We start from the raw sequence: 115,011 nt of genomic DNA, 5'->3' as shown, positions 1-115,011 counted from the left end.
AGATAAAATTCTCATTATTTGCCTTAAAATTTTTTCGTAATATTATCAAAAACATATTAAATTTTAATTCTTTTAAATGTATAATTTAAGTTTTATTTTCAAAAAAGGAGAACAAAATGGCTGAACAAACAAGCGATACACAACTCAAACAAATCGCATACGAGGGCAAAAAAATCAAAAAAATGAACAAAGAATTTTACGAGAGCGAGCTTGTAAAATTTCAAATCGAGTTACTCAAACTTCAACGCTATGTCAAAGATAAAGGGCTAAAAGTCCTAATCATCATGGAAGGTCGCGACGCAGCGGGCAAAGGCGGCACAATCAAACGCCTAACCGAGCACCTAAACCCACGCGGTTGCCGTATAGTCGCACTCGAAAAGCCAAGCAATGTCGAAAAAACACAATGGTATTTCCAACGCTATGTCGCGCATTTGCCAAGTGCGGGCGAAATCGTGATTTTTGATAGAAGCTGGTATAACCGCGCTATGGTCGAGCCTGTAATGGGATTTTGCACCGATGCTGAACACAAAGAATTTTTGCGCCAAGTGCCGAAATTCGAGGAAATGCTAGCGAATTCTGGCATTATTTTGTTCAAATTTTATTTCTCAGTTTCAAAAGAGGAGCAACAAAAACGCTTCGAGGCGCGTCGCACAGACCCTCTTAAACAATACAAACTCTCCCCAGTAGATGCCAAATCACAAGAGCTTTGGGAGCAATACACTTTGGCAAAATATTCAATGCTACTAGCCTCAAACACCGATATCGCGCCATGGATCGTGCTAGATAGTAATGACAAAAAAGCCGCAAGATTAAATGCGTTTCGCTGCATTTTAGCTAGAATTGATTATGATGAAAAAATCGATCCTAGCGAATTTAAAGTCGATGTGGATTTGGTCAGAACCGGCACAGAAGAAATCATGCTTATGGAAAATAGCCTTAGAAACGAGGGCTTGGAAAAACTAGAAACCCTAAAAAAAGCGCAAAAAGCCGAAAAACAGGTAAAACTAGGCACAGGTAAGCCAAAAGATAAAAAATAACCGAATTTAGACGCCGTTTGTGCGTCTAAATTTATCTTTTCTTAAATTTTTGATTTAATTTAACTAAATTTATATAAATTTTGATAAAATTCGCGGGAAACCAAACCACACAAAGGTAAAACATGACATATAAATTCGAAAATCTATACCAAAATTTAAGTTTCTATGCGAGCGAAAAATCTCGCCATATAGCAATTTATGACGAAGATATGGAGATTAGCTACGCAGAGCTTAAAGCCAAAGTCGATGCGATTGGCGCGTATTTGCAAAATAGCGGAATTCGCTTCGGCGATAGAGTGGCTATGTATGTGCAAAACGGCTATGAGTTTTTCACCATTTTTCTAGGTATTACCTCAATCGGCGCGGTCGCTGTGCCTATGAATACCTTCCTTAAAAACGAGGAAATTGAGTATATTTTAGACAATTCGCGCTCTCGCATAATTTTCGCTTCGACCGCCCTTAGCAAGGAGCTTAAAAGCATTAGCGCACCAGATATCAGACGCATAATTTGGGTCAAGGGCAAAAGCGATGAACCAACCCCAAACTCAGCCCTTCCAAACGCGCAAACACAAGGCGCACTTAGCGAACACAATGTCAGCTTTGATACTGTGCTAGCCTGTAAAACCAAGCTAGAAATCGCAAAATCTCCGACCGAAAACGATCTAAGCCATATCGTCTATACCTCAGGCACGACAGGCAGACCAAAAGGCGCTATGATTCGCTACAAAAATATACTCTCAAACGCCGATAAAGCCACTCCTCGCTACAATGTGAGTGGCAAGGATAGATTTTTGGTATTTTTACCGATGTTTCATAGCTTCACGCTGACTGCGACGCTGATTTTATCGCTATATAACGGCGCGAGCATAATCGCTCTAAAATCAGTTTTCCCTATCACAAATGTCCTAAATACCGCCCTAAAACGCAAAGCAACGGTATTTTTGGGAATCCCGTCTGTTTATACAATGCTAGGCAAGGCGAAACTTGGCTGGAAATTCAGATGGTTTAATAAGCTTAGAGTATTTATGTCAGGTGCAGCCCCTCTTGCGCAACAAACAATCGACGAATTTTACAAAAAATTCCCAAAAGCCCACCTTATCGAGGGTTATGGACTTAGCGAGTGTTCGCCTATCGTATCACTGAACTACTACGATAAACAAAAAATCCTAAGCGTAGGCACCCCGCTTGATGGATACGAGGTCAAAATCGTAAATGATGAAACCATGGAAGTCGCTCGTGGCGAGATCGGCGAGATTATCGTGCGCGGGGATTGCGTCATGGAAGGCTACCTAAATATCCCGCCAGAAGAGACGCTGACAAACGGCTGGATTCGCACAGGGGATCTTGCGTATATGGACGATGAGGGATTTATCTATATCGTCGATCGTATCAAAGATATCATCATCGCCAAAGGCATAAATGTCTATCCGCGCGAAGTCGAGGAAATCATCTACAAAATGCCACAAGTCGAAGCCTGTGCGGTCGTGGGTATCAGAGATGAATACGCAGATGAGGAGGTCGTAGCTTTCGTGCAACTCAAAGAAAATCAAAAATTAAGCGAACGCGAAATCAAAACTTATCTGAAAAATCACCTAGCAAACTACAAAATTCCAAAGGTCGTGCATTTCGTGCCAGATCTACCACGCAACGCCACTGGCAAGGTTCTAAAACGCGCATTAAAAGAGCAAATCGCAAAAGAAGGCGAAAAAGCATAATTTAGCTTTTTAATTTTATTTTAACTTTAAATTTGACCCGTCGCTAACTCTCTTGACGGGTCAAAATCCTAATCAATACCTAAATTTCATCATAAAGCTTGATTTTTTTATATAATATAAATTTTAAAATTCGCAAATTTGATTACTAGGAGTTACTTTAAATTTTGTTTTATAAATTTTTGCAATAATAAAAAAATAAGGAAAAATATGAAATTTAAAAATCCGATTTACTATGTGGATAAATTTAATAATTTAATCAAATTTGCTTTTAAAAATAATCATATTTTTTTAGGAATTGTGCTTTTAATGTCGGCACTTTTATCGCCAGTGTGCTTTTTAATGGCGTATAATAATGTTCCAAATGAAAATGAAAAAATGGCTGTTGCTGGAATAATAACAGAGTTAAAATGTTATCCAGCAGGTTTTAAACACTCGGCATTTTGCAGAGTAAAAATAGATAATTATTTTTTAGAAACGATTTTGTAGATAGTTTTAATAATGGAGAAAATGGTCTTAAAAGGGCAAATTTAAGTGATTTATTGAAGATTGCTTATTATGAAAAGAAGTGTATATTTATAGAATATTACAATAGCACGATTTTAAAAATGGAATATTGCAATGGCGAAACAATATATTTATTCGGACATTTAAACACATGGATTTTAGAACGCAAGATAACCACACTTTTAGGAATATTATTACTTTTAATTGCGATTTTTACGGCTATAAAATTAAAAAATTTAAACCCAATGCGTTAGATTTAAATTTACAAAAATCAAATTCAAACACAAAAGCATCATCGATAGCTAAAAAACTATCAATGATTGCAAATTTTATTAAATTCAGCAAAATTATCTAGCCAAAATTCGTCTAAAAAACGCGCGATAAAATGCGCTAAATTTTGACTCTTTTTTTACATAAATTGCGCAAAATACACTTTGTAAATCCATTTTTTCTTGCAATGTAATCTTATACATATTAGTCTCCTAATAATTTTTTTATTTTATGTAGCACAAAAGAAGCCTCGTCGCTATCGAGCTCACACAGCATTTGGCAAATCGCGGTCGCTGCCTGCGGTTTGGTCGTGCCAAGGCGCCAATCCTGGTATGTCCTCATCGACACGCCAAGCTTTTTCGCCATTACAGCGTGAGAAATCTTTTTGCCCATATTTTTTGCCTCGACGGCATTATGCAAAATATTGAATATATCGCTCGTTTCTAACATGCCAAAATTATACAAGTTTTAGGATTAATTATACATTAATCTGTATAGTTTATCTAAATTTTGTATTGTTTATAAGCAAAATTAGTAAATTTTTGCGTTATATCGTGTGAATTATACAGAATTTCTCATAAAACAAACATAAAATTTTACAAAATTTCCAAGAATTTTAAGGGGGAAATTTAGCTATGAAACCGCCGATTTTTGCACCCAAAACAAAATTTTGAAATTTCAAAATTTAGCAAACAAACAAGTAAAGTGCTAAAATTTTTAAAAAACCTTGACATTTTGCCACTCAATGTTGTATAATATTAGCAATCAAAACGAAAGAGTGCTAATAAATGAAAACAAACAAGCGTGATTTGATACTTGATTCTATCATCGAAGCCTATTTGGACCTCAACGCTCCGATTGGCTCGTCGCAGTTAGGCGGGCGCATGGAGGTCGCTATACCAGCCTCGACGATTAGGGTGTATTTCAAAAAACTCAGCGACGAGGGCGCTATCACGCAGCTTCATGTCAGTGGCGGGCGTATCCCCACAGTAGCTACCATGCAAGATTACTGGCGCGCTAAGCTCGATTTTAGCGAGATTTTATCGCTAAGAGACGGCGATGAGTTAGAAGCAATCTTAGAGGATTTTGATATTTATTGTATGATTTTTAGCGCAGAAAGCGAGTGTTTGACCGAGGTCATAAAGCACGATGAGCGTTTTATGATTTTGGTTTTCGACAAAGATGAGATTATTTTGAAATTTGATAGCAGAATTTTCGAGCTTTTGTCGAATTTAATCGGAATTTCGCTCAAAGATTTGGAAGTCGCCTCTATGCAAATCGGTCTTAGGGAGTTAAACACTAAAATCCGAGAGCTGAAAAACTCAAAAATCGAGTTTATCGCAAACGAAGTCATGGCGTATAAAATTTTCAAAGATGAGAGATTTAAAATTTTGCTAAACCCCTCAATCGCCGTGAATTTTGACAAAAATTTAATCTTTGCGCCCTATTTCGAGCCTGGTTTTATGGGGATAAAATGCCCAGTAAAATTCGAAAACAAGGACGCTACAATGATTTGCGCTGGAAGTGTTTATGAGGATTATGAAAAATTTTTTAAATTTAGTAAAGGAGTAGCATGAGCCAAGAATTTGACGAAAAAACGCAAAATTCAGCAGGTGAATTTGAGGAAAAAGAGCACAAAAACTGCGGCGCTGGTTGCGGCTGCCAAAGCCCGCTAGCGGACGACGGCGATGAATTTAGCGAAGAGATACAAAGCGAGTGTGAGTGCGAAAGCGCGCAAGATGATGAAATCACTAAGCTACAAAACGAACTTAGCGAGATTACGGATAAATTTTACCGCGCTAGTGCTGATTTCGACAATATCAAAAAGCGTTTGGAGCGCGAAAAAACCACAGCCGTGGAGTATGCGGCGGAAAAATTTGCAAAAGATCTCTTGCCGATAATCGACGCACTCGAAGAAGCCGCTAAAATCGACATTGAGGGCAACGAACTAGCCGATAAAATTGAAGAAGGCGTGAAGCAATGCATAAATTTGTTTTTAAGCACATTTGAAAAATACGGCATTACGCCGATTTCGACCGAAAGTGGCTACGAGAGTGAAAGCGGTAAATTTTACCCAATCCAACTCGTAGAAAAAGAGGGAGCCAAAACAAACGACATAGTCCAAGTTTTGCAAAAAGGTTACCTTTACAAAGAGCGAATTTTGCGCCCTGTAATGGTTATTTTGGCGAAGTAAATCCGCAAATTTACAAATTTCAAAGAAAACAAAATTTAATAAAAAGGATAAAACATGGGAAAAGTAATTGGAATTGATTTAGGCACAACCAACTCTTGCGTTAGCATCTTTGAACGAGGCGAGAGCAAAATCATACCAAACAAAGAGGGCAAAAACACAACTCCCTCAGTTGTCGCATTTACCGACAAAGGCGAAGTTTTAGTCGGCGACAGCGCCAAACGCCAAGCCGTAACAAACCCTGAAAAAACGATTTATTCAATCAAAAGAATTATGGGTTTGATGATGAACGAAAAAAACGCGCAAGAGGCCAAAAAACGCCTTCCGTATAAAATCGTAGATCGCAACGGCGCGTGCGCGGTCGAAATCGCGGGCAAAGTCTATACCCCACAAGAAATTTCAGCAAAAGTTTTAATCAAGCTAAAAGAGGACGCAGAGGCCTTCTTGGGCGAGCCTGTGGTCGATGCGGTCATCACTGTGCCTGCGTATTTCAACGATAGCCAAAGAAAAGCGACAAAAGAAGCCGGCACAATCGCAGGGCTAAATGTCCTTCGTATCGTAAATGAGCCAACTGCGGCAGCTTTGGCGTATGGATTAGACAAAAAAGAAGCCGAAAAAATCGTAGTTTATGATTTGGGTGGCGGAACATTTGATGTTACCGTGCTAGAAACCGGCGATAGCGTGGTCGAAGTGCTAGCAACTGGCGGAAATGCCTTCCTTGGTGGCGATGATTTTGACAACAAAGTAATCGACTTTTTAGCAAGCGAATTCCAAGCAGAAAACGGAATCGACCTTAAAAATGATGTTATGGCAATGCAACGCCTAAAAGAAGCTGCTGAAAACGCTAAAAAAGAACTTTCAAGCGCAATGGAAACAACTGTAAATTTACCATTTATCACAGCTGATGCCACAGGTCCAAAACACCTTATGAAAACCATAACTAGGGCTAAATTTGAGAGCATGATTGATAATCTAGTCGATGAAACAATCGATACTCTAAAACGCGTAGTTAGCGAAGCAGGTCTTGGTATGAGCGATGTCAAAGAGGTCGTCATGGTCGGTGGCTCGACTCGTGTGCCACTTGTGCAAGAAGAGGTCAAAAAAGCATTTGGCAAAGAACTAAATAAAAGCGTCAATCCTGACGAAGTCGTCGCAATCGGCGCAAGTGTGCAAGGTGCTGTTATCAAAGGCGATGTAAAAGATGTGCTTTTGCTTGATGTTACGCCACTTAGCCTTGGTATCGAAACGCTTGGCAATGTAATGACTAAAATCATCGACAAAGGCACTACAATCCCAACCAAAAAATCACAGGTCTTCTCGACTGCTGAGGATAATCAAACAGCCGTTACGATCAATGTCTTGCAAGGTGAGAGAGAATTTGCCAGAGATAACAAATCACTAGGAAATTTCAACCTAGAAGGCATTATGCCAGCCCCTCGCGGTGTGCCTCAAATCGAGGTTGAGTTTAACATCGACGCAAACGGAATTTTAACAGTTACCGCAAAAGACAAAGCCACAGGCAAGGCAACTGATATTCGCATTACTGGTTCGAGCGGTCTAAGCGACGAGGAAATCGACAAAATGGTAAAAGACGCTGAACTTCACAAAGAAGAGGACAAAAAGCGCAAAGAAAGCGTAGATGCTAGAAATCACGCTGACGCTATCGCTCACCAAACAGAAAAATCACTTGCTGAAATGGGCGAAAAAGTCCCAGGCGAGCTAAGAGCAAACATCGAAAGCGCACTAAATGATCTAAAAGAAGTTCTCAAAAACGAAAACGCCACAAAAGATCAAATTGACGCTAAGGTAAATGCCCTAAGCAAGGCAGCTGAGGATCTTTACAAAGCAGCTAGTGCGAACCAAAACCAAGGCGCAAATTCAAACAACGCTAAAAAAGACGATGATGTCATCGACGCAGAAGTCGAATAAATAAAATTTGAGCTAGCTTGCTAGCTCAAATTTCCGCCCAAATTTCCAAAATATCAAATTTTAATTTTATCCACATACATTAATATTCTATATCAATACAAAATTTGTAGAAATTCGATTATTAGCGCAAAATCGTGTTAAATTTATTTAAATTTAAAAATTATAATTTTATACATATTAGAAATTTGGGGATTTATTGCAAATTTTATTGATTTAAATCAATAAAATTGATTAATAATTTGTTATAATTTGCCTTGTGTTTCACAAATTTCTTTGAAAGAAAGGATAATTCTATGGACAGACGAGAATTTATCAAAAGTTCAGCAGCTGCTGCTGCGTGTAGTGCCGCTGGAATTTCTGCCCCAAGCCTAGCTAGTGCCGCTGACGGCGAAAAAGACTGGCGCTGGGACAAAGCGGCTTGTCGTTTTTGCGGAACTGGTTGTGGTATTATGGTTGCCACAAAAGGCGGAAAAATCGTAGCTGTAAAAGGCGATCCACTATGCCCTGTAAATCGTGGTCTTAACTGCATTAAAGGTTATTTTAATGCTAAGATTATGTATGGCGAGGACCGTATCACAAAACCTCTTTTGCGTATGAACGAAAAAGGCGAATTTGACAAAAAAGGTAAATTCGGCGAAGTTAGCTGGAAAAAAGCTTTTGATGTCATGGAAGCGCAATTCAGAAAAGCTTACGAGGAAAAAGGTCCAAGCGGCCTAGCTGTATTTGGTAGCGGTCAATACACTATCATGGAAGGTGTCGCTGCTGTCAAACTTATCAAAGCAGGTTTTAGATCTCACAATATCGACCCGAATGCTCGCCATTGTATGGCAAGTGCGGTTGTTGCGTTTATGCAAACATTTGGTATAGATGAGCCGTCAGGCTGCTTCGATGATATCGAGCTAACTGATACAGTTGTTTGCTGGGGCGCGAATATGGCCGAAATGCACCCAGTGCTTTGGTCTCGCGTAAATGACGCTAAACTTAAAAATCCTGATAAATACAAAGTTGTAAATTTATCAACTTTTTCAAGCAGAACTTCAAGCATAGCTGATATTGAGATTATTTTCAAACCTCATACTGACCTTGCGATTTGGAATTTGATCGCTCACGAGATTGTCTATAACCACCCAGAAGCGTTTGATGAGAAATTTGTCAAAGAGCACTGCGTGTTTGCAACAGGTCCAGTTGATATCGGTTACGGTATGAGACCAAATCCAAAACACCCTAAATTTGATCCAAAAGAGGTCGATACAGTAGAAAAAGAGCTATCAAAAGTTCTTAGCGAAAACGAAGGCGTAACACTATCATACCTTGGTATGAAAGCTGGCGACACGCTAGAAAATAAAAGCAATGGCAAAGCCGACGCTCACTGGCTAATCGGTTTTGAAGATTTCAAAAAAGCCTTAGAGCCTTATACACTAGATTTCGTTGCCAAACTTGCCAAAGGCGATGACAACGAAGATTTAGAAACTTTCAAGAAAAAACTTCAAGGCTTAGTTGATTTATATGTCGAAAAAGGCAGAAAAGTAGTAAGCTTTTGGACAATGGGTATGAATCAACACCAAAGAGGAACTTGGGTAAATGAGCAAAGCTATATGGTGCATTTCTTGTTAGGCAAACAAGCAAAACCAGGCGAAGGCGCGTTCTCACTAACAGGACAACCAAGCGCTTGCGGAACTGCACGCGAGGTAGGAACTTTCTGCCACAGATTGCCAGCCGATATGGTTGTAGCAAATCCAAAACACAGAGAAATGACTGAAAAAGTATGGCAAATCCCTGCTGGCACAATCAACCCGCGCCCAGGCTTCCCTTATGTAAAACTAATGAGAGATATTGAAGACGGCGCGGTTAAATTTGCTTGGGTTCATGTAAATAACCCATGGCATAATACTGCAAATGCAAATCACTGGATCAAAGCAGCAAGAGAAATGGATAACTTCATCGTAGTAAGCGATCCATATCCGGGCGTATCTGCAAAAGTAGCGGATTTGATTTTACCAACTGCTATGATTTATGAGAAATGGGGAGCTTATGGTAATGCTGAGCGTAGAACTCAACACTGGCGACAACAAGTATTGCCAGTAGGCGAAGCGATGAGCGATACATGGCAAATTTTAGAATTCTCAAAACGCTTTAAAATTAAAGATTTCTGGGGCGAGAGAAAAATCGATGATAAGCTAACCTTGCCAGATGTTTTAGAAGAAGCGAAAAAAATGGGTTACGATCCAGAAGATACTCTATTTGATGTATTGTTCGCTAACAAACGCGCACTTGAATACAAAGCAGATGATCCAATCATCGCAGGCTTTGACTGCACCGAAGTTTTCGGCGATAGTAGAAATGTCGTAGGAAGCGACGGAGAGGTATTTAAAGGCTATGGATTCTTCGTGCATAAATATCTATTCGAAGAGTATAGAATTTTCGGCGACGGACACGGACACGATTTAGCTGATTTTGATACATATCACAGAGTTAGAGGTCTCAGATGGCCAGTTGTCGATGGTAAAGAGACTCAATGGAGATTTAATACCAAATACGACACTTACGCTAAAAAAGCTAATCCAGACGGCGATTTCGCATTTTATGGTAACCAAGGCGCATTGCCGACAGGCGATATGAAAAGCGCAACCTCAGGCGATGAGAAAACTTCATTTAAAAACAAAGGTAAAATTTTCTTCCGCCCTTACATGGATCCATGCGAAATGCCAAGCGAAGAGTATCCATTCTGGCTATGCACAGGACGCGTCCTAGAACACTGGCACTCAGGCTCTATGACAATGCGTGTTCCTGAGCTTTACCGCGCTGTTCCAGAAGCTCTATGCTTTATGAACAAAGCAGACGGCGATAAAATGGGCATAGCTCAAAATGATATTGTATGGGTAGAATCAAGAAGAGGAAAAGTAAAAGCAAGAGTCGATTTCAGAGGTAGAAATGTTCCACCTGTGGGTCTTGTTTATGTTCCTTGGTTTGATGAAAATGTATTTATCAACAAAGTTTGTCTAGACGCGACCTGCCCTCTTTCAAAAGAGACAGACTATAAAAAATGCGCAGTAAAAATTTATAAGGCATAATTATGGAAAGACGCGAAGTTTTAGGTTTATTAGGACTGCTTGTAGCAGGCGGAAGTGGATTTTGTGAATTTGCCAGAGCAGAGGATAAAATCCGTCTAAGACCGCCAGGTGCCCTTGATGAAAAAGAATTTATGAGCAAATGTATTCGTTGCGGGCTGTGTGTCGAAGCATGTCCATTTGATACACTAAAACTAGCAGAATTTGGCGATAGCGGAGTGCCAAACGGAACTCCGTTTTTCCAGCCGAGACTAACTCCATGCTATATGTGCCAGGATATCCCTTGCACAGTAGCGTGCCCAACTAGCGCGTTAGATAAACAAAAAGTTAGCGAAAATGACAAATTAAATATCAACAAAGCACAAATGGGCGTTGCGGTAGTAGATCAGAAAAACTGCGTTGCATATTTTGGAATTCAATGCGATGCATGTTATAGAGCCTGCCCTGTCATGGATAAGGCACTATTTATCGAATACAAACGCAACACAAGGACAGAAAAACACGCGTTTTTGCTACCTGTTGTAGATAGCGATTACTGCACAGGGTGTGGAAAATGCGAGAAAGCCTGTATAACCGAAAAAGCAGCCATTACGGTGCTACCACGAAATTCGGTTTTAGGCAAGGTAAATGACAACTATGTCAAAGGTTGGATCGAAGGCGATGACGCGAAGCTAAAAGACGCTGATAGCCAAATCAACTTAAATTTGAAAAAAGGTATTGATTACTTAAACGGAGGCGAGCTATGAAATACACACTTTTAAGAAGATTAGTTCAATTCCTAATCCTTGGCCTTTTCATAGCTGGAAACTGCTATGGATTTAAAATTTTGCAAGGAAATTTAAGTTCGTCAGTGCTTTTTGGAGTTATAAATTTAAGCGATCCTTTTGCCGTGCTTCAACTATTTTTGGCAAGTTTTAGCCTAGGTGCGCTTAGCATAGTTGGCGCGTTAATCATATTTGTGTTTTACGCTTTGATTGCGCCACGAGCTTTTTGCGGTTGGGTATGTCCTATCAATATCCTAACAGATTTGGCAGCTTGGATAAGAAAAGTTTTCAATATCCAAACCAAAATGTTTAGCGTCAGCAAAAACGCTAGATACTATTTGTTAGTTTTAGTCCTACTTTGTAGCGGATTATTTAGTATAGCAGCCTTTGAGATACTAAATTTCGTCGGATTTTTCACAAGAGCGGTCGTTAGCCTTAGCGTTAGCGCATTTAGTATAGCCGCAATCATTGTGATATTTGAAATTTTCGCAGGAAATAGAATAATATGTTCCCATATATGCCCACTAGGGGGATTTTGGGCGATAGCAAGTAAATTTAGCTTAATTCGCATTTATCATAATGCAAACAAATGCACCAAATGCAACAAATGCAAGAGCGTTTGCCCTGAGGTTCAGGTGTTAAAAATGGTCTCAAAAGAGAGTTTTAAAATCGATTCTGAGTGCATAAGTTGCGGTAGATGTGTCCAAATTTGCGATGATGATGCGTTAAATTTTAGCATACTAGGAGTAAAAAAATGAAAAAGAAATTTGCTTTTTTAAGCCTTGTTGCAGCTACAATTTGTTGTTTGGGTTTGAGCGGTTGCCAAGATGAAAAAGGCAAAGCGAGCTCAAATACAAACCAACCAGTAGCGCAAACACAAGCCGCCTCAGCACCTGCTGCTACTAACGAAGTAAAAGCAGAAGCGCCTAAGGCAGAGGTAGCGCCAGCTGCTGCACCACAAGAGCCAGCCGCACCAGCGCCGGTTGTCGAGAAAAAGGAAGATATACCAAATTTAGAGCTTGCGCAAAGTCCTAAATTTAGAGAGGATTACACTAACGAAAACCTAACCTTGCCTACTTATGAGGTAAAAGGTGGCGCACCAGGCGAAAATATGGTATTCGAGAGAAGCTTCGAGAACGCTCCTCCGCTAATCCCACACACTTTGGACGATATGCTACCTATCACAGCCGAAAACAACATGTGCACCACATGCCACCTTCCAGAGGCTGCACAGGCTATGCAGATCAAATCAGTCCCACAAAGCCACTTAGCGGATTTGCGTGATGAGAATCAAAAGAGCCTTGATGGCGCACTTTCTATGGCTAGATACGACTGCGTTTCTTGCCATGTTATTCAAACAAACGCAACCGAGCTAGTTCAAAACAAATTTGAAGCAGATTTTAGTCGCTTTGCAGACTCAAATACTAGCTCAAATTTGCTTGACATTTTAAATCAGGGCGCTGATATCAAATAACCATTTTGTTGTGAGTTTGGACCTCCAAACTCACACAAAATTTACGAGGTAAAAAATGAAAAAATTATTCGTTGCTTTTATCTTTTTAGCAACCTTTCTTTTTGCAAATGACAAAGTCATAGTAGATGGCAACATCGCGATTTTAAAGCAAATGGATGAAAAAATCTATGCTGGCACAGACACCGGAAAGCTTTTTAGTATAAGCGGGAGCGATGAGAACGCTACTCTTGTTTTATCTCTTCCGCAAGTCAAAAGCTATGTCGATGGAGATATCGATTCTAAGGTCATCGATGTCGATAAACTAGGTGAAAAATTTGCCCTTTTGATAAATGGCGATTATATGCACAAAAAACTCGCCGTGTATGAAAATGGCACGCTTGACACCTTTGATTTGCCGATAACTGGTATCAAAAGGCTATTTTTGCTAGATAGCAATACTATCATTTTACTAGGCGTGGGAAGCGAAATTTTATACTACGACATAGCCTCAAAATCGGTGAAATTTGAGCACAAAATTTCAGATTCGCCTTTTGGTGGTGTGAGTTTTGACCGCGAGAAAAATTTATTGCTTCTTTCAAACGAAGGCGGTATGATTTACTTTTTTGACACAAAAGAGAAAAAATTCTTACGCGAAAAAAGTATCCACAAAGACAATGTCTTCAATGTAGCCTTTGTAGGCGAGAGGGTGATAACTGGCTCAAACGACAAAACCTGCTACTACGAAAACGCAAGAGAATCTAAGCTTTTCGAAACTGGCTTTATCGTGTATAGCGTGGCACTAAGCGAGGATTTTGGCGCATTTACGACACTTGATGGCATAAATATCATAAACAAAGCTGGAAGCATCATCAAAAAAATCCCTTATGATGGTGAAATCATAAACAACATGACATTTTATGGCGATCACTTAGTTGGCGCAGGATACGACAAAACAATTCATTTTTGGAGCTATAAATGAACATTTCAAGTGTGATAATCTACACAGATAATAAGACAAATTTGGACGAGCTTAGCGCTCTCGTGGCAAAGATAGAGTTTTGCGAAGTCGTAGCTGCACAAGATGGCAAAATCGTAGCGACTATCCAAACCGAGAGCCTAGATCAAGAGCTGGGCGCATTTAAGGCAATGCAAGTCCTAAAAGGCGTAAGCGATGTAGCTATGATATACTCATACCAAGACCTAGACGAGCAAATCGACGCCGCGAACAGCAACAATATAGAAGAGATTATGCAAAAAATCGACGAAGAACCAGAAATCAAAAAAATCAAATACGGCGGTAGTTTAAATATCTAAATTTACCTCTTTTTAAAGGCTGAATTTGGCAGAATTTGGCCTTTTAAAATTTAGCGACAATCAGAGAGACCTAGTGTAAAATCCATGAAATATTCATTATCAAAATTATAAGTAAATGTAGCCTTGAAATTTTTATTTTTAATATCTGAATTACAATATTGTTCTTTTACGCCGTTTTTAAAATTTTGTTTAAACAAATCAAAATCTTGCGCTGTTAAAATTTTATCCGCAAGTTTTGCAGCAACAATAGGGCTTGACAAAAACCCAAGATTTTTATCAGAAAAAGCCTTATCGACCGCATCTACAAGAGAGCCAAATTTATCTTTTATATCTTCATATGTTGAATTATTTTCTACATTTTTAGCCATATCGCTCATTTTTTAACCTTTCTTGAATTTAAGAGATGAAATACAACAATTCTAACCGTATCTACGGCAACCAACAAAGCAAAACCTTGAAACACAAAATTTATGATATATAAGCTGACGCTATTATCAAAATATTTATGCAATTCTAAATTAAATAAAGTTGTAGTATATATACTACCCGTGAAATTTTTGAAAGCCACATTAAAAAGGAGAACAAGTGCTATAAAAGTCCAAAATCTCCTTTTTTTATAATAATCAATTAAAATTTCACTTAATTCATGTTTTTGAAAATTGCCTGTTCCAAAAAATTCTTGCGAACGCTCATAGGCTTTTGGGATATCTATTATCAAATAAATGCAAATTCCAATAATAACTAACCAACTAAAAGCATAGTAAAATGCGATAAAATCGGACTGTTTGCTAAGAGAGGCAACTATTTTTATATTTAGAAAAAAATCCGCCATAAAGTTAATAAATTGCGTTATAAAATTTGAGAATTTGATATCTTTTGGCAAAAATAGCGGCAAAATCATCACTATCATATAAAAATAAAATGGCTTTAAACTAGAAATTTTATCGTGCTTTTTGATGTAATCATTTAAAAATAGATGAAAATTTTCATCATCATGTATTTGTATATTTTGCATTTTTCTTTCCTTTTATTCGATTTGTAATACTAACACTTCTAAACTAAAAATTTATACTTAAATAGTAAAGTTTCTCTCTCTCAACATATTTTATGATATTTTAAGACATACTCTTAAAATAATTTAAAATTTAAATTTATACGACTAATAGATTTAAATTTGTAAATTAACCAAACGATTATAACATAAAAGCAAAAAGAAGAACTGTATAAATATCATTGATTAGGAATTAATCATAAATATTAAGAAATGATTAAAAATTAAAACTGGTGACCCATAGGAGACTCGAACTCCTGTTACCGGCGTGAGAGGCCAGTGTCCTAACCGCTAGACGAATGGGCCACAAAAAATAAGAAATATGATTATATCCAAAAGATTATAAATTTAAGATAAAATAAGAGGGAAATTTGCGCTAAATTTCAAATTTTAAGTTTAATAGTTAAAAATTCAAATCAAATTCCAAAATTCGGCACAGAAATAAACAGCCAGCGAAAACAGCGTGAATTTATCTCAAATCAACCTAAATTTGCGCACAAATTCAGATTAAATGAGCAAATTTCAAATGCAAATTCTGCGGGCTAATTTAGCGCAAATTCAAAATTCACAAATTCAAATTCACTCAAATTTTACAAGCAAACTTAACACAATTTCCCTATTTTTTCGTGATTTTATATAGCAGATTTCCCACACTTTGGATAATCTGCACGACTACTATCAAAATCACGACCGTATAAGCCATAATATCAGGGCGGAAACGCTGAAATCCATACCTAATCGCCACATCGCCCAGTCCGCCGCCACCGACCGTGCCAGCCATAGCCGTAAATCCGATAATCACAATCAAAGTAAGCGTAATCGCGTTTATTATCGCAGGCAGTGCCTCGACGAACATCACGCGGAAGATTATCTGCGACTTACTCGCCCCGAAGCTCTTCGCAGCCTCGATTACACCGGGATCGACCTCGACTAGCGCACTTTCGATTAGACGCGCGATAAATGGCGCAGAACCGATTGTTAGAGGCACAATCGCCGCCGTGGTGCCGATACTCGTGCCTACGAGCATTTTCGTAAATGGAAACAGCACGATTAGCAGGATAATAAACGGAAAACTTCGCAAGATATTCACCACGATATCAAGCACCGCGTATAGCGAGCGGTTTTCGTATAGCCCGCCAGCGCGCGTGAGCACTAGCACGATAGCTAGCACGCTACCTAGCAAAAACGCCAAAAATGTCGATACGAAGGTCATATACAGCGTATCTCGCGTCGCTTCTAACAAAAGTGAAGTAATCTGTGAATTAAAAAATCCCTGTATGCTCTCAAACATTTCCAATCTCCAAATTTAAACTATCTCAAATTTATGCCAAAACTCTTCGTCGCGCTCGATAAGCCCCCTAGCTACCAGAGTTTCTAGCACTTCGCGCGAACACAGCGTCTCGCCCGGCCACTGCCTATCATACCCGTCCTGCGCGCCCTTGCTAGTAGCGTCGATTCCGATATGCTCGCCATTTATAAAAACATCGCGCAGAGCGTCGATATTATTCACCACACGCCAAAGGCTCATATACAGGTTGTTTGGGTCGTTTTTCTCATCTGTGAAAATCAAAATTTTAAAATTCGCCCCAGCTTCCTTGCAAAGCTGTTCAAAGGTCTCCCTCACACTTGAAGTTTTTTTCAAATTCACAAGCACAAAGGGATTTTTGCACTCGGTAAAGTGCTGCGCTAGGGAGACTACATCTTTTTTGACACTATGAAAGCTCTCCAACAAATCCTCATCGCTAAGCACCTGTGGCGCAGGACTCGCGCTAGGCTGCGAAACATCGATACCAAGCTTCCCGCCAAAGCACGCATTTGGGCTAGCGTGATCTAGCTGGTCGCACACACCCTCGCTAAATGTGAGCGATCTAGGCGAAATTCTATCAAGGATAAATTTTGCTAGCGCCCTGTAATCGCCCAAATTTGGCGCATCTTCACCCACAAAAATCGCGTGTTTTACGAAGCTCATCTGCCCCACGCCCCAAAATGCGTGCATTAACTGCTGTGCGTGCGCTGGGTAGCGAGAGTGAAATTTAGCCAAAATTAGGTTGTGAAAAACCCCATTTTCAGGCATACGATAATCAATCAAATCAGGCGCGCTCGTGCGAAAAAGTGGCAAGAAAATGCGCTCCGTGGCGTATCCCATAAATTTATCTTCTAGTGGCGGTTTGCCCACGACCGTGGCGGCAAAAATCGGATTTGTCTTGTGCGTGATAGCCTCCACTCTCATCACAGGAAACGGCAAAATCGGCGTATAAAAGCCCGTATGATCGCCAAATGGCCCCTCATCGCACATCTCGCCAGGCTCCACGAAGCCCTCTATCACGAAATCCGCGTCATGCGGGACATAAATATCGTTTGTGATAGACTTGACGAGGCAGGCTGGCTCTTTGCGGATAAAACCATAAAGCAAAAGCTCGAAAACACCCTTTGGCAGGGGCGCTTGACCGCACCAGATATACAGCGGATCGCCACCGATCGCCACTGATACTGGCATTTTGCGCCCAGCGCGCGCGTATTCGTGATATAAATGCGCGCCGTCCTTGTGAATTTGCCAGTGCATGCCAAGGCGGTTTTTATCATAGACTTGCAAGCGATACATGCCCAAATTTTGGGTATCTCCGTTTAAATCTTTCGTATAAACCTGCCCCATAGTGATAAATGCCCCACCGTCATTTTTCCAAGTTTTTAGAATAGGAAGCGCGCCCAAATCGACATCCGCGCCAGTATGCACGACCTGCTGACACTCGCCCTGCACTTTTTTTCTTTTTGTAAAAACCTTGCGAAGCGAAACGAGATATGAGAGAAAATCTATTTTTTCTTTAAAATTCTTTGGTTTTTTTGGCTTCAAAAGTGCTTCGATTTCGCCTGCGATCTCCTCTACTTCACGGCCTAAAATCAAATTTAGCGCCTCGAAACTCCCAAAAACATTTGTCAGCACTGGCGCAAATTTCGCCCCAGATGAATTTGTCGGGTTTAAAAAAAGCAGAGCTTGCGAATTTGGCTTTTTCACCTCGATATAGCTGATATGAGCGATTTCTAAATCTATATCGCAAGGCTCAGCGATAATGCGCAAAAGCCCAGCCTTGTGGAGTTTGTGAATCCAAGGATTGCTTCTAATAAGATTTTCTATATTTTCTACGCTTTTCATTCACTCCTCCTAAATTTAAAAAAACAGATTTTTCTCGCGCGGTTTTTGGCTCAAAAAACTCACTATATCGGCGCGGTTGCCGTAAATCAGGGCATAGTGAAACTCTGGGATTGTTTTTAGCATTTCGAGTTTCGAAAATCTAAAATCGATTGCGGTTTCGCCAAACTCATCGTCCCAGCTCGCGCAAATTAAAATTTTATCCCTAAATTTAGCCCGCAAATACTGTGCCGCGCGCACAAAAAGCTCTTTATCACTTTCGATGATAAAGGCGCGGTAACTCTCACCAAAAGGGGTAATATTTAAAAATTTATCCACGAAAATCGGTTCAAAATGGCTTAGAGCGCTGAAATTTTGAAGTCTAAATTCGATATTTTTGCGCCCCAAAAATTTCAAAATTCCACACAAATCCGGCAGGAAAATTTGCGGAAAAACTAAATTTGAATAATAAATTTCATCATAAATAAAACTCGAATAAAATATCGACCCGCTGTAAGTTTCGCTTAAATTTTCATCTTTTTCGATTTTTTGATAGCTAATCTCCAAAAGCTGCAAAAACTCCCTATTTTTGGTGAAATAAATGTGCTTTTGCTCGTGGCTGATTAGATGAATAAAAAGCTCGTGAAGCGTGTTTGGAGCAAAAATCAGGTTTTTTGGCACGCTGATGAAGCGCAAAATTGAGGCTTGGATTTCATCAATTAGCACGAATTGATGACGCCAAATATCGCCTAAAAATTTAATCATTCTAAGCAAGGCGACATTTAAATTTTCGACCTTGATAAAGGCGACCTCGTCGTTGCTAACCTTAAAATCACTATCAAAAATCACGGCATAAGCGCCGTTTGCAATAGCTGTCTCGACATCTTTTGCGCTCGCATTTACCGCTATGAAGGCTGCTTTTTTGTGAATTTTATGCGCACAAATAGAAAAACTCTCCACCGCCGAAACACTCGGGCGGTTTAGCATTTTTCCATTTACAATGCGGACTAGATTGGCTAAATTTGTCATTGTTTAATCGCCAAAATGCGTAAATTCGCGCTAAATTTTAGCAAAATTTGTGCCGAAATTTGGGAGATAAACAGCACAAACCTACCCTACTCGCGCGCCGTTTTTTACTTCGCCATGTGTGCCAAGAAGCGTGAGTTTGCCGTCTTCTGCGCTTAAAATCATGCCTTGGCTAATGTGGCCGAAAATTTTGGCTGGTTTTAGGTTTGCTAGGACGCAGACTTGTTTGCCAATTAGTTCTTTTGGACTATAAAATTTAGCGATACCGCTGATGATTTGGCGTGGAGCTTCCTCGCCTAAATCAATCATAAATCTTAGCAATTTATCGCTACCCTCGATATTTTCGCACTCCAAGACCTTGCCTACTTTAATCACGCATTTTGCAAAATCATCGATTTTGATCTGCGCCTCAGCGTTTTCATCTTTTTTAGGCCCGACACTTGCCTCTGGTCTGCTCATAAGCTCGCTTTCTACCTTCGCAAACAGCGGCTCGCACGCACTCGCGCTATAATCCAACAACTCGCCACGAAGGCAGAGTTTTTCGTAAATTTCAGTTGAAATTTTAAATCCAAGCGCAAAGGCGATTTTATCCGCAGTTTTTGGCATTGCAGGGCTTAAAAGCACAGCAACTTTGGCCAAAATATTGGCTACAAGCGCCACAAGCGCATTTGCCTTTTCGCTCTCGCCATTTTTTATCAAATTCCACGGCTCGTATTTTGCAATCGCGCCATTTGCCAGCGCAAGAGCCTTCCAAAGCTCCTCTAAATAGCGATTTGTCGCGACTTCTTCAAGTTGAGCGATCGCCGAGCTTATCAAAGCATTTGCCTCGTTTATCTCGTCTGTGTAGTATTTTAAGACATCTTTGGAATTTATGATATTTGCCGAATACTTAGCGCTCATACCGATAATGCGGTTTAATAAATTTCCAAGTTCGTTTGCAAGTTCTGAATTTATGCGACTAATGATAGCTTTTTGCGAAAAATCGCCGTCTTGACCAAACGGCACTTCACGGAGCAAAAAGTATCTAAACTGCTCCAAACCATAAGCCTCAGCCACCTCGGCAGGATTTACGACATTGCCTAAGCTTTTGCTCATTTTGCGTCCGTCCCTAGTCCACCAGCCGTGCGCTGCGATAGTGCGTGGCATAGGCAAATTTAGGCTCATCAAAAACGCCGGCCAATACACAGCGTGAAATCTCAAAATATCCTTGCCGACTATATGAAGCGTGTCGCCCCAAAAGTCCATTTTAGCGTCATCTACACCATAACCTATGGAAGTGAGATAATCCATTAAAGCGTCCAACCAAACATAAATCACATGTTTATCATCTTTTAGCTCGCTTGGAATTTTAATCCCCCAATCAAAGCCTGTGCGTGTGATAGAAAGGTCTTTTAAGCCACTTTTTACAAAGCTTATAACCTCATTTTTCTTACCCAAAGGCAAAATACACTTATCGCTCTCATACCATTTTAAGAGCCTATCGCCATAAGCACTGAGTTTGAAAAAATAGCTTTCTTCTTTTAAAATTCTAGTTTTTTTGCCACAATCAGGGCAGTATTCGCCGTCTATTAGCTGATTTGACGGGAAAAAACTCTCGCAACTAACGCAGTAATTCCCTTCGTATTCGCCCTTGTAAATATCGCCATTTTCATACATTTTGCGAAATACATTTTGCACGCCTATTTCGTGGTTTTTATCTGTCGTTCTTGAATACATATCGTAAGAAATTTCAAATTTATCCCATAATTCTCTGAATTTCGCACTGATTTCATCTGCGTATTGTTGCGGTGTTTTGCCCCGTTTAGCAGCGGCTTCTTCGATTTTTTGACCATGTTCGTCGGTGCCGGTTTTAAAGATAACCTCATGCCCTTGCAAACGATAAAATCTAGCCATAGTATCGCAGATAATCGTAGTATAAGCATGCCCGATATGTGGGACATCATTGACATAATAAATAGGCGTTAGTATGTATTTTTTCATCTTTTTCCTTGGGTTTGGTTTATATTATTGGCTGATATCTGCGCCACTTAGCTGATATGAAACATAGCCAGTTTCTGGGCGTATGGTGATGACAGAGCTATCGCCAGCGTCATTTATAAGCGTTACATTACAATCCTCGACAAACACCCTATCATACGGCGTAGCAGAAGCTTGTAATGCACCCATTGGGCGTCCGATATGATCAAACGAGATTGTTTGCACATTAGCGCAACCAGCCGTAAATCGAATATTTACAATGCCATACTTGCCTTGTAAAAACATTTTGTTATTTATCAAATCGCCTCTATTATTAAAGGTTTGACCAGCGAAACCAGCAGTTAAAAGTCTAGCTGGATTTTGCGGATCTCTGGCAACACAGTCATAAGGCTCTCCGCAATTTGGCTGATTGGTAAGCGCATTAGAAGTATCTTGGAAAACAGTATATTTCCAACCGTCGTTTTTACCGGAATTGTCATTATGGAATTGTATTCTCCAAACTCTTCTAAACCAATTAGGATCATTTGCGTCAAATTTATTATCATACATCGCTAATTGTTGCGTATAGCGTATGTGTGATACGAGCTGATCGCTCGCTTCGACTAGGGCATTTCGCTCTGTTTGGGGAACTGCAACCGCTGCAAGTATCCCAACTATAACTACAATAAAAATAAGTTCAATTAATGTGAAACCTTTTCTCATAATTTTTACCTTTCATAAAAATTCGCTATATTTTAACATAAAATTTCGCAATTTGAACGCCTAGTTTATAAATATCAATACTTTGATCGAAATTTCTTTCATTTTTTTCCTCTATTATGGCGTCAAAACCTTTGTTTATACCATAAAATTTAAGCCTTAACTGCATTTGCTCATCATCGCAAAGCACGCTTGCAACCCCGCGCTTTTTTAACTCATTAGCTAAATTTTTTGCCACATCAAATTTATAAATGAAATGTTTGCTAGGGCGATTTTTGAAAAACACCACATACATCGCGTCGCTAAAAATCACAGAAAAATAGCTAAAAACTAAGCTAAACAAACTCACGCCAAGCGCAAATTTGTGAAAAGAGCGAAATCTAGGAAGCCTTACTCTATATGAATTAAACACGACCCGCACGATTAATGGCGTCGCAATCACGCAGTATGGTAGCATCATCTCCATAGCCACACGCTGTCTAAGCGAAAAAATTAGCGCCAAACAAAACGCGCTAGTAGCGATATACCAGAGCAAATCTTTGTTTTCTTTAATCCAAATTCGATAAATCGCATAGACAAAAAACAAAAAAACAAAAGGCGAAAACGCCCCCGCAAATACGCCAAGAGCGTCTAGGAAATACCCGCGCGGTTTGCCCTGCGTGCCGATATCATAAAAGACTATACTAAATACAAAAAGCGCTAAATTTAGCACGAAAATTTCTCGCTTCCCAGATCTCAAAGCCCAAATTCCAAAACCGATATAAAGCATAAAAAACGCCCTATCAATAAAGGCGCTAAGCACCAAAACAGCGATAAGTGCGCCCCAGTTTTTGGTTTTGGCAAAATAGTATGCCAAAAGCGTAGCAAAGATAATAATACCGGCTGGATTTAGCAAAATCGCGCTACTCATCGAAGCAGGAAGCCCCATAAATAGCGCAGTTGCGACAAGTCTATCAAATCTGCGTTTTAGAGTAAATTTTGAAATTTTATAAATCAAGGCGCAGTTTATGAAATGCAAAATCAAAAAAGGTGCCCTTAGCGCATAATCATTTTGAGAGAAAATTTTACACGAAAGATTTGCTATGAGCGAAGTTAGGCTGTTTTGGTTATAAAAAATTTCAGCCTCGTAATAGCTTATGCTTAAATTTGATATGGCGTAAATCAAAAAAAGCGCGTCAGCACAAAACAAAATCGCTAGGATTAAAATTTCGTTTTTAATGAATTTTTCTAAGCTCATATCGTTTTAGTTTCCATATAAAAAATATCGACGCCATAACCACCACGCAAAGCGCGCTAAGGAAAGCTCCCCAGCCAAAGCTATCATACAAAAACCCCGGCACGAAACTCCCCAAAGCCCCGCCACAATAATAAAAGCTAATGTAAAGGCCGTTTGTAATGCCCTTGTGAGCGGTAGCCTTTTTATTGACATGCGCAGTGGCGACCGAGTGCGCCATAAACGAGCCGAAATAAAACACTATCATCGAGCCAAAAATCACGCCGAAGCTCTCCACATGCAAAAGCAAAAGCGCGATGAAATATATCAAAAACCCTATCATAATCGCGTTTGTCGGACCCTTGCAAAAATTCGCAATTCGCGCGACATTAAAGGAAATAAAAACTCCCACGATATAGCCAAAATACATAAAGCCGATTTTCGAGCCGTTAAATTCGCCAAGAAGCCTTTTTAACTCAAAAGGCAAAACATTTAGCGTAGCTTGAAAGACAAAACACATGCCAAAAATCGCGCAAAAAATATAGATATTTCGCGGAATTGATAAAATTTGGGCTATGTTGCGAATTTTAGGCTTTACAAGGCTGATTTTAATCACAGGCAAAATTTTATAAAGCAACACACTCACGCCAAATGCAAGCACTCCAAGCACAAAAAAGAAAAATCTCCACCCAAACAAGTCTGTAAAAAATCCGCTCAAAAATCGCCCGATAAATCCCCCAGCTATCGTCATACCCACATACGCGCCGATTGCGCTGGCTAGGTTTTGTTTGTTTGCACTTTGGGAGATGTAGCTCATTATCCCAGTCAGGGCCGCCGGGACGATGAAGCCTTGGATTATGCGAATAGTAAGCAAAATTTCATAACTATCTGCAAAAGCAAAGCAAATTTCGCTCGCGCCAAATACAAAAAACACCCCCACTAGGACATTTTTAATCGAAACTTTTTCTAAAATATAGCCATAAATTATCGAAGCAAATGCAAGCGGGGCTAAAATCGCAGTGGTAAAAAGCGAGGCTTTAAATTTTGAAATTTCTAAAATTTGCTCGAAATGCGGTTGTAGGGGCTGTGGCGCATACATAATGCACATTGCTAAAACCGCACAAAAATATAAAATCAAAAAATTAAAATTTTTCACAGCCCACTTCTAAATTTTAAAATTTACTCTTCTATTTTGTAATTTTCCCAGAAAAAGTTAATCCACTCATCGGTCTCTTTGATTTTAAAATCAGGCTGGATTAGTGCCTTGCTTTTGTAAAAAATCACCGCTGTTTTAATCTCAGCATTAGGGTATTTTTCCTCCAAAACACGCTTGATTTCGACCATACTATCGCCACTATCGATGATATCATCGACTAGCAAAATTCTTTTATAAAGTTCCAAATCAGGGATATTGAAAACATCGATTGTATCGAGCTTTTGCGTATCTGCGTAGTGGATTGAGTTAATCGAAAAAATCGTCCTCATATCAAGTGCGTTTGCTAGCGCATGACCAAATGTCAGCCCGCCACGCGCAATCGCTACAATCGCGTCAGGCGCGAAGCTATCGCGCACTTGTTTGGCGATGATTCTACTATCTTTATCAAGTTCTTCGAAGCTGTAAAATTTCATATTTTCTCCTTAATTAATGCAAAATAAATACCAGCGCGCTAATTCCTGCTAGCACCAAAACGCCCAAATTTATATCGCTAAACCTTCTTTGCACCAAGCGCACAAGCAAATAGCTGATAAATCCGAAGCTTAGACCATTTGTAATCGAATATGTAAAAGGCATAAGCATAACGATAAAAAACGCTGGAATTAAAATTCCAATATCGCTGTAATCAAGCTTGCCAAGCTCGCTAAACATCAAAATTCCAACCATTACTAGCACCGGATAAATCGCATTGCTTGGAATCGCTTTAAAAAGTGGAAGCATAAATAGCGTCAAAATAAAACAAACCGCCGCAAACACAGCAGTTAGACCAGTGCGACCACCAGCCTCGACACCACTTGCACTTTCTGCAAATGCCGTAACCGTGCTAGTGCCCACTATCGCGCCACCTACTGAGCCAACAGCGTCGGCAGTTAAATTTCGCGCTAGTTTTTTCATACCCTCAGGATCTTCGTCGCTAAAAATTTTCGCCCTATTTCCGACACCAGTCAGCGTGCCGATACTATCGAAAAGGTGAGTTACAAAAAATGTGATGATAAATGGCAAAAACGCGAGTTTTAGCGCGCCCATGATATCAAGCTGTCCAAAAATCGGCGAGATTGAAGCAGGAAGTGAGACGATACCCTCTGGTTTAGGCGAAATTCCAAACACCCACGCAATCACAGAGGTAATCAAAATCGCCAAAATAAACGAAGCTTTTACCTGCAAAACAAAAAGCAAAATCATGATAGTAAGTCCGCCAAGACCAAGCAAAACAAGTGGATCACGCAGATTGCCAAGAGCGACAAGGGTAGCTTGATCGGCTACGATAATGCCCATTTGTTTAAGCCCGATAAAGCAGATAAATGCGCCAATACCAGCACTTATCGCACGACGCAAATCAAGCGGAATTGATTTGATAACCCAAATTCGGAAATTTGTAAATGAAAGAACAGTAAATAAAAATCCACTCAAAAACACGATTCCAAGGGCTGTTTGCCATGGAATTTGCGCTCCCATACAAAGCCCAAATGTAAAATACGCATTTAAGCCCATACCCACACTAAGTGCAACAGGCGTATTTGCAAAAAAGCCATTAAAAAGCGTCGCTAATATCGTAATTAGCGCAGTTGCAGTAACTAGCGCCTCGTATGGCATGCCTGTTTGGCTCATAATGATAGCATTTACAGGCACTATGTAAATCATAGCCAAAAATGTGGTAATTCCCGCATTCAACTCTTGCTTGATAGAAGTTTTATTCTCTTCTAACTTAAATAACGAAGTCATCGCCGTCCTTTTCAGTGATATTTAGTTTTTTTGCTGCAAAATTTATAGTCGTTCCTTGGATTAAAACCGAGATTAAAACCATAAAGAAAACGATATTAAAAATAATATGAGATTCCTCTAAATGATAAACATAAGGATATGTCGCAAGTATGATAGGAACTGCGCCCCTTAGCCCTACCCACGAAATATAAAATTTTTCAAATTTGGAATATTTGCTTTTGATAAGTGAGATAAAAACACTAGCTGGCCTAGCTATAAAAATCAAAACCAGTGACAAAATAATCGCATTGTGCGCGATTTGAGGCAGGTCTGATGGAAAAACCAAAAGCCCAAGGGTCAAAAACACGACGATTTGCATCATCCACGCAATCACTTCGTGAAATGCTATGATATTTTCTTTGTTTGGAAATGCGTATTTGTTCGCCAAAACCCCAGCCATATAGACGCTTAAATATCCATTACCGCCCAAATGCGAGCTTAGCCCAAACATTATAAGTAGCCACGCAATGCTAATTAGCGGGTAAAGTCCTGTTTGCATAAGGCGTAAATTTATGCAAATTCTAGGGAACAAATACCCAAACGCAATACCCAAAACTCCGCCCACTGCAAACTGCAAGAAAAAGTGCATTAGCATTTTTTCTATCGTTGTATCTTGGGCTAAAACTATCAAATTTAAAATAGCGATTGTCAAAAAAATCGCCATAGGGTCGTTGCTGCCGCTTTCTAGCTCCAAAAGTTCATTTAAGCCATTTTTGAGCTTGATTTTTTGGCTTCGCAAAATCATAAACACAGCCGCTGCGTCCGTCGAAGATATAATCGAGCCAAGTAAAAGTGCGTGAAGTGGCGCAAAACCCAAAACCAAATGTATAAAAACCGCCATTATCAAAGCAGTCAGCAAAACACCAATGGTCGCAAGCAAAACCCCGCTTACCATAACGCTTTTAATGTGTTCAAATTTGGTATTTAATCCGCCACTATAAAGTATGAAAACAAGGGCGATTGTCCCCACAGCTTGTGCCAAATGTGGATTGTCAAATTCAATCCCCACAATGCCCTCACTACCAAGTAGCATACCAAAACCCAAAAACACGAGCAAGAGCGGAAGCCCGATTTTTTCTGAAATTTTACTAGCATAAACACTGATAAAGAGTATAACACCGATACCGATGATATATAAATTCAGGCTACTTAGTAAAATTTCCATTTTTAACTCGCATAAATTTGAAGTTCGTTATACAAACTATCGCGCTCGACTGGGATTAACCCGGCAGTTTGAATTAAATCGATAAAATCTTTTTTATTCACACCCTTTTTGCTCTGCGCGCCTGCGCTACTTTGGATACTTTCGTTCTCAATCGTGCCGTCGATATCATCTGCGCCAAATTCTTGCGCCACTAAGGCTAAATTTAGCGTCGAAGTCGCCCAATACGCCTTGATATGCGCTACATTATCTAGCAAAATTCGAGCGATTGCGATTGTTTTTAAAACCTCAGCCGAACCCATAGCCTTAGGCGTCTGCAAATAGTTATTTTCTCTTTGATACACAAGCGGGATAAACGCGTTAAATCCGCCGCCGTTGCCGTTTTTAAGAGCCTCATCTTGCAGGTCGCGAATTCGCAAAATGTGATCTGTGCGGTGAGCGAAATTTTCAATATGGCCAAAAAGCATGGTTGCGTTGCTTTGGCGACCAAGTCTGTGCCAAATTCGGTGAATTTCTAGCCAATTTTGTGAGCTTACCTTTCCTTTGCAAATTTGCTCCCTCACGCCCTCATCAAATATCTCAGCACCGCCACCAGGCATGCTATCTACGCCACTAGCAATCATATTTTTTAGCGTTTCTTCGTAAGGCATTTTCCATTTTCGCTTGAAAAAATCCACCTCAGCTGCGGTCATTGCTTTGATATGCAAATTTGGAAATTTAGATTTTATAGTGCTAAATAGATCAAAAAACCACTCGGGCTTTAAATTTGGATTATGCGAGCTTACGATATGCACCTCTTTGGTGCCTCTCTCCACAGTATCAGCCACTATGCCCAAAATTTCATCTTTGCTCATTGTGTAAGATTGCTTCTCGTTTTTGCGATGAGCCGAAAAAGCACAAAATTTACAGGTATCAGCGCACAAATTTGAAGGATTTATATGACGATTTGAGTTGAAAAACACCTTTTTGCCATTTTTTTGCTCTCTAATCAAATTTGCAAATTTAGCTAGGTCGAAAAGGTCTAAGTCCCACAATTTGGTCGCTTCATCGAAATTTAATCTTTCATTATTTTCTAATTTTTTTAATATTTCCATAAAACTTCCTAAAATTTAAATCGTAATTATATAGTTTTAAAATTTAATCTAGCTAATTTTTTAAAAATTTTCTAACGATTTACGAAAAATTACTATAATTTTGCGAATTTTGCTGAAAGGAATAAAATTTAAAAATGTGCGGAATCGTAGGATATATCGGAAATAAAGAGAAAAAAAATATCGTCCTAAATGGTCTAAGAGAGCTTGAATACAGAGGCTATGATAGCGCTGGAATCGCTATTATGGAGGGCAAGGAAAATGCGAATATTACATATTTTAAGGCTGTTGGAAAACTAAAAAATTTAGATGAAAAAATGGCTGATTTTAGCAGCGAGTGTTTTGGAGTATCGATCGGCCATACTAGGTGGGCGACGCACGGCAAACCGACCGAACTAAACGCTCACCCGCATTTTGGCGAATTTAGCTTTGTGGTGCATAATGGAATTATTGAGAATTACCAAGAGCTAAAAGATGAGCTTAGTAGCGAGGGCGTGGTGTTTTTGAGCCAAACAGACACTGAGGTCATCGTGCATTTGTTTGAAAAATACTATAAAATTCACGCCGACGCATTTAAGGCTTACGAGGCTACGATTGCGCGTTTGCATGGGGCTTATGCGACACTTTTGATCACAAAAGCAGCACCTGGGAAGGTATTTTTCGCCAAAAACGCAGCCCCACTAATCGTGGGATTTGGCGAGAGCGGTGAAGTTTTATTTAGCTCATCAGACGCGCCATTAATCGGACTAGCTAGCAAGGTTACCTACCTAGATGACGGCGTGTATGGCGTGGCTAATAGCGATGAAATCAGCGTATATCAAAACGGCAAAAAAATCTCTCCAAACTACGGCGAACTTCCGAAAGACAAGGGTTACGCGCAAAAAGAGGGTTATAGATTTTTCATGGAAAAAGAGATTTACGAACAATCCCAAGTCATCACAGAGACCATGATGGGGCGCGTGATAAAGGCTGGGGATATTAAATTTGATGAAATTTCGCCTGATTTGTTTGAGGGCGTAGATGAGATTATGATTTGTGCGTGTGGCACGAGCTACCATGCTGCGCTAGTTAGCGCGTATCTTTTTGAAAGACTAGCCAAAATTCGCACCAAAATCGAAATCGCTAGCGAATTTCGCTATAAAGAGCCGTTTTTAAACCCAAACGCGCTTTTTATCGTAATTAGCCAAAGTGGCGAGACAGCCGACACCCTAGAAGCCCTAAAAATCGCCAAAGAAGCAGGATTAAAAACCCTAGCAATCTGCAATGTCGATAACAGCTCAATCGTGCGCTTAGCAGGCAGTGTAATCCTAACTCGCGCCGGTATCGAAAAGGGTGTGGCAAGCACAAAGGCCTTTGCTACGCAGGTCATGGTGCTATGGATGCTAAGCGTCTATGTTGCAAGATTGCGCAAAACTATCAGCGAAAATGAGCAAAACGAGCAAATTTCAACAATGCTTAAAATTCCGCAAATTTTAAAAATCAATCCACGCCTACAAGAGCGAATTTACCGCCTTAGCAAGCACTATTTGCACGGACATGGATTTTTCTTTATCGGGCGGGATATTTTCTATCCGCTTGCACTTGAAGGCGCACTCAAACTAAAAGAAATTTCATATCTACACGCTGAGGGATACCCAAGTGGAGAGATGAAACACGGCCCAATCGCGCTGGCTGATGAGCACCTTTTCACAATCGCGCTAATGCCACAATCCCTACTGTATGAGAAAACCAAAAGCAATGTCGAGGAGCTTGCTGCTAGGGATTCATATATTTTAGCCATTAGTCCAAAGGAATTTGACCTAGCAGATGATTTTATCAAAACCAGCGACCAAACCAGCCCAATGGCTGAATTTTTCGAAATGATGATAATACTGCAACTTTTAGCCCTTGAAATCTCTGTGCGCCTTGGCAACGATGTGGATATGCCACGAAATTTGGCAAAAAGTGTAACCGTAGAATAAATTTTAAATATTTATTTACTTTAAATTTATAAAATTCCGTGAAATTTCACTTTCACGGGGTTTTTATGAAACTTGCAGGACAAATTCTAAACAAATCTGTAATCTTAGGCGACGACGGCAAAAGATACACCTACTCTACCTTTGATTTCCACGACGAAAATTTAAAAATCGGCGATTTTGTAAGCTTCATCGCCGAAAAAGACAAAGCAGTTTTTATCAAATACATAAAAGACGGCGTAAGCCCAGAGCCACAGGACGAAACTTCGTTTCTCAAAAAAGAGGTAAATTTCGAATTCGTCGAAATCGAGCCTAAACAAAACGAAAATTTAGAGAGCAAAATTTATTCAAATTTCATACGCAAACACGGAATTCTCTCGTGCATTTTGCCACTGATTTTCGCTGGGGGATTAATGTTTTTCAAAAGCGAAATAATCTCATTTTTGCTCGCTAATAGCACAAATTTGGGCTTTGTAAATTCAGCTTCGGTTGGGATTTGCGTAGAGTTAGCCATAGTTTTTATCTGGTTACTTGCGTATTTAATACCGCTAAATTTGGTGTTTAACGGCCTTGCAGTCGCCACGCACGATCTATACGCCAAACGCCAAATCAACTCATTTAATCTATTTTTTATCCTAACTTTGATTGTCGCACTTGCAGAAATGAATAATTTCTTTGGCCTGCAAAAATACGGCCTTGGCGTGCTGTGCGCGCTAGGCGTGCTGGGGTTTTGCGCGTATTTTTACAAAGCCAAGGCATTTTTCTACCTAAGCAAAAAAACAGGGGTCAAACTCTTCATTTTAGCCCTGATTGTGGATTTCGTGGCTGTATTTAGCGCAAATGTGCTAAACAGATTTTTTGGCTTTATTAACCCTGATTTGATTTGGTGGCAACATGTCGCAATCTGCGCGGTTATCGCGCCACTTTATATACTTTCGTTTTTGCTGATAAAACGCCTTGTTTAGGCGTTTTATTTGGCTCTTTTGGCGTAAAAATTTAGCCTAAATTTAGCAAATTCACCCCGCATTATCGCTTCTCGCATTTGTTTTACTAAATTTAGATAATAATGCAGATTATGAATACTTGCTAAGCGGTAAAATGTCAGCTCGTGCGCGCGAAATAGGTGGTTTAAATACCCGCGCGAAAAATTTTTGCAAGTGTAGCAATCGCACTCATCATCAAGCGGTCCATGGTCATGGACGAAACAGGCGTTTTTAATGCTAAATTTGCCCCTGCTTGTAAATATCGTGCCATTGCGCGCATTTCTCGTAGGCATTACGCAATCAAACATATCCACGCCCCGCGCGACATTTTCGACCAAATCCTCTGGCGTGCCCACGCCCATTAGATACCTTGGGCGAGCCTCATCGATGAAAGGCATTACCCCCTCGACCGTGTCATACATTAGCTCGTTTGTCTCGCCTACGCTCAATCCGCCGATTGCAAGCCCGTCAAAGCTCATTTCACAAAGTGCGAGCGCGCACTCTTTTCGCGCCTCATAATCCGTGCCGCCTTGGATAATGCCAAAGATATTTTGGTGAGTGTGAGATCCGCGCGCCTTATTTTCGCTGTGAAATTCCACCGCTTCCTTTGCCCATTTTATCGTGCGTTTCACGCTCAAATCAATGCGCTTTTTAAGTCTGATTTTAGCCTCGCTTTCAAGCTCGTTTGGATTGCGTGGCAAATCGACCAAATCATCTAAAATCATCATAATGTCCGAATTTAGCGCGTATTGCGTCTGTATCACAGAGCGGGGCGTGAAATAATGCGTGCTTCCGTCAATATGGCTTTTAAATTTTATGCCGTTTTCGTCGTTTTTGGTGTTTGCCCGCAGTGAAAATGCCTGAAACCCACCGCTATCTGTTAGGAAATTTCCCCCGAATTTGCTAAATCCATGAAGTCCGCCAAACTCCTCTACCACGCTAGCTCCTGGGCGCAGATACATGTGATATGTGTTTGCTAGGATTATCTTTGCGCCTAGTATTTCGCTCGCATCATGCGCGTCTAGGCCTTTGATAGCACCCACCGTGCCAACAGGCATAAAAATCGGCGTTTGCACCACGCCGTGCGCCATTTCTAGGGTGCAGGCGCGCGCTGCGCCATCTTTTGCGTCTATTTTAAATTTCATTACTTTCCTTTGGTAAATTTTGCGCTATTTTACCAAAGTTTTTGCCTTTTTTAGAGTTTTTGAAATTTTTGCGTCCGCTTAGATACTCGCTGTATCTCGTGCCATACAGACTTGCGTGCCAAATCGCAAAGCCAAGCATGCTAATTCCGCTTATTTTGTGGATTTTACGCCACACCTTGCCCTTTTTAAACCCGCTAAACGCGCAGATTCCCATACTCACTGCAAGGCTATTTTTGGCTAGTTTTCGCTGAAATTGCAAATCCAAAATTTTATCCTTACTTTTCAAATTTAGCCCCTTTTATTGAATTTAAAAGCAGAGCAATCGTCGTGCCATTATGCAAAATCGCCGTGGATATCGGGCTTAAAATCCCAAGCGTAGCCAAAAGCAAAATCGCCGAATTTACCCCAACGGTAGCGTTAAAATTCCGCCTAATCAGCCTTAGCGTATCATCTGCTGCGGCTTTGATTTTCGCCACGCCCTCGATATCGTTTTTTAAAAGCAAAATTTGCGCGCTTGCCTTTGCGATGTGCGCAGAGCTAGGCATACCTATCCCCACATCTGCTGCCATTAGGCTAGGAGCGTCGTTTATGCCATCTCCTATAAATGTAACCTTATGCCCGCGCGATTGCAAATCCTTGATAATCTCGGTTTTTTGCGTCGGCAAAAGCTCCCCATACGCCGCGTCAAGCCCCAACTCGCGCGCCACTTCATCGGCTTTTTGCTTCACATCGCCACTTAGCATTATGATTTGTTTGACCCCTATTTTGCGAAGCTGGGAAATCACAAATTTAGCATTATCGCGAAGTCTATCACGCAGTCCAATCACGCCCAAAAGCTTGCCGTCAAATGCGATGAAAAGTAGCGAAAGGCCGCGATTTTCTAAATTTTCAATCCGTTTTTTAAACGGCGCGAAATCTATCATCTCATCATCTTGTAAAAAATGCTTCGAGCCAATGATTAAAATTTTGCCCTCTATGTTTGTTTTCACCCCGTGCGCTACGACAAATTCTACCTCATCGTGGCTGACATGGATAAATCCTCGCTTTTTGGCTGCTTCTACGATAGCCTGAGCGACTGGGTGGAAATAGTGCTCCTCTGCGCTCGCTGTCAAATTTAAAATGTCTTTATCGCTGAAATTTTTATCAAAGGATATGATTTTTACGACCTCTAAATTCCCGTGTGTGAGCGTGCCTGTTTTATCGAAGACAAAGGTATCGCTAGCTCCAAGACTCTCTAAGGCTTTCGCCCCTTTTATGAGAATTCCAGCCTTACCAGCCTTTGAAATGCTCGATTTAAAGGCAACTGGCGTTGGGAGTTTGAGCGCACAGGAATAATCAGCCTGCAAAACAGAGGCAACGCTAGTGAAATTTCGATTTATCAGATACGAAACCCCAGCTAGCCCAAAGGTAATAGGCACTAGCTTATCGCCCAGCCTCATCGCACGCGCGCCGATTTGCGAGCGCTCTTTGAGTGCATTTGCGATGTATTTTTTGATACTGTGCGCAGATGTTTCATCGCCCACACTTTGGGCATAAATCCTAATCGCCCCCTCAGCGACTATCGTCCCACTAAGCACCATATCGCCCCTGCTTTTGCGCGCTGGCAAGGCTTCGCCTGTCATGGATGATTGATTGATAAGGGCTTCTCCGCTTAAAATATGGCCATCTACGCCGATGATATCGCCAGATCTTACCACGACGATATCGCCTGTTTTAAGCTCTTTGGCTGGGATTTTCATCTCAATTTTTTCGCCGTTTTGCTCTACCTCAACCCACGCCTCGCTAATATCAGGTTTGGCTAGCTCTTTTATCAAATCATCGCTTTTATAAACGGTGCTTTCTTCCATATACTCGCCAAGGGCTAGCATTGTATTTGTGCTATTTGCCGCGAAAGTATCGGCCCTGCCAAAGGAAATCCCCACAGCCAAAGCTTCAAGCGTTTTAGAAGTTAATCCATGCGCCAGGCTCTCTTTTGCCCCCTCTTTAAGCAACGGCAAACAAGCAATCAAGCTAAAAAGTCGCACAAACGCCGAATTTCGAAAGAAAAAATTCGCCCCAAGCGCAGCGGCTGAGACAATCAAAGCGTTTTTGCTAGGGGCATGTGAGCGTTCGCGCTTTTTAGCGCGCTTAAATTTGGCTAAGTCTAAATTCGCTAGGTATTTTATCAGCTCGTCGCGAGTGCTAGTATTTGCGCTCTTGCGAGAGTTTGCGCTCTTGCGGGAGCCCTCACTCTCGCCCTTGGCTTTGCGGGCAGTATTTTTGAAAGCTAACCTAGTAAAATTTTTGTCATAATTTATAACCAAAGCGCCGATTTTAGCGTTAAATCTGCACTCTTTAACACCGCCAAATTTTGAAATTTCTTTTAAAAATTCGCCCTCATTTAAATTTTTAAAAGCGCAAATTTTAAGCCTGATTCGCCCCGCACACTCGTGTTTTATCTCAAATTTCATTTTCGCTCATTTGCGCTTTTGCGTCCAAAAAACGCTCCTTCATCTCCTCAATCCCCATTTCAAAGAGCTCCGAGCCCTTTGCGATAAATTTAAAAAGGTTTGTTTGCGCATTTTCGTTAGTGAAAAAATACACAACCGCAGCGCCCAAAATTGCGCCATTTAAAAATGAATTTTTCTTAAAAAATTTGCTTTTGCCTAATTGATTTAGCCCGGCAAAATTTGAAAGGTTTTTGGATTTTTTGCCACCAAGTGTGCTATTTATCCATTTTGATAGCTCGCCAAGCTCGCCGTTTGCGCTATTTTCACAATATTTTAAAATTTGTTTTAACTCTTTTTTAGAAATCTTTTTTTTGCTCATTTTTCTTCCTTTGTGATTAAATTTTCGCTCATTTCTAGCGCGCATGTCGCCAAAACTGCGCCCACAAGCGCCCCCAAATACTCGCCCTGGACTAGTTTGTTTGCGCTATAAATCGCCCCACCTGCGATGATACCTCCACGAAGCGCCGAATTTAGCCCATCATACATGGCCTGCTTTTTGTTTTTGCCTTTTTTGACATTTGCAATCTCGCTCGCAGCCCCAGCAATCGCCCCAGCTAGCGCGCCACTTAGGGCATTATCGATTGGCGAGCGAGATAGAGTTAGTTTGGTATTCATACCCTAACCTTAAATTTGCGTCTCAGTCGCGCCCTCTGCGCGTTTGGCGCGTGGTTTAGGGGTGGTTGATTTTTTCGCGCGCGGTTTTTTCGCTGGTTTTTCGGCGCTTTTTTTACTCGCGGATTTTTTTGGCTCACCAGCAGTTTTTTCTAGCTCGCCTTTTGCGTTTTTAAATTTCTCGCTAATCTCATCGCCTGCCCTATTTAGCGTGGTTTTGACGCCATCGCTCGCACTTTTTACCTTATCTTTTAGCTTTTTTGCGCCCTCGCTTTTAGCAAGCTCGCTAAGACCTTGTGCGATTTTTTTGCGATTTGTGAGCGCATAGACACCAGCCCCACCAAAAACTAAACCTAAAAAAAATCTAATCGGCATAATTTCTCCTTTTAAAATTTTGAAATTTACATACTTATGATTTTTGCTATCATAATTAGAAAAAGTAAAATTTGATTTTACGCCAAAACGCCTTAAAATCAAAATTTAAAGGCGTTTTAAACGATAAATTTATCAAATTTTTTGTGTGAAATAATAGAATATTTTTGTATAAAATTAGCTGAATTTATAAAAACGATTTTCATTTAATTATGAAAATTTTAAGAGCAAATATCATTAGCCTTAGAATTTACAAGCGAAATTAACTCAGTCGAAATCTGCCCAGACAAAAATTCCTCCCACAGCTGGGGCTTAAAAATTTCGCTGTCGTAAAAGATCGTTAAAGAGCCAATTAGCGGGTTAAATTTATACTCTTTTATCCCGCTAATACTAGCGATTTTCGCCTTTAATTCCGCCTCGCTAACCCCGCTAATCTCCCTAATCTTGGGGCTTACACGAATTCGCAAACGCCCCCTTGTGTGAGCGATTTTGGTAAAATATTTGGCGAAATTTAAAATATCGTTTTTCTCAATTTGCATTTTTACTTCTTTTTTGGGCGAAAGGCCGTGATTTTATCGCTTACCTCGATATAAGCGCCACCGATTAAATCTATGCAGTATGGAATCGCCGGGAAAATCGGCTCTAAACACTGCAAAATCGCCTTTGGATTACCCGGCAAATTTACGATAAGAGAGTTTTTGTAAATACCGGCCGTTTGCCTCGATAAAATGGCGGTTGGGACATATTTTAGGCTCACAGCGCGCATTAACTCGCCAAAACCTGGTAGCATTTTTTCACACACTGCCTCGGTAGCTTCTGGCGTGACATCGCGCAGGGCTGGACCTGTGCCGCCTGTGGTAAATACAGCGTCGCACCCATTACCACACATTTCTCGCAAACTACCCTCAATTAGCGCGCGCTCATCGGCGATTATGCGGTAGTCAAATTCCACCTCGCCCTCTATCCACTCGCTCATTATGCGCTTTATCTCTGGGCCGCCAAGGTCTTCATAAACCCCGCTTGAAGCGCGGTCGCTAATGGTTAAAATTCCTATTTTTACCTTTTTTTGCATATTTTTCCTAATCATCGAAATTTAATCTATCACTTCTAGGCGCAGGTGTTTCGCTATGAATTTCATCTTGAATTTCGCCCTGCTCTTCGCCCAAATTTTCCTCGTCCTCATCAAGCTCTGGTTGCAATATCGAGCGCACGCCAGAGTGAGTGATGTACTCATAAACAAAAATTTGCTTCGCTATCAAATTTAGCGCCTCTTGCATAGTGCGAAGCGTCTCGCCCACATCCTCAAAGCACGAATTTAATATCTCATTGACGCTGGCTGGATTTGGCACGAAACTATCCCCCATAGCGTATTCATAGACCATTTTTTGCGCCAGCTCGGTGGCCTCTTTGACATCGTTTGAGCCGTTTGTAAAGGCGTCGTTTTTGTGTATCGCAAGGGCTGCGGTGCCGCTGAGTAGGACTTTGATTTGATTTAGCATTTGGGTTTTGGAGCGGATTTCGAAATCATCGTTTAAAAATTTATCGTTTAAAAGCTCGATTTTATCGAAATTCATCGAATACCAATACGCGATTAGCGCCTTTGCAGCCTGATAAAAGGCTTGGATTTCTTTTTCGTTTTCGGTTAAAATTTGGCTTTTTTGCACACCATAAAAGACCTTTGTGCGCACATTTTCGAAGTCTATTAGCTCGATTTTATCGCTTCCCCTCTCCAATGCCTTCATAGCAGCCTCATTGACAAATGTCGCCACGCCTGCCCCACTAAATCCCACGCAAAGGCGACTTACTTTGGTTATATTTAAATCAAATTTTTTATCTGCAAGGTAAATTTTTAAAATTTCAATCCTGTCTTTGTAGTTTGGGAGTGAGATAAAAATGCGCCTATCAAACCTGCCAGAGCGAAGCAGAGCCTCGTCGATCAAATCAATTTTATTCGTCGCGGCGATGACCATTACACCGCTATTTTCTTCAAATCCGTCCATTTCTGTTAGTAGCTGATTGAGCGTAGCCTCTCTCTCGTCATTTCTCCCAACGCCCCGTTTTCCGCCCACAGCGTCGATTTCGTCGATGAAAATAATCGCAGGCGCGCACGATTTTGCCCTCGCAAAGAGCTCCCTGACGCGCTTTGCACCCACTCCGACAAACATCTCAGCAAAACTCGCCCCACTTTGGTAAAAAAACGGCACGCCAGCCTCGCCAGCTACGGCCTTTGCAATTAGCGTTTTTCCCACACCAGGAGCCCCAATCATCAAAACGCCCTTTGGAAGTTTTATGCCAAATTTTTGGTATTTGAGCGGATTTTTTAGAAAATCTACGATTTGGATTAGCTCGTCTTTAACCTCGCTAATGCCTGCGATATCGCTAAATTTCACATCGCTTTTAACTGGTTCAAATGAGTTTGGTGCAAAATTTTGCGGCGCAGTATTTTGGGCTTGCGAAGCTAAATTTTGCCCTTTTTTACGGCGCGAAAGCACGGTTTCAAAATAATAGACAAAAAGAAAAAACGCAAAAGTGAAAATCACCAAAATCGCGCTGATTGTCATTTCGCCACTATTGCCGTGCGATTTGCTGATAACTGCGTGATTGGCTAGCTCTTTGAGATCGACGATATCGGCTAAAATGCGGTATCTTTTGCCCTCGTAAATGAAATTTAGCGCGCCGTCCTCGATATGGGCTCGCTTGATCAAATCCCTTTGCATAAGCTCGCTAAATTCGCGCTCGCTGATGTATTGCGCGTCATCTTTGAAATACACAATACTAAGCAAAACGATAAGCAATCCCAAAAACACAAGGATCAAATTTAGCTTGTTTGCCTTAAATTTCTGCCACATTTGACTCAAATTTGACTTCATAATCTTCTATCCTTACCCATTTTTTAGATAAATCTTTTTCGCTTTTTATCAAAATTTTATTATAAAACTCATCGTATCCTTCGAAAAATTCGCCGTTTTTGCGCTCTACTAGCACCGAAAGTGGCGATTTGTGAGCTTTGCGAAACTCGAAATTATTTAACGCTACGATATTTTTAAGCATTTTAAGCCTAGCTTTCGCCACTTCGCCATTAATCCTCCCACTCATCGAAGCAGAAGCTGTGCCCCAGCGTGGAGAGAAAATAAAGGCGTGCAAGTGCGTAAGCGGGAATTTTTTGAAATTCTCAACCGCCTCGCCCCAGACTTCCTCGCTCTCTCCTGGGTGAGCGACGATGAAATCAGTCCCAAGTGCAAAGCCTCTCTCGCCTAGCTCCAAAAACAGCTCCAAATCCCTAAACGCCGTGTTTCTGCGACGCATAATGCTAAGCATCGTCTGCGAAGTGTGCTGCAAAGCGATATGCAAATGTCGCTCCAAAAAGCTCTCGCCCAAAATTTCGCGAAAACTCTCATCAATCTGACTTGGCTCGATTGAACCTAGCCTAATGCGCTTTATGCCTGAAAGGCTGCCAAGCCTTTGCAATAAAGCCCCAAGAGATGTGGCACTATCTTTGCCATAACTTCCGATATTCGTGCCAGTTAGGACGATTTCGCTAAAACCATTTTGGGCTAAATTTTGCGCCTCATTTATAATCAAATTCTCATCAATAGAGCGCGCGCGCCCCCTTACAGAGGGGATTATGCAGTAAGCACACGAAAAATCGCAACCCTCTTGGATTTTGATAAAGGCTTTCGTGTGATTCTCAAAATCGCCGAGCACGCTACTTTCTTTATACTCCAAATCTCCGATATCGTAAAATTTCGTATCTGCGCGCAAATACTCATCGATTTTGGCCTTTTGGCTCATACCAAAAACGCCAAAAATTTGATTTTTTGCTAGCAAATTTTGCCCCTGAGATTTGGCTCCACAGCCTGTTAAAATCACCCTTTTTCCAGCCCTATTCATACGCGAAATATAGCCTCTGACATCGCTATCTGCGCCATTTGTAACGGTGCATGAATTTACCACAACGATATCTGCTTCGCTCTCATTGCCCACAATCTGCGCGTTTTGCACCATTTTTTTGATTAATTCAGTATCGTAAATGTTCGTGCGACAACCAAAGGTCTTAAAATACACCCTCACCTATACTTCCCCCATAGGTGGCTCGTTTGGCTCAAAATTTGGCGCTTTGTTTGCGCCGTAAGTTTTGCCGTTGTAAAGCGTGTAGGCTGGGTAAGCGATTTTGATATCATCTTCTTTTTGTAAGCTTTCTAAAATTTCACTTGAAATATTGCTTCTAAGCCCCAAAGTAGCGTATGAATTTGTCATATACCAAACCGAAATTTGAATACCATAAGGCTCAAAAAAGCTAAAAATTCTAGGCTCCACATTTGGGTTTTTTATGCTGTATTGAGAGCGGAGTTTTGACATTTGCTTTTTGGCGATATCGGTGTAGCCTTTCGAATACTTTCTGACTATGTTTTTTATGATATACATAGCTTTTTTATGATTGCTATCAAATGTGAGTAAGATATCGATGCCGTCCCAAACGGTCTTTAACCCAGAGTGCGTATAATTAGCCAGTAAATCTGTAAAAATGTAGTTATTCGGTATAAATACAACCCTGCCTGCGCGTTTGTTTTCTCGCCATGTAGTCATTGTAACATCTTCGAAAATCGTCATTCTAAGCACGGAAATATCGATGATATCGCCCACATACACGACGCCATTTTTGCAGACTTTGACGCGATCCCCTACCCTAAATGTGCCGCCAAATACGATTACAAGCCAGCCAAGCGAGCTCATAAACATATCCTTCATCGCAATCGCCAAACCAGCCGAAGCAAAGCCCAGCACGGTGACAAAATGCGTCATATTATCAATATACGAAAATAGCAAAATCAGCACGATAATGGTGAAATTTATGACATTTATGATTTTATTGACAAGGTAGAAATTTTCATCATTTATGACATATCGTTTGGCGATAAATTTGGCTAAAAACGCCAACGCCAAAACTATGCCAATCCATATAAGGATATTTCCAGCGCGCTTGATTTGCGCCGTGATATCGGCAGTTAGCGCGGTGATTTGGGAGTTGATTTTTTTCTCATACACATCATAAGTCGTCCCAGCAAGCTCGTAAGCAGAGCTAAATTCACCGATTTCATATTTTAAATTTTCGTAATCTTTGATGAGTTTATCATCTGGGGAAATTTTCTCCACTTTAGCGTATAATTCGGCCTTGGTTTCGAGTTTTTCTATCAAAACCTTTAAATTTTCGATTTTTCGTTTTTGCTCTAATTTTTGCTCTTGCAGATTTCGAATCGTCGAAAAGCCCGTAATTATCGAAAAGGGATTGCTCACACGCTCTGGCTCTGGGGTCTCTGGCATAGCGACAATGTCCAAAAATGGGCTTTTTTCATACTCTTTTAAAAGCGAGAGTTGCTCATTTACGGCGCGAAGTTTTTTGCCTATTTCGTTGATCTCGTCCGCGTCGCTTAGGGATTTTTGCTCATCTTGCAGGATTTTTTGCTGTTTTAAAAGCTCTTGGTAACCGATGAAATTCGCAAATCTGCTCACCCAAAGATTGTTTTTAATCTCCTCATCAATCGCCCTAATCTGCTCGCCAAGCGGAGCAATCATCGCTACATCGGCACTTTCGCTCGAATTGACATATTCTTTATTTAATCTAGTGGCGGAGCTGTTTTGCTCTGATAAGCTTAAATTTTGCTCTGCTAAATTTTCGCTTAAATTTCCCTCGCCAAAAGCAAAAACAAAAAATAAAAAAAGAGTTAAAATTTTATTCATTGAAACGCTCTTAATGTCGATTTTACGAGATTTTCATCGATATCATCAGATACGAAAAAATCACCAATTCCCTTTGGCATGATGAATTTTATCTTGCCTGAGGCACTTTTTTTATCTAGATAAAACATTTCGTAAAATTTATCTACGCTTTGGATTTTATAGCTTAGCGGAAGTCCGAATTTAGCGAGCAGCGCGCGAATTTTCTCTGCTTCGTTTGCGCTTAGTTTGCCAAGTCTTACAGCCAAATCATTTGCCATAACCATGCCAATCGCCACAGCCTCGCCGTGCAAATACACAGAATAATTCGTCAAATTCTCAATCACATGCGCGAAGGTGTGTCCGTAGTTTAGCACCGCTCTCACGCCGTTTTCGCGCTCATCTCTCGCCACGACACCGGCTTTTATTTCCACGCATTTTGCGATGATATGGGCCACTTCGCTATCGCTCTTCAAATCATGCTCGCAAAAATACTCAAATAGCTCTTTATCAAATGTTACCGCCATTTTCACAGCTTCTGCCACACCTGCGCCAAATTCGCGCGCTGGCAGGGTTGAGAGAAATTTACTCTCACAATACACGGCGCGTGGTTGATAAAACGAGCCGATTAAATTTTTGCCGAAGCGGTTATTCACGCCTGTTTTCCCGCCTACGCTAGCATCTACTTGGGCCAAAAGCGTGGTTGGGATATTTATAAAATTTATTCCTCTTTCATAAATACTCGCGCAAAATCCCGTAATATCGCTAATCACGCCACCACCAAGTGCTATTAGCGTGCTTTTGCGATCTAGTTTGGAGCTAAAAAGTTGCTCTAAAATTTGCTCGACGCTGGATAAATTTTTATACTCTTCGCCATCAGGAATTGTGATGATAAATTTCTGCTCGCACTCCAATCTCTCCAACAAATACGAGAGCCAAAGCCCGCTAACCTTGGGGTTTGTGATGATTGCGACCTTGCCAGGAAGTGAAATTTTGGCTAATTCGTCGATAAAAACGCTGTAACTTTTCTCTTTCAAATCAATATCAATTTTCATATTCTAACCCCTTTATTTGCCTTATTGTAGCATAAATTTTGCATTTTTTTACCCCATATCGCATGGAAGAAAAATTTGGTGATTGTGGCTTAGTTTGAAATACATTTTGTCAAGGTCTTTTTTGAAAATTGCTGTCGATTTCGGAGCTAAAATTTTATCACTAAATGGCACAAACTGCAAGAAATCACTCTCTCCGCTAAGCTCGATTAATGGGTTTTTGCTCATATCATCGTGGATTATGAGCTCTTTTGAGAAAAGCTTTGACAAATTTAGATAATTTTGCACAAACTCGCCACCTTTGCCGCCGTTTTCGTTAAAAATATACAGGTGAATATTCATACCAAGCTGCGAGCTGATATCAAAAACCACGCTTGATTCCTCGTCCATATTCGCTCCGCCATTTACCACCACACTGCGTTTTATCGCCTCTAACTCGCTCTGCCCTAGGCTTAAAATCGGCACGCCAAGACTTTGCAAATAGGCTTTATTTTTTTCGAAAATCTCCCTCACGCACACGACCAAACCAGCCTTATTTTCGCTCACATCGCCGTTTAAATTCGATATATTTTTCTCTTTATAATCAATTAAAATTTCAAATTTTTCATCATCGCTTTTGGCTTTAATTTCCTCGAAACTAGGCGAAATTTTAGGATTTACCACCCTAATGCAAATTTTGTGATTTTGAAGCCTGCTATCTAGATACTCCACCGCTCTTAGCGTCTTATAAATCGAGCTCTCGCTCATCTCCTTCATATCAATTAGCGCATAAATATTTATCCCAAATGGCGATGGAAACTGGCCGTTTTGTTGTTTGACCTGCGCAAATACCGCGCGCAAGGCACTTGGCTCGCCCACGACCAAAATCGTATCGTTTGGATAAATCACCGTGCTTTTCGTGGTGATTATGTAGGTGTTATGGCGATAAATCATCGGGATTTTGTATCGCTTCGAGCTTAAAGTGCCTACCTTGCGATAGGCAAACGAGCTTCCCACAGGGATTTTTACCTCCATTATCTCGCCCCTGCCAAGCCCTACATACTGCGCAAAAACCGGGCTATCTGGCAAACAACCCATAAAACGAGATGAATTTAGCGATAAAACATTTAAAATTTTAATATGCTTTTCTTCTTTATACTCTTGCACCAAATCCCAAAAATCAGCGAGATAAATTTCCAAATTTGGCGCAATTTCTTTGAGATTATTCAGGCTCACCCTAGCGTCAAATTCAATGTCCATTATCATTATGCACCTATCGAATTCGCCCTGATTTACTACTAATTTTAGCCTTTCTATGCTTGTAGGATCGAAAATCTCCACACTGAAATTTTGCATACCCAAAATCCCCTCAGGCACGCAGGAGCTGTCTTTTGCGATGATGAAGTATTCGTGGATAACATCTTTGGATTTGTAAATTCTATTTAAAAAATGGCGCGCGAAATCGCCACTTGCTATGATTAAAACTTTTTTCATTTTTATCCATTAAATTTTGATTTTTCAAAATTATATCAAACATGGCTGAAATTTAAGCGTTTTTGCAAACTCTTTCAAAGAATTTTAAGATATAATTAAAGGTTAATTTTCATAAAAAAGAGGCTAAAATGAACGATAAAATCACAATTATCGGCGCAAGAGAACATAATCTAAAAAATATAAATTTAAAAATTCCAAAAAATAAATTAGTCGTTTTTACGGGGCTTAGCGGCTCTGGCAAATCCACGCTGGCCTTTGATACACTCTACGCTGAGGGTCAAAGACGCTATGTAGAGAGCCTTTCGGCGTATGCTAGGCAGTTTTTGGATAGAGTTGGCAAGCCAGATATCGACAAAATCGACGGCCTAACACCAGCGATTGCGATAGATCAAAAAACCACCTCCAAAAACCCGCGCTCGACTGTTGGCACGATAACTGAAATTTACGATTATTTGCGCTTGCTTTACGCTAGAACCGGCGTGCAACACTGCCATCAATGTGGCAAACCAATCTCAAAAATGAGCTCATCTGATATCATCGCCGAGGTTATGAAGCTCCCAAATGGCGCGAAAATTTCAATTTCTGCCCCGCTTGTGCGCGAAAAAAAGGGCACTTTTGCTGATTTGATCGAAGATATGCGAAACAAAGGCTATGTCAGAGCCCAGATTGACGGCGTTTTGGTGCGCCTTGATGAGGAAATCGAACTAGCCAAAACCAAAAAACACACGATTAAAGTAGTCATCGACCGCGTCAGTATCAGCGAAGAAAACGCCACTAGAATCGCAAGCGACATCGAAAATTCCTTAAAACTTAGCTTTGGCGAGGTCGAAATAGATATCGCAAATGCCGATGAATTCGGGCTTGCGCACGATCATATCCATTACAGCGAACACATGGCATGCTTTGATTGTAAAATTTCATTTACTCCGCTCGAACCGCTGACTTTTAGCTTCAACAGCCCAAAAGGTGCGTGCGAGGAGTGCGACGGGCTTGGGATTAAATTTAGCCTAGATTTAGCTAAAATCATAAACGAGGCAAATTCTATCGAAAACGGCGCAATCAAGGTAATGTCAGGGTTTAACAAAAGCTATTATTATAAATTTTTGCTCGGATTTTGCGCCTCAAACGATATCCCCACAGATGTCCCATACGCCGAGCTTGATGAGGCGCAAAAACAGCTCATTTTATACGGAAGCGCGAAAGAGGTGCCGTTTTATTGGAAATCGCACAAGCTAATGCGCAAATTCGAGGGCGCGATAAAATACGCCTATGATTTGCTAAAAAATGAAAACGATTTAGACGAATATATGAGCGAAAAAACCTGCTCTGCTTGTGGCGGGCTGCGTCTAAAACCTCAAAGCCTAGCTGTAAAAGTCGCTAGCAAAGGGCTTGGCGAAGTGGTGAAGACAAGCATAGAAGAAAATGTCAAATTCTTTGGTGATGAGAAAAATTTCGCCCATTTTAGCCCGCAAGAGGCGCAAATCGCGGCGCCGATTTTAAAAGAAATCAACGAAAGGCTATTTTTCTTAAACGATGTAGGTCTTGGATACCTGACCCTTGGGCGCGATGCACGCACAATCAGCGGTGGCGAAGCACAACGAATCCGCATCGCAAGCCAGATTGGAAGCGGACTAAGTGGGGTAATGTATGTCCTAGATGAGCCTAGTATCGGGCTTCACGAGCGCGATACACAAAAGCTAATCAATACACTTAGAAATTTACAGCAAAAGGGAAATTCCGTAATCGTCGTCGAACACGACAAGAAAACCATACAACAAGCGGATTTCGTCGTAGATATCGGACCTGGGGCTGGTAAATACGGTGGCGAGGTCGTATTTAGCGGAAATGTGGAAAATCTGCTTAAAAGCGACACACAAACCGCGCTATATATGAACAATCACAAAACGATTGATTACCAAAAAAACCGCCCACAAAAAGAGTGGTTAAGCATAAAAAATGTCGAAATCAACAATATCCACGACCTAAGCGCAAAATTTCCTTTGCGAAATTTAGTCGGAATTACCGGAGTTAGTGGCAGCGGCAAAAGCTCGCTCGTGCTTCAAACAATCCTGCCAGCGGCATTAGAGGAGCTTAACCGCGCCAGAAATGTTAAAATTCTAAAAAATGCCAAAATTTCAGGCCTGCAAAATTTAGACAAGGTCATCTACCTAGACCAAAGCCCAATCGGTCGCACCCCACGCTCCAATCCAGCCACTTACACTGGCGTCATGGACGAGATCCGCGCGCTCTTTGCGCAGACAAAAGAGGCGATGATGAGGGGGTATAAAATCGGGCGATTTAGCTTCAATGTCAAGGGCGGGCGTTGCGAAAAATGCGCAGGAGAGGGCGAAATCAAAATCGAAATGCACTTTTTGCCCGATATCAGCGTAGTTTGCGACGCATGCGGTGGTTCGCGCTACAACGCCCAGACGCTTGAAATTTACTACAAAAACAAAAATATCGCCGAGGTTTTGGCGATGAGTATCGATGAGGCACTCGAATTTTTCAAAGCCGTGCCAAAAATTTATCAAAAACTCAAAACTCTCCAAGATGTCGGCCTTGGCTATATCGCGCTAGGTCAGCCTGCAACCACGCTAAGCGGGGGCGAAGCCCAACGCGTCAAACTCGCGAAAGAGCTAAGCCGCACGGATACTGGCAATACACTTTATATCCTCGATGAGCCGACCACAGGTCTGCACTTCGCCGATGTCGATAGGCTGGTGCAGGTGCTTCATCACCTTGTGGATTTGGGCAATTCGGTCTTTGTCATCGAGCATAATATGGACATCATCAAAAACTGCGACTATCTCATCGACATGGGGCCAGAAGGTGGCGATGGTGGCGGAAAAATCGTAGCGCAAGGCTCACCAAAACAGCTGGCGAAAAACTACAAAAAAACGCACTCTTATACTGGGGAGTTTTTAAACGAGGAATTTGCAGGGTAAAATTTGGGTGAATTTGGGGAAATTTAGCGTGAAATTTGGAGCGAAATTTGGCAAATTTAGTTTAAAATTTAGCGTGAAATTTGCATGAAATTTGCGCAAATTTTCCCCAAATTTTCAAATTTAGCCTAAGATTCCTCGGCTAAAAATCTACGATAAATTTCATCTTTACACGCGCGTGAAATTTCGCCGTTTTTACAGGCGTTATCCAAAATTTGCAAGAACTCACCCGCAAATTTTGGCTCGTCATAAAATTTCGCTATCGCCTCTGTAACCCTGCCTGGCAAATTCGCAAATTTCGGCACAAAATTCGCCCTTGTCTTCAAATTTATCTTTTCGATTTCATTATAAAGACAGCTAAATTTACGATTTATTTTGCGATTTGTGTGAAAGTGTCCGAAATACCACTTCCTAAATTTCACTGATTTTGGGATTTAAATTTGAATAAAAGTGGTGGTTAGAGGCAGAATCGAACTGCCGACACGCAGATTTTCAGTCTGCTGCTCTACCGACTGAGCTATCCAACCACGAAAAAAGAAAAATTATTTTATTTAAACATTGCTTAAATAATGATAAAATTTGAAAAATTCGGCTAAATTTCAGTCAAATTTACACAAAATTTCCAAATAAAGACAAATTTTAGGGTATAATGGCGCGAAATTACAAAATTTACGAAATTTACAAATTTAAGGATTTTTATGAAAGCGATTTTTTCGATTTATATCCTCGCTCTTGGCGCGCTCATCGGTATCGAGCTTAGCCTTGGTGCGCTTGTGGCTCCGACGATTTTTTACCCGCAAAGCCTCATTGGTGAGGGCGTGCTTAGCCACTTCCAAAGCGGTCAGATGATGAGCGCGATTTTTGTCAAATACAACGCCATTTTAATGCCGATTTCGATAATTTGCCTAATTTTTGAAATGGTGAATTTCAACAACAACAAATCTCAGCCTTTCAACCTAAAACTCTCAACCCTCATGCTAGCGCTCATAAACCTCATTTTAGCGACACTTTTCGTGCTGTATTTCACGGAATTTATCCTTGACGCGCAAAAGCTAGGCGAAGCAGGCACGCAAACAGCCGAATTCGCCCAAATCCACAAAGCCAGCGAGTGGTGCGCCAAGCTAATGATAATCGCGCAAACGGTGCTGTTTTTCCTAAAAATGGTGCCAAACTTGCGCATAGGCAGAGGCGATGAAATTTAGGATTTATTACGACGATACCGACGCGCAGGGCATCGTCTATCACGCAAACTACATAAAATTTTGCGAGCGGGCTAGAAGCGAGGCGCTAATGCGTGCAGGCGTGAGGTTTTTTGGCGAGCACTCGCATTTCGTGGTGAGCGATTTGCAGGCGAAATTCCTGCGCTCTGCGGTGCTGGGCGACGAACTAGAAATCAAAACCGCGCTCAAAGAGCTAAAAAACGCAAGCGCGGTGCTGACACAAAAAATCTACAAGCTAAAAGATATAAACGGGCGCGAATTTGACGAGCTAATCTTCGCCCAAGATGTCAGAGTCGCATACCTGCAAAACGGCAAACCAGTGAAATTCAGCGACGAAATCGTGGAGTTTTTCAAGGGGTTGTGAGGGTTGTCGGGGCTAAATTTCGCAAATTTAAAATATAAAAACTTGCTTTTATCTACCGAAATTTTAAAAGAATTAAAGGGGCTAAAATAAAATTGGATAAACATATAAAATTCGGCGGGCAAGGATGCCCACCCTACGGTGCTAATCAAGAGAAATAACTATGTTTTACAAATTTTGCTATACATTTATTGGCTTTGGATTTTTATCCATATCTCTTGGAATATTTGCAAATAAAAAATTCAAAAGATTTGCAATAGAACATGATTTTTCAAACGCAGGTTATGTTTATATTTTTGTAGCTATTGCAGTGTTTATGATGAGTTTCGCATTTTTTTATCTAGCTTTCCGCTCCGAAAAAAACATAAAAAAATACAAGCAGGATTATATGAAATGTTTAGAGTGCGGTGAAGTATGTAAATATATGAATACAAAAGAAGGTAAATGTCCTAAATGTAACGGAGAAACAATGGAAATTGAAATGTATTATAGAAAACAAAAATTAGACGAGAATAAAACAAATGAAAACAAACGCAATAAAAAACATAAGAAAAGAAAAATAAAAAAATGATAGATAGAATTTTTGCCTTATTTGTTGGCATTATGGCTTTTTTACATGCTTTTAGTCTATTATATAAACAAAAAGTTTCTATTGGCGTAAAATATTTAGATTTTAGTGATATGGGTGTTTTTTATCTTTTGCCAGTATTTGCATTTTTTATTTTGGGTAGTTTTGGGTTTTATTTTGCTTTTCGCTCTGAAAAAAACATAAAAAAATATATTGAATTCACTCGCTGCAAAAAATGCAAAAAAGTTTATAATTTTTCCGACACAAAAGATATGATTTGCCCTAAATGTGGTGGCGATTTACAAGATTATGCCGAATTTGAAAAAGAACAAGAAAAAGAAAAACAAGACGAATTTAAAGAAGCTGAGAAATTCCAAGATGAGTGGATTAAACAAATCAAAGAAGAAAGGAAAAAGAAATAAGTATCGTAGGGTGAGCACCTTGCCCACCACAAAGGTTAAATAAAGGATTAAAAATGATAAAATTTGATAAAAATATAAAATTCGGTGGGCAAGGATACCCACCCTACGGTGCTTCATCATCAAAAGCAAGAGCTTTGTTAAACGAGAAAAAATAATGGAAGTCAAACTAACATTACTAGAATTTGAATATTTAATGGAAAATTGCGAATTTGCAAAAAAAATATTAACTATCAAAAATAAGAATTTTATAAAAACATGTGTAGATATAGATACAGCAGAAAGCATTAGAGAGTGGGCTCTTGATGAATTAGAGATAAAAGGCTTTGATGAAAATTATGAATTGAATTCAGATGGAAAAATTTTAGAAGCATTGGTGGATTTATTCTATGTGTAGCAAAGATACCACCCTACGGTGCTTAATAAAATCATGGAACAATAAATATGGTAGATTTAAATATTGAGAAAAATTTTTTGCCATGGATTTATTATTGGATAAAAGAAATCTCTGATATAAAACAACAAAAAATGCATTGGTTAAATGAGAATAATATCGATAACGGAGTATCATCTTATATTGAAATAATGTGTTCGCTTTTTGATGATTTAAAATTTGATGATTTTGTAGAAAATACAGCACCTGCTTTGGGTTTTTCAGTTAAACTCATAAGTTTGTTGCGTGATTTTAGAGATGGACTAAAAAATTATATTGCAGAAGATGATAACGATGATGAAGCGATTATTAAAGACCCCAATTGGCAGATTGTTGTTAAAAAGGCACAAAATGTTATAGTTGCTTGGGATGAATACAAAGAAGGAAACAAAAATGACTAAATTTATAAATTTCATCTTTGCATTTACCATTTTTGTTGTAACTGGTTGTAGTATCGTGGGGTGAGCATTCTTGCCCACTATAATGTTACCAAAATTTTCGCTAGGCAACTTACCACACTACAACTAAAATTTCGGCGCAGTATCCAAGATTGCCTCAGCGTGGAATTTTAAAAGCGGTTGCGAAAAGCAAAAAGCAGTTCTCACAACCGAAATTTTAAAATTTTAATACGAATAAACTAATCCGTATTTTTCAGTGATTTTTTTCAACTCGCCGTTTGCCTTCATTTCGGCGATTACTTTATTTACGAAGCTTTGCAAATCGCCCTTGTTTTGCGACATCAAAGCCCCGATTTCATCGCGCGTAAATGGACTTTCTAGCAGCGGAGCGGCTAGTTTAGGATTATTTGCCACATAATACGGCGCCTCAGTGGTCTCTGTGATCATCACATCGGCTGCGCCTTTTGCGATTTGCGCTGGGATTTCGGCGTTTTTCTTATGGACGATGATTTTAGCGTTTTTGAAATTTGCCCGCGCAAATTTCTCGTTCGTTCCGCCCGGATTTATCATCACGCGAACGCCCTTTTTATCGATACTCTCTAAGCTTGTAAATTTCGCTGCGTCGCCCTTGCGGCACAAAATCGTCTTACCGCTAGCAAGGTAGCCATCGCTCATTAGCATAGTTTTTTTGCGTGTTTCGTTAATCGTAATGCCGGTAGTAGCGATATCGAAGCGCTCTGCCATAGTATCCTCGCTCAGACTTGGCCAGCTAGTAGCGACGAACTCAGGCTCCACGCCAAGCTTCTCGGCGATAGCTTTTGCGATATCGATGTCAAATCCCCATAGTGTGCCGTTTTGCTCGCGCACACTTAGCGGTTTATAATCCCCAGTAGCGCCCACTAGGATAGTTCCGCGAGATTTGATTTGATCTAGCGTAGGTTGGTTTAACGCGGGTTGATTACTCGCACAACCAGCGAGCAAAAACAAAAACGAAAGCCCTAAAAAAAGTGTTTTGAAATACTTTTTCATGCAATTCCTTTCTAAAAAAATTTGAAATTTTAATTTAATTTTTGAAATTTACCCTCGCCGACCTCGTAAATTTTGGTATCAAACCTAAGGCCGTTATCGTAAAATTCCTCGCTAAATGCCCGCTCGTAGCGGTTTAATGCAAAATTTGAATAAAAATAGTCAAACCCGCTAAGCGCGCTATATGCAATCCACTCGTAGCGCAAATCCACGCCAAGGCTAAGCGCGCGATGAAGCAGCGAGTTTGAAACTGGCGAAATGGAGTTTGCGAGGTAAAATTTCCCGCCAATCGCGCTTGGAAGCGCACCGATAATCTCGCCGTCAAAGCCCACTTGCGTGGCAAGCAGGTTTTGTGTGTTTAGCTTTTTGTGCGAAATTTCGCCGATTACGGAGAGTATTTTAGAACTAGGCAAATTTAGGATAAAATTCGCATTTTGTGGCAATTCGCCCTCAAAATCAAAAACCGCATTTCGGTTGCTTTTAATCGTGTAAAATTCCTCGATATTGCGACTATCAAACGCCATATCGTTTAGCACCTGCGACAGCGCGCTCTCATCGCCGATAGCGTATAAATTCTCAGCGAAACGCCCCAGCAGATACTGCATTTGCTCGCTGTAATCAATACCGCCAAAATATATATTATTCGACACAAACCCGCTTAAATTTTGATTTAGCGTCGGCACAAAAACCATACTACTATACTGCGAGTTTTCATCTACTATATCCACGCCAGATCTATTTAAGGGAGCGATTATGAGGGCGACATTATCGCGCTCCATAGCTTCAAGTGAGGCTATAATGCCCTCCTCGCTCTCATTTCCTATGTAATAAAAGCGCAAATTTGCCTGCAAATTTCTCTCACTCACAAAGGCTAAAAGCGCATTTGCAATGCTATCTGCGCGCGAGCCAAGGATATTTTGCGCCATTAAAACACCCACTTTAAAGCCCGAATTTTGCGAGTTTTCAATCGTCGCGCTCATCGCATTTGCCACGAGATTATACACCTCGCCTTTCTCGCTGTCTGGGTCCCAGAGCGTGTATCCCTCATCTAGGCTTTTTTGTATAAAATCCTCGCCCTCAAACAAAATCTGGGTGCTAGAATTTTCATCATCATTTATCGTAAAATTTAGATCTTTTAGCGAAATATTTTCGTCATCGTGCGCCAAGCAGAAAACAGCGATTAAAAGCACAAAAATCGCTCTCACAAAAATTCCTTTATCTTGCGCAAATCATCGTGAAAAAGTGGAATTTGGCTTGGGTTTTGGCTTAGGAAATTTAGATCAAATGTCGGTATAAAGGTAATCCCGCCCTCGCGAAATGGCGTGCCGTGAATCAGCCTGATATCTGGGAGGTTGTTGTTTTTAAGTAAAATTTTCGCGCACAGCTCGCCAAGGCATAGCACGACTTTGGGGCGGATTATTTTAATCTCGTCGATAGCGTAGGGAGCGCATTTGAGTATGATTTCAGAGGTGAGTTTTTTGTTTAAATTTAGGGCGCATTTTATCAGATACGACGCGTAAATTTCGCCGATTTCCAAACCACAAAGTTCCTTCAAACTAACCCTAAATTTCTCGCCCAAATTCCCGCTAAATGGCTCACCGCTCTCATCTTCTGCGTGCGTTGGGCACTGAGAGATTACCATTATTTTGGCGTTTTTATCGCCATAAGGCACCATAGCGTGGGTGCGTGTTTTGGAGAGTTCGCACAGCGCGCAGTTTTGCACGCTATGCGAAAGGCTATCAATATCGCTAAAAAATCTCTCGCCACTAGCAAGGATTCCAGCGTCGATATACCTGTAACCAAACGCCTTGTAGCAAAGCAATCTATGAAGTTTCGAGCCCTGCATTACTTCATTTTCCTTGCGACAAATCCGCGATCAAACCCAGCTAAATCTTTGTAAAATTCAAAGGCAAATCCATGCTCGCTTAGCGTTTCTTGCATGCTTTGCTTTTGGTCATAGCCCATTTCGCAAAGCAGATATTTTGTGCGATTTTCGCTTAAAAAGATTAGTTTTTTTAGCTTCTCATCGCCCCTCTCGCCGCCAATTAACGCCAAATTTGGCTCTTTTAGCACTCTCTCATCGAGCTTATACGAGGAGGCGATATATGGCGGATTTGATACGACGATATCGAAATCCCCTTCCACTCCACTTAGGTATTCACAATGCACAAATTCAATATCCACGCCCAAATTTTGGGCGTTTTTGCGCGCTACTTCGAGGGCGCTTTCGCTGATATCAGTGGCGGTAATTTGCGCGTCTGGGAAAAATTTTTTAAGGCAAATCGAGATTATCCCACTTCCAGTGCCGACCTCGCAAATGCGCGGAGTTTTGAAAAGATGAGCCACACTAAATGCTTTATCGACCAAAATTTCAGTCTCGAAGCGAGGTATCAGCACTCGCTCATCGACGAAAAACTCAAAATCGAAAAATTTGCACTTGTTTGTGATATATTCAAGTGGCACGCCAGTAGCGTAAATTTCGACACTTTGGCGAAATTTTTCCTCATTTCGCATAGCGTGGTTAAAAAGCATTACAAACTCTTCGTTGCTTAAATTTTCGCTAAATTTCAAAAGCTCCCTTGAAACATACCTAGAATTTGTCCTGCCGTGCGCCCATTTTAAGGCCTCGAAAATTTTCATTCTAGCTCCTTGATACGCTCATACAGGCTCGGGTGCGAGTGGTAAATCGCGCTGTAAAGCGGGTGAGAAATCGGAAAAGTTTTGTTTTCGCTGCCAAGTTTTTTAAGTGCGCTAATCATATCATTTTTACTCGCATTATCTGCGCCGAACCTGTCCGCGCCAAACTCGTGCATACGGTTAAATTTCGACATCACTGGCTCTAAAAAACTCTGCAAAATCGGCAAAAACAGCATGATAAAAATCAGCGTCGCACCGCCGTCGCGCACCAAATTTAGCGCGTCAAAAACCCCATTTGTAGCCAGATTTCCAAACACGCCAAAAATCACAATCAGCATAAACGCCCCAAGCGCGATATTTTTGAGTATGTCGCCGTGTTTGAAATGCCCTAGTTCGTGTCCCAAAACTGCCAAAATTTCACTCTGGCTTAGCTTTTTTATCAGCGTATCAAAAAGCACGACCTTTTTGCTCGCCCCAAGTCCGCCAAAATACGCATTTAAGCGGTTGTCGCGCTTGCCTGCGTCGATGACAAAAACGCCACTACTTTTAAAGCCACATTTTGCGAGTAAAATCTCGATTTGCGATTTTAACTCGCCCTCAGCTAGTGGCGACATTTTGTTAAACAGCGGCGCGATGAGTGTAGGATAAATCAAATTTATCAGCAAAATCAGCCCAAATGAAAATCCAAACCCATACACCCACCAAAACTGCCCCAAATTTTGCACGCAAAAAACTAGCGCAAAAACCACCAAAAAGCCAAAAATTAGCGTTAGCGCAAGGGCTTTTAGCTTATCAGCGATAAAAATTTTAGGCGTGATTGTGGAAAATCCTAGTTTTTTGTCTTTGACAAAAGTGGCATAAATTTCAAACGGCAAATCAATCACCCCGCCAAGTATGATGAAAGCCAAAACAAAAATGCTTTGGATAAAGATACTCGCGCCGCCCTCCAAATTTGCGCCGCCCCCGCCAAATTTGGCGTAGATAAATTCCTGCAACGCACCCGCACCATAACAAATCCAAAAAATCGCGACCAAAAGCCCAAACGCAAGGCTAAAAATTTCAAATTTCAAATTCGTAATGCTGACAATTCCGGCCTTTTGATAGTCTGCTTCGCTTAAAATCACGGCTGGTTTTTTGGCGTTTTCCTTAATGAAATTTAGCTGTAAAAGGGCTAGTGAAATTTTATAAATCGTGTAAATTATATAAATGATTATCAAAAAATAAAGCATAAATTTTCCTATTTTAAATTTTCAGCCAGCGAGAGCACCTCGAAATATTCGTTTTCCATTTGATTTAGTGCGCCCTTTTTCTCTTCAAGCTCTTCAAAAAGCGGTTGAAGCCCTATTTGCTGGTAAATTTCAGGGGTTGAAAGAGCGTGATTTAGCTCTTTAATGCGAGCTTCAAGCTCTTCGATTTTGGCTGGATATTCTTCTAAAATTTTATTTTGTTTATAACTAAGTTTAGTCGTGGCGGTTTTTTCTTTTTTATTTTCTTTGATTTCGGGCGCAGTATCCCTCGCGCTAGAAGCGACCTCACTTTCATAAATTTCAAGATCTTTTATCTCGTCTTCATACTCCAAATACTCGCTGTATGGTATGTAAATCTGCTCGATTTTGCCCTTTTCAAACGCCCAAAGCTTGTTTGTGATTTTGTCGATGAAATATCTATCGTGGCTGACGATAATAACTGCACCTTCGAAGCTGAGCAAATAATCTTCCAAAATGTTGATTGTAGCGATATCTAAATCGTTCGTCGGCTCATCTAAAATAAGGCAGTCGTATTGCTCGGTAAAAAGCTTGGCAAGGGCGACGCGGTTTTTCTCGCCACCGCTTAGCACGCTTACTGGTTTATCCAAAAATTCTTTTGGAAACAAGAAATTTTTAAGATAGCCATAAACATGCATATAATGTCCGCGCACCATAATGTGATCTCCGCCGTTTGGGCAAAAAATCTCAATCAAACTCTTATCGCCTGAAATTTCAGATCTAGCCTGATCGAAATAGCCGATTTTAATATCGCCCCTTTTGATCTCGCCCCCGTCAATGCGGGTTTTGCCAATCAGCATTTTTATCAGTGTGGATTTACCTGCGCCGTTTGCGCCGACTATGCCAATTCTTTCCCCTTGCAAAACCCTAGCCGAAAAGCCCTTAAAAAGGTCCTTGCCGTTTAAAATTTTGCTGACATTTTTGCACTCGAAAAGCATTTTTTTGCGGTTCTCGCCACCTGTGCCGTTGAAATTCCTACTAGCGCGTTCAAGCTCCAATTTCACACGCCTTATCACGCCCGGATTTTTTTTGGCTTCTTCTCTCATGGCTAGCACGCGGGCTTTGCGACCCTCGTCGCGTTTGAGCCTAGCTTTGACGCCACGATGAAGCCACTCTTCTTCATATTTTAGCTGTTTTAAAAGCGTTTCGTGGGATTTTTGCAAACTAGCTAAAATTTCTTGTTTGCGCCTTAGATAGTTTTCGTATCCGCCATCAAAAAAGCTTAGTTTGCCTTCCTCTATCTCGATACTTCTGGTCGCAAGTTTGTCGATGAAATAGCGATCGTGCGAGATGAAAAGTATGGTTTGCTTCGAATTTAAAAGCATATCCTCCAAAAATCTCACCATATAGACATCAAGGTGGTTTGTCGGCTCATCAAGCAGCAAAATATCGGGCTTTTTTAGCACCAGCGCACCAAGGGCGACGCGGCGAATTTCGCCCCCACTTAGCGTGCAAGCCGAGCGGTTTTCGTAAATTTTAAGCCCAAAATGCTCCAAAATTCGCTCGATTTTATTGTCGATATTCCAGCCGTCTTTGGCGTCAATAAATTTATTTAGCTCATTTTGGCGGGTTAGAAGTGCTTCATTTTGGGGGTCGTTTGAAATTTTTTCTAAAATTTGGTTGTATTCATCAATGGCATCGTAGATTTCTTTGAGTTCGCGTTTTAGGGCGTCTTTGACAGAGAGATTATCGTCAAATTTCGGGCTTTGTTCTAGCATTTGGATATTTATGCCATTTTGCGTGATGACGCGACCGCCGTCGATTTCATACTCGCCAGCGATGATTTTCATCAGCGTAGATTTTCCGCCGCCATTTTTGCCGATGATTGCGACTCTCTCGCCAGAGCTTAGGCTGAAATTCACGCCGTCAAGGACAGTGTTTGAACCGAATTTTTTAACTACATCAATCAAATCAACTAATGCCAAAATTTGCCTTTATAGATAAAATTTGTCGATTGTAGTAAAAAAAATATTAAATTTGAATAATTTCTAAATTTAATCTATGAATTTTTCGCTAAAATGCGCTTCTTATTTTAAAAAAAGAGAATTAATGAAGGAAATTTCACTAACAAAACTAAGCCTAGCAATCTATGCGGATATGTTTTTGCGCCTAGTTACCGCGCTGATTAACACCTACATGATAAGCCTTGTCGATGTCAGGCTCGTGGGCGCGCTAGGCGCTGGCAATCAGGTATTTTTGCTTTTTATCACGGTTTTTGGGTTTTTGGCTGTGGGTTGCTCGGTCGTGGTCGCCCAAGCTCTGGGGGCAAGGAATAAAATTTTAGCCCTGCGCGCAATACATACTAGCATTACCTTTAACGCCCTAATCGGCGGACTTAGCGGGGTTTTTGTATTTTCGTGCGCCACGCTTTTGCTCCGTGCCTTACAGGTGCCAAGCGAACTTCTCGCTGATAGCACGATTTATCTAAAAATCATTAGCATTGTCTTTGCAATCGACGCTGTGGCGATAGTTTTTAGCGCGATAATCCGCGTGTATGGCTATGCAAACTACATAATCATCATCTCTGTAACGATGAATATCATCACGCTAGTGGGAAATTTTATCGCACTTTTCCAGCCCTTTGGACTACCATTTTACGGGCTTTTTGGCGTGGGAATTAGCACGATTATCGGACGGATTGTGGGCGTGATACTTTTCGCGCTAATTGCCGTAAAAATCATAAAACTGAAATTTTACTTTTCAATGTTTTTGAAAATAAAATTTGAAATTTTACGCAAAATTTTATCCGTGGGATTGCCGAGCGCGGGGGAAAATCTGCTTTGGATCACGCAATATCTCGTCGCCTTTGCCTTTGTGGCGAGTATGGGCGAGGCAAGTCTTACGGTGCAGACGATTTATTTTCAGATTTCAAGCTTTATTTTCTTTGGCGGAAGCGCCATTAGCATGGCAAACGAGGTCATCGTAGGTCGCCTAGTGGGCGCAAAAGAGCCAGAACGCGCGTATTCGCACACCTTTCACGCGCTAAAAATCGGTCTAATCGTCACGGCGTTTTTCATCGCGGTTGTCTTTTTCGCGCGCGAGCTAATCATGAGCGTGCTAAATCTGGGCGGGGCGCACAAAGAAATCATGCGGCCGCTGTTTTATCTAACGATAATCTTAGAGCTTGGGCGCACTTTCAATATCGTTTTCGTAAATGCCTTGCGCGCCAGTGGCGATGCGAGATTTCCGTTTTTAATGGGACTGATTTTTATGTGGGGCGTGTCGCTTCCGGTGGGGTATTTTTTAGGCATTTCGCTTGGAATCGGGATTTTGGGCGTTTGGATTGGGTTTTTGTGCGACGAGTGGCTCAGAGGCGGGGCGAATACTTGGCGGTGGATTAGCAAAAAATGGCAGAGCAAACGATTAGTCTAAATTTGGGCGGAATTTGCGTTTTGGCGAGTTTCAAGCGCGTAAAATACGCTAGGATTCGCATTAGCCCTGATTGCGCCGTGCGTGCTAGCGTGCCGTGGTTTTGGAGCGCGAAAAGGGCGCAGGAATTTATCGCCTCGCATGAAATTTGGATTAAAAAAACCTTAGAAAAATACGAAAATTTGGCGCTAAAAGAAAACGAGAGTGAAATTTTAGGGCAAATTTATGAGCTGAAATTTGGCGAAAAATTCGCGGATTTGTGGAATACTGCACCGAAATTTAGTGCGCAAAATTTTAGCGGTGGCGATACTGCGCCGAAATTTTGCGAGAGTGGCGCGAGTGGTAGTGTGCTAAAATTTGACGCAAATTTTGCGAGTGATACTGCGCCGAGTGCCACGCCAAACACAAATTCCACAAATTCCACAAATTCCACGAATTCCACAAATTCCACAAATTCCCAGTCCGCCCAGTCCGCCCAGTCCGCCACGCCAAACGAAATTTTGGCGCAAAATTTGGCGAAATTTAACGGCAAAATCGCCATTTGCGGAAGCGAAATTTACTGCGCAAACGAAATAGAATTTGCGAAATTTAAGAAATTTTTGGCGTTAAACTTATACAAAGATTTGATTAAACTCTACTTGCCGTTCGTGCAAAAGAGTGTCCATCGCCTAGTCGTGCGCGATATGAAAACTCGCTGGGGCAGCTGCAACAGCGCGAAGGGCTACATAAATTTGTCGTTAAAATTGGTCGAAAAAGATTTGCGCTTTGTCCATTATGTCGTGCTTCACGAGCTAACTCACCTCATCTTTGCGCACCACAGGCGCGAATTTTACGACTTCATAGCTGAAATTATGCCTGATTTCAAAGAGCGAATTAATCTGGTGAAAAATAGATAATTTTTGCAAAAGCAAATCAAAAGTGTGAATTTACTATAATCTCGCCATTTTTGGTCAAAGGAAATTTTATGATAACAAAAGAAAATTTACGAGCCGTTCTTGCTATTATGGGCTTTTGCGAGAGTGAGAGTAACGAGAGCGAAATTTGGGAGAAAAGCTACTCAAATTCAAATCAAATTCAAGTAAATTTCACAGATGAAAAAATTCATTATCCAAACGATTTAAAATACGGCGACACAACTACCCAAAATTTCTCACACCTCGAAAATTTCGTTGTTTTAGAGTGCGTTGATAGACTTTTATCTATCGGCTACAAAAGTGCAAATTTAGAGTTAGAACCAAAATGGAAATTAGGACACGAAAGCAAAACTAGTGGTAAAGCAGACATCATCGTAAAAGACGAAAACGAAAAAATTTATCTTATCATCGAGTGCAAAACCTTTGGTGGCGAATTTAACAAAGAAAAAGCAAATATGCTCCGTGACGGCGGTCAACTTTTTAGCTATTTTACCCAAGATACAAATGCCAAATTTATCTGCCTTTATGCGAGTGATTTTGCAAATGAAAGCATAAAAAGAGAGTATTTTGCCGTCGATATGCGAGATGATGAACGCCTAAGCGTAGATTTACTTTACAAAAACGCAAACAGCGTTAGCGAATTTTTTCAGGTTTGGTGCAATACTTACGGACAAGATAGCTTTTGTAATGGCATTTTTGAAGACAATCTCACGCCTTATAAAATCCAAGAAATAAGCCTAAGCATTGAAAATTTACAAGAACTCTCCCACGATGATATACAAAAAAAATACCACGAATTTGCCACCATTTTACGCCAACATAACATTAGCGGACGAGAAAATGCTTTTGATAAACTTTTGAATTTATTTTTATGCAAAGTCATAGATGAAAAAGAAAACCCAAAAAAGCTTGAATTTAATTATCGTGGTAAAAGATACGATGATATTTATGATTTTTGCGATAGACTTCAAAAACTTTATCAAAAAGGTATGAAAGACTTTTTAAACACCGAAATTACCTATGTTTCAAATGACCAAATCAACAAAGCTTTTCGCTTTGTTAAAAAAGACCCAGACGCCACAAAAGAAAAAATCAACAATCTTTTCACACAGCTTAAATACTACACTAACAACGATTTTGCCTTTATCGAAGTTTATAACAAAGAGCTTTTTGAGAAAAACAGCGAAATTCTTATCAAAATGGTGCAAATGCTAAGAAATATCCGCCTAACCACCGCCACACACAATCAATTTTTGGGCGATTTGTTTGAAGGCTTTTTAGATAGCGGTGTCAAACAAAGCGAAGGGCAGTTTTTTACGCCGTTGCCGATAGTTAAATTCATAATCTCATCTTTGCCGATAAAAGAATTATTATCGCAAAATCAAGAAATAAAGGCTATTGATTACGCTTGTGGAGCAGGACATTTTCTAAATGAATACGCAAATTATATTAAAAATTTCACAACCCAAGACCAGCAAAAAGAGCTAGAAAAGGGCATTTACGGCATCGAAAAAGAAACAAGACTTGCCAAAGTCAGCAAAGTGGCTTCTTTTATGTATAACCAAAACATAAATATCTTAGGCAAAGACGCATTGAGCGATATTAGCGAGATTAAAAAGCTTAAATTTGACATTTTAATCGCAAATCCGCCGTATTCTGTCAAGGGCTTTTTATCCACGCTTTCGCCTAGCGAACGCCAAAATTACGAACTCTCGCAAATAGTCGGCGAAAACACAGCCACAAACAACGCCATTGAGTGCTTTTTTATTGAAAGAGCTTCGCAAATTTTAGCACAAAACGGCGTTGCAGGTATCATCGTGCCAAGTTCGCTTATCAACAAAAACGGCGAAATTTACAAAAAAACAAGAGAAATTTTACTTCGAAATTTCAAAATCATCGCCGTTAGCGAATTTGGAAATAAAACTTTTGGTCAAACAGGCACCAACACAGTCGTTTTATTTTTGCGTAAATTTAGCCAAAATCCAAGCCTCTACGAAGCCATAAAAGCTAGAAGCGAACATATCTTTAAAGGCGAGTTAAACGCCGTTTATGACGATGAAAGCGATTTGCGAAAATACTGCGAATTTATGGATTATGATTTTGACAAATTTATGGAATTTATCCGTTTGGGTGAAATTTTAGAAAACGAAATTTTTAGCGAATACATTGCCAAAATTCAAAAAAGTGGCGAATATAAAACGCTTTCAAAGAAAAAATCGGCTGATTTGGATAAATTTATTAAGGATAAAATTTTGGAAATCGAAAAAACCAAATTTATCTTTTTTATGCTAGTTTGTGAGCAAAAAACGCTAATCACAAAAAGCCCTAGCGAAAACAAAGAACAGAGTAAATTTTTAGGCTATGAGTGGAGCAACCGAAAAGGAAGCGAAGGCATAAAATATCTAAATTTACCAAGCATTGACGACGAAGACGAGCTAACCGAAACTTCCAAAGCGTTGCAAAGCATAAACACAACCCTTTACGACCCAAGCGAAAATCCAAACGATGAAAATTCGCTAAATAGCCAAAAACTAAATTTTTGGATTAGAGCGAACTTTAACGGCTCGTTTGATACGACTAAATTTAGCGCAAATTTGGAACTTCAAAAATACGCCCGTTACGCAAATTTGAAAGATTTAATCGACTTTAAAAAGAGTGAATTTGACCTAGCTATAAATTTATCCACAAGTAGCAAAGTGAAAATTGTGAGTAGGTATCCGCTCATTAAATTAAAAGATATTTGCGAAATGTATCAACCAAAAACAATTACTTCAAATGAAATAAAAGAAAATGGCGATTATAAAGTTTATGGTGCAAACGGAGTAATCGGATATTATGATAAATTTAATCACGAAAAATCAGTTATAGCAATGGCTTGTCGTGGCGCAACTTGTGGTGCTATAAATGTTACAGAACCTAAAAGTTGGGTAACAGGAAATGCTATGGTGATTATTCCTTTTGATGAAAATCAATTATCTGAAATATTTTTAAAACATATTTTGGATAATATTGATAAAAATTCGATTATTACAGGCTCGGCTCAACCACAAATAACTAGAACAAATTTAGAAAATTTAAAAATCCCTTTACCACCGATTGATATTCAAAAACAAATCGTAGATGAGTGCCAAAGCGTGGATAATGAAATTTCCACACTAAATTTTGAAATTTCCGAATTCCAAACAGAGCAAAGCAAAATTTTTGATAAATTTGATATTGATAAATATTCGTTGGTTAAATTAGAAAATAAATTTAATATTCTTATCGGTGGAACACCGAGCAGAAAAGAACCTAAATATTTTAATGGAAAAAATTTGTGGTTAAGTATTTCAGAGATGAATAACAATATCATTTATGACACAAAAGAAAAAATAACTGATTTGGCTATCGAAAATTCAAATGTAAAATTAATAAAAAAAGGCACAACTCTTATAAGCTTTAAATTATCTATTGGCAAGACTGCAATAGCTGGGCAAGATTTATATACAAATGAAGCAATAGCAGGATTGATTATAAAAGATGAATTTAAACATGAAATACTTGATAATTTTATTTTTTGTTTATTTACTTATTTTATAAAATTAGATAAAGATAATTTTAATGCTTTTGGAAAAAGCTTAAATTCAAAAGATTTACAAAATATAAAAATCCCGCTTCCACCACTTGAAGTGCAAGAAAAAATCGTAGCCGAATTTGAAAAAATTGAAAACGAAATTTCTATTCGCAAAGAAAAGCTAGAAAGCCTAAAAGGTGCATACAGCGAGATTTTGGATAGATATTTGAAATAATACATTATTGCGAGAATTTGCCTAATCTGTCATTGCGAGAGTTTTGAAAAAACTCGAAGCAATCCAGTAAAACGGCGAAGCCGTTTTTTATAAATTTAAACATTTTGATAATTCTCTGGATTGCTTCGAAAACTTCGTTTTCTCGCAATGACAATGGAAGCAAATTTAAAAATTCTCGCAATGACAGATTTAGCAAAATTTGCACTTTGATTACCGCGCAATAACAAATCGGCGCAGGGTTCATAGGTTCGCGCCAAGCGCGCTCTGCAAAGGCAAAACCACCCTCACTCGTCTTTTTTGCACTCTTGCGGGTTGTTACAGCCACAGCCCTCGCATTTGTTGCAGGAATTTTTATTTTTCGCAAAGCTTCTTGCTGCCAAAAACAAAAGCCCACCAAGCACCACTAAAACCGCGATTGTTCCGATATTGTTGATTAAAATTTCCATATCAAATTTTCTCTTTATAAGGTTTTGCTAGCATTAAAATCATCAGCGCAGCGCACGCGCACGCCACGAAAAGCCACACTCCCGCGCCCTGCGCACCACTAAAAAATCTGCCGAATTGATAAATCATAAGCGCGACCGCGTAAGAAAACAGCGTCTGATACACAAGCGCAAACGCCGTCCAGCGCGCACTTCTCATCTCTTTTGCGATTGTCGCCATTGCCGCTATGCAAGGCGCACAAAGCAGGTTAAAAGCCAAAAACGCATATCCGCTAAGCGTGTCAAGCCCAGAAAAATCGAGTATCCCAAAGACCGCCACGACCTCTTCTTTGGCTACTAAGCCCATAAGCGTAGCGATTGCGGATTTCGCGTCGCCAAAGCCCAGTGGCGCAAACACAGGCGCCACAAACGCGCCGATTTTGCCGATAAAGCTATCGTTTAAATCAAGCTCTATGTCAAAGACAAAGCCCCCGTCTGCGAAGCCAAACCTCGATCCGCACCAAATTAGCACCGATGAGATGAAAATTATCGTTCCAGCATTTTTGATAAACGAGCTAACGCGCTCTTTGACGCTTCTGTAAATATTTTTGAGGGTTGGCATGTGATATGGCGGCAGCTCCAAGACAAAAGGCGCAGGTTTGCCCGCAAACATCGGCGTTTTTTTGAGCATTAGCCCTGAAATCACAATCGCGCAAATCCCCAGAAAATACGCACTAGGCGCCACCCACCACACTCCGCCAAAAAGCGCAGCGGAAATGAGCGCAATCATCGGCATTTTCGCCGAGCACGGCATAAATGTCGTCGTCATAATGCCCATTTTGCGGTCTTTTTCGCTCTCGATTGTGCGTGTGGCTAGCACGCCAGGCACGCCACAGCCTGTGCCGATTAGCATAGGGATAAAAGACTTGCCACTAAGCCCAAATTTACGAAATGCGCGGTCTAAGACAAAAGCCACGCGCGTCATATATCCGCACGCCTCCAAAAACGCTAAAAAGATAAAAAGCACCGCCATTTGTGGCACGAAGCCAAGCACCGCTCCCACGCCACTAATAACGCCGTCGATTATAAGACTTTTTAGCCACTGCGCGCAGTTTATGCGCTCCAAAAACTCGTCCATTACCACAGGAAGCCCACGCAGATACAGCCCATACTCGCTAGGATTTGGTAAAATTTCGGCTTGTAAATTCGCACTAGCTAGTGAAATTTGCTCTTTTAAATTTTCGTTTGAAATTTGCGAAATTTCACCACTTAGTGCGTCAAAATTTTCGCTAAATGCGCCAAAATCGCCTTCATTGCAAGCAGTTTTTAAATTTTCTGAGGCTGCGCTAAATTCAGGATTTATCAAATCTAGCGCGCCCACAAATTCGCTCGTGCAAATTTTACTTTGCAAATGCTCGCTAAGAGCCTGCTCGTATTTTTCGCCACTTCCCACGAAAAATCCGTCGCCAAAAATCCCGTCATTTACGGTGTCCGTCATCAGCCCACCCACGCCTGTAACCGAAGTGTAATACACGATAAACATAATCACCGCAAAAATCGGCAAAGCTAGTATCCTATGCGTCAAAACCTTGTCAATATTTTCGCTAGCATTTGCCACGAAATCGGTGTTTTTGGCAAAACACGCCTCTTTTACGCGCGCGATATAGTTGTATCGCTCATTTGCGATAATCCCCACGCTATCGTCATCTAGCTCGGTTTCACAGGATTTGATTTTTTCCTCGATTAGGCTAAATTTGGCTTTTTCGATTTTTAGCTCTTTTAGCACGCTCTCATCGCGCTCGAAAATTTTAACCGCATACCACCTATCGCCCTTTTCGCCCTTTAAAACAGCGTCTTCGATATGCGCTAGCGCGTGTTCGGCTGGACCGCAAAAATCGTGTTTTGGGTGCGGGGCAGGGTTTTTGCTAGCCTCGATTGCTAGCTCCACGCATAAATTCGTGCCGATATTTTTAAGCGCAGAAATCTCCACACATGGCGCGCCAAGGGTTTTGCTAAGAAGTTTTAAATCGATTTTATCGCCTCTTTTGCGCAAAATATCGGTCATATTCACAGCGATTACCATTGGAATTTCAAGCTCCAAAAGTTGCGTGCTAAGGTATAAATTTCGCTCTAAATTCGTGCCGTCGATGATATTTAAAATCACATCTGGATTTTCGTGCAATAAATAATTGCGCGCCACAATCTCTTCTGGCGTGTATGGCGAGAGCGAGTAAATGCCCGGTAAATCGGTAATTATGATATTTTCTTTGCCGATTAAACAGCCCTCTTTTTTCTCGACCGTTACGCCCGGCCAGTTGCCCACAAAGGCATTTGCGCCAGTTAGGGCGTTAAAAAATGTCGTTTTGCCACAATTCGGATTTCCTACAAGTGCGATTTTTATCATTTTTACTCTTTAAATTTGCAAATTTTATAAATTTTCGACCTCTATCAATGACGCGTCAGCCTTGCGTAGCGAGAGCTCGTATCCTCTCACGCCTAGCTCCAAAGGATCGCCTAAGGGGGCTGCTTTTTTTAGCTTTATCTCAATGCCTTTTGTAATCCCCATATCCATAATCCGGCGCCTCAAAGCGCCGTCTCCGTGGATTTTGACCACCTTGACACTTGCGCCGATTTTTACCTCGTTTAGCCTTTGCATAAATTCTCCATAAATTTCATTATTTAAAGAAATTTTTGATTTTGCTTAAAATTCCCTCGTCATTTTCGCCAAAGCTAGCTTGCAATTCGCGCAAAAGCTCGGTTTGTTTGTCGTTTAGTTTCTTTGGAGTTTGGACGCTGATTTGCACAATCAAATCGCCTTTTTGCTTCGTTCTGATATTTGGCGCGCCCTCGCCATGGATCACAAATCTATCCTTATCCTTGCTTCCGACTTTTAATTTTAGCTCAGTTTTGCCATCAAGCGTCGGCACTTCGATACTCTCGCCCAAAATCGCTTGGGTGAAAAACACAGGCACTTCGATATACAAATCATCGCCGTCGCGCTCGAAATGGCTATCTGAGCGCACCCTTACTAGCACATACACATCGCCGACCTCGCCTGTTTTAGAGACATTTCCTTTGCCCCCTAGGCGGATTCTTTGCCCATCATCAATTCCTGCTGGTATGTCAAATTTGACGCTGATTTCCTCTTCGATATATGCCTTGCCGCCGCAATCTTTGCATTTTTCTTTTATACTTTCGCCACTTCCACCGCACGCGCTACAAGTCTGAATAAAGCTCATATATCCGCGCCTTGCCATGATTCGCCCAGAACCACCACAAGTTTGGCAGGTGTGTTTTTTCTTGTCTTTTGAGCCGGTTGCGTCGCAGGTAGGGCATGGTTTTTTGATTTTGTATTTGACATCTTTATGCACGCCGCGTAGAGCTTCTTTAAATTCCAAAGTAACGGCTAATTCTGTATCTATACCATACGGATCGACGCTTCGTTTGGCTCTGCTACCGCCTCCGCCAAAGGCTTGCTCGAAAAAGTCGCTAAACATCGAACCAAACCCAAAGGCATCTCCTGCATTGCCGCCACCGCCAAATCCGCCAGATAAGCCCTCTTTGCCGTATCTATCATACATTTTGCGTTTTTCTTCATCGCCTAGGACTTGGTAAGCTTCGTTTATTTTCTTAAACTGCTCTTCGCTCTCTTTGTTGCCTTGGTTGCGGTCTGGGTGGTGCTGCAAGGCTAGTTTGCGAAATGCCTTTTTTATCGTTTCAGCGTCCGCGTCGCGCGCCACGCCTAAAATATCATAATAATCTTCTTCCATTATCTCTCCTAAACTAAAAAGGCTCAATTTTATCTAAATTTGCTAAAATGCAAGTTAAGATTTAACTATTTTACAATATAATGCAAAATTTCAAAATTTTTATAAAGGACGCGTCATGGTAAATGTGCTTATGATCGAAGACGATAGCGAATTTGCTACTTTGCTAAGTGAATATTTGGCTAAATTTAATATCAATGTTACAAATTTCGAAGACCCATATATCGGACTAAGTGCCGGAATCAAAAACTATGATTTACTAATTTTGGATTTAACTCTTCCGGGCATGGACGGACTGGAAGTATGCAAAGAAATCCGCGAAAAATACGATATTCCAATCATCATTAGCTCGGCCAGATCTGATGTCAGCGACAAGGTCGTGGGGCTTCAAATCGGAGCAGATGATTATCTGCCTAAACCTTACGATCCAAAGGAAATGCACGCGCGCATTATGAGCCTAATTCGCCGTTACAAAAAAACAATCGAAAAAGAAGAAACCGTCGCTGATAGCGTATTTCGCATAGATGAAAAACGCCATGAAATTTACTTTGGCGAAGAGGCACTCGTGCTAACTCCGGCTGAATATGAAATTTTAGAATATCTCATCAAACAACACAGCTTTTCTGTTTCTCGCGAGCAGTTAGTATATCACTGCAAGAGCCTAAAAGACAAAGACTCAAAAAGCCTTGATGTCATCATTGGGCGACTTCGCACAAAAATTGGCGATAATTCAAAATCACCAAAACATATTTTTTCAGTTCGCGGAATCGGATATAAGCTCATCGGATGAAGCACTCTTTAATCACGAAAATTACGATATTTTTCGTAACTGCGATAATTTTGGTTTGCGTGCTGTTTATCACATTTGGGCGAATTCAAATGAACAAAGCCCTAGGTAGCATGCAAGCAAACCAAATCAACGCCGTAAATTACCTGCTAGAATCCTACAAACGAAACAACCCGCCACAAGATATCGAAAGCTATTTTTCAAATTTTGGCTTAGAGCTTGTCAAGGATAAAAATTTAGTCCAAAATGTCCTAATTTCAGGCAAAAAATACTTCGCGCAAGAAACTGCCATAGGCGAGATTAGCTCGATCGAGTATAACAACACTCTGTTTTTAAATATCAAAAACAACTCAATGGTCGTGGTTTTTGAGAGCATTGGCACCAAAAATTTAAACGATCCGCTCTGGGTGGGATTTTTGATTACTATTGTGGTTTTGTTTTCGCTGTATCTCTCGATTTTACGCAGTTTCGCGCCACTAAAAAAGCTTAGCAAAAACATAAAACAATTCTCACTTGGAAATTTAGAAATAGATTTAAAACAAATTCGCCGTGAAGACGAAATCGGCCAAGTAGCGCATGAATTTAACAACGCGATTATTAAAATTCAAGAGCTTATCCGCTCTCGACAGCTGTTTTTACGCACTATAATGCACGAGCTAAAAACCCCGATTGGCAAAGGCAGACTAATCACCGAAATGCTCGATGACGAGACGCAAAAGACGCGCCTTGTGGCTGTTTTTGAAAGGCTTGAAATTTTGATTAATGAATTTGCAAAAATCGAGCAACTTCTATCGAAAAGCTACACGCTAAATTACCAAAAATACCATTTTAGCCTGATTTTAGAGCAGGTTCGCGATATGTCAATGCTAGATAAATGGGATAGCTTAGTTGCCGAAAATATCGAAGATGACGCCATTATCAATGTCGATTTTGGGCTTTTTGCCTTGGCGATTAAAAATTTAATCGACAATGGCCTAAAATATTCCAGCGATCACCATGTCAGCGTGATTTGCGACGAAAACAAAATCAGCGTAGCCAACCACGGAGCCGCGCTTGAAAAATCCTTCGAGCACTACAAACAAGCCTTTATTCGTAACAAAAACGAAAAGGCCACTGGCATGGGGCTTGGGCTGTATATCATAGATAAAATTTGCGAACTTCACAAATTTAGCTTTACTTATAATTATTCAGATAATACACATTATTTTTCTATAATTTTCAACAATCCAGGCAGTAAAAAATGAGTGCAAATGATAAATTTGAAGAGCTAGTTGCTAGCTTTGAAAAGCTCCCGGGCGTGGGCAAAAAGTCGGCTTTGCGTTTTGCGTATTATGTCAGCGTGCAAAATTCAACCCTCGGGCTAAATTTAGCTCACAATATCGAAGAAGCTGTGCGGGGTCTGAAAAAATGTGAAATTTGCGGTGCGATTTGTGAGGACGAGATTTGCGAATACTGCGCCGATGAGGAGCGAGAGAGCGAGAAAATCGCCATTGTAGAGAGCCCAAAAGATATTTTTATCTTTGAGAGTAATAAAATTTTTAACGGCAAATATTTTGTCTTAGAAGACGCTAGCGAAGAAATCATCGACAAACTTCGCGCCATGATAATCCAAAATGGCGCAAATGAGCTGATTTTTGCGCTAACGCCTAGTATAAATTCAGACGGGATTATGCTCTATGTCGAGGATAAACTCTCTGATTTAAATTTGCGTTTTAGCAAGCTTGCCCAAGGCGTGCCAACTGGCGTAAGCTTGGATAATATAGATATGCTTTCGCTTATGAAGGCAATCAACGGGCGCACGAATATATAAATTTAAAAGGAAAAATAGTGAAAAAGGTTCATTTCATAGGCATTGGCGGTATCGGAATCAGCGCGCTGGCTAGATTTTTGCAGGAGCGAAACTACACGATTTCAGGCTCTGATATTTCAGAAAGCCCCACTACGATAAAACTACGCGAAAGCGGTATGGATATCAACACCCCGCACAGCGCAGAGGCGATAAAAGATCAAGAGGTCGTGGTGTATTCAGCCGCTATCAAAGAGGATAATGTCGAGCTAGTCGAAGCCAAAAGGCGCGGTATCAAATGCCTATCGCGCAAAGAAGCCTTGCCTTATGTGCTAAAAGACAAGCATGTATTTGCCGTGGCTGGGGCGCATGGCAAAAGCACCACAAGCGCGATTGCCTCATCGCTGATAAATGGCTCGGTTATCATCGGCGCGATTAGCAAGCAGTTTGGCTCAAATATGAAATACGAAAACAGCGAAAATATCATTTTCGAAGCCGACGAGAGCGATTCTAGCTTTCTTAACTCCAACCCTTATGTCGCTGTGGTAACCAACGCAGAACCTGAGCACATGGATCATTATGATAATGATATAGACAAATTTCACGCTGCATATCGCGGATTTTTGGAAAGGGCTAAAATTCGCGTTATCAACGCCGAGGACGAATTTTTAGGCTCGTTAAATTTAAGCGCGATTAAACTCTACCCTTCGCGCGATATCACGGATTTAAAAATGGTTTTACGCGATAATCAACCCTATCTTAGCTTCAATCTCAAAGAGCTTGGCAGATTCGAGGTTTTTGGGATTGGCGAGCATATCGCAATCGACGCATCGCTTGCGATTTTAGCCGCTGCGTGCGAGACGGGGCTAGAAAACATACGCCAAAATTTATTAAACTACAAAGGCATTAAAAAGCGTTTTGACATACTCTGCGCTAATCCAAATTTCGTCCTAATCGACGATTATGGTCATCACCCCACAGAGATCGCCGCTACGCTAAAAAGCGCGAAAGAATACGCCGCCTTGCTAGGCATTAGCAAGATTACGGCGATTTTCCAGCCACACAGATACAGCAGGTTAAAGGCAAATTTAGCCGGGTTTAAAGAGTGCTTTGGCGAGGGTGTGGATTTGGTGATTTTGCCTGTGTATGCAGCCGGCGAGAACCCAAACGGCGTGGATTTAAAAGAAGAGTTTAAAGGGCTTAATCCGCTTTTTGCCGAGAGAGTATTTAGAAACGGCGAAAAGATCGAATTCAGCGATATTTTTGGCGTGCGCCATATCATCAATGACGGCCTAGTAATCGGCTTTGGCGCAGGTGATATCACATATCAGTTGCGTGGAGAATTTTAAGGAAAAGTTGTGCGATTTTTGATTTTTATTTTTGCTTTTTTATTCATAGTGGCGATTTTTTTCGTGGATAATAAAATTTTAAATGCAAAATTTAAAATTTTGCTTACTGCAATTATTTTATGCGTGGGAGGCAGCGCCTATTTTTACGAAAATTTTAGCGCAAATTTTGCTAAAAATTCCCAGCAAATCGTAAATGCCTTTAACGCTGGAAAAAGCGTGAAATGCCGTGGCGAGAGCGTGGAGAGCGCGCATTTTACCTACTCGTTTTCGCTAAATTCCTTCATCGCCAAAAAAGACGCCCCACACCCATACAACGGCAAAATTTACGAGATTAAAGAGTGCGAATTATGAACATAGACGAGCTGTTTAAAAAACTCGATTTAAGCGAGTATTTAGCTAAATTTAACTCATATTTGGCACGCGAAAAACCACTATTTTTGCACGGCGATAACAAGATAAATTTCGAAAAAATAAATGAATTAGCCAAATTTGACATAAATCCTTGCGAAACTATCGCAAATCTCGATGACGCGCTAATGCGCCTTGGCAAGCACGCCGTGCTTCACATAAGCGAAATTTACGAATTTAGCAAGATTATCCGATATTTTTTGTATCTAAAAAGGCAAAACTTCGAAGGAAAACTGCGCGCGTATCTCGATAAAATCGAAATTCCAGATAGCATAAAAGCCATAAAAGACTATTTTGACGAAAACGGCGCCTTCAAAGACAGCGTCGATGAGCGTTTCATCGCGCTAAATGAGGCTTACAAAATCAAGCGCGAAGAGATTAATCAAACCCTAAAAAAGCTAATCTACACAAAATCCATTTCGCCCTACCTAGCCGACACGCAGATTCACTATATCAACGACAGCGAGACGCTTTTGGTGCGGGGCGGATTTAACCACGCGCTAAAAGGCGCAGTTTTGGCGCGCTCGGCAAATGGGTATTTTTATGTCGCACCCGATGCTGTAACCGCGCTCAAATCGGCTCAAAGTGCGATTTTGGATAAAAAAGAAGAAATCATTTTCGAGCATTGTAAAATAATTAGTTCAAATTTCACCAAAAATTTGCCGTTTTTGAAATTTATAAACTCGGCTTTCGACGAAATCGACGGACTTATCGCAAGAGCGCAGATGATGAGGGCAAACGACTATGAAATCGTGCTAGCTGATAGTTCAAAAGATATAGTAATTAGCGAATTTGCCCACCCTGCGCTAAAAAATCCTAAAAAAATCAGCGTGGAATTTAGGGGCAAAATTTTGCTTATTACTGGCGTAAATGCTGGCGGAAAATCCATGCTTTTAAAAAGCATAATGAGTGCGTGCCTGCTAGGCAAATACCTGCTTCCAATGCGAATTTGCACCCAAAAGAGCAAGATTGGCTCGTTTAAGGAATTTGAACTAATCATGGAAGATCCGCAAAATGCTAAAAACGATATCTCCACATTTGCTGGGCGTATGGTCGCATTTAGCAAGCTTTTTGGGCGCAAGGATATGATTGTAGGTGTCGATGAAATCGAGCTTGGGACTGATTTCGAAGAGGCTGCGAGCCTATATAGCGCGATGATAGAGCGCCTCATGCAAAACGATATCAAAATGGTCATCACCACCCACCACAAACGCCTCGCAATGCTTTTGGCAAAAGACGCCAATGTCGAGCTAATCGCCGCGCTGTATGACGAGAAAAACAGCGTCCCAAAATACGAATTTTTAAAGGGAATTATCGGCAAATCATACGCTTTTGAGACGGCACTTCGATATGGTATAGCGCAAAATTTAGTCGCAGTCGCGCGCCAAAATTACGGCGAAAATAAAGAGAATTTAAACGAAGCAATCTCAAAAGCGATAAATTTAGAGCTAGAATTAAGGCAAAAACTTATCGCCACCGAGCAAAAAGAGCGCAAACTAGACGCCCTTACCGCCACACTAAAAGAGCAAAAAGAAAACACACAAAACGAGCTAGCCGCCACGATTTCTAGGCTAGAAAACGAGTATTACCACGCTATAAACGAGGCCAAACGCACGGTTAGGCTAAATGATACCAAAGAAAAGCAACGCAGTATAAACCACGCAAACGAGCTAGTTAAGGCGATTTCTAAACCGGAATTTAGTGCCAGCGAGCCTGTGGATTTCAAGGTCGGCGATCGCGTAAAATACGGCAAAATCAAGGGCGAAATCGTAAGCCTAAACAAAACTATGGCGATGATTGAAAGCGACGGAATAAGGCTTCGTGTGCCACGCGATATGCTAAAACTAAGCGGAAATCAGCCAGCCCCAGCGCCAAATAAAATCAGCATAAAGGTCGAAAAACCACGCGAAGCCTCGCTCGTGCTAGATCTGCACGGACTGCGCGCCGATGAGGCGATAACGCGCCTTGATAAATTCATCAGCCAAAGCCTTGTAATGGGCTTTGACGAGGTTATCGTAAAGCATGGAATCGGCACTGGCAAACTAGCCTACGCCGTAAAAGAGTTTCTCAAATCACACCCAAGCGTGAAAGATTTCCGCGACGGAGCCCCGAATGAAGGGGGTTTTGGAAGCAAGGTTGTCAAACTCTAAAATCTGCGTGAAATTTCAAAATTTAGTGTGAAATTTTTGCTTTTATGATATTTGGTATCAGTTAAATTTAATCTACAATCCACTATAATAATATCAAATATCAAAATATAAAAGGTTAGCGATGAAAAATTTCACACCAAATAGCGAAATTTTCGGCTTTGCTGGAAACAAAGATTTCGTGCCAGATATTTTTAAAGAATTTTGCAAAGAGCAAATTTGCCAAATTTTTTTGACGCTGTATAACGCAAATCTTGGTAGCACTTATCAAATCCCGCATAAATTTAGCCGTAATTGCACCAAAATTCGCCAAATTTTTGATAAATTTATCAAATTTTCACTCGCCAAAAATAGCCTAAATTTCAAAAAAACAACCAAATTTTGCCTTACTTCAAATTTAATCATTTACTCATTTTTACAGGGCAAAAAGGCTCCACTTTGCGCGAGCTTGCCAAAACTCAAAGTCGCCAAAATCATCGCCCTACTCCAAAACAACGGCAAATTTGGCATTAATTTCGACGCTTCAAACGGTTTTAAAAATTTCGTGTTTGACAAAATTTCATACAAAAACAAAAACTGCCAAATCTCTCTAAATGGCGAGGTTATCGTCATACAAAAGGGCGAATTTCGCCTTGGAATTTTGCCCTTTTTTAGGCAGGTTGGCGACGCAAACGGCGCAGGTATTCAAAGCGACATCGCCCTTGCAATCTCGCAAAATTCGCACCTAGGGCTTGATTCTTTGTATCTCGTCTATCCTAGAAGCGAGCATTTTCGTCGTCATATCGAGGTCAAATCCCACTCTTTCGCGCCGGATTTCACTCTCAAACTCGTCCCTTACAGTATAAATAATAAAATTTTTTTGAAAGGATAAAACATGGTAGGAATTATTTTTGGTAGCTCTATGGGCAACACAGAGGACGCTGCAAAGGCGATTTCAGCGCAACTTGGCATTGAAAACGAGGTCGTAAATGTCGCCGACATCGCCCCTAGCGAGCTTGGCAAATACAGCTCGCTCATCGTAGGAAGCTCGACTTGGAACGACGGCGAGTTGCAGGACGACTGGGCGAGCTTCGATTTTAGTGCTCTTGAAGTTACGGGCAAAACCGTGGCGATCTTTGGCATGGGCGATAGTGCTAGCTACTCGGACGCCTACTGCAACGCAATGGCAGAATTATACGAAAATTTTGTCGCAAAAGGCGCCGTAATCGTGGGCGCGGTGAGCACTGAGGGGTATGAGTTTGACGCTAGCAACGCTGTCAAAGAGGGCAAATTCGTAGGACTTGCCCTAGATAACGACAACCAAAGCGATTTGACGGATTCTAGAATTAGCGCGTGGGTGGAGCAAATCAAGCCAAATTTGGCGTAAATTTATATAGTTTGGGGGATACTGCGCCGCGAAATTTTAAAATTTTGCGCGCCTTTTTAGATACTGCGCCGCGAAATTTAGTGGCGCAATTTTAATCAAAGTGGCGAAATCTCGCCACTTTTAGCCTTAAATTTTAAAATTTATTTTGTATAAAATCCCAAAATTTCGCAAATGTAAATTCTATGAAAATCCTTGTTAGAGTACCACATTTCAGGCTCTTGCGAGCTTATAAAATCCTCTTCTTTAAAATATGAAGTGTAGAGTTTTTTGCATTTTAGTATCAAATTCGCCTCTTCAAAACCGATTAAATCCCGCTCTAACAAAACCGAATTTAGCCCGCAGTTTGCGGCCTTGTCCTCGTCTTTTCCACTGATTTTGCCACAATATGCCAGAGCCTTTTTCTGACCTCCGCCAAAAAACGAAAGGCTCATAAGCTCGCCTTTTTCGCTAAATTTGAAGGTGTGGCGTTGCGGGCGGATGTAGATGTGCGCCACTGGCTTTTCCCACAAATAGCCAAATCCACCCCATGAAGCGGTCATTGTGTTGTAGTGTGGGTATTTTTCGCTAGTGCCGCTGCTAACTAGCATCCACTCTTTTCCTACGCTAGAAAACGGCTTTAAAACGCTATCTAAGTCCGATATTTTGGCTTCATTAAACTTAAAACTCATTGTTTTTCCTTTTGAAAAATTAGGTAAATTCTAGCGATTTTTTGTTTAAATTTGCAAATTCGCTTTAATCTGTCATTGCGAGAAGCGACAGCGACGAAGCAATCCAGAGAAATTTAAAAAAATTTTAATTCACAATAAAATTTGATAAATTTTAAATTCGCTCTAAATTTTACTGGATTGCCACGACGGCTACGCCGTCTCGCAATGACAATAGGGTTACCAAATTTTTGGTGGGCAAGGATGCCCACCCTACGCTAAAACTCATCGTTTTCTCCCTTATATTGAAGTTTATTTTCTAAATTTTTTATCTTATTAATTTTGTCTTTCCATTTGGTAGATATTTCAAAGTCGAATTCACTACTATATCGTGCTTCTGAAAATCTTTCGTAATCTGCAATCTTAGCCGTATAACTTTTATCGTGAATCGCTATTTTTTTGAAATAGTAGAATTCTTCTAACTCGTCTATACTTTTATCATAGATGTTTTCATAATGCCTACAAACTCTTCCAAAATCAATTCTATCATCTAACAATTCTGACGCAAAAACAATAAAATGTGGATTTTGTGGAATAAGCACATAGTATCGCTTATCTCTTTTTTCAATAAACGCATAATTAGTAAAAAAGTCAATCTTAAAGCCTTTATAAAAAAACGGCTTAATATATATAAAATTTTCTATAAAATCTCCGTTTTCATCGATTAAGTCTTTTTGTGCGAACGGGTCAAATAACTCTTTTTTTGGTAGCGGATTGCTTTTTAAAATTTCTTCATAATTTGCTTTAACACTACCATTGTTATCGCAAATTTTAGATACGATATTCATCAGTTTTTTTAAATTTAAATTTTTATCTATTTTCCAAAATCTACAATTTGTCTTGCTACTGTTATACAATGTGCAATCCTCATAATCCGAGTATGTGTTTCTAAGTTTCCAATCGCCCCTTTTGTGTCTCATTATCTCAATTTCATCTTCACTAAAATTATCAAGCTTATACAATTTTTGTAAATAATCTCTTAAATTTCGCTCCACCAACTCTTTAACGCTTACTTTGCCATTTTCCGTTATTTCTTCAAATGTTGCGTTATGATTATAAAAATACTCCCTATCTTGCCTGTCTTGTTCTCTTTCGTTGGCAATGTTATAATTTTTGTAAAAAACATAACAAGATACTATTAAAATATAGGTTCCTATTATAAACAATTTAATTTTCCAATTTTCCATTTTATTTCCTTTTTAATACAAGCAAAGAGATTTTAAATTGTAAAATTATTTCTACTTTATTTGTAGGGTGGGCATCATTGCCCACCCTACGCTTTTATAAATTTAATTAAAAGCAAAATTAAAGCATAAAAAAAGCGAAGAATTCAGCAAATTCGCCGAATTCTCCGCTTAAAAAGTATTAAAACTAGCTAAAATTAGCCGTTGCGTTTTTTGATGATTTCTTCGCTTACATTTTTTGGAACTTCATCGTAGTGGTCAAATTCCATTGAGTATGTAGCGCGACCTTGTGTTTGAGAACGAAGGTCAGTTGAGTAACCAAACATCTCTGAAAGTGGGCAGAAAGCGTCGATGATTTTGTTTCCACCGCGTTCGCCCATGTTATTTACTTGGCCGCGGCGTTTGTTTAGATCGCCGATTACATCGCCCATATACTCTTCTGGGGTTTCTACTTCGACTTTCATCATAGGCTCTAAGATAACTGCGCCTGCTTTGCGTGCGCCCTCTTTAAAGCCCATTGAAGCAGCTAGTTTAAACGCCATTTCAGAGCTATCGACTTCGTGGTAGCTTCCGTCATATACGGTAACTTTGACATCTTCTACTGGATATCCAGCCAAAACACCGCTTTGCATAGCTTCTTGGCAGCCTTTATCGACAGCTGGGATATATTCTTTTGGAATCGCACCACCTTTGATGTCATTGACAAACTCATATCCGCTACCTGGCTCTAATGGCTCTAAGCGCAAATATACATGGCCGTATTGACCGCGACCGCCTGATTGTTTAGCGTATTTGTATTCTTGCTCGACAGATTTGCGGATAGTCTCACGGTAAGCAACTTGTGGTTGGCCAACCTCTGCATCGACTTTAAATTCTCTAAGCATACGATCGACAATGATTTCAAGGTGAAGCTCACCCATACCGCTGATGATTGTTTGACCGCTCTCTTCGTCAGTTGCTACGCGGAAGCTTGGATCTTCTTGTGCAAGTTTTTGAAGCGCAATACCCATTTTCTCTTGGTCTGCTTTTGTTTTTGGTTCAACTGCGACGCTGATAACTGGATCTGGGAATTCCATACGCTCTAAGATAACTTTGTCTTTTTCGCTAGCTAGTGTATCACCAGTAAGTGTATCTTTTAGGCCCACAATCGCGCCGATTTCACCAGCGTAAAGCTCTTTGACTTCCTCGCGTTTGTTTGAGTGCATACGCAAAAGTCGTCCAATACGCTCTTTTTTGTTTTTACCAGAGTTGATTACATAGCTTCCGCTCTCTAACATACCGCGGTAAATTCTAACGAAAGTTAGCTGGCCGACAAATGGGTCAGTCATAATCTTAAATCCAAGACCTGCGAATTCGCCGTCGTCAGTAGATAGAACTTCTGCTTCGCTTCCGTCCTCATAAACGCCTTTGATAGCTGGAACTTCGTTTGGAGCTGGTAGATACCATACGACAGCGTCAAGTAGTGGTTGAACGCCTTTGTTTTTGAAAGCTGTTCCGCACATCATAGGGAAAAATGCTAGGCTTAGGCAGCCTTTTTTGATACCAGCTTTAATCTCTGCCTCGCTTAGCTCTTCGCCTGCGAAATATTTTTCCATTAAAGCTTCATCAGTCTCAGCGACTGCTTCGATCATTTTGTCGCGATATTCTTGTGCTTTTTCTTTTAATTCAGCTGGAATTTCGCCTACTTCTGGTGCGCTTGGGCCTTTTGCATCGTCCCAAGTAAGAGCTTTCATAGTGATTAAATCAACTACGCCTTTGAAGTTGTCTTCTGCGCCGATTGGAATTTGAATCGGAACTGGTGTAGCTTTTAATCTATCGCGGACTTGTTGCTCGACATTGAAGAAATTTGCGCCTACGCGGTCCATTTTATTTACGAAAATAATTCTTGGGACTTGGTATTTATTCGCTTGTCTCCAAACAGTCTCGCTTTGTGGTTGAACGCCACCGACTGAACAAAATACAGAAACAGCGCCGTCTAGAACACGCATAGAGCGTTCAACTTCGATAGTAAAATCAACGTGGCCTGGGGTGTCGATTAGGTTGATTTGGTGATCGTTCCAAAAGCAAGTAGTCGCAGCAGAAGTAATAGTAATACCTCTTTCTCTCTCTTGCTCCATCCAGTCCATAGTAGCAGCACCCTCATGCACCTCGCCGATTTTGTGGCTCATACCTGTGAAAAATAGAATTCTTTCGCTTGTTGTCGTTTTACCAGCGTCGATATGAGCAGCAATTCCGATATTTCTAACACGATTAAGTGGAGTTTTTCTTGCCATAGTTTTCTCCTACCAGCGATAGTGGGCAAATGCTTTATTAGCTTCTGCCATTTTGTAAGTGTCTTCTTTTTTCTTAAATGAAGAACCTTTTGAATTCGCTGCATCAAGTAGCTCATAAGCTAAACGCTCAATCATAGTTCTTTCGCTTCTTTTTCTAGCAAAAGTGATGATCCAGCGGATTGCCAAAGCTTGTTGGCGAGCTGGGCGAACTTCGATTGGAACTTGATAAGTTGCACCACCAACGCGGCGAGATTTAACTTCCATAAGTGGTTTTACATTTTCGATAGCGTCGTTGAAAACATCGATACCTTTGGCTTCGCCGCCTTTTTTGTCGATCAAATCAAGCGCACCATACATAATCTCAGTCGCAACGCTTTTTTTGCCGTCATACATAAGTGAATTAATAAATTTAGTGATTACTTTGTTGCCATAAATTGGGTCAGGCATAACTTCCCTTACGGGAGCTTTTCTTCTTCTCATTTTATTATTCCTTCAAATTTGAAAATTTTACTCAAATTTAACCAAAACTAAGGGTTAAATCTGTCTTAGCTAAACTATTTTTTAGGGCGTTTAGCACCGTATTTAGATCTAGAAACTGTTCTTTTTGCGACACCTGCGGTATCAAGCGCACCACGAACAATGTGATATTTAACACCCGGTAAGTCTTTTACACGACCGCCGCGAACTAGAACAATGCTATGTTCTTGTAGGTTATGACCTTCACCGCCGATATAGCTGATGACTTCAAAACCGCTTGTTAGCCTTACTTTGGCAACTTTTCTCAAAGCTGAGTTTGGTTTTTTAGGAGTTGTTGTATAAACTCTGGTGCAAACTCCGCGTCTTTGAGGACACTCTTTTAGCGCAGGTGATTTTGACTTTACAGTCACTTTTTTGCGCTCTTTTCTGACCAATTGATTTATGGTTGGCACAGTAAATTCCTTTCATCAAAAAATTTATTAAATAAAAAAGAGATTGATTTTACTAAAAAATTACTTAAACTACTATAAATTTATGCTTTTTCTAAGAAATGTAGATATTTTACTTATTAAATTTAAAATGTAGGGTGGGCGTTTCGCCCACCATTAAGGTTGCCAATTTTTTCGGTAGGCAAGTGCCACTCTACTTATCTAAAAAAATTTTATTTAGCTATTCTATCTTTTAAATTTTCAATCCATTTTTCAATAGTTTTTGGTTTTTTAGTTTGAAAATTTTTATCTGACGAAAAATACAATATTTCACTATCATCATCTATAAATGCACAATAAACTTCATCATCAGGCGTATGCATCAAGATAGCTTCGCATATAGTATATAATCCTGGAACCCCACTGCCTATAACTTCTGCTTCAAAATCATCTAAATTTTTTTCATCATAAATAGTATATAAACATCTTAAAAAGTTATTATATTTTTCTTCATCACTGCAACAAGAATAAATTTTTGATAATTTTATATCATTTAAATTTTTAATATCATCAAATATATCACTTTTTCGAACAAAATCACTTATATCAAAACTAACACCAACACCATGATAATAACCACAATTACTTTCTTCTACAATAATTTTATTGTTATATTTTCTAAACTTAATTATACTCGGTTCATCATTTAAGAAATTTTCTTGCGATACAAATTCTGCCTCATTGTCTGATATAATTTTAGCTGTACCAGAAATATTTCCTACAAGTGCTCCCTTAACAACAATAATTTCAAAATCAAATTTATGAACCGAAACATTATTTATTATCAAATTGCCACTAAAATACGGTAATGTACTTTGAACTTCCCATTTCCCAAACCATCTTTTGTCTATGTTTATTCCTATTTTTCTTACAAGTATGTCTGCTACTTCTATTGGAGTGTTCTCGTTAGCATTTATATAATACTTAGTTTTTGATATTCCGAGTAAATCTGTTTTATCAAATTTTATTAAAAAAATATCTTCTTTAGATTTTAAAATTCTTTCTTTTATAGAGTTAAATTCGTGTTTCGTCCATACTTTTTCTTTGTAGTATTCTGAAATAAATATAACAATATATTTGGCTTTATTAATAAATACATCAGGAAAATACTCGAATAAATCTTTTCCTTGCTTTTCTACTTTTTTATCTTTATCGTAGAATACATTTACTCCATAATTTTGCAAAGCTCTGACAACTTGTTCTACATATTCCCTATTTTCACCAGCAAATGAAACTGCAATATCATATTCATGTTTTTCTAAACTTTCCATATATTTTTATTCTCCATTACATAATCAACATTATATTTTAAATCGAAATATATTATATTAAAAATTTCCAAAATTTCTATTTTATCATCGTAAATTTTAACAACACAATATAACAACTAAAAATTTAATCTTTAATACTTTTGCATTATCTTTTGTAAATTTAAAATTATTGATTTGTTCTAACAAGCTTTATATCGATATTTGGGAATTTTTTGTCGTTAGTTATGATAAATTTGCAAAAGTGCAAATTTATCACTACAAACTTTTACTTATACGCATTTTCTCTTGTTGCGATTTCAATAACTTCGATTGTCAGTATATCATCGTGTTTTTCACCGATTACTCGGTAATGAATTCCGACATACCATTTCCAGCGATTTTCGTATCCTTCCATTTTGCCACAGTTTTTCAACGCAAATGGATTTTCTATTTTTTCTAATTCTTCTAAAAATATTACAATTCGCTCTGCACTTTTTTTATCGCCAGTTTTAATTTTTGTAAGTTGTTTGTCTGCTTTTTTTACAAGTCTGATTTTATACATTTTATTCACCAAACATTTGAGCTCTAACTTCTGCTCTCAATGCTTCCTGCTCTGCTATTGGCATTTTTTGAATTTCGGCTCTTATTTCTTTGATACTCGGGGCTTCATCTAGCGAATAGCCATCTCGTTTTTCTTTCAAAACCTTAAACGGCAAACCGCCTACTTTTAAGGCTTGTTTTAAAAATATTCTAAGAGCCGTTGTGGTATCAAGTCCCAAATCAGCAAACAACTCATCTGCTTGTTTTTTTAATTTTTCATCTACTCTTAATTGTATTAAACTTGTAGCCATTTTAAATCCTTTTGTATGAAATTTGATTGATTTTGTATTATATCATATTTTTAATTTATACAAATAAGAAATGTCAAAATAAATTATAAATTCAATCTTTAACAATCGCAAAGCGTCCGCCGCCGCAGACTAGCAAACAAAGAGAAATTCCGATATAAAGGTATAAAATTTCGGCTGTAAAACCGCCGTGAGAGCTCATCGCAGTTAAATCAGGGTAAGCAACATAAAGTATAATGCCACATAGTCCTAAAACTAATAAGGCACCGATTCGGCAAAATAGCCCAAGAATAATCATCACAGGCGCGACGATTTCGCCCAAATACACGCCATACGCGATAAACTCAGGCAATCCCTTTGCACCCAGCATGCCCTTTATACCGCCCACGCCGTTCATTATCTTTGCCACGCCGTGCATAAAAAGACAGACTCCAAGCGTCAAACGAAGCATTAATAATCCGAAATTTGGAAATGATTTAGGCATAGATAATCCCTTTTGTGGCGAAATTTTAAAATTTTAAAATTTGGCAAAATTCAAGAATTCTAAAATTTTAAAATTTAAAAAAGGGGCGAAATTTCGCCCCCAAAATTATTTTTTAAGCTTGACCTCTTTGTCTTTGTATAGACCGGTTCCGACTGGGATTATGTGACCTAAAATGATATTTTCCTTCAAGTCCTCTAATCTATCAAATTTCGCCGCGATACTTGCCTCGGTTAGAACCTTGGTAGTCTCTTGGAAGGAAGCAGCTGAAATCACGCTATCGCTTCCCACAGCCGCTCTTGTGATACCAAGAAGCACTGGCTCAGCAATTGCTGGCTCGCCACCCATTTTCATAATGCGCTCATTTTCTTCTTTAAACCTGCGGCGGCTGATTAAATCGCCAATGATTAGCTTAGTATCGCCACTATCTATAATGCGAACTTGGCGAAGCATTTGAGATACGATGATTTCGATATGTTTATCGTTAATCGCAACGCCTTGTGAGCGATAGACTTGTTGAACTTCGCTAACTAGGTAGTAATGAAGCGCCTTTTCGCCTAAAATTCTAAGCACATCGTGTGAGCTAATAGAGCCGTCAGTTAGCCTTTCGCCAGCATGGACAAACTCGCCGTTTCGGACCTGAATTTGACGAGATTTATCTATTAGATACTCAGCCACAGTGCCGTCCTCGCCCTCGATGATTACGCGCTCTTTTGAGCTCATAGGTTTGCCAAATCTCACAGTTCCGTCGATATCTGCGATGATAGCTGTATTTTTTGATTTGCGTGCTTCGAAAAGCTCAGAAACGCGTGGCAAACCACCTGTGATATCTTTCGATTTCGCAGCGGCTTTTGGCGTCCTAGCTAGGATATCAGCGATCGCTACCTCATCTCCGCTAGTTGCAAGAATTTGAGTTTTTGGTCCGATATTGTATTTCATCGGCTCGCCCTTGCTAGGTGTGATTACGATAGCTGGTTTTACGCCTTGTGGTAAATACTCATTAATCACCAAACTACTATGTCCTGTCGCTTCATCGTATTGCTCAGTAGCAGTGTAACCTGGCTCGATATCCTCGTAACTAACCACACCAGCGCACTCAGCTACCACAGGGGTAGTATATGGATCCCATTGAGCAATTACGGTGTTTTCTTCTTTTTTAGGTTTTGCGATGATATCATCGAATTTAACCTTGCTATTATCGTTAAATACAAGCACAGATTCGCGTGGGATATAGTGTCTGATAGCCTCTCTGCCGTTTTCATCAGAGATTACAGCATACATACCTTTTTCGGTTACGATATTTCCCTTTTTGATATCTTTTAGACGCTCTAAATAATCACCTTTTAAGATGAAATATTTGATCTCGCCAACTGCGCCTGATTTGATTTTTTGAGTTACAGGCTCGCCGTCTTGGACGCAAATTTCACTAGCAAACGGCACGCGAGCTGGGATATTCCAGTCTGTTTTGATGATTTCGACCAAACTCTCGTTTTCTTCGATATTATCGCCGTCTTTGCAAACGATATAGTATTTGCCCTCGACCTTACCGCTAACACCAGCTAGCTCGTTTGGTTTAGCCAAATCGTGGCGGCGGATATTGTATTTGACCTCATCTTTTTTGCTTTTTACAGAGATATTGACATCATCGTGAGTTACTTCTATGCTTACCTTACCGCTAAATGGAGCTTTGATTTTTGGTTCGACCAAAAGCACAGCCGCATTTCGGCGGTTCATTACGATATTTTTGCCATTGTTTTCATAAGTTTTGACATTGTAATATCTGATATAACCCTCATCGCTAGCGATAACCTTATCTGCTTGTTGATCAGTAGCAGCCGTTCCACCTGCGTGGAAAGTTCTTAGCGTTAGCTGAGTTCCTGGCTCGCCGATTGATTGAGCTGAGATGATACCGACAGCCTCGCCTGGTTTTACCAGTTTGCCCTCGCCCAAATTCACGCCATAGCATTTAGCGCAAACGCCCTTGTGAGCCTTGCAAGTAATCGGAGTTCTAATGCTAACTGATTTGATTCCAGCATCTACGATAGTGCGAACCTCTTTTTCGCCAAGAAGTGTGCCCTCGGTAAATAAAATTTCATTTGAAACTGGATCAATCACATCTGCACTTAGCACGCGACCCAAAATTCTATCGGCTAAATTCTCGACCAAAGTTCCGTTTTCGACGATTTCAGTTACTTCGATACCCTCGTGTGTGCCACAATCATGGATTGTAACGCGGACATTTTGAGCGACATCGATTAGCTTACGAGTAAGGTAACCAGCATTTGCCGTTTTAAGCGCAGTATCGGCTAGACCCTTTCTCGCACCGTGAGTTGAGATGAAGTATTCGTTCGCATCTAATCCCTCGCGGAAATTTGATGTAATCGGGGTCTCGATAATCGAACCATCTGGTTTAGACATCAAACCACGCATACCAGCTAATTGGCGAATTTGCTCTGAACTACCACGAGCGCCACTATCAGCCATCATATAGATTGAGTTAAAGCCGTCTTTGTCGTTTTTCATCAAATCCATCATCTCATCGGCTAGTTTTTTAGTCGTGCTTGTCCAAATTTGAATAGTTTTATTGTATCTCTCGCCCTCAGTTAGCAAACCGCCAGAGTATTGGTTTTGGACTTCGCGGACTTGATTTTTCGCGTCCTCGATCAAATTTGACTTAGAATTTGGCACGATGATATCTGAAACAGCGATTGAAATTCCAGCTTTTGTAGCGGATTCGAAACCTAAATTTTTAAGGTTATCTAGGAATTCAGCACTTACTTCCAAACCGCCATTTTTATAGACATAATCGACTAGTTCTGCGATATCTTTTTTCTTTAATTTTTTATTCCACAATGTATCTGGGATAAAATCAGGCAAGATTGATTTTATGACCAATCTACCAGCTGTCGTAAAGATAATGCGACCATCGACCATAGTTTTGATTTTAGCGTGGATATCGAGAGAATTCGCCTCCACAGCGACCATGACCTCATCGACATTGGCAAAAATTTTGTTTGTGCCTTTTGCGCCAGCTTTTTCAAGGCTAAGATAATAAATTCCCAAAACCATATCTTGCGAAGGCACAGCCACAGGCTTACCGCTAGCTGGAAGCAAGATATTCATAGAACTTAGCATTAAAATTTTGCACTCTGCGATTGCTTCTTGGCTTAGTGGGACATGCACGGCCATTTGGTCGCCGTCGAAGTCAGCGTTGAAAGCCGCACAAACAAGCGGGTGCAAACGAATAGCCTTACCCTCGATTAGGACTGGGTGGAAGGCTTGGATTGACATTTTATGAAGTGTCGGCGCACGGTTTAGCATGACAGGGTGGCCTTTAACGACCTCTTCTAGGCACTCCCAAACCTCATTTACCTTGCCCTCAATCATTTTTTTGGCTTGTTTTACGGTTGTTGCATAGCCTTTTTCTTGAAGTCTAGCTATCAAATGCGGTTTAAATAACTCTAATGCCATAGTTTTTGGCAGACCGCATTGATCCATACGCAAATTTGGACCTACGACGATAACTGAACGACCTGAGAAATCGACGCGTTTTCCAAGCAAATTTTGTCTGAAACGGCCTTGTTTTCCTTTGATAATCTCACTTAGAGATTTTAGTGGGCGTTTGTTTGCGCCTTTTACAGCGTTTGCCTTTCTGCCGTTATCAAATAGCGCATCGACAGCTTCTTGGAGCATGCGTTTTTCGTTGCGAATAATAATCTCTGGCGCGTCAAGCTCCAAAAGTTTTTTAAGGCGAGTGTTACGATTGATAACTCTGCGGTATAAATCATTGACATCTGAAACCGCAAATTTACCGCCGTCAAGGCTAACTAGCGGTCTTAAATCCGCCGGTAGAACTGGTAAATTTGTAATCATCATCCACTCTGGTTTGTTGCCAGAATTTAAAAAGCTCTCTACGACTTTTAGGCGTTTGATTATATTTTTTTTCTTTAATTCTGAATTTGTACTAGCCATTTCCTCTTTCAAATTTGAAAGAATTTCGACCAAATCAAGATCTGCTAGCATATCTCTGATAACTTCACCACCCATTTTAGCCACAAAACCAGTTTGCTCAAATCTCTCGCGCAAGCTTTGGTATTGCTCCTCGTTTAAGACATCGTATTTTTCGACTTTTTTAGTGTTTTCGTTATCATAATACGCACTACCAGCGCTCTCTACGATATATGCCTCGTAGTAAAGCACGCGCTCTAAATCTTTCATTTTGATATTCAAAAGCGTGCCGATACGGCTAGGGAGCGAATTTACATACCAAATGTGCGCTACTGGGGTAACTAGCTCGATATGTCCCATGCGTGTGCGACGAACCTTAGAACTAGTGATTTCTACGCCACATTTTTCGCATTTCCAGCCTTTGTAGCGCATTTTTTTGTATTTTCCACAAATGCACTCATAATCCCTTACTGGACCAAAAATTTTAGCGCAAAACAAGCCGTCTCGTTCAGGTTTTAGCGTGCGATAGTTGATAGTTTCTGGCTTTTTAACCTCGCCGTGGCTCCAATTTTTGATTTGCTCAGGGCTAGCAAGTCTTATGGCAAATACATCAAAATCTTGAACTCTACCGTCTTCTTTAATTTCAATTTTTTCTAAGCTATTGTTTTCGCTCATTTCTTTTCCCCGTTTCCGTAAATTTCAACATCCAAAGCAAGTGATTTAAGCTCGTTTGTTAAAACAAAAAATGTCTCAGGAATTCCTGTTGTTGGAACATTTTCGCCTCTGGTAAGTGCTTTATACGCCGCCAAACGACCATCGACATCGTCTGATTTGACGGTTAGCATTTCGCGCAAGGTATATGCCGCGCCATAAGCTTCAAGCGCCCAAACTTCCATTTCTCCAAATCTTTGACCACCAAATAGCGCTTTACCGCCGACTGGTTGCTGTGTAACAAGGCTGTAAGGGCCTGTGCTTCTAGCATGGACTTTTTCATCGACAAGGTGGTGGAGTTTGAGATAATACATACAACCCACATTTACGCGCTCTTTAATCTTTTCACCTGTGCGTCCATCATAAAGCTCGGTTTTGCCATCAGCGTCGATTTTTGCCATTTCAAATAGTTTCGCAAAATCCTCAGGCACGATTCCCTCAAAAATCGGAGCTGCAAATCTAACGCCTTTGCTCCAATCTCTGGCATATTTCAAAAGCTCTTCATCGCTGATTTTTTCTAGCGTTTTCTTAGCGTCCATAAGTTTAGAAACACTTGCAATATCAATCATTTTAGCGCGAAGTTCTTTTAACCACTCGCCAGTTTTTTGCTCTAAAATTTCAGCGATTTGCTCGCCCAAACGCCAGCCTACTAAACCTAAGTGGCTCTCCATGATTTGACCGATATTCATACGGCTTGGAACGCCTAGTGGATTTAGGACGATATCTACTCTTTGACCATTTGGAAGGTATGGCATATCGACCTCTGGGACGATATTTGAGACAATACCTTTGTTTCCGTGGCGTCCAGCCATTTTATCGCCGACTTTTAGTTTGCGTTTAGTTGCGACATAGACTTTGACTAGTTTTACTACGCCACTTGGCAAGATATCATCTTTTTCCAAAATTTCGATTTTTTCATCGTGCTCTTCTTTAAGCTTTCGTTTTTCGTTTTGGAAGTGATTTTTCAAATCCTCATATTCTTTTTGAATTTTTTTAGAATATCCTTTGATAAACGAATTTAGCGTAAAGCGGTTTGAGCTTTCAAGCTCTTCTTTGCTAACGATATCGCCTTTTTTATACTCTTTTTTATTTAGGCTTTGCGCACTTTCTAGCTTGCTTTTTGATAGCAAGGCTACGACTTTTAGCATTTCTTCGCGATCTAGCATCAAAAGTCTATCGTGGTGCTCGCGCTCTAACTCTGTCTTTTCGTCCTCATAAGCTTTGTTTGTTCTAGGATCTTTTTCATAGCCTTTTTTAGTGAAAATTTTGACATCAATTACCACGCCTTCCATAGAAGCTGTCGCATAAAGTGATTTATTTACCACATGTCCTGCTTTTTCGCCAAAAATCGCTCTTAAAAGTCTTTCCTCTGGGGTTGGTTTGACCTCGCCTTTTGGAGTTACTTTTCCTACCAAAATCATACCAGGTTTGACATGGGTTCCGATTTTGATAATTCCGCTCTCATCAAGGTGAGAAAGCTCTTCTTCCTTGATATTTGGGATATCTCTGGTAATCTCTTCTACGCCGTCTTTTAACTCTCTGGCTTCAATCTCTTTCTCATAAATATGCACGCTTGTGTATTCATCAGCGCGAATCATCTTCTCGCTCATTACGACGGCGTCCTCGTAGTTATAACCATGCCATGGCATAAACGCGATTAGAGCGTTTTTACCGATAGCTAGCTCGCCGCCGTCCATGCTAGGGCCGTCTGCGATGATTTGTCCCTCTTTGACACTATCGCCTTTGCGCACAATTGGGTGCTGAGAAAATGTAGTGTTTTGGTTAGTGCGTAAATTTTTCTCCATTGAGTAGTGATCGATAAACGGACCTTTTTCATCTTCGCCTAAGATAAAGATATTTTTGTTATCTACTTTTTCGACCACGCCGGCTCTTTTAGCCTTAATCGCTTCCCAAGAATCCCTAGCGATTGTAGCTTCCATACCTGTGCCTACAATCGGAGCAGTTGCGTATAGAAGTGGAACTGCTTGGCGTTGCATGTTTGAACCCATTAGCGCGCGGTTGGCGTCATCGTGCTCCAAAAATGGAATAAGTGAAGCAGCCACACCAGCAATCATACCAGAGCAAAGGTCGATTAGAGTGATGTCCTCGCGTCTAGCCATAAGGTTTTCGCCGTCTTTTCTAGCTTCTAGCATTTCCTCGATAATCGCGCCGTTTTCGTCTAATTTAGCAGAAGCAGGAGCGATTACATGACCCTCTTCTTGTGTAGCAGTTAGATAAACGATTTCGTCTGTTACCTTGCCATCGACGACCTTTTTATAAGGAGCTTCGACAAAGCCTAAATCATTTACTTTTGCATAAGTTGCAAGGGTATTGATAAGACCGATGTTTTGACCCTCTGGGGTTTCGATTGGACAAATTCTACCATAGTGAGTCGGATGGACATCGCGCACCTCAAATCCAGCGCGCTCTTTAACCAAACCGCCCTCGCCAAGAGCAGATAAACGACGCTTGTGAGTAACCTCGCTAAGTGGGTTTGTCTGATCCATAAATTGGCTCAACTGACCGCCTGTGAAGAATTCCATAAGCGTAGTTGTGATGATTTTTGGATTGACAAAATCATAAGGCATAAGTTCATCAATATTTCCGCTAATGCTTGCGAATTTATCTTTTATAGCTTTTTGAACCTTGATAAATCCAAGGTGCATTTCACTAGCTAAAAGCTCGCCGATAGAGCGAATTCTACGATTGCCTAGATTATCTCTATCATCGATAAAACCTTCGCCATTTTTAACTTTTATCAAATATTTTGCTGTTTTTATAATGTCTTCGTTAGTTAGCACCGTTACATACTCTGGTGTTTCGTTGCCAAGCTTGTGGTTCATTTTCATACGGCCGACTTTTGTAAGGTCGTATCTTTCAGGGTTAAAAAACAGATCATTTACAAACGATCTCGCAGTCTCTTTAACCACTGGCTCGCCAGGGCGCATAACTTTATAAATTCTAATAGCTGCTAAATCGTTTTCATCATCAACGCCTTCGCTTTGTTGTAAAATTTTAAGAGCTTCGCTATCTTGGGCAAATGAGTTGATGATAGAGGCATCGACACCGCTAGCTAGGTCGTTTGCGATAGTAAATTTTTTCTGTGAATTTGCAATAGCGACTAGCTTGGCTTCATCTAACGCGGCAAGTGAATCATATATAACCTCGCCACTATCTTTATCAAAAATCGCGTCTGCTAAGTGGCGTTCTGCTAAAATTTCAGCTGGGTATTCTATAAGCTTCAACCCCTCTTCTGCCAATTTTTCAGCTTTTTTTAGAGTTAAACGCTTGCTTGCTTGGTGCAAAACCTCGCCTTTTTCGTTGATGATATCATAATCAAGTCTGCCAGCATACTCTTTTGGATCGAAATCTGTTAAGAATTTGCCTTTTTTGACATAGATTGTTTTAATCGGATAAAATAGTTTTATAATGTCTTGTTTTTTATATCCAAGTGCGCGGAAAAGTATAGTAATAGGAACCTTGCGTCGTTTATTAATGCGCACATACAATACATCTTTCGCATCGTATTCGAAATATAGCCAGTTGCCGCGATCTGGTATGATTTGGGCTGTGTAGATTAGTTTGTTTAATACAGTCGGGCTCTCTTCTTCTTTGAAAATAACGCCAGGGCTTCTGTGTAGTTGATTTACGACGACACGCTCAACACCATTGATGATAAATGAAATTCTATCGGTGATAAGCGGAATATCGCGAATATAAATATCTTGTTCTTTTATATCTTTAACGCCGATTTTTTCGCCTGTTTTATCATCTCGCTCATGCACGATTAGGCGAATTTTCATCTTTAAATTTACAGAATATGTAAGACCACGCTCCATACACTCTCTAATCGAGTATTTTGGCTTGGAAAGCTCGCTACTTACATACTCGATGCTTAGTCTGTTTTGAGCATCATGAATAGGAAAGATAGCACGGAAGACTTTTTCTATACCACTATCTGCATTTGAGTTATCAAGATTTAAAAAGTGATCAAAACTTTTTTTTTGTAATTGTAATAAATTTGGTATCTCTATATCTTTTGGGACCTTAGAAAAATCAACTCTAAGACGATTACCTGAATATAAGCTATTTAACATTCTACTACCTCGTAGTTGTATTTTAAGAAAGAAGTGTCGGCACTCACGCACCGACACACATTATGATTTGCAAAACTAATAAATTTTGCGAGATTATTTAAGTTCGACCTTAGCGCCTGCTTCTTCAAGCTCTTTTTTAGCTTTTTCAGCATCTTCTTTGCTAACGCCCTCTTTAAGAACAGATGGTGTAGACTCAGTAGCGTCTTTTGCCTCTTTAAGACCAAGACCTGTAAGAGCACGAACGACTTTAATAACATTGATTTTTTTGTCGCCCGCATCAACTAATACGATATCGAATTCAGTTTTTTCCTCAGCTGCTGCTGCACCTGCTGCTGCACCTGCTGCGCCAGCTACCATAACAGGAGCTGCGCTAACGCCGAATTTCTCTTCGAATTCTTTAACTAATTCGCTAAGCTCTAAAACTGAAAGATTAGAAATGAATTCTAATACATCTTCTTTTGTAATTGCCATTGTTTTTCTCCTAAATTTTTATTTTATGCTGTTTGTTCTTTTTTTTCTTTAAGCGCATTTAAGCCGATTGTAAAATTTTGAATCGGTGCGTTCCAGACTTGAAGTAACATTGCGATAAGCTCGTCTCTGCTTGGCATTTTTGAAAGCGCGCGAACTTTTTCGATGCTAGTAACTTCACCATCGACATAAGCAGTTTTAAGTGCAAATGCTTCGTTTTTCTCTTCAAATTTAGCAGCAACTTTACATACTGAAAGTTGATCGCCCCACAAGAAAATATTTGTATCTTTGAAACTCATACCATCTTTTTCGGCGTTTTTCAAAGCGATAGCTGCTAATGTGTTTTTGATAACTCTGACTTTTACATCAAGCTCACGAGCGCTATTTCTAAGTTCTTCTAGTTTTTTAACATCTAGACCTTTGAAATCAGATATAACAATAGCTTCGCTATTTTTGAAAGCTTCGCTTAGTTCTGCTACGATTTGTGATTTTTCATCTCTCGTCATTAGGTTTCTCCTTTCCGATCGGTGATTTCAAGCCAAGAGATTTAAATTTAAGCTAGTTAAATTTAAATCAATTAAGTCAAAGCGACCTTGAACTATCTCCAATCTAAGATAAAAATTTTAAATTTTTATTTTAAATCAATAACTTCTTGGCTATCAAGAGTAACAGCTGGGCTCATAGTTAGCGAAAGTGCTGCATGAGTCACATATCTACCTTTTGCAGTAGCTGGTTTGTGTTTGTTAATGGCTTTGATAAATGTTGTAACATTATCCAAAAGTTGTTCTTTGCTAAAACTTACTTTTCCAAGACCAGCGTGGATATTTCCTTGTTTATCAACGCGGAAATTTACTTGACCACCTTTTGCATTTTTGACAGCTTGTGCTACATCCATTGTAACAGTGCCTGTTTTAGGGTTTGGCATTACGCCTTTTGGTCCAAGAATTCTACCTACTTTACCGACTAATCCCATTAAATTTGGAGTAGCGATAAGAACATCGAAATTTATAATACCTTTTTGGATTTCCTCGATTAAATCATCTGCGCCTACGATATCAGCACCAGCCTCTTGTGCCTCAGTTGCTTTTGCGTCTTTTGCGATAACAGCAACGCGGACGCTCTTGCCTGTGCCAGCTGGTAAAACGATAGAGCCGCGAACCATTTGGTCTGCGTGGCGTGGATCTACATTTAGTTTAAGAGCGATTTCAACAGTTTCGTCAAATTTAGCAGATGCTAGACCTTTTACTGTGTCGATAGCCTCAGATATATTGTATAGTTTATTAGAATCAACTTTTTTCAAAAGTTCATTAAATCTTTTCGAATTTTTTGACATATATTTCTCCGCAATTTTAAAGTGCTACCGCTTTTATTTAAATCTTAGCGGTCAAAAGATTAATCTACTATGGTAATACCCATAGAGCGTGCAGAACCAGCAATGATTCTAGCTGCTTGTTCGCGATCGTTGGTATTTAAATCAGCGATTTTTTTCTCAACGATTTCCAAAACTTGCGCTTTTGTTAAAGTCGCAACTTTTTTCTTCAAAGGATTGTCTGAACCTTTGTCGATTTTAGCTGCTTTTTTAATCAAATCTGTCGCAGGTGGTTGTTTTGTGATAAATGTAAAGCTCTTATCAGCATAAACAGTGATAACAACAGGAATATTATAACCTGCCATATCTTTTGTGCGCTCGTTAAATGCTTTACAAAATTCCATAATATTTACGCCTTTTTGACCCAAAGCTGGACCAACTGGCGGACTTGGATTTGCTTTTGTAGCGGCGATTTGTAATTTAATCTCACCAACAACTTTCTTAGCCATTTACTATACTCCTTATTAAATTTTTAAATTATCTTTTCGACTTGTGAATATGAAATTTCAATCGGCGTGCTTCTACCAAAGATAGAAACATTTAATCTAAGCTTGCCGTGAAGCATATCATACTCTTCGACAATACCATTAAAATTCGCAAATGGTCCATCGATAATTCTAACAGTCTCGCCCTCATCAAAATTGATTTTTGGTTTTGGTGCTTGACGATTATTGATTTTTTCAAGAATTATTGCGATATCTTTTTCCAATAAAGGAGAAGGTTTTTTAGCCTCGCCGATAAAGCGACTAACTTTTGGCAAAATTTGAATTCTATGCCACAAAGTAGTGTCTAAATCTAAATTTGCAAAACAATATCCAGGATATAAACTTCTCTCTTTGATAGTTTGTTTTGTGTTTTTGACCTCGATAACATCTTCTGTGGGAACTAAAACCTCACCGATTTTATCTACAAGCATCTCATCAGCTTTTAGAGCTTCGATAGCATTTTTTACTGCCATTTCACTGCCAGCATAAGTCTGAATTGCATACCATTTATGTGCCATAAAAAAACCTTTCTATGCAGTAATTGCAGTAGACATTAGAAAATCTACCAAAGCCAAAAATAACGCTATGACCACAACCACAACAACTACTGAAATATAAGCAGTTCTTGTTTGCTCTTTTGTTGGAAAAATTACCTTATCTAATTCTATTCTTGCTTGTCTATAATATTCTTTAATTTTTTCCATAATCCCTATCCTCGTGGCAGGGCAAGAGGGATTCGAACCCCCAACCATCGGATTTGGAATCCGGCGCTCTACCGTTGGAGCTATTGCCCTATAAACTTATTTAAGCTTAACTTCCTTGTGAAGTGTGTGTTTTTTTAATCTAGGGCAGTATTTTTTAAGTTCCAATTTTTCTGTTGTTGTTTTGCTGTTTTTATAAGTGCTGTAATTGATATCTCCGCACTCAGAACATTTTAGACCAATTTTTACTCTACTTGAATTTTTTGCCATATTACTTCCTTAAATTTAAAAAAACAGACGGATTCGAAAATCCGTCTGTATAAAAATTATGCAATGATGTTTGAAACAACACCTGAACCAACAGTTCTACCACCCTCGCGGATAGCGAATCTTGTTCCTTGTTCAAGAGCAACAGGAGCGATAAGCTCAACTGTGATTTTAACATTATCACCAGGCATAACCATCTCTGTGCCAGCAGGTAGAGTGATTGAGCCAGTAACATCTGTTGTTCTAACATAGAATTGTGGTCTATAATTGTTAAAGAAAGGAGTGTGGCGTCCGCCTTCCTCTTTTGTTAGAATATAAACTTCACCTTCAAATTTTGTGTGAGGAGTGATTGATTTTGGTTTGCATAGAACCATACCTCTCTCAACTTCTTCTTTTTTAGTTCCTCTTAGCAATACACCGACATTATCGCCAGCTTCGCCTTGATCCATCTCTTTTCTAAACATCTCAACGCCAGTAACTGTTGTTGTTTGAGTTGGTTTAAGACCAACGATTTCGATTGTGTCGCCTACTTTAACAACACCTTTTTCGATTCTACCAGTTACAACTGTACCACGACCTGAGATTGAGAAGATATCTTCGATTGGCATCAAGAAATCTTTATCAGTGTCACGAGTTGGAGTTGGGATATAGCTATCAACAGCGTTCATAAGATCCATGATTTTTGCTGACCACTCGCCGTCGTTACCAGCTTTTGCCTCTTCAAGAGCTTGAAGTGCTGAACCGGCTACGATTGGAGTATCATCGCCTGGGAAGTTGTATTCATTTAGAAGCTCTCTAACTTCCATTTCAACTAGTTCTAGAAGCTCAGGATCATCAACCATATCAGTTTTGTTTAGGAAAACAACGATGTATGGAACACCAACTTGGCGAGATAGCAAGATGTGCTCTCTTGTTTGTGGCATAGGACCATCAGCTGCTGAAACAACTAGGATAGCGCCGTCCATTTGAGCAGCACCAGTAATCATGTTTTTAACATAGTCAGCGTGGCCTGGGCAATCAACGTGAGCATAGTGGCGAGACTCTGTTTCATACTCAATGTGAGATGTAGCGATAGTAATACCGCGCTCTTTTTCCTCAGGAGCATTATCGATATTGTCGTAATCTTTAAGCTCAGCAAGACCTCTTCTAGAAAGAACAGCAGAAATAGCAGCTGTCAAAGTAGTTTTACCATGATCGACGTGACCAATAGTACCAATGTTTACGTGTGGCTTGTTACGAGTAAATTTTTCTTTAGCCATCATATCCTCCGTTATTAATTTGTGGTTACACAATAAAAAACTAAGCAATTTTCTAAATGGAGCTCATAGCGGGACTTGAACCCGCGACCTCTTCCTTACCAAGGAAGTGCTCTACCTCTGAGCCATATGAGCATTACCCCTGGCCAAGAGAAATCGCTACCTACTATCTGACAATGTAAGACGAAATTTGGATATAAAAGCGTATAAAAGCATTAAGTTTTTACAGCTCCCAGTAAAACCCAAATGGAGCGGGAAACGGGGCTCGAACCCGCGACCCTCAGCTTGGAAGGCTGATGCTCTAGCCAACTGAGCTACTCCCGCATAGATTCATGGTGGTGAGACGTGGATTCGAACCACGGAAGACATAGTCAGCAGATTTACAGTCTGCCCTCGTTGGCCACTTGAGTATCTCACCTAATGAAAATCTGGTCAAACACTGTTACAAAAAAATGGAGCTGGTGAACGGACTTGAACCGCCGACCCACTGCTTACAAGGCAGTAGCTCTACCAACTGAGCTACACCAGCATTTTGAAATTGAAGTTTGGATTATATCTGAAAAAAAAATCTTTGTCAAGGCTAAATCAGCAAAATTTTAAAATTTTACTCTTTTTTGTTATAATCGCTCAAATTTTGATAAAGGATTGTTATGAAAATCGTTCCTTGGATTATCGTTATATTTATGATTTATGTGGTGTATTATTTTATTTCTCGTTCCGAAAAGCGCATCACAGCGTTAGAAAAGCGACTAAACCAAGCCGAGAGCAACTACGACGAGCTAAAAAAACAGATCGAAACCAACCGCATGCTAATCCAAGAAAACAGCCCAAAAGAGCCAGAAGTAGAAGAAAACGCCTACGAAGATTGAAATTTAATTATTATTAGGCATAAAATAAAGAGGTCAAAAAATGGAAGAGATAAATTTCAATAATTCTATGTTCAAAGATTTAATTAAAAGAGCCATTTAAAATGAAAATTATAGATATTGCCTTAGATTTTATTAAAGAATATTGGTATATGGTGTATTAATATTGATTATATATAGTCATTATAATGAATATAAAAAGCTAAAAATATCCAAAACGCAAAATACCGATGAACATACTTTGAATAAACCTGATACACAAGAAAATATTTATCAAATTGTTCATAACCATAAAGAAACATACAATACTTATAATAATGAGTATAGTTTATTAAAACAACAATATCAAAAAATACTACAAGAATACAATGAGCTTAAAAGAGAACTTGATTTTATAAATACTAGATACCCCGTTTTAGATGACGATATTGTAAATTTGGAAATTATTAATGCAAGAAATAATAAAAAAAATTAATGATTTAAAAACACAAATAGAACACAAAAGCAAAAAAATCCCAAAAATTAAAAACTTTTTGTGTCCTTGCATACACGGTATAAAATACGCACAAATGCGTCCGTATTTATGCGAACAATGCGCCTTAGAGTATATAGCTAATTGCGAGAAATTAAACTTACCATATAATCACAATATTTACGAAGCATATTATCAAAAATTTAAAAATATCCAAGAAAAAGAGAGAATAAATAAATTGCAAAAGATTTTGGACGACTACGAAAATCCAAAATATAATTTATCAAATTCCGAAATAGGAAAACGCTACGAACGCTATATAGGCTATCTATACGAGTGGATTTATACAGAAAATGGCGAGTGGTATGAAGTAGAATACCACGGCATACGAAAAGGAGTTGATGATGGAGGAGTTGATTTATTTGTAAAAAAAGGGAAAAATGAAATACTTTTAATCCAATGTAAGTGGTGGGCAAAAGATAAGGTTATGCACGATAATGTCGTGGCTAGAATAGGATTTGCTAAAACTGACTATGAAAAAGATAACCCAAATAAAAAAATTACAGCAATGATAGTGAGTGCAAATGAGAACTTAGATGACAAATCTAGGAAACTATGCCAAAAACACAATATTGGGATACAAGAAGTACCTTATGACAAAAGTTACCCAAAAATTAAATGTAACATAACTAATCGTGGCAAAATTTATCATTTACCAAACAGCCCCTCTTACGATGCTATAAAAATTACTCGTAGTAAGGGAGAATATTATGTAAAAACGATACAAGAAGCCGAAGCTTTGGGATTTCGCCACGAAGTAGCAACAAAACCAAAACGACCATTCTAGGCAGAGTTATAGGCTATTATAGCATAGAATTTAAACTTCCTATTATAACTTTAAAGTTATAACTTACGAGTTTAAAAGGTTTTTTGTATGGGAGATTATATTTTGTAACGATAATTCAAAAAGTGAATTTTACGATTTACCAAAGCATTTAGTCGTGCGTGGGTCAATGTTATTAAAGATTTTGGAAATCAAAGGTAACAACATAGGCGAACCGATAACCAAAAAATTTGCGTAATGGAATTTTTGAAATTCGCATAAGAGCCGACAAAGACATAGCTAGAAGCTTGTATGCTTATGAAATCGGCAAGAAAATTATAATTTTAACCACATTTGTTAAAAAGACCGAAAAGACACCAAACGATAAAATTGAACTTGCATTAAAACGCTTAAAGGAATGGAAAAATGAAAATAAAAACTAAATCTTTAAAATTTGAAGACACTTTTAATGCGTGTATGCAAGATGCTGAATTCAAAAAGCTTTACGATGAAATGCAAGATGAGTTTAATCTCATAATTTCACTCATAGAAGCTAGGCAAGAAGCAAATCTCACACAAGCCCAACTTGCAGAGAAAATGGGCGTAAAACAATCAGCGGTAGCAAGGATAGAGAGTGGCAACCTAAATTTAAAATACGGCACTATTTGCAACTATCTCAAAGCGTGTGGTAAAAAAATAGCGAATTTTAATCTAGTATCTCTAAATGCCGCCAAGGCTTGATATTTAGCAAAATATGAACTACAATCACAATAAAGCTATAACGATAATTTTACTAGTAGTTATGATATTTTTCTTTGATAAAATAAATAACCCAACACACTCATATACTCTATTTTGGCTATCTGCTGACATAGCACTCCCTTGTTCGGCAAGTGGTTCGTGTTTAGGGCGTTGGTGCTGGGTTAGCTAATTTTTATCTAGTATTAATATTTCAATTATTTTCTTTCAATCTGTCTAACTTCGCTTGTATCAGCTTTAAACGATTAAATTCTTGCAATATTACTTCTGGGTTGTCTAGATTATCTTCTATAAACCTATGTAGTATTACCCATGGCGCTAATCCAGCGTATGGACTACGAATAGGTTTTTTTGGAGTATGTTCTTTTCGCCAAGCTCCTAATATTCCTAATGTTGCTAATGCATCAATATACCCTTCACGCGAAAGTTCTTTCACAGGTATTCCAAAGCTATTTAATCGGTCTAACTGCTTTTTGCGAGCCAATTCTCTATTTCGTTCCCGTTCCGCTTTATTATAGTCATCATAAATATCAAACAACGCCAAAGTTATTGCTATTATTATAAACAAGACCTCTAAGATTTTCCATAACATCATTATATCCCTTTTAATTTTTTAGGATTATAAGTTATTTATCCTAACGAATTTTCAATATTATCAGTATTTTATTGACTGTTCGCAGTATATTTTGCTATGAAAATTCAATCACAAAAAATATTTCTTATCCCAACGCCCTAGCAATCAGTTCTAGCGGATTTACGCATTTCATATCGATTTGCGCTAAGCCAAAGGCGTTATTTAGCTGCATTCTACACGCGCTACACTCCGCACTTACGATTTTTAGGGGGCTATCTTTGAGCGAGGCGACCTTGTCTAGCCCAGCCTTGCGCGAGAGATGATATTTTTCGCTTTGCATTGTTACGCCACCAAATCCACAGCATTGATCGGCGTTTGGCATTTCGATTATTTCGTAATTTTGCGAGAGCAAATTTCGCGGTTCGCGCCAAATTCCTTGCATTTTGCGTGAGTGGCACGGATCGTGGTATGTGATTTGCCCTATTTTTCCGCGCTCTGATAAAATTTCTTTTAAATTTGTAAATTTATCAAAATACTCCGTCGCTAGATAAATTTTACTCGCCACAGCCTTTGCGCGCTCTTGCCAATGCGAATCGCCCTCGAAAAAATGCGCATAATCGACTTTTAGCATACCAGAGCATGTGGCCTCTGGAACGACGATAGCATCGATATTTTCAAGCATTTTTTCAAAATACTCTATGTTAAATTTCGCGTTTTTCTCCACAGAGCCAAAATCCCCAGTAAAATACTGCGGCGCGCCACAGCAGGCTTGCTTTTTCATCAAATTCACATTGATTTTAAGCTCTTTTGCGATTTTTAAAAACGCCTCGCCAATGCCCGTATATGCGTAGTTTCCCATACAGCCGATAAAAAGCCCGATAGTTTTGCTTCCGCCATTGTCGATAAACTCGGCGTGCGAGTTCATAAAGCTTTTTTTCGCCACAGTCGGAAGTGTGCGCTCCACGCTCATCATCGGCACCGAAAATCGCGGCTTCATCGTATTTCCGCGCTCGCTGTCTTTTTGCGTCTTAAAGGCACACGGCACGAAAAAATACCCTAGCCTAGCTGCTAAGTCCAAAACTCTGCGGTGGCTCAAAAACCAAAACGCAGCCCTTTTATACCACGCTATGCCAAATTTTTGCGCGATTTTGTAGCGCGCGTTTTCGATCGCAGTATCGGTAGGTAGGGAGTCGTTGCATACATCGACACAACTCGTGCATAAAAAACAGCTCTCAAAGATATTTTTCATATTTTTATCGAGTTCGAGTTCGCCCCGCTCGACCGCACCAAGCAGGTCCAAAAACCCGCGCGGGCTGGTAACTTCGTCGCTATTGATATTATGAATCGTGCAGGCTGGGATACATTTGCCACATTTTACGCATTTATCGCTTAGGGTTTTGAAATCATACATTTTTTACACCGTTTTTGAGAATTTTTTCTCGCCCAAATTTTTGTGCATATACTCATCAAAGCACATTGCGATATTGCGGATTAGAAGCGTTCCAGTCGGCGTTACGCTAAGCTCATCGTCTGAAATTTTCACAAAATCTTTAAGATATTCAAGCTCTTTTAACGAATTTGCAAAATGCTCGAAAAATTTAACACCATGCTTAGCTTCGATCTCTTTGATATTTACCCTGAAATTCGCCATTAGGCTCATTACGACATCTTTGCGAAGCAAATCCTCGCTATTTAGCAAAATTCCCTTGAAAAACGGCAATTTACCGCTATCAATCGCCTCCTCATACGGCGCCATATCTTTGAAATTTTGCGCATAATGCCGCGCGCCCTCGCCGATACTTGTTAGCCCAATGCCCACCAAATCCGCGCCACCTTTTGTGGTGTAACCTTGGAAATTTCTATGAAGCGTGCCGTCTTTAAGCGCGGCGTGAAGCTCGTCGCTTGGCTTAGAGTAGTGATCCATGCCGATTGGCTCGTATCCATTAGCGGTCAAAAAATCATGGGTAAATTTTAAAATTTCAAGCTTGATTTTTGGCGCAGGAAGCGTGCTTTCGTCAAATTTACGCATTGATTTTTTTATCCATGGAACATGGGCGTAATTAAATATCGCAAAACGATCTGGATTAAGGCTAAGAGCCAAATTTAGCGTTTCTTGGAAAGTCGCTAAATTTTGATATGGCAAACCATAAATCAAATCCATATTAATCGACTTTATCCCAGCCTTTCGCGCCATATCCATTACGCTTTTTGTCAGCTCATAAGGCTGAATTCTATGGATTTCTTTTTGCACGCGCTCGTTGAAGTCCTGCACGCCGTAACTTATGCGGTTGAATCCATGCGAAATAAGCACATCAAGCTGCTGCTGTGTGAGAAATCTAGGGTCAATCTCACAGCTAATCTCAGCGTCAGCGCTGAAATTTTTAAAATGTTTTTTTATGTTTTTTATGTGGCGATCTAGTTGGTCCGCGTCGAAATATGTCGGTGTGCCACCACCAAAGTGCATTTGCGTAACCACTCTGCTAGCGTCTAAATGCTCGCACAAAATATCCATTTCGCGATCTATATAGTCTAAATACCTGTCCATTTTATCGCGTTTGCCAGTATAGATGACATTACAGCCACAAAAATAGCACGCCGAACGGCAAAACGGCATGTGAAAATAAAGCGAGAGTGGGGCGTTTTTGTCTTGGGTTTTTAGCTCGTTTATATACTGCTCGTAGCTGAAATTTTGGCTAAATTCTAGCGCAGTGGGATAGCTCGTATAACGCGGTCCTGGGCGCGAAAATTTAGCATACGCGTCAAAATCAATGTTTGCCATTTCTGCTCCTTACTAACTCTTCGATATCAATAAATAAATTTGGGTGTGATTGTTTCACGCGCGAAACTATGGCGTCTAAATCTAAATTTATCTTTTTTATGCTTGGGTTTTCGCTCGTGATTTTGCGGATTTCGTCCATGCACACAATCCACGCATCGCCAAAATCCACTGGGGCTTGCTGTAAAATCGAGCGTTCTAATTTTAGGTTGAAATTCTCTGCAATCGCCCCTTTTGCGACTTGGATTAGATTATTTAGCGATTTTAAAGATACCATTGTGTGCAATTCGCCACTCTCATCTATCCCAAACCACGGCTCCTCGTCGCTCCATGAACCCTTTTTTAGTGTTAGTTTTTTTTCGTTTGTTTGCGGGTCGTGCAAAATCTCAAAAACCGTGCTATTAGCGTCCTCGATACCGAAAAATTCATTGATTTGATCAATTTTTGTTAATGCTTTGTCGTTTTTTTCCACTTAATTACCTCTGTGTCTATCTAGCCATACCATTACGCCCTTTTGGCCGTGCAGTCTGTTTTCAGCCTCGCTAAAAACATCGCCCGCATGAGCTTCTATAATCTCATCGCTGACCTCGTATCCGCGATACGCTGGCAAGCAGTGCAAGAAAATAGCATCTTTTTTAGCTAGGCTCATCATATCTTTATCTACGCAAAATCCCTCGAACTGCTTAACCTTGCGCTCTTTTTCGCTCTCTTGTCCCATTGAAACCCAAGTATCAGTCGTAACGACATCTACGCCACAGACTGCCTCGCGCGGATCGTGAGTGTAAATGATTTTCGCCCCTGAAATTTTGGCGTTTTTCTCGGCTTGCGCTACGATAGACGCATCAGCCTCATAGCCCTTTGGCGTAGCGATTCTAAGCTCAAATCCCAAAATCGAAGCCAGCGAAATCCAAGTATGCGCCATATTGTTTCCGTCCCCGATATACGCGACGCAATCACCACTAGCACGCTCTTGCATAGTAAGATAATCCGCGATTAACTGCACTGGGTGGAGATAATCGCTAAGGCCGTTTATCACAGGCACGGCTGAGTATTTGGCGAATTCCTCCAAATCACTTTGTTTATAAACCCTAAGCATAGCCATATCGACCATGCTAGAAATCACGCGCGCAGTATCCCTCACAGGCTCGCCACGACCTAGTTGAATATCTTTTGAGCTTAAAAACAGCGCTTGTCCGCCTAACTGATACATACCAGTCTCAAAGCTCACGCGCGTTCTAGTCGAGCTTTTTTCAAAAATCATTGCTAGGGTTTGGTTTTTTAGATACGGTTTGTAATCCTTCGTTTTGGCTTCTTTTTTAATCTCAGCCGCAAGGCGCAAAATTTCAAAAATTTCATCTTTGCTAAAATCTTCAAAAGTCAAAAAATGTCGCATACTCACTCCTAAATTTAGCTAAATTTACGCAAAAGCTCAGCTACTTCTTTTGCGTGATATGAGATTATCATATCCGCTCCTGCGCGTTTTATGCTAATCATAGTCTCCATTAAAACCCGCTCATAATCGATCAATCCAAGCTTCGCTCCACCTTTTAAAAGCGCGTATTCGCCACTGACATTATACGCACAAATCGGAAGCAGTGTGCGCTCGCGCAAATCACGGATTATATCCAAATACGCAAGTGCTGGTTTTACCATTAAAATATCAGCTCCTTGCGTCTCGTCTTCCAAACTCTCATTTATCGCCTCAAATCGGTTTGCTGGATCCATTTGATACGAGCTTCTATCGCCAAAGCTAGGCGCGCTCTCCGCTACATCGCGAAACGGCCCGTAATACCCGCTCGCAAATTTCGTCGAATACGCCATAATCGGTAAATTTTCAAATCCATTGCTATCAAGTGCTGTGCGTAAAGTGGTGATTATGCCGTCCATCATACCGCTTGGGGCTATCATATCAGCGCCGTTTTTGGCGTGGATTAGGGCTTGTTTGGCTGAAATTTCAAGCGTAGCATCGTTATTTACGGTTTGATGAACATGATCTAGTATCCCGCAGTGTCCGTGGTCAGTGTATTCGCAAAAGCACAAATCCGTAATCACCATAAATTTCGGAAATTTATCCTTAATCGCGCGAAGCGCAGTGGCGATTATGCCATCATCACTCAAAGCGTCAGAGCCAATGCTATCTTTAACCTCTGGAATTCCAAAAAGCAAAATTTTATTAATTCCCAAATTTGATAAAATTTCACACTCTTTTAAAATTTCGTCCAAACTCAGTTGGAAAACGCCTGGCATGGAGTTTATCTCGTTTTTGACACCTTTTCCTGGAACGACAAAAAGCGGGTAAATAAAATTTCTCATCTCTAACGAAGTTTCGCGCACGAGCTCCCTTACTACGGGATTTATGCGCACTCTTCTAAATCGTTTAAACATTGTTTTTCCTTTTTTGGGTAAAATCATCGATTTATAATATCACAAATGGAGTAAATTTTATATGAATATTCAAATTTCGCAGATTGCAAATTTGCCCTCACGCTTCGGTAAATTTAAGGTGCAGTCCTTCAAAGAAAACGAAAAAGAACACTTAGTAATCGCAAAAATGCCGTTAAATGAAATCGTAAATGTGCGAATCCACTCCGAGTGCCTCACAGGAGATGCGATCGGAAGCCTAAAATGCGATTGTAGAGACCAGCTCGAAGAGAGCCTAAAATACATAGAAAAAAACGGCGGCATGGTGATATACCTGCGCCAAGAGGGGCGAAATATCGGGCTACTAAATAAAATCAACGCCTACGCGCTCCAAGATAAGGGCTTTGATACAATCGAGGCAAATCATCAGCTAGGTTTCAAGGCAGACGAGCGCACCTATGAAATCGTGGATTTTATCCTAAAACACTATGAAATCAAAAAGATAAATTTACTCACAAACAACCCTGAAAAGCTATCAAATTTGCACTGTGTGGAGATCGTCGAGCGCATACCGATTATCATCAAAGCTAACGAATTTAGCGAGAATTATCTGCGAACTAAAAAAGATAAAATGGGGCATTTGCTGTGAATTTGATTTTGCCTGAAAATTTCGACGAAAAGTGCGCTAAATTTGGCGAGTGTCTGCGTAAATTTAACGCAATCCATAGCCTTACGAATTACGATGATTTAAGCGAAATTATCGCCGATAGTATTGGCGGGGTGAAATTTATCCCAAAATACCCTAAAATTGCCATTGACATCGGTAGTGGGGCTGGGTTTCCGGCGATATTTTTGGCTATGGTTTTAAACCACACGAAATGGCATTTATACGAGCCAATCGCCAAAAAAGCGTCGTTTTTAACCTACGCTAAGGTAAATTTGGGGCTAAAAAATGTCGAAATTCATAGAGAAAAAATCGAAAATTCGCTAAAATTTAGGGCTGATTTGATAACTTCAAGAGCTGTGATGAAAACGAAAAATTTAGTCGAAATTTGCGATGGATTTTATGATAGCAATACACACTTTTTGCTCTATAAAGGCAGTAGCGTAGATGATGAAATCACCGAGACTAAAAGCAAATTTCCAAGTGCCAAATTTGAGATTTTTAACGCCGGTATGCGAAATTACCTACTTCTTAGCGGAATTTGTTAAAATATTGTATAATCTTGCGATAAAGCGAATTTTAAAAGGATTAAATAATGCAAACTTCAAAGGATTTTACGCCTATGTTGGTTTTGGTTCCAAATGGCGAAGTTGAATTTTTTGCGCAATTTTGCCAAAAAATCGGCTACAAAGCAGAGCAAACACAAGATTTTGAAAATTTCAAAAACGAAATTTTAAACGATATTTTCGAAAACCCTAAAAATCGCGCTGTCTTTGAAAGGCTAAAAGATAAATGAAATATTTAACGCTAAATCAAGCCATATCTTTGCATGACGGCGTTTTAGAAAAAATGGGCGGATTGATTGGCTACAATAACGCTCAAATCGGCTATTTAGCCTCAGCATTAGAAAATATCAAAAACGATTTATACTATCCTAGCATTGCAGAAAAAGTAACGCATTTAATGTTTTCGTGTGTCAAATTTCACCCATTTTTAGACGGAAACAAACGGAGCGCCATAATGCTTTCAAAGGCTTTTTTGATAATTAACGAGGCAGTTTTTGACAAAGATAGTTTTTACGAATTTATGGAAAATATAGTCGTAAGCGTCGCAGACGGCAGTATTTCAAAAGAAAAATTGCAAGAAATATTTGAAAATTTATTAAAAATTTAAAGGCCAAAAATGGGAAAACTTTTATCATTAGCGATAATTATTGCATTAATTTATTTTTTAATCGTGCCGAAATTTCGCGCCAAAAAGGGCGAGAGCGCAGACACAAAGGGCGAGCAAGAGCCAACAGCACTAATACCTTGCGATGAGTGCGGGACATACTACGAAACTAGCGCGCTTATCTCGCATAATTCGCGCCAAATTTGCAAATCTTGCTTGGCAAAAATAAAGGAAAAAAAATGATTATTCTAGGGCATGAATTGGTTGATTACGAGCCGTTTTACGCTATCAAACACACAGACGAGATTTTCAGATACGATAATTTGCTCTTTAAATTTGATCCTAAATTAATCTCGCTAGCCAAAAGCACGGAGAAAAATTTCAGCGTCATTACAAACAACCTAAACGAAATTCTGCTCGCAAACGGCGCAGGTGCGAGATTTATCATCGTAAATAAAAAAACCGCTCCACTCGCGCAAAAGCTGGCCAACGACTATCTTTTTGACGCTAAAATCGCGATGTTTGCAAGCTCGCCTCGCGCTCTAAAACAGCTTGCCGAGCTTGGAATCGACGCTGTGGTTTTCAAAGAAGCCATCGCAAACCGCCCAAAATCCTTTTTAAGCGGGCTTTTTGCGGGTGGGCGTAAATTTCACCTGCCACACATCAATCCGCAAGGCCTAATCGGTCTAACCAAAAATTTAGGCGGAAAAATCAAAAATTTAGACACAAAAATCAGTGCGAAAAATTTATCCAAGGAGGATATATGGAAAAAATAAAAACCGCCCTGCTAATGAGCGGGCTAGTGCTACTTTTTATGTTCGTCGGCAGCCTAATTGGCGGACAAAAAGGTATGATTATGGCGTTTGTCGTGGCGTGCGGTATGAATTTTTTCAGCTATTTTTTCAGCGACAAACTAGTCTTGAAACACTACCGCGCTACGCCTGTAACTGCCGAGAGTCAGCCTATGCTATACGACATAATCGATCGCCTATGCGCTAAGGCGAATTTGCCAATGCCAAAAATCTATATCATTAACGAGCAAGTTCCAAACGCTTTCGCCACAGGTCGCAACCCAAACAACGCCGCAGTCGCCGTTACACAAGGCCTGCTAAATCTAATGAGCCCGCAAGAAATCGAGGGCGTGCTAGCTCACGAGCTAAGCCATGTTAATCACTACGATATCCTAATCGGCTCGGTCGCTGCGATGTTTGCAGGCGCAATCGCAATGCTAGCAAATTTCGCCAAATTTGGCGCGATTGCTGGCTCAAACTCGCAAAATCGCGGTGGCGCAAACGGAATTTTCTTGCTAATTGGAGCCGTGATAATGCCGCTAGCTGCTAGCGTAATCCAAATGGCAATCTCACGCACCAGAGAATTCAAAGCAGACGCCGGTGCAGCCGCACTTACAGGGCACCCTGAGTGGCTGATTTCTGCTCTATCCAAGCTGGATAATTACGCCAAAAACTACCGCATGCACTCTGCGACGGGATCGACTGCGCACATGTTTATCATAAACCCATTTAGCGGGATTAAGGCGAATTTCTCTCAGCTTTTTAGCACGCACCCTAGCACAAGCGACCGTATCGCAAAACTCGAAGAGCTAAAAGACAAAATCGCTATCCAAATGTAAAATTTGACACTAAATTGCTTTAATCTGTCATTGCGAGCTTTCGCAGAAAGCGAAGCAATCCAGAAAAATTTAAATTCAAAATTCAACCTAAATTTAGCATTGAACGATTTTGTAAATTTTAGGCGAAATTTTGCTTTTCTCGTAAGGGGGAGGGCGCGCTTTTTAGGAGACGCTACCCTCCCCCTTACCAACCCCCACCCCTGTAAAACCTTAGAAGTGGCTAAATTTAGAAAAACTTCGTTTTTCTAAATTTAGCTGGCTTTATTTTTACGGAAATGCTTCGCATTTTTGCATACGCGCAGACAATAATCACAAATTTTCATTTTTTCAAATATTTACTATCTTGCGTTAAAATCACATTTTATTTTTCATCAAAGGAGAAAAAATGGGATTACTTTCATTTGTTGCAAATGCTGGTAAAAAGCTACTTGGTATCGGAAACGACGAGCAAAATGTCAAAGACGAGATTACCAAAAACCTTTCTTCTACCCCAATCGAGGGCTTAGATGTCAAAATCGAGGGCAATGTCGTTAAAGTAAGCGGAAACGCCGACAAAGAAACTCTTGAAAAAGCCGCTCTAATCGCAGGAAATGTAAATGGAATTTCAAGCGTAGAAATCGAAGGCGTCAATGAAGATAGCGAAGAGAACTACTACACTATCGTCAAAGGCGACAACCTTTCAAAAATCGCTAAGAAATTCTACGGCGATGCTAACAAATACCCTGTGATTTTCGAGGCCAATCGCGAAGTCATCAAAGACGCGAACCTAATCTATCCAGGTCAAAAAATCAGAATTCCAAAAATCTAAATTTATGGGCGCAAACGCGCCCTACTCTTTTTTTATTTTTCAAATTTTTGTATAATCACCCAAAATTTAGCTAGGAGCAGGTTATGAAAAACGCTTTTACTATGATCGAACTTGTTTTTGTTATCGTTGTTTTGGGAATTTTATCTAGTATCGCTCTGCCTAGAATGAACGCCAGCAGGGACGATGCTGAAATCGTGCGATTGATGACAAATATAAAGACCCTTACTAGCGATATCACAAACTACTACAACGCAAACGGCTGTCTTAGCAATAATCCAAATTTTATGAGCAATGTCGCCACATTTAGCTCAGCCGCTGGTGGCGCGCACGCGGGCAACGGCTCGTGCCTAGCTAACGGCGGTAGCGTGTCAATGCACATCAGAGTCAAAAACAAACCTTGCTACGCCCTAACTTACGGCGTGAGCGAATACATGGGTGCTTGGGTGCGCATAGATGGTATGAGCACGGGTGCTTCAAATGCGTGCGAACTAGCGCACAATCAAGCCACAATGAAATCAATGCGCGATGTGAGTTTCACATACACAGACGAAACTGGCGCGAACAAAACAGCCAAAGGCACACGAATCGGCGGATTAAATCCGAATAAATTTAGATAAAATTTTCAAAATTTGGTGCAAATTTTAAAATTCTAAAATTTTGCGCCAAAATTCTTTTGTTTTGGATAAAATTACGAAATTCTATCAAAAGGAGTTAATGTGCGAATTTTAATCAACGAATTTCCAGGAGACGGCTGTCCGCAAACCAAGGCTTTCGATGCAAAAGAGATTTTTTTAAACACGGCAAAAGACGATGAAAATCCTGGGAATTTCGTCGTTTCGATCTATGTGCAAAACCAAGAAATTGCTCTGTTTTCTTGCGCCAAAACGCCAGCGTTTGAGGAATTGCAAAAGAATTTCAAATCAATGATTTTCAAAAAAGGCGTATTGGTGATAGATATCCAACTTAACTATCTCAATGGAAAAATGGTTTTAAAATCATCATCTTTTTGTGAAGTATGATTGAAAATTGGCGCAAAATTTTGAAATTTGCGTCAAATTTAACTACTCTAAAACTTTTATCACTATTTATTCGATATTTTATAACCAATTTCGAACTAACTTCCTTCTTTTAAAGATAACCCACAAAAACGCAATCGCCAAAAACAAGGTAAAATTTTTGTATAATCGAAGCTCTTTTTGTGAAAATTTTACGATTTCTGCGTCTTTTCCACTATAAAATTTTAGAATTTTTGTTTTCTGCTCGTCTTCATAAACAAGCGCTTTGTAAATTTTATAAACATCGCCAAAACTTTCCTTTTTTACCCAAAATGTAAAAAAATAATTATTTTTGCTCAAATAACTAACTATCGACTCAAATCCCAAATTTGGCTCTACGACCTTAATACAACTATTCCCAGCGTTATTTTTAATGCAGACATTGTAATATTTTCTAGGCGATAAAACTTGATCTCTAAAATTTTTTACCGCTATTTCCTTGATAGATGTTACTTTTCCTTCGATATATTCGGTGTTTTTCAAATTAGTTTCTATATTAAACGATATGAAAAAAAGCGTAGCAGAAAACAAAATATAATAAATGTTTTCCAAAATAAATTGCATAAATTTATTTGATTTCATAGATATTTTTCGATAAACCACCCTTACAGGCGCAAATTTCGCTAAATTACGACCTGTAATCTGCGTTTATTTTGACATATTCATAGCTGAGATCACAGCCATACGCGCTAAATTCGCCCGCTCCTAGCCCCAAATCGCATGAAATTTCAAATTCGGCCTTTTGCATTACTTCGTGCGCTAGCCTTTCGCGCTCCTCGTCTAGCTCGCGGTGCGCGCTATCATACACAAGCGCGTCGTCGTATTTTATCACGAGTTTTTCGGCGTCGCACTCTATCCCGCACGCGCCGATTGTAGAGGCTATGCGCCCCCAGTTCGGATCCTCGCCATAAATCGCTGTTTTGACAAGCGGAGAATTTGACAAAGCCTTGGCAGCCTTTTTGGCTTCATTATCATTTTTCGCGCCAAAAACTCTAAATTTTACCAGCTTATTCGCACCCTCGCCATCACGCACTAGCATTAAGGCAAGGTCGAGTGCGAGTTTTTTCAGCGCGGCACGAAACGCCTCTTTATCATAGCTAGCGCGCGCACTGGTCGCTAGCATGACAGTATCGTTCGTGCTAGTATCGCCATCGACACTGACCCTATTAAAGCTATCCTCCACAGCCTCGCTTAAAAGCTCGCCCATATCAGAGTGCGGGATTTTCGCGTCTGTTAAAATATAGCAAAGCATAGTCGCCAAAGCTGGATTTATCATACCCGCACCCTTGCAAATGCCTGCTATGTGAAATTTCTCGCCACTATCTAAGCTAACTTCGTAAGCAAACTCCTTTTTTAGCGTGTCTGTCGTCATAATCGCCGTGGCTATGGCATCAGAATCGCGCGCCATAAGGTCGAAATTTTTCGCAGCGGCTATGATTTTTTCTTTTTTTAATCTATATCCAATGACGCCGGTTGAGCTCATCACAGGATTTACTAAGGGTGTAAATTTTGAAATTTCAGAGAAAATTTCATCTATATCGCCAATACCAGCTTCGCCGGTCATTGCGTTTGCGTTTTTAGAATTTATCAAAATGAAATTCGTGCGAAATTCCCCGCCGTTTTTCTCTAAAATTCGCCTAAAATGCGCTATTGGCGCAGCGGCAAATTTATTACTCGTAAAAATCGCGCTTATAGCAAACGGCTCATCGGCTCTAATAAATCCCAAATCATTTCCGACCTTTTTAAATCCAGAATTTAGCCCGCCAAAATAAAATCCATCGATATTTTCTAGGCCGTTTTGCAAAGGGGCGATTTTATACATATTTCATCTCCTGCGGTTTGTATTTGCTTCTAATTAGCTTTTTGGTATCCCTAATACCCTCGGCTGTGCCGATGACTAGCAATTTCGCGCCAGTGCCGATTAGATAATCCCCATCAGGCATAGCTACAAAGCGATTGTTAGCTTCCTTCACGCCCACGATATTTGCGTTTGTCATCTCTTTGAGGCGGGTTTCTTTGAGGCGTTTGAACCTCATCCACGAAAACTCAGGGACTAAAATTTCTTCGATATCAATCGGAGAGTCTTTTTGATAAACGAGGCGTTCTAGGATATTTTCCATATCTGGGCGCACGCTAATCGCCGAAAGACGCTGTGCGGCGAGTTTGGACGGCAATACGACAGAATTTGCGCCAAGTTTTTTGAGGCGTTCGCTGTCGCTGTCGCTGTCAGAATTTGCCATGATAAAATACGGCGTAATACGCCCTAGCTCTTTTTCATAAAGCCTAACAAGCGTGATAATAGCGATATTATCGGCTAAATTTGGACTTAGCGTGATTATGGATTTTGCGCTTGAAAGGTGCGCTTTTAAAAGCGTTTTTTGCTCGTGCGGATCACCGATTATGTAGTATGGGTATAAATTTTCATCAGCACTTTTTGCCAAATCTGGGTTTGGATCAATGACGACAAATGGGATATGATTGGCGCGAAATTCCTTCGCCAACTCCGCACAATACGAGTTGTTATAGCATATAATGTAGTGATTTTTGAGCCTTGCAATATTGTTTATCATAGCTTGCTCCCTGATTAAATTTTGCAGTGTTCCTTTTTTGATAACTTCGACGACGACACCCAGACAAAACGAAAATGTCCCAAAGCCCATCAAAATAAATGCGATTGTAAAAAGTCTGCCAGCAGGCGGGATTGGCGCCACCTCGGTAAATCCGACGGTGGTAAATGTCATGCCTGCTTGATAAATTGCATCAACTAGCGAAAATCCAGCGGTGAATATATAGCCCAAAGTCCCCACTAACTGCATTAAAACAATGATAATTAGTGGAAGTCTAAATGGGCGTAGTTCGTCGTAAATTTCGCTATAAAGGTTAATGTCCGGTTTAGTAGAGCCGGACCAGTTGAGGAATAATTTTATTCTGCCTAAAATAGACATAAATTCCTCTTTTTAAGGTTATCTTGATTGTTTTTTCATTGTTCTTAGAGTTGAAGCAGCTACTTTGATTTTTCTTGTAGTGCCGTCTTCTAGCTGAACGCGAACTGTGCGTAGATTGACTTGGAATTTTTTCTTAGTTCTGTTGTTTGCGTGGCTTACATTGTTTCCTACCATCGCACCTTTGCCAGTGATTGCGCATCTTCTTGCCATAATAAATCCTTATAATTTGAAAATAAACGGCGATTATATCTTAAAAAATTTCAAAATTTGCTTAAATTATACAAAGTATTAAATTTAGCAAAATTTATGAGAAAAATTAGTAAAATTGCGGGTTTTATAAATTTGATAAGGAAATTTGATATGTATGTAGCCCCTAGTATTTTATCGGCTGATTTTGGCAGGCTTAGCGAAGAAGTTCGCGCAGTATGCGACGCAGGAGCAGATCTGATCCATGTCGATGTCATGGACGGACACTTCGTGCCAAATCTCACAATCGGCCCACTTGTCGTAAATGCCGTAGCCAAGGCCTCCACAAAGCCTCTTGATATTCATTTAATGGTGCAAAATGTGCCGTTTTTCGCTGATTTATTTTTGCCACTAAAACCGAAATTTTTAAGCTTTCATATCGAGGAAGAAAAACACCCTTTGCGCTTGATAGATCATATCCGCAAAAACGGCGTCAGCCCCGCTATCACGCTCAATCCACACACACCAATTAGCGCGCTTGATTATATCATAGACGAGGTTGATATGGTGCTTTTAATGAGCGTAAATCCGGGCTTTGGCGGGCAAAAATTTATCCCCTCAGCCCTGCGTAAAATTTCAGAACTTAGAAATTTAATCGAAAAACGGGGCGCAAAATGTATGATCGAAGTCGATGGTGGCGTAAATGGACTAAATGTCGCCGAGCTAGATAGTGCAGGCGCAGACATCGTCGTGGCTGGAAATTTCGTATTTTCATCAAACGATTATAGCGAAGCTATCAAAGCCCTAAAAGTATGAGCCAAGACAGCAGAAAAGGGCTTGATAACCTAATCGAACTTTTGGCGCAAAAAAGCATAAACTACCACGATTTTATCGCCAAAGCGCAAAAAATCGAGCTAATTGCGGAGCTTTTTGAGCCAAAAGATTTTAGCATGTGGCGCGCCATGGGGCTAAATGTCATCAAGCTAGACAACGGCAAAATCACGCTCAAAACCCGCGAAACCGATATCGAAGACGAGATTTTTTGCTTTGTGGATATTGAGACCAGTGGCGGGCTAAGCAGCGGCCAAATCATCGAAATCGGCGCGATAAAGGTGCAAGGTGGGCGAGTTTTGGATAGATTTGAGAGCTTTGTCTATGCAAATTTCGTGCCAGAGG

Annotated in this window: 120 protein-coding genes and 7 tRNA genes (2 of these 127 cut by a window edge); 50 read left to right on the top strand and 77 right to left on the bottom strand. The window is 40.1% G+C overall.

The genetic code is table 11. From position 1 onward, the window contains the following. Positions 1-15, bottom strand: the 5' portion of a protein-coding gene (gene dsbD / locus OFO12_RS05800) for a protein-disulfide reductase DsbD (RefSeq protein ID WP_270869803.1). Its footprint begins 1,764 nt before the window's first position; only the first 15 of its 1,779 coding nucleotides appear in the window; the start codon lies at positions 13-15; its stop codon lies beyond the left edge, outside the window. A gap of 101 nt (positions 16-116) precedes the next feature. Here dsbD and ppk2 point away from each other — a divergent pair, with 101 nt between their 5' ends. The 3 genes from ppk2 to OFO12_RS05785 all read left to right on the top strand — a co-directional run bounded on the left by ppk2 (position 117) and on the right by OFO12_RS05785 (position 3,238). Further along, complete coding sequence (gene ppk2 / locus OFO12_RS05795; RefSeq protein WP_442867879.1) at positions 117-1,037, top strand: polyphosphate kinase 2; 921 nt, start codon at positions 117-119, stop codon at positions 1,035-1,037. Positions 1,038-1,159: 122 nt separating this feature from the next. Then, a complete protein-coding gene (locus OFO12_RS05790; protein WP_270869802.1) occupies positions 1,160-2,752 on the top strand; it encodes a long-chain-fatty-acid--CoA ligase in 1,593 nt (530 codons plus the stop codon). A 207-nt stretch (positions 2,753-2,959) separates the two neighbouring features. Next, positions 2,960-3,238 carry a hypothetical protein gene (locus OFO12_RS05785; protein WP_270869801.1) on the top strand — a complete coding sequence of 93 codons (279 nt, stop codon included), beginning with the start codon at positions 2,960-2,962 and terminating at the stop codon, positions 3,236-3,238. Positions 3,239-3,603: 365 nt separating this feature from the next. Here the strand turns inward: OFO12_RS05785 and OFO12_RS05780 are convergent, their stop codons facing one another. Then, the gene (locus OFO12_RS05780; RefSeq protein ID WP_270869800.1) at positions 3,604-3,729 is read right to left on the bottom strand and encodes a hypothetical protein; all 126 of its coding nucleotides are present in this window, start codon (positions 3,727-3,729) and stop codon (positions 3,604-3,606) included. Position 3,730: 1 nt separating this feature from the next. Beyond that, a complete protein-coding gene (locus tag OFO12_RS05775) occupies positions 3,731-3,976 on the bottom strand; it encodes an XRE family transcriptional regulator (RefSeq protein ID WP_270859471.1) in 246 nt (81 codons plus the stop codon). A gap of 338 nt (positions 3,977-4,314) precedes the next feature. Here OFO12_RS05775 and OFO12_RS05770 point away from each other — a divergent pair, with 338 nt between their 5' ends. The 9 genes from OFO12_RS05770 to OFO12_RS05730 all read left to right on the top strand — a co-directional run bounded on the left by OFO12_RS05770 (position 4,315) and on the right by OFO12_RS05730 (position 14,245). Beyond that, entirely contained in the window at positions 4,315-5,103 is a 789-nt protein-coding gene (locus OFO12_RS05770) for an HrcA family transcriptional regulator (protein WP_270869799.1), read from the top strand. Beyond that, positions 5,100-5,720, top strand: a complete 621-nt coding sequence (locus tag OFO12_RS05765; protein ID WP_270869798.1) for a nucleotide exchange factor GrpE — start codon at positions 5,100-5,102, stop codon at positions 5,718-5,720. Before OFO12_RS05770 ends, OFO12_RS05765 begins: the two co-directional genes overlap by 4 nt. 54 nt (positions 5,721-5,774) lie before the next feature. Then, positions 5,775-7,646, top strand: a complete 1,872-nt coding sequence (gene dnaK, locus OFO12_RS05760) for a molecular chaperone DnaK (protein WP_270864873.1) — start codon at positions 5,775-5,777, stop codon at positions 7,644-7,646. A 293-nt stretch (positions 7,647-7,939) separates the two neighbouring features. After that, entirely contained in the window at positions 7,940-10,717 is a 2,778-nt protein-coding gene (napA, locus tag OFO12_RS05755; RefSeq protein WP_270869797.1) for a nitrate reductase catalytic subunit NapA, read from the top strand. A gap of 2 nt (positions 10,718-10,719) precedes the next feature. Beyond that, positions 10,720-11,460, top strand: coding sequence for a ferredoxin-type protein NapG (napG, locus tag OFO12_RS05750; protein WP_270866451.1), 741 nt, complete (start codon positions 10,720-10,722; stop codon positions 11,458-11,460). Further along, positions 11,457-12,236, top strand: coding sequence for a quinol dehydrogenase ferredoxin subunit NapH (gene napH / locus OFO12_RS05745; RefSeq protein WP_270869796.1), 780 nt, complete (start codon positions 11,457-11,459; stop codon positions 12,234-12,236). The genes napG and napH overlap by 4 nt, the downstream gene beginning before the upstream one ends. Continuing rightward, complete coding sequence (locus OFO12_RS05740) at positions 12,233-12,952, top strand: nitrate reductase cytochrome c-type subunit (protein ID WP_270859414.1); 720 nt, start codon at positions 12,233-12,235, stop codon at positions 12,950-12,952. The genes napH and OFO12_RS05740 overlap by 4 nt, the downstream gene beginning before the upstream one ends. A 55-nt stretch (positions 12,953-13,007) precedes the next feature. Beyond that, positions 13,008-13,910, top strand: coding sequence for a WD40 repeat domain-containing protein (locus tag OFO12_RS05735; protein ID WP_270869795.1), 903 nt, complete (start codon positions 13,008-13,010; stop codon positions 13,908-13,910). After that, complete coding sequence (locus OFO12_RS05730; RefSeq protein ID WP_270869794.1) at positions 13,907-14,245, top strand: chaperone NapD; 339 nt, start codon at positions 13,907-13,909, stop codon at positions 14,243-14,245. The genes OFO12_RS05735 and OFO12_RS05730 overlap by 4 nt, the downstream gene beginning before the upstream one ends. 50 nt (positions 14,246-14,295) lie before the next feature. Here OFO12_RS05730 and OFO12_RS05725 read toward each other — a convergent pair whose 3' ends face one another. From OFO12_RS05725 to mqnE, 14 genes are all read right to left on the bottom strand, one after another. Continuing rightward, positions 14,296-14,622, bottom strand: a complete 327-nt coding sequence (locus tag OFO12_RS05725) for a hypothetical protein (protein ID WP_270862377.1) — start codon at positions 14,620-14,622, stop codon at positions 14,296-14,298. Then, positions 14,619-15,260: a hypothetical protein gene (locus OFO12_RS05720; protein ID WP_270869793.1), complete on the bottom strand. Its 642-nt coding sequence runs from the start codon at positions 15,258-15,260 to the stop codon at positions 14,619-14,621. The genes OFO12_RS05725 and OFO12_RS05720 overlap by 4 nt, the downstream gene beginning before the upstream one ends. Positions 15,261-15,527: 267 nt before the next feature. Further along, positions 15,528-15,602: transfer RNA gene (locus OFO12_RS05715), tRNA-Glu, on the bottom strand. Positions 15,603-15,912: 310 nt separating this feature from the next. After that, on the bottom strand, positions 15,913-16,587 hold the full coding sequence (locus tag OFO12_RS05710) for a methionine ABC transporter permease (protein ID WP_270859153.1): 675 nt from the start codon (positions 16,585-16,587) through the stop codon (positions 15,913-15,915). A gap of 15 nt (positions 16,588-16,602) precedes the next feature. Next, complete coding sequence (locus OFO12_RS05705) at positions 16,603-18,447, bottom strand: menaquinone biosynthesis decarboxylase (RefSeq protein ID WP_270869792.1); 1,845 nt, start codon at positions 18,445-18,447, stop codon at positions 16,603-16,605. Between the two features lie 15 nt (positions 18,448-18,462). Next, on the bottom strand, positions 18,463-19,452 hold the full coding sequence (locus OFO12_RS05700) for a hypothetical protein (RefSeq protein ID WP_270869791.1): 990 nt from the start codon (positions 19,450-19,452) through the stop codon (positions 18,463-18,465). An 81-nt stretch (positions 19,453-19,533) separates the two neighbouring features. Beyond that, complete coding sequence (gene metG / locus OFO12_RS05695) at positions 19,534-21,429, bottom strand: methionine--tRNA ligase (protein WP_270869790.1); 1,896 nt, start codon at positions 21,427-21,429, stop codon at positions 19,534-19,536. A gap of 24 nt (positions 21,430-21,453) precedes the next feature. After that, on the bottom strand, positions 21,454-22,128 hold the full coding sequence (locus OFO12_RS05690) for a pilus assembly FimT family protein (protein WP_270869789.1): 675 nt from the start codon (positions 22,126-22,128) through the stop codon (positions 21,454-21,456). 25 nt (positions 22,129-22,153) lie between these two features. Next, entirely contained in the window at positions 22,154-23,362 is a 1,209-nt protein-coding gene (locus OFO12_RS05685; RefSeq protein WP_270869788.1) for a hypothetical protein, read from the bottom strand. Next, complete coding sequence (locus OFO12_RS05680; RefSeq protein WP_270869787.1) at positions 23,340-24,494, bottom strand: MFS transporter; 1,155 nt, start codon at positions 24,492-24,494, stop codon at positions 23,340-23,342. The genes OFO12_RS05685 and OFO12_RS05680 overlap by 23 nt, the downstream gene beginning before the upstream one ends. A 23-nt stretch (positions 24,495-24,517) precedes the next feature. After that, the gene (locus OFO12_RS05675) at positions 24,518-24,967 is read right to left on the bottom strand and encodes a phosphoribosyltransferase (RefSeq protein WP_270859160.1); all 450 of its coding nucleotides are present in this window, start codon (positions 24,965-24,967) and stop codon (positions 24,518-24,520) included. Positions 24,968-24,980: 13 nt separating this feature from the next. Then, positions 24,981-26,276 (bottom strand): NCS2 family permease, encoded by a 1,296-nt coding sequence (locus OFO12_RS05670; RefSeq protein WP_270866754.1) that lies wholly within the window; start codon positions 26,274-26,276, stop codon positions 24,981-24,983. After that, the gene (locus OFO12_RS05665; protein WP_270866755.1) at positions 26,260-27,480 is read right to left on the bottom strand and encodes a potassium/proton antiporter; all 1,221 of its coding nucleotides are present in this window, start codon (positions 27,478-27,480) and stop codon (positions 26,260-26,262) included. Before OFO12_RS05665 ends, OFO12_RS05670 begins: the two co-directional genes overlap by 17 nt. A 2-nt stretch (positions 27,481-27,482) precedes the next feature. Then, positions 27,483-28,571: an aminofutalosine synthase MqnE gene (gene mqnE / locus OFO12_RS05660; RefSeq protein WP_270869786.1), complete on the bottom strand. Its 1,089-nt coding sequence runs from the start codon at positions 28,569-28,571 to the stop codon at positions 27,483-27,485. A 134-nt stretch (positions 28,572-28,705) separates the two neighbouring features. Here mqnE and glmS point away from each other — a divergent pair, with 134 nt between their 5' ends. Together glmS and OFO12_RS05650 are read left to right on the top strand one after the other, a co-directional pair. Beyond that, positions 28,706-30,529: a glutamine--fructose-6-phosphate transaminase (isomerizing) gene (gene glmS / locus OFO12_RS05655; protein ID WP_270869785.1), complete on the top strand. Its 1,824-nt coding sequence runs from the start codon at positions 28,706-28,708 to the stop codon at positions 30,527-30,529. Positions 30,530-30,594: 65 nt separating this feature from the next. Then, on the top strand, positions 30,595-31,491 hold the full coding sequence (locus OFO12_RS05650; RefSeq protein ID WP_270869784.1) for a hypothetical protein: 897 nt from the start codon (positions 30,595-30,597) through the stop codon (positions 31,489-31,491). A gap of 5 nt (positions 31,492-31,496) precedes the next feature. Here OFO12_RS05650 and tgt read toward each other — a convergent pair whose 3' ends face one another. The 13 genes from tgt to OFO12_RS05585 form a co-directional block, all read right to left on the bottom strand. Next, positions 31,497-32,654 (bottom strand): tRNA guanosine(34) transglycosylase Tgt, encoded by a 1,158-nt coding sequence (gene tgt / locus OFO12_RS05645; RefSeq protein ID WP_270869783.1) that lies wholly within the window; start codon positions 32,652-32,654, stop codon positions 31,497-31,499. Then, the gene (locus OFO12_RS05640; protein WP_270869782.1) at positions 32,644-32,940 is read right to left on the bottom strand and encodes a hypothetical protein; all 297 of its coding nucleotides are present in this window, start codon (positions 32,938-32,940) and stop codon (positions 32,644-32,646) included. The genes tgt and OFO12_RS05640 overlap by 11 nt, the downstream gene beginning before the upstream one ends. Further along, positions 32,930-35,104 (bottom strand): heavy metal translocating P-type ATPase, encoded by a 2,175-nt coding sequence (locus OFO12_RS05635; protein WP_270869781.1) that lies wholly within the window; start codon positions 35,102-35,104, stop codon positions 32,930-32,932. Before OFO12_RS05635 ends, OFO12_RS05640 begins: the two co-directional genes overlap by 11 nt. Then, positions 35,094-35,462 (bottom strand): YtxH domain-containing protein, encoded by a 369-nt coding sequence (locus OFO12_RS05630; protein ID WP_270866761.1) that lies wholly within the window; start codon positions 35,460-35,462, stop codon positions 35,094-35,096. Before OFO12_RS05630 ends, OFO12_RS05635 begins: the two co-directional genes overlap by 11 nt. Continuing rightward, on the bottom strand, positions 35,459-35,758 hold the full coding sequence (locus OFO12_RS05625; RefSeq protein WP_270866762.1) for a Cys/Met metabolism pyridoxal-phosphate-dependent enzyme: 300 nt from the start codon (positions 35,756-35,758) through the stop codon (positions 35,459-35,461). Before OFO12_RS05625 ends, OFO12_RS05630 begins: the two co-directional genes overlap by 4 nt. Before the next feature lie 9 nt (positions 35,759-35,767). Continuing rightward, a complete protein-coding gene (locus tag OFO12_RS05620; protein ID WP_270866763.1) occupies positions 35,768-36,130 on the bottom strand; it encodes a hypothetical protein in 363 nt (120 codons plus the stop codon). Between the two features lie 218 nt (positions 36,131-36,348). Beyond that, entirely contained in the window at positions 36,349-36,666 is a 318-nt protein-coding gene (locus OFO12_RS05615) for an HMA2 domain-containing protein (protein WP_270868383.1), read from the bottom strand. A 2-nt stretch (positions 36,667-36,668) separates the two neighbouring features. Beyond that, positions 36,669-37,199 (bottom strand): molybdopterin adenylyltransferase, encoded by a 531-nt coding sequence (mog, locus tag OFO12_RS05610; RefSeq protein WP_270866765.1) that lies wholly within the window; start codon positions 37,197-37,199, stop codon positions 36,669-36,671. Between the two features lie 7 nt (positions 37,200-37,206). After that, positions 37,207-38,997 (bottom strand): AAA family ATPase, encoded by a 1,791-nt coding sequence (locus tag OFO12_RS05605; protein WP_270866766.1) that lies wholly within the window; start codon positions 38,995-38,997, stop codon positions 37,207-37,209. Next, entirely contained in the window at positions 38,960-40,198 is a 1,239-nt protein-coding gene (mtaB, locus tag OFO12_RS05600) for a tRNA (N(6)-L-threonylcarbamoyladenosine(37)-C(2))-methylthiotransferase MtaB (RefSeq protein ID WP_270869780.1), read from the bottom strand. The genes OFO12_RS05605 and mtaB overlap by 38 nt, the downstream gene beginning before the upstream one ends. Then, a complete protein-coding gene (locus tag OFO12_RS05595; RefSeq protein WP_270869779.1) occupies positions 40,199-41,866 on the bottom strand; it encodes a mechanosensitive ion channel family protein in 1,668 nt (555 codons plus the stop codon). After that, entirely contained in the window at positions 41,863-42,897 is a 1,035-nt protein-coding gene (aroB, locus tag OFO12_RS05590) for a 3-dehydroquinate synthase (RefSeq protein WP_270869778.1), read from the bottom strand. The genes OFO12_RS05595 and aroB overlap by 4 nt, the downstream gene beginning before the upstream one ends. 48 nt (positions 42,898-42,945) lie before the next feature. Continuing rightward, positions 42,946-44,367, bottom strand: coding sequence for a TrkA C-terminal domain-containing protein (locus OFO12_RS05585; RefSeq protein ID WP_270869777.1), 1,422 nt, complete (start codon positions 44,365-44,367; stop codon positions 42,946-42,948). 128 nt (positions 44,368-44,495) lie between these two features. Between OFO12_RS05585 and uvrA the strand changes: the two genes are divergently transcribed. Then, positions 44,496-47,312 (top strand): excinuclease ABC subunit UvrA, encoded by a 2,817-nt coding sequence (uvrA, locus tag OFO12_RS05580; RefSeq protein WP_270869776.1) that lies wholly within the window; start codon positions 44,496-44,498, stop codon positions 47,310-47,312. Between the two features lie 125 nt (positions 47,313-47,437). On the opposite strand, the gene OFO12_RS05575 is transcribed toward uvrA, so the two are convergent. Both OFO12_RS05575 and OFO12_RS05570 read right to left on the bottom strand, forming a co-directional pair. Beyond that, positions 47,438-47,731 (bottom strand): hypothetical protein, encoded by a 294-nt coding sequence (locus tag OFO12_RS05575; RefSeq protein ID WP_270869775.1) that lies wholly within the window; start codon positions 47,729-47,731, stop codon positions 47,438-47,440. A 29-nt stretch (positions 47,732-47,760) separates the two neighbouring features. Continuing rightward, positions 47,761-47,836, bottom strand: a tRNA-Phe gene (locus OFO12_RS05570). Between the two features lie 171 nt (positions 47,837-48,007). On the opposite strand from OFO12_RS05570, the gene OFO12_RS05565 reads away from it, so the two are divergent. The 6 genes from OFO12_RS05565 (at position 48,008) to OFO12_RS05540 (ending at position 50,711) form a co-directional block, all read left to right on the top strand. Further along, positions 48,008-48,511: a DUF4149 domain-containing protein gene (locus OFO12_RS05565; RefSeq protein ID WP_270869774.1), complete on the top strand. Its 504-nt coding sequence runs from the start codon at positions 48,008-48,010 to the stop codon at positions 48,509-48,511. Next, positions 48,501-48,893 carry a YbgC/FadM family acyl-CoA thioesterase gene (locus OFO12_RS05560; RefSeq protein ID WP_270869773.1) on the top strand — a complete coding sequence of 131 codons (393 nt, stop codon included), beginning with the start codon at positions 48,501-48,503 and terminating at the stop codon, positions 48,891-48,893. Before OFO12_RS05565 ends, OFO12_RS05560 begins: the two co-directional genes overlap by 11 nt. A 160-nt stretch (positions 48,894-49,053) precedes the next feature. After that, positions 49,054-49,461, top strand: a complete 408-nt coding sequence (locus tag OFO12_RS05555) for a hypothetical protein (protein WP_270869772.1) — start codon at positions 49,054-49,056, stop codon at positions 49,459-49,461. Beyond that, entirely contained in the window at positions 49,458-49,880 is a 423-nt protein-coding gene (locus OFO12_RS05550) for a hypothetical protein (RefSeq protein ID WP_270869771.1), read from the top strand. The genes OFO12_RS05555 and OFO12_RS05550 overlap by 4 nt, the downstream gene beginning before the upstream one ends. A gap of 154 nt (positions 49,881-50,034) precedes the next feature. Next, on the top strand, positions 50,035-50,274 hold the full coding sequence (locus OFO12_RS05545) for a hypothetical protein (RefSeq protein WP_270869770.1): 240 nt from the start codon (positions 50,035-50,037) through the stop codon (positions 50,272-50,274). A gap of 47 nt (positions 50,275-50,321) precedes the next feature. Continuing rightward, entirely contained in the window at positions 50,322-50,711 is a 390-nt protein-coding gene (locus OFO12_RS05540; protein WP_270869769.1) for a hypothetical protein, read from the top strand. Positions 50,712-50,933: 222 nt separating this feature from the next. Here OFO12_RS05540 and OFO12_RS05535 read toward each other — a convergent pair whose 3' ends face one another. From OFO12_RS05535 to abc-f, 6 genes are read right to left on the bottom strand one after another with little or no spacing between them, the layout of a single operon-like run. After that, positions 50,934-51,737 (bottom strand): transporter substrate-binding domain-containing protein, encoded by an 804-nt coding sequence (locus OFO12_RS05535; RefSeq protein ID WP_270869768.1) that lies wholly within the window; start codon positions 51,735-51,737, stop codon positions 50,934-50,936. Between the two features lie 29 nt (positions 51,738-51,766). Further along, positions 51,767-52,939, bottom strand: a complete 1,173-nt coding sequence (locus OFO12_RS05530; RefSeq protein WP_270869767.1) for a hypothetical protein — start codon at positions 52,937-52,939, stop codon at positions 51,767-51,769. Then, positions 52,936-53,580 (bottom strand): uracil-DNA glycosylase, encoded by a 645-nt coding sequence (locus tag OFO12_RS05525; RefSeq protein WP_270859188.1) that lies wholly within the window; start codon positions 53,578-53,580, stop codon positions 52,936-52,938. The genes OFO12_RS05530 and OFO12_RS05525 overlap by 4 nt, the downstream gene beginning before the upstream one ends. Next, positions 53,580-54,374, bottom strand: coding sequence for a peptide chain release factor N(5)-glutamine methyltransferase (gene prmC / locus OFO12_RS05520; protein ID WP_270869766.1), 795 nt, complete (start codon positions 54,372-54,374; stop codon positions 53,580-53,582). The genes OFO12_RS05525 and prmC overlap by 1 nt, the downstream gene beginning before the upstream one ends. Beyond that, the gene (locus OFO12_RS05515) at positions 54,371-55,600 is read right to left on the bottom strand and encodes a M48 family metallopeptidase (RefSeq protein ID WP_270869765.1); all 1,230 of its coding nucleotides are present in this window, start codon (positions 55,598-55,600) and stop codon (positions 54,371-54,373) included. Before OFO12_RS05515 ends, prmC begins: the two co-directional genes overlap by 4 nt. 8 nt (positions 55,601-55,608) lie before the next feature. Beyond that, positions 55,609-57,561 carry a ribosomal protection-like ABC-F family protein gene (gene abc-f, locus OFO12_RS05510; protein ID WP_270869764.1) on the bottom strand — a complete coding sequence of 651 codons (1,953 nt, stop codon included), beginning with the start codon at positions 57,559-57,561 and terminating at the stop codon, positions 55,609-55,611. A 124-nt stretch (positions 57,562-57,685) separates the two neighbouring features. Between abc-f and OFO12_RS05505 the strand changes: the two genes are divergently transcribed. From OFO12_RS05505 to OFO12_RS05495, 3 genes are all read left to right on the top strand, one after another. Further along, complete coding sequence (locus tag OFO12_RS05505; RefSeq protein ID WP_270869763.1) at positions 57,686-59,008, top strand: MATE family efflux transporter; 1,323 nt, start codon at positions 57,686-57,688, stop codon at positions 59,006-59,008. Then, a complete protein-coding gene (locus OFO12_RS05500; RefSeq protein ID WP_270869762.1) occupies positions 58,984-59,901 on the top strand; it encodes a M48 family metallopeptidase in 918 nt (305 codons plus the stop codon). Before OFO12_RS05505 ends, OFO12_RS05500 begins: the two co-directional genes overlap by 25 nt. 68 nt (positions 59,902-59,969) lie before the next feature. Continuing rightward, positions 59,970-63,707 carry a restriction endonuclease subunit S gene (locus OFO12_RS05495; protein ID WP_270869761.1) on the top strand — a complete coding sequence of 1,246 codons (3,738 nt, stop codon included), beginning with the start codon at positions 59,970-59,972 and terminating at the stop codon, positions 63,705-63,707. Positions 63,708-63,711: 4 nt separating this feature from the next. On the opposite strand, the gene OFO12_RS05490 is transcribed toward OFO12_RS05495, so the two are convergent. Genes OFO12_RS05490 through dnaJ form a run of 5 tightly spaced genes read right to left on the bottom strand, consistent with a single transcriptional unit; the run spans position 63,712 to position 67,899 of the window. After that, a complete protein-coding gene (locus OFO12_RS05490) occupies positions 63,712-64,032 on the bottom strand; it encodes a hypothetical protein (protein ID WP_270869760.1) in 321 nt (106 codons plus the stop codon). Further along, positions 63,992-64,153, bottom strand: coding sequence for a FeoB-associated Cys-rich membrane protein (locus tag OFO12_RS05485; RefSeq protein ID WP_270869759.1), 162 nt, complete (start codon positions 64,151-64,153; stop codon positions 63,992-63,994). Before OFO12_RS05485 ends, OFO12_RS05490 begins: the two co-directional genes overlap by 41 nt. 1 nt (position 64,154) lies before the next feature. Continuing rightward, positions 64,155-66,533 carry a ferrous iron transporter B gene (gene feoB / locus OFO12_RS05480; protein ID WP_270869758.1) on the bottom strand — a complete coding sequence of 793 codons (2,379 nt, stop codon included), beginning with the start codon at positions 66,531-66,533 and terminating at the stop codon, positions 64,155-64,157. 24 nt (positions 66,534-66,557) lie between these two features. Next, a complete protein-coding gene (locus OFO12_RS05475) occupies positions 66,558-66,785 on the bottom strand; it encodes a FeoA family protein (protein ID WP_270859198.1) in 228 nt (75 codons plus the stop codon). A 19-nt stretch (positions 66,786-66,804) separates the two neighbouring features. Further along, positions 66,805-67,899, bottom strand: a complete 1,095-nt coding sequence (gene dnaJ, locus OFO12_RS05470; RefSeq protein ID WP_270869757.1) for a molecular chaperone DnaJ — start codon at positions 67,897-67,899, stop codon at positions 66,805-66,807. A gap of 115 nt (positions 67,900-68,014) precedes the next feature. On the opposite strand from dnaJ, the gene OFO12_RS05465 reads away from it, so the two are divergent. The 8 genes from OFO12_RS05465 to fldA all read left to right on the top strand — a co-directional run bounded on the left by OFO12_RS05465 (position 68,015) and on the right by fldA (position 75,739). Beyond that, the gene (locus tag OFO12_RS05465; RefSeq protein ID WP_270859200.1) at positions 68,015-68,686 is read left to right on the top strand and encodes a response regulator transcription factor; all 672 of its coding nucleotides are present in this window, start codon (positions 68,015-68,017) and stop codon (positions 68,684-68,686) included. Then, on the top strand, positions 68,683-69,927 hold the full coding sequence (locus OFO12_RS05460) for an ArsS family sensor histidine kinase (RefSeq protein ID WP_270859201.1): 1,245 nt from the start codon (positions 68,683-68,685) through the stop codon (positions 69,925-69,927). The genes OFO12_RS05465 and OFO12_RS05460 overlap by 4 nt, the downstream gene beginning before the upstream one ends. Continuing rightward, a complete protein-coding gene (gene recR, locus OFO12_RS05455; protein ID WP_270859202.1) occupies positions 69,924-70,493 on the top strand; it encodes a recombination mediator RecR in 570 nt (189 codons plus the stop codon). The genes OFO12_RS05460 and recR overlap by 4 nt, the downstream gene beginning before the upstream one ends. A gap of 17 nt (positions 70,494-70,510) precedes the next feature. Further along, entirely contained in the window at positions 70,511-71,818 is a 1,308-nt protein-coding gene (murC, locus tag OFO12_RS05450) for a UDP-N-acetylmuramate--L-alanine ligase (RefSeq protein ID WP_270869756.1), read from the top strand. A gap of 9 nt (positions 71,819-71,827) precedes the next feature. Beyond that, positions 71,828-72,169, top strand: coding sequence for a hypothetical protein (locus OFO12_RS05445; RefSeq protein WP_270859204.1), 342 nt, complete (start codon positions 71,828-71,830; stop codon positions 72,167-72,169). Then, on the top strand, positions 72,166-74,376 hold the full coding sequence (locus OFO12_RS05440) for an endonuclease MutS2 (RefSeq protein WP_270869755.1): 2,211 nt from the start codon (positions 72,166-72,168) through the stop codon (positions 74,374-74,376). Before OFO12_RS05445 ends, OFO12_RS05440 begins: the two co-directional genes overlap by 4 nt. Positions 74,377-74,497: 121 nt before the next feature. Beyond that, a complete protein-coding gene (locus tag OFO12_RS05435; RefSeq protein WP_270869754.1) occupies positions 74,498-75,244 on the top strand; it encodes a hypothetical protein in 747 nt (248 codons plus the stop codon). A gap of 3 nt (positions 75,245-75,247) precedes the next feature. Further along, the gene (gene fldA, locus OFO12_RS05430; protein ID WP_270869753.1) at positions 75,248-75,739 is read left to right on the top strand and encodes a flavodoxin FldA; all 492 of its coding nucleotides are present in this window, start codon (positions 75,248-75,250) and stop codon (positions 75,737-75,739) included. 140 nt (positions 75,740-75,879) lie between these two features. Here fldA and OFO12_RS05425 read toward each other — a convergent pair whose 3' ends face one another. The 24 genes from OFO12_RS05425 to OFO12_RS05310 all read right to left on the bottom strand — a co-directional run bounded on the left by OFO12_RS05425 (position 75,880) and on the right by OFO12_RS05310 (position 97,275). Next, positions 75,880-76,407 carry a hypothetical protein gene (locus tag OFO12_RS05425; protein ID WP_270869752.1) on the bottom strand — a complete coding sequence of 176 codons (528 nt, stop codon included), beginning with the start codon at positions 76,405-76,407 and terminating at the stop codon, positions 75,880-75,882. A gap of 254 nt (positions 76,408-76,661) precedes the next feature. Then, on the bottom strand, positions 76,662-77,630 hold the full coding sequence (locus OFO12_RS05420; protein WP_270869751.1) for a hypothetical protein: 969 nt from the start codon (positions 77,628-77,630) through the stop codon (positions 76,662-76,664). 194 nt (positions 77,631-77,824) lie between these two features. Beyond that, entirely contained in the window at positions 77,825-79,900 is a 2,076-nt protein-coding gene (fusA, locus tag OFO12_RS05415) for an elongation factor G (protein ID WP_270859210.1), read from the bottom strand. Positions 79,901-79,909: 9 nt separating this feature from the next. Then, the gene (gene rpsG / locus OFO12_RS05410) at positions 79,910-80,380 is read right to left on the bottom strand and encodes a 30S ribosomal protein S7 (protein ID WP_270859211.1); all 471 of its coding nucleotides are present in this window, start codon (positions 80,378-80,380) and stop codon (positions 79,910-79,912) included. 74 nt (positions 80,381-80,454) lie between these two features. Continuing rightward, entirely contained in the window at positions 80,455-80,829 is a 375-nt protein-coding gene (gene rpsL, locus OFO12_RS05405) for a 30S ribosomal protein S12 (protein ID WP_270859212.1), read from the bottom strand. A 209-nt stretch (positions 80,830-81,038) separates the two neighbouring features. After that, a complete protein-coding gene (locus tag OFO12_RS05400; RefSeq protein WP_270869750.1) occupies positions 81,039-82,136 on the bottom strand; it encodes a TIR domain-containing protein in 1,098 nt (365 codons plus the stop codon). Between the two features lie 265 nt (positions 82,137-82,401). Then, the gene (locus OFO12_RS05395; protein WP_270869749.1) at positions 82,402-82,677 is read right to left on the bottom strand and encodes a type II toxin-antitoxin system RelE family toxin; all 276 of its coding nucleotides are present in this window, start codon (positions 82,675-82,677) and stop codon (positions 82,402-82,404) included. A gap of 1 nt (position 82,678) precedes the next feature. Then, the gene (locus OFO12_RS05390) at positions 82,679-82,966 is read right to left on the bottom strand and encodes a type II toxin-antitoxin system RelB/DinJ family antitoxin (protein ID WP_270869748.1); all 288 of its coding nucleotides are present in this window, start codon (positions 82,964-82,966) and stop codon (positions 82,679-82,681) included. 91 nt (positions 82,967-83,057) lie between these two features. After that, positions 83,058-83,447, bottom strand: a complete 390-nt coding sequence (locus OFO12_RS05385) for a DoxX family protein (RefSeq protein WP_270869747.1) — start codon at positions 83,445-83,447, stop codon at positions 83,058-83,060. A gap of 105 nt (positions 83,448-83,552) precedes the next feature. Further along, the gene (rpoC, locus tag OFO12_RS05380) at positions 83,553-88,067 is read right to left on the bottom strand and encodes a DNA-directed RNA polymerase subunit beta' (protein ID WP_270862322.1); all 4,515 of its coding nucleotides are present in this window, start codon (positions 88,065-88,067) and stop codon (positions 83,553-83,555) included. Continuing rightward, complete coding sequence (gene rpoB / locus OFO12_RS05375) at positions 88,064-92,200, bottom strand: DNA-directed RNA polymerase subunit beta (protein ID WP_270868107.1); 4,137 nt, start codon at positions 92,198-92,200, stop codon at positions 88,064-88,066. The genes rpoC and rpoB overlap by 4 nt, the downstream gene beginning before the upstream one ends. A 93-nt stretch (positions 92,201-92,293) precedes the next feature. Beyond that, positions 92,294-92,671 carry a 50S ribosomal protein L7/L12 gene (gene rplL, locus OFO12_RS05370; RefSeq protein ID WP_270862320.1) on the bottom strand — a complete coding sequence of 126 codons (378 nt, stop codon included), beginning with the start codon at positions 92,669-92,671 and terminating at the stop codon, positions 92,294-92,296. 23 nt (positions 92,672-92,694) lie between these two features. Next, positions 92,695-93,174: a 50S ribosomal protein L10 gene (gene rplJ / locus OFO12_RS05365; RefSeq protein ID WP_270859325.1), complete on the bottom strand. Its 480-nt coding sequence runs from the start codon at positions 93,172-93,174 to the stop codon at positions 92,695-92,697. 125 nt (positions 93,175-93,299) lie between these two features. Beyond that, positions 93,300-94,001 (bottom strand): 50S ribosomal protein L1, encoded by a 702-nt coding sequence (gene rplA, locus OFO12_RS05360; RefSeq protein ID WP_270859324.1) that lies wholly within the window; start codon positions 93,999-94,001, stop codon positions 93,300-93,302. A gap of 59 nt (positions 94,002-94,060) precedes the next feature. Further along, complete coding sequence (gene rplK, locus OFO12_RS05355) at positions 94,061-94,486, bottom strand: 50S ribosomal protein L11 (RefSeq protein WP_270859323.1); 426 nt, start codon at positions 94,484-94,486, stop codon at positions 94,061-94,063. A 23-nt stretch (positions 94,487-94,509) separates the two neighbouring features. After that, positions 94,510-95,040, bottom strand: a complete 531-nt coding sequence (gene nusG / locus OFO12_RS05350; RefSeq protein WP_270864630.1) for a transcription termination/antitermination protein NusG — start codon at positions 95,038-95,040, stop codon at positions 94,510-94,512. A 12-nt stretch (positions 95,041-95,052) separates the two neighbouring features. Next, on the bottom strand, positions 95,053-95,226 hold the full coding sequence (gene secE / locus OFO12_RS05345; RefSeq protein WP_270859321.1) for a preprotein translocase subunit SecE: 174 nt from the start codon (positions 95,224-95,226) through the stop codon (positions 95,053-95,055). A 14-nt stretch (positions 95,227-95,240) separates the two neighbouring features. Next, positions 95,241-95,316 (bottom strand) — tRNA-Trp (locus tag OFO12_RS05340). Between the two features lie 6 nt (positions 95,317-95,322). Beyond that, the gene (rpmG, locus tag OFO12_RS05335; RefSeq protein WP_270859320.1) at positions 95,323-95,493 is read right to left on the bottom strand and encodes a 50S ribosomal protein L33; all 171 of its coding nucleotides are present in this window, start codon (positions 95,491-95,493) and stop codon (positions 95,323-95,325) included. 56 nt (positions 95,494-95,549) lie between these two features. Then, positions 95,550-96,749 carry an elongation factor Tu gene (gene tuf / locus OFO12_RS05330; protein ID WP_270859319.1) on the bottom strand — a complete coding sequence of 400 codons (1,200 nt, stop codon included), beginning with the start codon at positions 96,747-96,749 and terminating at the stop codon, positions 95,550-95,552. Positions 96,750-96,806: 57 nt separating this feature from the next. Then, positions 96,807-96,881 (bottom strand) — tRNA-Thr (locus OFO12_RS05325). A gap of 112 nt (positions 96,882-96,993) precedes the next feature. Continuing rightward, positions 96,994-97,070, bottom strand: a tRNA-Gly gene (locus tag OFO12_RS05320). 9 nt (positions 97,071-97,079) lie between these two features. Continuing rightward, a tRNA-Tyr gene (locus OFO12_RS05315) sits at positions 97,080-97,164 on the bottom strand. A gap of 35 nt (positions 97,165-97,199) precedes the next feature. Beyond that, positions 97,200-97,275 (bottom strand) — tRNA-Thr (locus OFO12_RS05310). 121 nt (positions 97,276-97,396) lie between these two features. On the opposite strand from OFO12_RS05310, the gene OFO12_RS05305 reads away from it, so the two are divergent. The 6 genes from OFO12_RS05305 (at position 97,397) to OFO12_RS05280 (ending at position 99,838) form a co-directional block, all read left to right on the top strand. Then, positions 97,397-97,615 carry a hypothetical protein gene (locus OFO12_RS05305; RefSeq protein ID WP_270862318.1) on the top strand — a complete coding sequence of 73 codons (219 nt, stop codon included), beginning with the start codon at positions 97,397-97,399 and terminating at the stop codon, positions 97,613-97,615. Positions 97,616-97,778: 163 nt separating this feature from the next. After that, positions 97,779-98,087 (top strand): hypothetical protein, encoded by a 309-nt coding sequence (locus OFO12_RS05300; RefSeq protein WP_270869746.1) that lies wholly within the window; start codon positions 97,779-97,781, stop codon positions 98,085-98,087. Continuing rightward, positions 98,062-98,931 carry a restriction endonuclease gene (locus OFO12_RS05295; protein ID WP_270869745.1) on the top strand — a complete coding sequence of 290 codons (870 nt, stop codon included), beginning with the start codon at positions 98,062-98,064 and terminating at the stop codon, positions 98,929-98,931. The genes OFO12_RS05300 and OFO12_RS05295 overlap by 26 nt, the downstream gene beginning before the upstream one ends. A gap of 227 nt (positions 98,932-99,158) precedes the next feature. Next, a complete protein-coding gene (locus OFO12_RS05290) occupies positions 99,159-99,350 on the top strand; it encodes a type II toxin-antitoxin system RelE/ParE family toxin (protein ID WP_270869744.1) in 192 nt (63 codons plus the stop codon). Next, entirely contained in the window at positions 99,334-99,648 is a 315-nt protein-coding gene (locus OFO12_RS05285; RefSeq protein WP_270869743.1) for a helix-turn-helix domain-containing protein, read from the top strand. The genes OFO12_RS05290 and OFO12_RS05285 overlap by 17 nt, the downstream gene beginning before the upstream one ends. Before the next feature lie 13 nt (positions 99,649-99,661). Beyond that, on the top strand, positions 99,662-99,838 hold the full coding sequence (locus OFO12_RS05280) for a hypothetical protein (protein ID WP_270869742.1): 177 nt from the start codon (positions 99,662-99,664) through the stop codon (positions 99,836-99,838). A gap of 21 nt (positions 99,839-99,859) precedes the next feature. On the opposite strand, the gene OFO12_RS05275 is transcribed toward OFO12_RS05280, so the two are convergent. The 6 genes from OFO12_RS05275 to hemB all read right to left on the bottom strand — a co-directional run bounded on the left by OFO12_RS05275 (position 99,860) and on the right by hemB (position 105,401). Further along, complete coding sequence (locus OFO12_RS05275) at positions 99,860-100,261, bottom strand: hypothetical protein (RefSeq protein WP_270869741.1); 402 nt, start codon at positions 100,259-100,261, stop codon at positions 99,860-99,862. A 124-nt stretch (positions 100,262-100,385) separates the two neighbouring features. Continuing rightward, the gene (locus OFO12_RS05270; RefSeq protein WP_270869740.1) at positions 100,386-101,651 is read right to left on the bottom strand and encodes a (Fe-S)-binding protein; all 1,266 of its coding nucleotides are present in this window, start codon (positions 101,649-101,651) and stop codon (positions 100,386-100,388) included. Between the two features lie 3 nt (positions 101,652-101,654). After that, a complete protein-coding gene (gene hemN, locus OFO12_RS05265; protein WP_270869739.1) occupies positions 101,655-103,019 on the bottom strand; it encodes an oxygen-independent coproporphyrinogen III oxidase in 1,365 nt (454 codons plus the stop codon). Next, on the bottom strand, positions 103,006-103,488 hold the full coding sequence (locus OFO12_RS05260; protein ID WP_270869738.1) for a DUF2603 domain-containing protein: 483 nt from the start codon (positions 103,486-103,488) through the stop codon (positions 103,006-103,008). Before OFO12_RS05260 ends, hemN begins: the two co-directional genes overlap by 14 nt. Then, complete coding sequence (argF, locus tag OFO12_RS05255; protein ID WP_270869737.1) at positions 103,489-104,409, bottom strand: ornithine carbamoyltransferase; 921 nt, start codon at positions 104,407-104,409, stop codon at positions 103,489-103,491. 14 nt (positions 104,410-104,423) lie between these two features. Beyond that, complete coding sequence (hemB, locus tag OFO12_RS05250; protein WP_270869736.1) at positions 104,424-105,401, bottom strand: porphobilinogen synthase; 978 nt, start codon at positions 105,399-105,401, stop codon at positions 104,424-104,426. Positions 105,402-105,462: 61 nt separating this feature from the next. Here hemB and ribA point away from each other — a divergent pair, with 61 nt between their 5' ends. From ribA to OFO12_RS05200, 10 genes are all read left to right on the top strand, one after another. Then, entirely contained in the window at positions 105,463-106,026 is a 564-nt protein-coding gene (ribA, locus tag OFO12_RS05245) for a GTP cyclohydrolase II (RefSeq protein WP_270859302.1), read from the top strand. Beyond that, entirely contained in the window at positions 106,023-106,589 is a 567-nt protein-coding gene (rsmG, locus tag OFO12_RS05240) for a 16S rRNA (guanine(527)-N(7))-methyltransferase RsmG (protein ID WP_442868087.1), read from the top strand. The genes ribA and rsmG overlap by 4 nt, the downstream gene beginning before the upstream one ends. 47 nt (positions 106,590-106,636) lie before the next feature. Next, entirely contained in the window at positions 106,637-106,837 is a 201-nt protein-coding gene (locus OFO12_RS05235; protein WP_270862309.1) for a hypothetical protein, read from the top strand. After that, a complete protein-coding gene (locus OFO12_RS05230; RefSeq protein ID WP_270865584.1) occupies positions 106,834-107,214 on the top strand; it encodes a type II toxin-antitoxin system death-on-curing family toxin in 381 nt (126 codons plus the stop codon). The genes OFO12_RS05235 and OFO12_RS05230 overlap by 4 nt, the downstream gene beginning before the upstream one ends. A gap of 9 nt (positions 107,215-107,223) precedes the next feature. Then, positions 107,224-107,454, top strand: coding sequence for a hypothetical protein (locus OFO12_RS05225; RefSeq protein WP_270869735.1), 231 nt, complete (start codon positions 107,224-107,226; stop codon positions 107,452-107,454). Beyond that, positions 107,451-107,987: a hypothetical protein gene (locus tag OFO12_RS05220; protein WP_270869734.1), complete on the top strand. Its 537-nt coding sequence runs from the start codon at positions 107,451-107,453 to the stop codon at positions 107,985-107,987. Before OFO12_RS05225 ends, OFO12_RS05220 begins: the two co-directional genes overlap by 4 nt. Further along, positions 107,975-108,841 carry a zinc metalloprotease HtpX gene (htpX, locus tag OFO12_RS05215; RefSeq protein ID WP_270869733.1) on the top strand — a complete coding sequence of 289 codons (867 nt, stop codon included), beginning with the start codon at positions 107,975-107,977 and terminating at the stop codon, positions 108,839-108,841. Before OFO12_RS05220 ends, htpX begins: the two co-directional genes overlap by 13 nt. Before the next feature lie 385 nt (positions 108,842-109,226). Beyond that, complete coding sequence (gene lysM / locus OFO12_RS05210) at positions 109,227-109,649, top strand: peptidoglycan-binding protein LysM (RefSeq protein ID WP_270862304.1); 423 nt, start codon at positions 109,227-109,229, stop codon at positions 109,647-109,649. Positions 109,650-109,732: 83 nt separating this feature from the next. Then, complete coding sequence (locus OFO12_RS05205) at positions 109,733-110,266, top strand: type II secretion system protein (RefSeq protein WP_270869732.1); 534 nt, start codon at positions 109,733-109,735, stop codon at positions 110,264-110,266. Between the two features lie 99 nt (positions 110,267-110,365). Beyond that, positions 110,366-110,668: a hypothetical protein gene (locus tag OFO12_RS05200; RefSeq protein WP_270865162.1), complete on the top strand. Its 303-nt coding sequence runs from the start codon at positions 110,366-110,368 to the stop codon at positions 110,666-110,668. A gap of 78 nt (positions 110,669-110,746) precedes the next feature. On the opposite strand, the gene OFO12_RS05195 is transcribed toward OFO12_RS05200, so the two are convergent. The 4 genes from OFO12_RS05195 to rpmB all read right to left on the bottom strand — a co-directional run bounded on the left by OFO12_RS05195 (position 110,747) and on the right by rpmB (position 113,859). Continuing rightward, complete coding sequence (locus OFO12_RS05195; protein ID WP_270869731.1) at positions 110,747-111,268, bottom strand: hypothetical protein; 522 nt, start codon at positions 111,266-111,268, stop codon at positions 110,747-110,749. A 64-nt stretch (positions 111,269-111,332) separates the two neighbouring features. Then, on the bottom strand, positions 111,333-112,526 hold the full coding sequence (argJ, locus tag OFO12_RS05190; RefSeq protein ID WP_270869730.1) for a bifunctional glutamate N-acetyltransferase/amino-acid acetyltransferase ArgJ: 1,194 nt from the start codon (positions 112,524-112,526) through the stop codon (positions 111,333-111,335). Then, on the bottom strand, positions 112,519-113,649 hold the full coding sequence (locus OFO12_RS05185; protein ID WP_270859293.1) for a potassium channel family protein: 1,131 nt from the start codon (positions 113,647-113,649) through the stop codon (positions 112,519-112,521). Before OFO12_RS05185 ends, argJ begins: the two co-directional genes overlap by 8 nt. 18 nt (positions 113,650-113,667) lie before the next feature. Continuing rightward, a complete protein-coding gene (gene rpmB / locus OFO12_RS05180) occupies positions 113,668-113,859 on the bottom strand; it encodes a 50S ribosomal protein L28 (RefSeq protein ID WP_270859292.1) in 192 nt (63 codons plus the stop codon). A 150-nt stretch (positions 113,860-114,009) separates the two neighbouring features. Here rpmB and rpe point away from each other — a divergent pair, with 150 nt between their 5' ends. After that, positions 114,010-114,651 (top strand): ribulose-phosphate 3-epimerase, encoded by a 642-nt coding sequence (gene rpe, locus OFO12_RS05175; protein WP_270862519.1) that lies wholly within the window; start codon positions 114,010-114,012, stop codon positions 114,649-114,651. Further along, a protein-coding gene (locus tag OFO12_RS05170; protein WP_270869729.1) for a 3'-5' exonuclease crosses the window boundary here: on the top strand, positions 114,648-115,011 show its 5' end (the start). The gene runs 434 nt beyond the window's last position; 364 of the gene's 798 nt are visible here — the first part of the coding sequence; it begins with the start codon at positions 114,648-114,650; its stop codon lies beyond the right edge, outside the window. The genes rpe and OFO12_RS05170 overlap by 4 nt, the downstream gene beginning before the upstream one ends.

The sequence above is a fragment of the Campylobacter sp. JMF_04 NA10 genome (assembly GCF_027737655.1).
GTDB lineage: Bacteria > Campylobacterota > Campylobacteria > Campylobacterales > Campylobacteraceae > Campylobacter_B.
This window is presented reverse-complemented; position numbering and strand designations above follow the sequence as displayed.

What these genes read in the sequence shown, in the direction of transcription:
- OFO12_RS05625 (WP_270866762.1), bottom strand. Translation starts at nt 35,758, where the DNA reads ATGAATACCAAACTAACTCTATCTCGCTCGCCAATCGATAATGCCCTA.
- OFO12_RS05685 (WP_270869788.1), bottom strand. Translation starts at nt 23,362, where the DNA reads ATGAGCTTAGAAAAATTCATTAAAAACGAAATTTTAATCCTAGCGATT.
- hemB (WP_270869736.1), bottom strand. Translation starts at nt 105,401, where the DNA reads ATGTTTAAACGATTTAGAAGAGTGCGCATAAATCCCGTAGTAAGGGAG.
- OFO12_RS05275 (WP_270869741.1), bottom strand. Translation starts at nt 100,261, where the DNA reads ATGATGTTATGGAAAATCTTAGAGGTCTTGTTTATAATAATAGCAATA.
- OFO12_RS05700 (WP_270869791.1), bottom strand. Translation starts at nt 19,452, where the DNA reads ATGACAAATTTAGCCAATCTAGTCCGCATTGTAAATGGAAAAATGCTA.
- OFO12_RS05420 (WP_270869751.1), bottom strand. Translation starts at nt 77,630, where the DNA reads ATGGAAAATTGGAAAATTAAATTGTTTATAATAGGAACCTATATTTTA.
- OFO12_RS05710 (WP_270859153.1), bottom strand. Translation starts at nt 16,587, where the DNA reads ATGTTTGAGAGCATACAGGGATTTTTTAATTCACAGATTACTTCACTT.
- OFO12_RS05675 (WP_270859160.1), bottom strand. Translation starts at nt 24,967, where the DNA reads ATGAAATTTTACAGCTTCGAAGAACTTGATAAAGATAGTAGAATCATC.
- tgt (WP_270869783.1), bottom strand. Translation starts at nt 32,654, where the DNA reads ATGAAATTTAAAATAGACGCAAAAGATGGCGCAGCGCGCGCCTGCACC.
- rpoB (WP_270868107.1), bottom strand. Translation starts at nt 92,200, where the DNA reads ATGTTAAATAGCTTATATTCAGGTAATCGTCTTAGAGTTGATTTTTCT.
- OFO12_RS05225 (WP_270869735.1), top strand. Translation starts at nt 107,224, where the DNA reads ATGGGAAAACTTTTATCATTAGCGATAATTATTGCATTAATTTATTTT.
- rplA (WP_270859324.1), bottom strand. Translation starts at nt 94,001, where the DNA reads ATGTCAAAAAATTCGAAAAGATTTAATGAACTTTTGAAAAAAGTTGAT.
- uvrA (WP_270869776.1), top strand. Translation starts at nt 44,496, where the DNA reads ATGAACGATAAAATCACAATTATCGGCGCAAGAGAACATAATCTAAAA.
- OFO12_RS05395 (WP_270869749.1), bottom strand. Translation starts at nt 82,677, where the DNA reads ATGTATAAAATCAGACTTGTAAAAAAAGCAGACAAACAACTTACAAAA.
- lysM (WP_270862304.1), top strand. Translation starts at nt 109,227, where the DNA reads ATGGGATTACTTTCATTTGTTGCAAATGCTGGTAAAAAGCTACTTGGT.
- argF (WP_270869737.1), bottom strand. Translation starts at nt 104,409, where the DNA reads ATGCGACATTTTTTGACTTTTGAAGATTTTAGCAAAGATGAAATTTTT.
- OFO12_RS05555 (WP_270869772.1), top strand. Translation starts at nt 49,054, where the DNA reads ATGTTTTACAAATTTTGCTATACATTTATTGGCTTTGGATTTTTATCC.
- OFO12_RS05505 (WP_270869763.1), top strand. Translation starts at nt 57,686, where the DNA reads ATGAAGGAAATTTCACTAACAAAACTAAGCCTAGCAATCTATGCGGAT.
- OFO12_RS05540 (WP_270869769.1), top strand. Translation starts at nt 50,322, where the DNA reads ATGGTAGATTTAAATATTGAGAAAAATTTTTTGCCATGGATTTATTAT.
- OFO12_RS05605 (WP_270866766.1), bottom strand. Translation starts at nt 38,997, where the DNA reads ATGAAGTCAAATTTGAGTCAAATGTGGCAGAAATTTAAGGCAAACAAG.
- nusG (WP_270864630.1), bottom strand. Translation starts at nt 95,040, where the DNA reads ATGGCACATAAATGGTATGCAATTCAGACTTATGCTGGCAGTGAAATG.
- htpX (WP_270869733.1), top strand. Translation starts at nt 107,975, where the DNA reads ATGGAAAAAATAAAAACCGCCCTGCTAATGAGCGGGCTAGTGCTACTT.
- fldA (WP_270869753.1), top strand. Translation starts at nt 75,248, where the DNA reads ATGGTAGGAATTATTTTTGGTAGCTCTATGGGCAACACAGAGGACGCT.
- OFO12_RS05305 (WP_270862318.1), top strand. Translation starts at nt 97,397, where the DNA reads ATGAAAATCGTTCCTTGGATTATCGTTATATTTATGATTTATGTGGTG.
- fusA (WP_270859210.1), bottom strand. Translation starts at nt 79,900, where the DNA reads ATGGCAAGAAAAACTCCACTTAATCGTGTTAGAAATATCGGAATTGCT.
- argJ (WP_270869730.1), bottom strand. Translation starts at nt 112,526, where the DNA reads ATGTATAAAATCGCCCCTTTGCAAAACGGCCTAGAAAATATCGATGGA.
- OFO12_RS05650 (WP_270869784.1), top strand. Translation starts at nt 30,595, where the DNA reads ATGAAACTTGCAGGACAAATTCTAAACAAATCTGTAATCTTAGGCGAC.
- OFO12_RS05390 (WP_270869748.1), bottom strand. Translation starts at nt 82,966, where the DNA reads ATGGCTACAAGTTTAATACAATTAAGAGTAGATGAAAAATTAAAAAAA.
- OFO12_RS05770 (WP_270869799.1), top strand. Translation starts at nt 4,315, where the DNA reads ATGAAAACAAACAAGCGTGATTTGATACTTGATTCTATCATCGAAGCC.
- OFO12_RS05740 (WP_270859414.1), top strand. Translation starts at nt 12,233, where the DNA reads ATGAAAAAGAAATTTGCTTTTTTAAGCCTTGTTGCAGCTACAATTTGT.
- OFO12_RS05545 (WP_270869770.1), top strand. Translation starts at nt 50,035, where the DNA reads ATGGAAGTCAAACTAACATTACTAGAATTTGAATATTTAATGGAAAAT.
- OFO12_RS05780 (WP_270869800.1), bottom strand. Translation starts at nt 3,729, where the DNA reads ATGTATAAGATTACATTGCAAGAAAAAATGGATTTACAAAGTGTATTT.
- aroB (WP_270869778.1), bottom strand. Translation starts at nt 42,897, where the DNA reads ATGAAAATTGATATTGATTTGAAAGAGAAAAGTTACAGCGTTTTTATC.
- OFO12_RS05630 (WP_270866761.1), bottom strand. Translation starts at nt 35,462, where the DNA reads ATGAGCAAAAAAAAGATTTCTAAAAAAGAGTTAAAACAAATTTTAAAA.
- OFO12_RS05615 (WP_270868383.1), bottom strand. Translation starts at nt 36,666, where the DNA reads ATGCAAATTGAGAAAAACGATATTTTAAATTTCGCCAAATATTTTACC.
- dnaK (WP_270864873.1), top strand. Translation starts at nt 5,775, where the DNA reads ATGGGAAAAGTAATTGGAATTGATTTAGGCACAACCAACTCTTGCGTT.
- mog (WP_270866765.1), bottom strand. Translation starts at nt 37,199, where the DNA reads ATGCAAAAAAAGGTAAAAATAGGAATTTTAACCATTAGCGACCGCGCT.
- napG (WP_270866451.1), top strand. Translation starts at nt 10,720, where the DNA reads ATGGAAAGACGCGAAGTTTTAGGTTTATTAGGACTGCTTGTAGCAGGC.
- OFO12_RS05500 (WP_270869762.1), top strand. Translation starts at nt 58,984, where the DNA reads ATGGCAGAGCAAACGATTAGTCTAAATTTGGGCGGAATTTGCGTTTTG.
- OFO12_RS05485 (WP_270869759.1), bottom strand. Translation starts at nt 64,153, where the DNA reads ATGGAAATTTTAATCAACAATATCGGAACAATCGCGGTTTTAGTGGTG.
- OFO12_RS05735 (WP_270869795.1), top strand. Translation starts at nt 13,008, where the DNA reads ATGAAAAAATTATTCGTTGCTTTTATCTTTTTAGCAACCTTTCTTTTT.
- OFO12_RS05550 (WP_270869771.1), top strand. Translation starts at nt 49,458, where the DNA reads ATGATAGATAGAATTTTTGCCTTATTTGTTGGCATTATGGCTTTTTTA.
- rplJ (WP_270859325.1), bottom strand. Translation starts at nt 93,174, where the DNA reads ATGACGAGAGATGAAAAATCACAAATCGTAGCAGAACTAAGCGAAGCT.
- OFO12_RS05220 (WP_270869734.1), top strand. Translation starts at nt 107,451, where the DNA reads ATGATTATTCTAGGGCATGAATTGGTTGATTACGAGCCGTTTTACGCT.
- OFO12_RS05185 (WP_270859293.1), bottom strand. Translation starts at nt 113,649, where the DNA reads ATGTCTATTTTAGGCAGAATAAAATTATTCCTCAACTGGTCCGGCTCT.
- feoB (WP_270869758.1), bottom strand. Translation starts at nt 66,533, where the DNA reads ATGATAAAAATCGCACTTGTAGGAAATCCGAATTGTGGCAAAACGACA.
- OFO12_RS05535 (WP_270869768.1), bottom strand. Translation starts at nt 51,737, where the DNA reads ATGAAAAAGTATTTCAAAACACTTTTTTTAGGGCTTTCGTTTTTGTTT.
- OFO12_RS05475 (WP_270859198.1), bottom strand. Translation starts at nt 66,785, where the DNA reads ATGCAAAGGCTAAACGAGGTAAAAATCGGCGCAAGTGTCAAGGTGGTC.
- recR (WP_270859202.1), top strand. Translation starts at nt 69,924, where the DNA reads ATGAGTGCAAATGATAAATTTGAAGAGCTAGTTGCTAGCTTTGAAAAG.
- OFO12_RS05565 (WP_270869774.1), top strand. Translation starts at nt 48,008, where the DNA reads ATGAAAGCGATTTTTTCGATTTATATCCTCGCTCTTGGCGCGCTCATC.
- OFO12_RS05785 (WP_270869801.1), top strand. Translation starts at nt 2,960, where the DNA reads ATGAAATTTAAAAATCCGATTTACTATGTGGATAAATTTAATAATTTA.
- tuf (WP_270859319.1), bottom strand. Translation starts at nt 96,749, where the DNA reads ATGGCTAAAGAAAAATTTACTCGTAACAAGCCACACGTAAACATTGGT.
- OFO12_RS05775 (WP_270859471.1), bottom strand. Translation starts at nt 3,976, where the DNA reads ATGTTAGAAACGAGCGATATATTCAATATTTTGCATAATGCCGTCGAG.
- OFO12_RS05670 (WP_270866754.1), bottom strand. Translation starts at nt 26,276, where the DNA reads ATGACTTCGTTATTTAAGTTAGAAGAGAATAAAACTTCTATCAAGCAA.
- OFO12_RS05425 (WP_270869752.1), bottom strand. Translation starts at nt 76,407, where the DNA reads ATGAGTTTTAAGTTTAATGAAGCCAAAATATCGGACTTAGATAGCGTT.
- rpoC (WP_270862322.1), bottom strand. Translation starts at nt 88,067, where the DNA reads ATGAGCGAAAACAATAGCTTAGAAAAAATTGAAATTAAAGAAGACGGT.
- rpmG (WP_270859320.1), bottom strand. Translation starts at nt 95,493, where the DNA reads ATGGCAAAAAATTCAAGTAGAGTAAAAATTGGTCTAAAATGTTCTGAG.
- ppk2 (WP_442867879.1), top strand. Translation starts at nt 117, where the DNA reads ATGGCTGAACAAACAAGCGATACACAACTCAAACAAATCGCATACGAG.
- OFO12_RS05295 (WP_270869745.1), top strand. Translation starts at nt 98,062, where the DNA reads ATGCAAGAAATAATAAAAAAAATTAATGATTTAAAAACACAAATAGAA.
- OFO12_RS05235 (WP_270862309.1), top strand. Translation starts at nt 106,637, where the DNA reads ATGCAAACTTCAAAGGATTTTACGCCTATGTTGGTTTTGGTTCCAAAT.
- OFO12_RS05725 (WP_270862377.1), bottom strand. Translation starts at nt 14,622, where the DNA reads ATGAGCGATATGGCTAAAAATGTAGAAAATAATTCAACATATGAAGAT.
- hemN (WP_270869739.1), bottom strand. Translation starts at nt 103,019, where the DNA reads ATGGCAAACATTGATTTTGACGCGTATGCTAAATTTTCGCGCCCAGGA.
- OFO12_RS05400 (WP_270869750.1), bottom strand. Translation starts at nt 82,136, where the DNA reads ATGGAAAGTTTAGAAAAACATGAATATGATATTGCAGTTTCATTTGCT.
- OFO12_RS05435 (WP_270869754.1), top strand. Translation starts at nt 74,498, where the DNA reads ATGAAAAATTTCACACCAAATAGCGAAATTTTCGGCTTTGCTGGAAAC.
- OFO12_RS05560 (WP_270869773.1), top strand. Translation starts at nt 48,501, where the DNA reads ATGAAATTTAGGATTTATTACGACGATACCGACGCGCAGGGCATCGTC.
- OFO12_RS05270 (WP_270869740.1), bottom strand. Translation starts at nt 101,651, where the DNA reads ATGTATGATTTCAAAACCCTAAGCGATAAATGCGTAAAATGTGGCAAA.
- OFO12_RS05515 (WP_270869765.1), bottom strand. Translation starts at nt 55,600, where the DNA reads ATGCTTTATTTTTTGATAATCATTTATATAATTTACACGATTTATAAA.
- OFO12_RS05720 (WP_270869793.1), bottom strand. Translation starts at nt 15,260, where the DNA reads ATGCAAAATATACAAATACATGATGATGAAAATTTTCATCTATTTTTA.
- OFO12_RS05705 (WP_270869792.1), bottom strand. Translation starts at nt 18,447, where the DNA reads ATGAAAAGCGTAGAAAATATAGAAAATCTTATTAGAAGCAATCCTTGG.
- OFO12_RS05385 (WP_270869747.1), bottom strand. Translation starts at nt 83,447, where the DNA reads ATGCCTAAATCATTTCCAAATTTCGGATTATTAATGCTTCGTTTGACG.
- rpe (WP_270862519.1), top strand. Translation starts at nt 114,010, where the DNA reads ATGTATGTAGCCCCTAGTATTTTATCGGCTGATTTTGGCAGGCTTAGC.
- rpmB (WP_270859292.1), bottom strand. Translation starts at nt 113,859, where the DNA reads ATGGCAAGAAGATGCGCAATCACTGGCAAAGGTGCGATGGTAGGAAAC.
- dnaJ (WP_270869757.1), bottom strand. Translation starts at nt 67,899, where the DNA reads ATGGAAGAAGATTATTATGATATTTTAGGCGTGGCGCGCGACGCGGAC.
- OFO12_RS05525 (WP_270859188.1), bottom strand. Translation starts at nt 53,580, where the DNA reads ATGCAGGGCTCGAAACTTCATAGATTGCTTTGCTACAAGGCGTTTGGT.
- OFO12_RS05595 (WP_270869779.1), bottom strand. Translation starts at nt 41,866, where the DNA reads ATGAATAAAATTTTAACTCTTTTTTTATTTTTTGTTTTTGCTTTTGGC.
- OFO12_RS05230 (WP_270865584.1), top strand. Translation starts at nt 106,834, where the DNA reads ATGAAATATTTAACGCTAAATCAAGCCATATCTTTGCATGACGGCGTT.
- OFO12_RS05460 (WP_270859201.1), top strand. Translation starts at nt 68,683, where the DNA reads ATGAAGCACTCTTTAATCACGAAAATTACGATATTTTTCGTAACTGCG.
- secE (WP_270859321.1), bottom strand. Translation starts at nt 95,226, where the DNA reads ATGGAAAAAATTAAAGAATATTATAGACAAGCAAGAATAGAATTAGAT.
- rpsG (WP_270859211.1), bottom strand. Translation starts at nt 80,380, where the DNA reads ATGAGAAGAAGAAAAGCTCCCGTAAGGGAAGTTATGCCTGACCCAATT.
- OFO12_RS05585 (WP_270869777.1), bottom strand. Translation starts at nt 44,367, where the DNA reads ATGAAAAAAGTTTTAATCATAGCAAGTGGCGATTTCGCGCGCCATTTT.
- OFO12_RS05730 (WP_270869794.1), top strand. Translation starts at nt 13,907, where the DNA reads ATGAACATTTCAAGTGTGATAATCTACACAGATAATAAGACAAATTTG.
- ribA (WP_270859302.1), top strand. Translation starts at nt 105,463, where the DNA reads ATGAATATTCAAATTTCGCAGATTGCAAATTTGCCCTCACGCTTCGGT.
- rplL (WP_270862320.1), bottom strand. Translation starts at nt 92,671, where the DNA reads ATGGCAATTACAAAAGAAGATGTATTAGAATTCATTTCTAATCTTTCA.
- glmS (WP_270869785.1), top strand. Translation starts at nt 28,706, where the DNA reads ATGTGCGGAATCGTAGGATATATCGGAAATAAAGAGAAAAAAAATATC.
- OFO12_RS05205 (WP_270869732.1), top strand. Translation starts at nt 109,733, where the DNA reads ATGAAAAACGCTTTTACTATGATCGAACTTGTTTTTGTTATCGTTGTT.
- OFO12_RS05465 (WP_270859200.1), top strand. Translation starts at nt 68,015, where the DNA reads ATGGTAAATGTGCTTATGATCGAAGACGATAGCGAATTTGCTACTTTG.
- metG (WP_270869790.1), bottom strand. Translation starts at nt 21,429, where the DNA reads ATGAAAAAATACATACTAACGCCTATTTATTATGTCAATGATGTCCCA.
- OFO12_RS05690 (WP_270869789.1), bottom strand. Translation starts at nt 22,128, where the DNA reads ATGAGAAAAGGTTTCACATTAATTGAACTTATTTTTATTGTAGTTATA.
- OFO12_RS05765 (WP_270869798.1), top strand. Translation starts at nt 5,100, where the DNA reads ATGAGCCAAGAATTTGACGAAAAAACGCAAAATTCAGCAGGTGAATTT.
- OFO12_RS05620 (WP_270866763.1), bottom strand. Translation starts at nt 36,130, where the DNA reads ATGCCGATTAGATTTTTTTTAGGTTTAGTTTTTGGTGGGGCTGGTGTC.
- OFO12_RS05280 (WP_270869742.1), top strand. Translation starts at nt 99,662, where the DNA reads ATGAACTACAATCACAATAAAGCTATAACGATAATTTTACTAGTAGTT.
- rplK (WP_270859323.1), bottom strand. Translation starts at nt 94,486, where the DNA reads ATGGCTAAGAAAGTTGTTGGTGAGATTAAATTACAAATCGCCGCTACA.
- OFO12_RS05495 (WP_270869761.1), top strand. Translation starts at nt 59,970, where the DNA reads ATGATAACAAAAGAAAATTTACGAGCCGTTCTTGCTATTATGGGCTTT.
- napH (WP_270869796.1), top strand. Translation starts at nt 11,457, where the DNA reads ATGAAATACACACTTTTAAGAAGATTAGTTCAATTCCTAATCCTTGGC.
- OFO12_RS05635 (WP_270869781.1), bottom strand. Translation starts at nt 35,104, where the DNA reads ATGAAATTTGAGATAAAACACGAGTGTGCGGGGCGAATCAGGCTTAAA.
- OFO12_RS05285 (WP_270869743.1), top strand. Translation starts at nt 99,334, where the DNA reads ATGAAAATAAAAACTAAATCTTTAAAATTTGAAGACACTTTTAATGCG.
- OFO12_RS05665 (WP_270866755.1), bottom strand. Translation starts at nt 27,480, where the DNA reads ATGGAAATTTTACTAAGTAGCCTGAATTTATATATCATCGGTATCGGT.
- OFO12_RS05195 (WP_270869731.1), bottom strand. Translation starts at nt 111,268, where the DNA reads ATGCAATTTATTTTGGAAAACATTTATTATATTTTGTTTTCTGCTACG.
- mqnE (WP_270869786.1), bottom strand. Translation starts at nt 28,571, where the DNA reads ATGGAAATATTAAAAAAATTAGAAAATAATGAAAGATTAAATTTCGAT.
- prmC (WP_270869766.1), bottom strand. Translation starts at nt 54,374, where the DNA reads ATGAAAATTTTCGAGGCCTTAAAATGGGCGCACGGCAGGACAAATTCT.
- OFO12_RS05790 (WP_270869802.1), top strand. Translation starts at nt 1,160, where the DNA reads ATGACATATAAATTCGAAAATCTATACCAAAATTTAAGTTTCTATGCG.
- napA (WP_270869797.1), top strand. Translation starts at nt 7,940, where the DNA reads ATGGACAGACGAGAATTTATCAAAAGTTCAGCAGCTGCTGCTGCGTGT.
- OFO12_RS05440 (WP_270869755.1), top strand. Translation starts at nt 72,166, where the DNA reads ATGAACATAGACGAGCTGTTTAAAAAACTCGATTTAAGCGAGTATTTA.